The organism is Candidatus Anaeroferrophillus wilburensis, assembly GCA_016934315.1.
Lineage (GTDB): Bacteria > Desulfobacterota > Anaeroferrophillalia > Anaeroferrophillales > Anaeroferrophillaceae > Anaeroferrophillus > Anaeroferrophillus wilburensis.
Genome location: JAFGSY010000025.1, coordinates 1 through 104,735 on the forward strand (window position 1 = coordinate 1; position 104,735 = coordinate 104,735).

Sequence of the window (104,735 nt, forward strand, 5' to 3'; positions counted from 1 at the left end):
TGAGAGCTTCCTTGCCCATCTCCAACGGGTGCAGGAACGCTTCAGCCAAGAGGTGGACAAGCCGGCCGATTACACCCAGACCCCCTATGGGGATCGGAACACTATCGCCTACTTTTCGATGGAATTCGGCATCCATGAAAGCCTGCCGCTCTTTGCCGGCGGCCTGGGTGTCCTAGCCGGCGACCACCTGAAAGCTGCCTCTGACCTAGAGCTGCCGCTGGTTGCCGTTGGTCTGCTGTTCCGGGATGGTTATTTTCACCAGTATCTTGATCAAAATGGCTGGCAGCAGGAAGGCTATCAGGAAACCGATCTTTTTTATCTGCCCATCGGCAAGGCCAAGGACAGCAACGGCAATCAGATAATCATTTCAGTTGCCGGCCCTCAAGGTGATATCAAAGCGACTATCTGGAAAGCCAAAGCCGGCCGGATCACCCTTTACCTGCTGGATGCCAATATCCCGGAAAACAGTCCCGAAATCCGTGACATTACCGCCAGGCTCTACAGCGGTGAATCGATAACCCGCTTGGCCCAGGAAATTCTGCTGGGCATCGGCGGCATAAGGGCTCTGAAGGCAATGGATATACGGCCAAAAGTCTGCCATATGAATGAGGGCCATTCAGCCTTTTGCAGCATAGAACGACTGGCTGAGTGCATCGAAACCCACCAGGTTGACATCAAAACCGCCTTGGAAATAGTTCCACGGACTATGGTGTTCACTACCCACACCCCGGTAGCCGCCGGCCATGATGAGTTCCCTCCCTCCATGGTCAGGCCCTACTTTATCCCTCTCCAGGAACGGCTGGGAGCCACCGCCGATGAGATGCTCGCCTGGGGCCAGCAGGCCGGTTCCGGACCGGGCGGCTCCTTTTCCATGTTTATTCTTGCTCTTCGCATGGCACTTTACTGCAATGGCGTCAGCGAGCTGCACGGCAAGGTGGCCCGGCGGATGTGGTCCCACGTCTGGCCCAACCGGCCCGAGGATGAGATTCCCATCACCCACGTTACCAACGGTATTCATCTCACATCGTGGCTCTCCCATCGTAATTTCATGCTTTTTGAAAATTACCTGGGACCTGACTGGGAGATGCACCCCTGCGACCCCCAAGTAACAAAAAAAATTGATGATATTTATGACGAAGAGCTGTGGAATGCCCATCAGATGTGCCGTTCCCGCTTGATCAGCAACTGCCGTAAACTGATGGTCAAACAGTATAAACAGCGCAATGCTTCCAAAGCCGTGATGGAGCGCGCCGAATCAGTTCTTGACCAGGACATCCTGACCATTGCTTTTGCCCGCCGATTTGCCACCTACAAACGGGCAACCCTGCTTTTGAAGGATCCAGACCGACTGGAAGCACTGATAAATTCCCAAACCAAGCCGATACAATTGATTTTTGCCGGCAAAGCGCACCCCAAGGATAATGAGGGGAAAGAACTGATTAGAGCTCTTGTGACCTTTGCCAACCGCCCCAGTGTTCGGCATCGCTTTATTTTTCTGGAAGACTATGACATCAATATTGCCCGCCATCTGGTCCGCGGTGCCGATGTCTGGCTCAACACCCCCCGGCGTCCCTACGAAGCTTGCGGCACCTCCGGCATGAAAGCGGCTATCAACGGCGTCCTCAACTGCAGCATTCTTGACGGCTGGTGGTGTGAAGGATATGATGAACAGTGTGGCTGGCAAATCGGTGCCGGCGAAGACTACAATGACCCTGCCTACCAGGACATGGTGGAAAGTCAGGCCCTCTACAACGTCCTGGAAAATGAGGTCATCCCCTGTTTTTACGAACGCCGGGACGGCACCACTCCGACCCGATGGATTAAAATGATGAAAGAGTCCATGAAAATGGCCATGCAGAATTTCTGCAGCATTCGCATGGTGAACGAATATGAACAACGCTTTTATCGCGAGTTGGCCCAGAATCATGACCAATTGCTGGCAAACAACGGTCAAAACGCGATAACATTAGTGGAGAAGCATCAGCGCCTTCACAGGTTGTGGAGTGCTATTCATCTTGAACCGCCCATCCGCGACACCAAAGGGGCGTTCAAGGTGGAGGAAAATTTTGGCGCCAGTACGGTGGTTCATCTGGGGGAGATCAATCCCGATGAAGTCCTGGTGGAGCTGTATTACGGTCCCTCGCAATCACCGACGACCGTCAGTCCAGGATATACGATGCCAATGACCGTTAAGGAGGATCTTGGCAACGGTACCTACCGCTATGCCTGCACCTTCACCTGTGAAACGGCAGGCCGCTACGGCTTTACCGCCCGGGTTACGCCGGTAGGCGACCAGCGAATCAGGTTTGACACCGACTTCCTCACTTGGGCATGATGAAGACAACAACGCACAAGCCAACGGTCAGAAATAAGGCGTCATCAGCACCAACAACCGCTTGACGGCAGTACTGCACAGGAGGTACGACCATGTCCACCACCCGCAGAAATCCCCGGGTGCTCATTGTCACCCCGGAGGTTACCTACCTACCGCCTGGCATGGGTAATATTGCCAACCATCTGGCCGCCAAGGCCGGCGGCCTGGCAGATGTTTCAGCAGCCCTGATCAGCGCCCTGTTTGAACAGGGAGCTGATGTCCACGTGGCCCTGCCCGATTACCGAGCTCTGTTCAATGATCAATTACCGCCCCCCTTACGGCAGGAATGGAACACCATCCGCGAGCGGGTCCCGGACGACCGCCTCCATCTGGCCGAAGACCGGGCGTTCTATTATCGGAGCCAGGTCTACTCGAGCTACGGCTGGAAAAACATGCATATCAGTCTGGCCTTCCAACGGGAGGTTATCAACCACATCATACCCGAGGTACAGCCGGACCTGATCCATTGCAATGACTGGATGACCGGCCTTATCCCGGCCATGGCGCGGCGGCATGGGATACCCTGTCTGTTCACCATCCACAACATTCACACCGTCAAAACCACCATGGCTCATATTGAAGATCGAGGCATCGATACGGCTTCCTTCTGGCAGAATCTTTATTTCCAACAGATGTCCTATAGCTATGAAGAGACCCGGGAACATAATCCGGTGGATTTTCTCACCAGCGGCGTCTTTGCCGCCCATTTCGTCAACACCGTCAGCCCGACGTTCCTGCATGAAATCATTGACGGGCGGCATAATTTCGTTGAACCACAGCTGCAGCATGAATTGAGCAATAAATGGTACGCCGGCTGCGCCGCCGGGATTCTCAATGCCCCCGACCCCTCCTACAACCCGGCAACCGATGCTGAGCTGGGCTTCCCCTTCGACACCGGCAGTTTTACCGATGGCAAACGTCGGAACAAACGGTTGCTGCAGAAAACTGTCGGCCTGCGACAGGACGAGAATGCCCCCCTGTTTTTCTGGCCCTCACGACTTGATCCGGTGCAAAAAGGCTGTCAGCTGCTGGCGGACATTCTCTATGAAACTGTTTCGCGCTACTGGCAACAGAATCTACAGATTATTTTTGTCGCCAATGGTGACTTCCAACAGCATTTCAAGGATATTGTCAACTTCCATAAGCTCCATGACCGGGTGGCAGTCTGTCATTTCGATGAACAGCTCTCCCGTCAGGCCTACGGAGCTGCCGATTTCATTCTCATGCCCTCCCGCTTTGAGCCCTGTGGGCTGCCCCAGATGATCGGCCCCATCTACGGCACCCTGCCGGTGGCCCATAACACCGGTGGCATCCACGACACCGTTACCCAGCTCGATCACCGGAATAACCAGGGAAACGGCTTCCTCTTCGACTACTATGACGCCCCGGGCCTCTTCTGGGCCTGTGAACAGGCGATGAATTTCTACAACCAGCCGGCTGCGGTGAAGCAGACACAGATTGGTCGAATCATGACTGAAAGTGCCGCCACCTTCAACCACAGCGTTACCGCCAGCCACTATATCAATCTCTATGAAACCATGCTTGAGCGGCCGCTCATCAACCCTGATTTCGCCAACCAACAGCAGGAAGTAAAGGACTGAAAACAATGTTCAACCATTATCGTACCCTCATAGTTATTGTCTTGCTCTGTCTCTGCGGCAGTGCTTTTCCGCTCCACGCCAGGGCAGCCTGGCTGGATGACTTCAAAGCTGCCAAATCCCAGGCAACCCGGGAGCATAAAGACCTGCTGCTGGTTTTCTCCGGCTCTGACTGGTGCGGCTGGTGCATCAAGCTTGAGCAGGAAGTGTTTTCGCAGGCAGGATTTATGGCAGAGGCGGAAAAGCAGTTCATTCTCGTAAACCTTGATTTTCCCCAGAGGAAGGCCCAGGCACCAGCGGTCAGGGAGCAAAACCAGCAGTTGAAAGCAGACTACCGCATCGAAGGCTTTCCCACCGTTATTCTGGCTGACGCGGCAGGGACCCCCTATGCCCGGACCGGCTACCTGGAGGGTGGCAGCACTGCCTATTTACAACATCTGGCTGGTTTTCAAACCGCCAAGAAGGCAGTTGATGACCTGATGACCAAAGCTGAGCAGGCCAGCGGCATGGAGCGGGCCCGGCTGCTGGATCAGGTCCTGGAAACCATGCAGGCCAACCACCTGCCAGGCAACCATAGAAAAATTATTGATGAGATAATCAGTCTTGACACCGATAATCAGGCCGGTCTGCAGGGTAAGTATGAAATCTACCAGAAGGTTGCTCCCATTGAGGAGGCTCTGCGGCAAACGAGAAACTTCGATCAGGCCCTGACTGATCTTGACACCCTCCTGGCTGAAGATGGCTTGCAGGCGGAAACAAAACAGCGCCTCTATCTTTTCAAGGCTACCATTTGCCTGCAAGGCAAAAAAGATCCGGAAGCAGGAATTCAAAACCTTCAGCTGGCCGCTCAAGCAGCTCCTGATACTCCATTGGCCGCCCAGATTCCGGAGTTCATCACCCAGATCATCAAGCAGAAACCGTAATCTTTTAATGGCGCCAACCACCCGACACAACAATGCCATTGCCGCTCTGCTGGCCGCCGACCCCTATCTGCAGCCTTATGAAGGGGTTCTCCGGCGGCGACAGACGCAAACCGTCGTCATGGCAGAACGCCTCACCGGCAACGTCATGGAACTCTCGGCGTTCGCTGCCGGCCACCACTACTTCGGCCTCCATTTCAACGGTCAGGAGTGGATCTTCCGGGAGTGGGCCCCCCATGCCACGGCCCTCTTCCTGATCGGCGATTTTACCGGCTGGCAGGAAGAACAACGGTATGCGCTGCAACGTCTCAACACCCACGGCGAATGGGAAATCCGCCTGCCGGCCGAATGCCTCTCACACCGGGATCTTTTCCGCTTGCGCATCCACTGGCAGGGGGGAGCCGGAGACCGGTTGCCGGCCTATGCAACCCGGGTGGTACAGGATCCCCAGAGCCTGATTTTCAATGCCCAGGTCTGGCAGCCACCGGCACCTTACCGATGGCAGCACCCCAGCTTCACCACTGCCGGCAGCCCCTTACTGATCTATGAAGCCCATGTGGGGATGGCCCAGGAAGAGGAAAAAGTCGGCAGCTACCGGGAATTCAGCGACCATATACTGCCGATCATTGCCGATGCCGGCTATAACACCATTCAGCTGATGGCCATTCAGGAACACCCCTATTACGCCTCTTTCGGCTACCATGTGGCCAATTTTTTTGCGGCATCCTCCCGCTTCGGAACCCCGGAAGAGTTGAAGGAGCTGATTGACCGGGCCCATGGCCTTGGCCTGGCAGTGATCATGGATATCATTCATTCCCATGCGGTCAACAATGAGGTGGAAGGGTTGAGCCGCTTTGATGGGACAGACTACCAATATTTTCACCAGGGGCTCCGCGGCATCCACCAGGCCTGGGATTCACGCTGTTTTAATTACCACAAGCCGGAAGTGCTCCACTTCCTCCTGTCCAACTGCCGTTTCTGGCTGGAGGAATACCATTTTGACGGTTTTCGTTTCGACGGCATCACCAGCATGCTCTATGACCACCACGGTCTGGGTAAGGCCTTTACTTCCTATGATGATTATTTCGACAATCATGTGGACGAGGAAGCCGTCACCTATCTGACCCTGGCCAACACCTTGATCCATGAGCTCAAGCCCGAGGCCATCACCATCGCCGAAGACATCAGCGGCATGCCGGGACTGGCGGCACCTGTTGATGAAGGCGGGATGGGATTTGACTATCGCTTTGCCATGGGGGTTCCCGACTTGTGGATAAAACTGACCAAAGACATTCCCGATGAAGCTTGGCCAATGGGCAACCTCTGGCATGAAATGACCAACCGACGCCCCCATGAAAAAACCATAAGTTATGCCGAATCCCATGACCAGGCGCTGGTGGGCGATCAGACCCTCATTTTCCGGCTGATCGGCTCTGCCATGTATGACCACATGGCGGTTGCGGACCGGCACCTCGCCGTCGACCGGGGCATGGCTCTCCACAAGATGATCCGCCTGCTGACCCTGGCAACCGCTGGCCACGGCTACCTCACGTTCATGGGCAATGAATTCGGCCATCCGGAATGGATCGACTTTCCCCGGGCGGGCAACAACTGGTCATACCACTATGCCCGCCGACAGTGGCACCTTAAAACTGACCCCGGCCTCAAGTACCATTTTCTCGCCGCGTTTGACCGCGACATGATCTCCCTGGCAACACGATCACGACTGCTGGAACAGCGGCAGATTGATCTCCTCCACGAACATAATGATGACAAGGTAATGATCTTTCAGCGGGGCACGCTGCTGTTTGCCTTCAACTTCCACCCCCACCACTCCTACACTGATTACCGGCTCAGTGCCCCTCCGGGCAGCTATGAGCTTATTTTTGACAGTGACGAGGCACACTATGGAGGTCACAACCGTTTGCAGTCCAACCAGCAGCACCTGACCATCGCCGAACATACCCCTAGCCGACACATGCTCAGCCTCTACCTGCCGGCCCGAACTGTCCAGGTGTTGGAAGCCGATTTTTCCTGAACGTTCTCTCGACAACACCGACATCCACCATAAAAAAGAGAAAAGGGCAGTCAATCGACTACCCTTGGCATGACAACTATTTTTTTGCCACCGACACTCACAGACACACATGCCCCACTGACCGGAGCTTCATGGAAAATAAGCGACGTGATTTGCGGTTCTTTTGGGTCAGTGTGGGTCGGTGGCCAAAAAAACATGACTAGCGCACCTCCACTTTACATCTTCATAACCAGCAGCTTGATCGCCAGGACAATCACCGCAGTGGTCACCACTTTCTTCACCCAGGTGTGGCCTTTGAGTACTGTCAGGTGAACCCCCAGCTGGCCGCCGACCACCGTCCCGGCCGCCAGCGTCAGGCCCAGTGGCCAGTGGACCTTGTCCTGCCAGATGAACACCCCCAGGGCCAGAAGCGTATAGATAAGAATACTCAACACCTTGACGGCATTACCGCGTACCAGATCAAGACCGGCCAGGGTGGTAGCCGCCAGTACCAGAAAACCAACACCAGCCTGAACAAAACCGCCGTAGATACCCACCAGAAAAAATCCGGCTGCCAGCAGCCAGACCCGCGGCTTCTCTGCCACTGGCCCACCGCTGTCAGCCCCTTTCAGGGGATCCCAGAGAGTCCAGAGGGTTACCATGATCATGATCAGGGCAAGAACGTTTTTAAATGCCTGTTCGCCGATCCGCACCGCTCCCCAAGCTCCCAGGAGAGCACCGGCAGTTGCCGGCAGGGCAGCCCAGACGACATAGCGCCAGTCAACCACCTTATGGCGATGAAAACCCCAGACAGCACCAACATTCTGGAGCAAGATGCCAACCCGGTTGGTGCCGTTGGCCACGGTCGGCGGCAGGCCGAGAAAAATCAGCAGGGGCATGGTTAAAAAAGAACCGCCGCCGGCAATCACATTCAAGGTCCCGGCAATAATGCCAAAAAGGAAAAGCAGGATATAGGAGATCATGGCAACTCAACCACGGCAGGCCATCAGTTTACTTTTGCCGGAAGGGGAGTGGGTCACGGACACCTGAGAAAAAATCTTTTCCAGCAAAGTGGTCTCACCACGGATAAATTCCCGGGCATCACCGGCACCCATGGAATAGACCCGCAGATAAAACATCAGCTTGATCAATGGCCGTTTAGGAACCTCATGTTCCATCAACAGGACAACCCCACGGTCGGCAACCACGCGCCGCATCTCCTCCAGTGCTCTTCGGCGAGCCATACCCTTCAGTTCGTAAAGGGCATGGGAACAGGTGACCACATCAAAGGAATGATCGGCAAACGGCAGGCTGGCGGCATCACCTTCAACAACCGCAACCCGGCCAGGGCCATCCTTTTCCCTGGTTTTCAGCAGCATGCCATGGGAAAAATCATAACCCACCAGCAGGGCCTCGGGATGGCGGTCGGCAAAGGTCAGGATGACCGAACCAGTGCCACAGCAGATATCAAGAATGCGCGGCCGGGAAGCACTGGCAAGCTGGGCTGCGTCAACCAGAAAAGTGCGGGTATCATCTTCATTACGGCGGGCATGGAGGCGGATAAAGAGATCATAAAAAGAAGAGAACAGATCATAGTACCGACGACGGCCCGTTCTTATAGCCGGCATAGAAACGCCCCCCACTCACCGTCCCGGATCGGCGTCTCGGCAGTCAGGCCAGCCTGAGCATAAACTTGGGTGACCGAGGCCAACTGCTCATCAAGGATGCCCGAGAGAATCAGACAGCCACCGGGTTTCACCTGCCGGACAAGCCATCCTGAAAGTTCAATGAGGACCGGAGCAATGATATTGGCAACCACCAGATCATACTGTCCACCATCAAGATCGTCTCCCTTCTCCAGCAGGGTTACCACCCGGCACCGGTTCAAACGACAATTTTCCGCCGCATTGGCAAGCGCCTCGACATCAATATCGATGGCAGTCACCTGGGCAGCGCCAAGTTTCTCTGCCAGAATGGCCAGAATGCCGCTGCCGGTGCCCACATCAAGGACCACGTCACCTGGTTTGACAGCCTTTGCCAGCAGGTCAGCAGCCAGGCGGGTGGTTTCATGGGTACCGGTGCCAAAAGCCATCCCGGGATGAATGATAATTTGCCGCGCCCCATCTTCGGATGCTGCCGTCCAAGGAGGAACAACCCGCCAGGAGGAGGCAAAGTCAACCGGCTGAAAGTACTGTTTCCAGCCGTCCATCCAGTTTTCCTGCTTAACCTGATCAATAACCACCGGACATCCGGCCTGCAGAGATGGCCCCAGCTGTTCCCGCAACCAGAAGACCTCCTGGCGCCGATCAGCGGGAAAATAGGCAATAAAGGTTCCCGGCTGGCAGCCCTCTTCTGGCTCCCAGAGGCCACAGCACCCGGCAGCAAAAAGCTGCCGGGTGACCTGTTCATGATATTCAGCTAGCGGCACCAGCCGCAGAGACCACCAGAACGGAGGGGAAATATCCTGCCGCTGAGCATGATGCTTTGCCATCAGCTATTGCAACCTGATGACAACAAAAATCCGCATGTTGCGCCGCTGCACCAGAAAACGGACCAAATCATTGCCCTTGGTTTTATCAATTACCTGCTGGAAATCCTTTACCGTTTGAATCTCGTCATTATTCACCTGGAGGATGATATCCCCGGGACGCAACCCCCCTTCGGCCGCCAGGCCATCGGTAGTCAAACGGCCGATCACCACTCCAGACTCGCGGGCAAGCTGAAAACGAGCGGCAATTTCCGGGGTAATCTGGTGGACGGTCATTCCCAGCTTATCCACCTCCCCCTCGCCATCACCCTTTTCAGCCGCAGCCATTTTTTCATCATCAAGTTCAGCCAGCACAACGGTCAAGCTCTTCTCTTTGCCGCGCCGCAAAACCTTGACGCTGGTTTTGGTTCCAGGAGGAACGGCAGCAACCAGACGGGGCAGTTGATGCATGTCATCAACCTCCTGCCCATTGAAGGAAACAATAATATCTCCCGCCTTGATGCCGGCTTTTTCAGCCGGACCATCACTGACCACCTCTGCCACCAAGGCACCCCTCTCATCTTTAAGATCAAATGATTCCGCCAGTTCCGGAGTCACTTTCTGGATCTGCACCCCCAACCAGCCGCGGGAAACCTTGCCGGTTTTCAGTTGGGGCAGCAAATCTTTTGCCATATTGACCGGAATGGCAAATCCGATCCCCTGGCCGCTGGCAACAATGGCCGTATTGATCCCCACCACTTCTCCCTGCAGGTTGAACAGTGGGCCACCACTGTTGCCGGGATTGATGGAAGCATCGGTCTGAATAAAGTCATCGTAGGGGCCGGAGCCGATAACCCGGCCGCGGGCGCTGACAATCCCCGCAGTCACCGTCCGCTCCAGACCGAAAGGATTGCCGATGGCAATCACCCAGTCACCCACTTCCAACCGGTCCGAATCCCCCAGAACAGCCACCGGCAGATCATGATCCACCTCGATTTTCAATACTGCCAGGTCGGTTTTGGCGTCGGTACCGATAATCTTTGCCTCATAGCTCTTGTCATCCGACAGGGTCACCTGAACCTCATCAGCATCCTCGATGACGTGATTATTGGTGACAATATAGCCTTCCTTGCTGATGATAAACCCCGATCCCAGACTTTTCTGTTTGAAACGCCGTTGGGGGACTTGGCCGAAAAAGCGATTGAAAAACTCATCAAAAGGATCATTATTGGAAAAAGGGGAGCCATGGAAACCGAAATTACGCCCTTGGCGTTCAACCACCTTGGTGGTATTGATATTGACCACTCCCGGGGTCAGATCCTTCACCAGAGAGGAAAAGCTTGCCGGCGGCGGCGACCCGAAAGCAACCTGACACAAACTGGCACACACCATGAAAACCAAAAGAGCTGACAATGAAACCCGCAACATTTTTTTCATAACCGTGACAACCTCCATACCGTTACTAGAACAGCCATATTATTACCACGTACTGTGCTTACCATACCACGTTTTCATCAAAAGCTGGACGTTTGCTGGTACAATACATAATAGGAATCTCAACCCGAAAATCAACCTATCCTCTGAAAAAATCTCTCCCTGCAGAGAGCAACCTCCCTTCCCTTAACATCCGTCCGGCCATGATCAGGAGCCCAAAAAAGGGACACCCCTTGACACCATGTCAAGGGGTGGTTGGCGCAGCACCCTAAAAGGAGGAAAAGGGTTGTTTGCCAACAGGAAGAGAAGGGAGAAAAAGAGCGTTGTTAGGTCAACCCGTCTTGCTATATATGCTTAATATAACAAGGTAAAATTATACCAGCATTAGAAAGAGATTATTGTTTTCTAATTTCCTTTCCACCCTCATGCTGGACCATGGGCAGCCTGACCGTAAAGGTCGTACCGACATCAAGCACACTGTCAACGAGAACTTCACCATGGTGAGCCTCAACAATCCATTTCACAATGCTGAGCCCCAGACCACTGCCCCCCTCCTGCCGACTGCGCGCCTTGTCCACCCGGTAGAAACGGTCAAAAATCCGCGGCAGATCGGCTTCAGGGATGCCGATGCCCGTATCACCAACAATCAGTTCAATCCCATGCGGCACGGCAGCAAGCCGGACAACAACTGCGCCGCCGGCCGGTGTATAGCGGATGGCATTGGCCAGCAGGTTGGCTGCCATCTGGCGGAGGCGAAAGCTATCGCCGATCATTACCGGAACCGGCTGAATCTCGCCGCTTAGCCTGATCCCTTTCTGCTCTGCCAGCAGGGTAAACTGGGAAAGCAATTCACTGATCATATCATCCAGCTGCAATGATTCATGGGACAAAGGTTCCTGGCCGATATCAGCTTTGGACAGAAACAGCAGATCCTTGACGATACGGGACATCCGCTCAATTTCCTCCAAGTTGCTTACCAGAATTTCCCGATATTCATCACCCGTACGATTATCCCGCAAGCCGACTTCCACTTCACCACGCAAAATAGTCAGCGGCGTCCGCAATTCGTGGGAAGCATCAGCAGTAAACTGTTTAACTTTGGTAAAAGACTGCGACAGCCGATCGAGCATTTCGTTGATGGTTACCGAAAGCTGGCCGATCTCATCCTTGGCTACGGCAACGGTTATCCGTTCATCAAGATTGTTGGCGGTAATATGCCGGGTGGTGGCGGAAATATCCCGAATAGGTTTTAATGCCTTACCGGCGAGGAAATACCCCGCCAGTGCAGCAACGAAAATCAGGGTCGGCAGGGAAATCAAAAGAATCAGCAGCAGGTTCTGCATTGAATCCTGAACATATTCCAGTGAGGTTCCCACCTGAACCACCCCACGAACCTTTTTTTTATAATCGAAAACAGGAAAATTGATAAAACGGACGGGAATCCCGGCATCAAACAGATTCTGGGTTTCAAAAATAACCTCGCCCTGGGTAACCCGTTTGAGAATCTCCCGGTTAACCGGAATTGATTCATCATCAAGGTTTCCCGTCCGCGAACCAATGGTGCCGGACAGGTCCAGCAAACGAACGAACTTCCCCGTTGGCCGGACACCGAAAATATGGTGCAGTCGCCGTTCAAACTCCGGCGGCAGAAAGCTTGGGACCGCACACAGGTCGGTTTTGGCAATCAGCTCAGCCATGGTTTTCAGCCGCTGGTCAACCGTGTGATTCAGCTTCTGTTCCATCATCAGGTAGACCCAGCCACTAAAAACAGCAAGGAACAGACCAAAGACCGCCACATAGAGCACCGTCAATTTCAATCTGATACTCAATGCTTTCACGACGGCTGCTCCTCCTTCATCACATAACCAACCCCCCGCACTGTATGGATAAGCCGGTTGGCAAAGCCTTTATCGACCTTATTGCGCAAATAATTGATATATACATCAATGACATTGGTGAAGCTGTCAAAATTATAGTCCCAGACATGCTGGGCAATCATGGTTCTGGTCAGCACCCGGTTGGGATTGCGTACCAGATACTCCAGCAGAGCATACTCCTTGGCGGTAAGTTCTATCTCCTTATCCCCCCTGATGACCTTGTGGGATATAAGATCAAGAGTCAGATCGGCAAAGGTCAGGATATTGGACCTGGCACCGGAACCACGACGCAGAACTACCCGGATCCTGGCCAGCAGTTCCTCGAAGGAAAAAGGTTTGGTAATATAGTCATCACAGCCGGCGGCAAACCCTTCCAGTTTATCTTCAACCATCTCTTTGGCAGTCAGCATAATAACCGGAATATTGATCTGCCTGGTTCGCAGACTGCGCAGAACTTCAAAACCATCTTTGCCCGGCATCATGATATCCAGGAGGATCAGATCGTAATCATTGCTAGTCGCCAGATGTTCACCATCAATGCCGTCATAGGCAACATCTACGATATACTGTTCTTCCTTCAAACCTTTCTGCAGAAAGTTAGCAACCTTCTGTTCGTCCTCAATTACCAGAATTTTCATTGTTTCACCCTCTTTGGCATACAATAATTTTTTTATATTGTAGCGATCAACAAAAAAAATGTAAAGAGGGCACACTGGCACCTACCATTATAATTTCCTAACCAGGCAGGAGATGGCTTATAACCCGACTATGGCAACATAAAAAAAGAGCAGGGGCATCAACACCCTGCTCTTATGGGAACCACACGAATTCAATGAAACGTTATCGTTTAAGGTTAACCACATCATTCAACAGTTCATCACTGGTGGTGATCATCCGGGCGTTGGCCTGAAAGGCCCGTTGGGCCGAGATCATCCGGACAAACTCGGTGGCAATATCAACATTGGACTGTTCCAGGGAATTGGCGGCAATTTCGCCCCGGCCGGCAGTCTGGGGCAGGCCGACGCTGACATTGCCCGATTCAACTGTTTCCGACCATAAGTTGTTCCCCTCTTTCACCAGTCCCCAGGGGCTCTGAAACATCGCCAAAGCAAGTTGGGCCAGGGGTTTGATCTCACCGTTGCTGAACACCCCGGAAATCAACCCCTCCCGCCCGACGCTGACACCGGTCAAAGCCCCTGCCGGAAAACCGTCCTGGCTCTGGGAGAAGGTAGCGGAGGCGTTGGCATACTGGGTCGTACCGTCAAGACCGCTGCCGCCTTCCTGGGTACTGGTGCCAAAATCAATGGAGAGGGGCTGCAAGAGATCTGCGCCACCGGAAAAATTAACATACAGATCGTCGTTACCGGTCACCGCTTTCAAGGAACCATTGGGATTGAATTCCAGCGTCCCGCCATTGCCCACCATCATCGGCCTGGGACTACCATCCACCGGATCGGGAATCCCGTTATCAAGATCATCGCTGTTCATCACCGCAAACCATTCCCAGTTGTTGCTGGAAACCTTTTTAAAATACAAGGTAACCGTGTGGGGAGAACCCAGGGTATCATAGACATTGAGGGCAGTGGAATAGGTTGCTCCGGTGGGATCAAAGACGGTATTGGGAGAATAGACGCTTTCCACATCCCCGCCGCCGGCTGGAATGGTAAAACTATTGACCGTCAATGTATTGTTAGGGTCATATTCACTGGCAAAACCCAGCAGCTGTTCGGCCGAGGTCCGTTCATCCTGCCAGAGAAACGTTACTTCGGAGGCTGAAGATGAGGCAATGGTGAACTTACCAGTATCATCGTCATAGGCAACCGTGAACGGCGTGCCAGCAACCACACCATTCAAGGCATCTTCAACCGCCGTTGAGATGGAACCGGCTGAGGGACCCGTGCTGATTTCCTGGGTATTGTAGGGAATCGCGCTGGCGGGAATAATAGCCGTATACTCGACACCCCCAAGAGTAAACACCAGGGTATTGTTGTTATTGTTGGCATAAAAAAGCTTGTCAGTCAGACGTGGCGTACCACTCAGGATATTGGCACCGTCAGCAATGGTAACCGTTGCCGGATCAAACCCTAGAATCTCCCGAATAGAGGCATCCTCTACGCCCATCTCCAAATCCACTGCGGCTCCCGTATCGTTGGCAAAAGTGAACTTGCCGGTTACCGGGCTGTAGGTAACCGTAAAAAAATCTGAACCCAAGGCCCCACTGATCCGCTCCTCAAGGGCAGCTGCCAACGTTTCCCCGGTATAGGTGCCAGCATTGAGGGTTACCGTTGTGCCATCGACAACGATCTGATTATTATAATCATCGAGGACAAAGCGGGTTTCCGAGGTGGAATCAAGGTTGGCACCAATGGAAACGATTTCGGTGGGCCGGCTGGAAGAGGAAACATCGGCAATATTGATATCAGTGATATCGCCGATCGTGCCTCCGTCTTCATCAACCCCCCAGCCCTGAACCCGAAGAGAGCCACTGTTGACCATGTAGCCATCCTTGTCAAAGATGAAATCGCCAGCCCGGGTATACAGATTAACGCCATTGTCATTAACGATAAAGAAACCCTCACCATCAACCGCCAGATCGGTGGTTCGCGAGGTGGTTTCAAAGGAGCTCTGGGTGAACAGGGTGGAGATATTGCCCGTATGGGCTCCGCGGCCGATCTGGCTAGACCCGCCGCCGCCGATACTCTTACTGACAATATCCTGGAACTGCACCCGGCCGCCTTTGAAGCCGATCGTATTGCTGTTGGCAATATTATTGCCGATCACCGATATGGCATCACCATTGACATTCAGACCACTGACACCGGCATAGAGTGATGTTAAAGCCATGATTTCCTCCTTCTAGCTGTTGTAATCCCCTTATTATTCAAACAGGGCATTTTGTTCCCTGACCCCGACAATATCATTGATGGCTATTTGACCGGAGCTGAGTAAGACAACCGTTTCCCCCGTATCATAATCGGTTTCAATCCCCTGAACCAAACCGCTGCCGTAGATGGTAGCCGCCACATCGTTGCCCAGTTCATCGATTGCCGCCACCGTAAACCGGTAATCACCGGCTGCCAGCGGTAAGCCATTAACATCCGTGCCATCCCAGGTAAACTGGCGGGCGCCGGCATCCTGGTAACCAACATCCAGACGATCCACCAGCTGCCCGGAGGTATCGGTTATAGTAATAGTCACCTGGTTGGCATTATCCGCCAGATCAAACTTAAGCGGCACAGCAGCTACACCCTCAACCAGAGAAACCGTTCCAGAGCCGGCAAAAGTTACCAGCTTGCCAATCATGTCAAGAGCGCTGAGGCGATTCATGGTCGCGGAGTAATCCTGCAAGGCCGCCAGATTGGTATTGACATTGAACAGCTGTTCCAGGGAGCTGAATTGGGCCAGCTGGGCGGTGAAATCAGCACTTTCCATGGGATTCATGGGGTCCTGATTTTTCAACTGTTCAATAAAAAGCATGAGAAACTCATCCCGGCCGAGCTCAGCCTCGGTTTTTTTTGCGTCCGGACTGCTCTGACTGGCAAACATGCTGGTTGCTGCCGTTGCTGATGGGGCAAGGTTAACCATAATGATCTCCTAGCTGTTTTCTTAATCTGCATTAACCAAGAATGTGCAATGCTCCTGATCTTGATAGCATTCCCTGGGCGGTGGAAACTGCCGGCTGCTGACCTGCGGAGTTGCTATCACCCGGATGTTCGGGATCACCTGTCAATGGTGGGTGGTGCGGCTGCCGATGTTCCTGCCCAAAGCTGGAAAAGCTGCCGGCAAACTGCTCCTGGGCCGGCTGCTGGTCAACGCCCACCCCCAAGCCGGTCATTTTTTCAGGAGCTGCCAGCTCTACTGCAACCGCTTTCACCTCAATGCCCTTGGCAATCAGCGCTTCGCGCAGGGAATCCACCTGTTTCAGCAGCAACTCCCGAACATCATGATTCTGGACGATAAAACGGGCCGTCAGCTCCTGATGTTCAAGCACCACTTTGGCTTCCACCCTGCCCAGGGATTCCGGATGCAGCTGAATAGTCACCTCATGGCGATCTCCAGGCTGTGACACCAGATGGGTAGTCAGCTGGCTCAACAATTCATCGCTGGCAACCGGCAGGGGGGGGTTAATCGGTATGCTGACGTACTCACTATCAGCCTTGATGGTCATGGAAAGCTGCCGGCTTTCACCAATCAACTCAATAGCAGCCAGCTCCTCATCAGAAAAGAGTGGTTGCGCAGCTTGGATGCTGGGAGCAAACTTGACATCGGGGCTTGAGATTTCAATCAGCGGAACTTTTCCACCACCAGAAGATTCCTTCAGCGACTGAAGCAGGTCAAAATTCTTTTCATGATGCATAGGCATTTGCGGCTGGATAAGAGTATGGCTGCGATGCAAGACGTTGCCCGGACGCCCATCCGTCAACCATACGCTGTTCTCCCCCTCTTCAGGCGCTGCGATTGTGTCTCCGGCAGCTCCGGTGGCAGACTCTGGTCCAGCGGCAAAATAGGCCGGTTTGCCGGCTGCCACAACCGCTGACACTGCTTGACCGTTTCCAATCGAAGGCATCGTCGCCACCTGCTGACGTTGTTGATCAACCTGCAGGTTCAACAGCTGATTCCTGATCAAAAAACGATGCGTTATTCTGCCTTGGGGTGTGCTGTCTCCCATGGTTCCCTGCTCACTATCCGCCAGGGAAAAAGGCTGCTCATCTGTACTCGCCATCCATTGAGCTTCCTTTGCCATCATCCCCATCTGAAGTTCAGCTGCTCTTTGGTGGAACTGCCTACCTATTGTCGCTTCACCTGTTGCTAACGGCAGTAAGGCATGTTGGCTTCCGACTGCTACTGATCCTTCACCGTTCATGGCAGGGGACTGAACAATCGGGTTCTCGGCAGGTAGCACGCCAGCCATCTGCATGCCAAACGCTGAAACGGCAGCAGCATTGTTTTCTCCTGCCAAGGAAACCTGAGCAGCCGTATGCGGTAAAAGTTCTGCTTCCGACTGCAAGGAATCAATGACTGCTCCTGCCACCGGAAGTTGATGGACCTCATCGTTGGACAAGCCACTTGGAAAGCTTACAGCATGGTTCTGCGTCACTGAGAAATCAGCGGGTACTGCACGTTGATGGCCATGAAAGTCATCAGCTGAGATGTCGTTACCTATCATCTGGACTAGCCAGATATTTTGGCCGCCATAACCTCCTGCCTGCTGGGCACCATTACCCTCACTGTCGCCACCAGGTTGCCCCTCTTTTACCGCCGCCGGGATATCCCCAGTTTTCAGATCATCACTGCTCCGACTGTTTTCCTGAGTACGCCCCTTCCCTGAACCGGGAGACGTACCAGCAGCTTTCGATGGCTCAGCATCGCCTGTGCTGCTTGCCAATGCCCCATTAACTGTGGACTGACTCAGTTGCAGCACCCCACTGAAATTATTTTCCAGGTCTTGAGAATGCCTCTCCACCGATGTCTGGCATAACGAGACAGGCAACAACAAAGGTGCAGATGTTTTCATCGATACAATATCCATAAAACCATACCATCTGCCATCCGCAAACTATAATCTGCGGATGGATAATGAGCTCTCAGCCTTCAGTTTTTAATGTCATTGTCTGGCTGCCCTGTTTTTCTGTACGTTACCGGATAGGCACTGTTTTTCAGTTCCCTTCGTTTCCAGACCCACATGTTTGGTAGATGAAGGAATACGTTAGCTATCATTTCAAGAGGCGCACTATCGTTCATTCCCCTTTCAGGGCGGTTATCGAGCGGGAAATGGCGGTCGCTTTCCGGGGCTCAATGGCAGCAAGCAGTTTTGCGGCCTTCCGGGGTTCCATTCGCAAGATGACTTCAACAGCATAGGAGAGATCAAGATTTTCCACCAGCGGCGCCGCCGCCTCAGGCTTCATGGCCGTATACACTTCAACCAGGCGGGTTAAATCTTCATCCTTCAACGATCTAATTTCAGACAAAATCGCCTCAGCCCGCTGGCGCAACACATCAATATCACGCTCCTTTTTCTGCAACTCCTCTTGGAGCACTAACAGGCGCTGCTCTTTTTCATGCAGCAGTTCTTCTTTCTGCTGCAGAGCGCTTTCCTTTTTTTGCAAAATGTCTGACATGTGGATAAGCTGCTGGTCTGAAGAAGGTGCCAGATCCTCGGCACACCATGCATTCGGAATTATCACCAACAAAAGAATCACTCCGGCAAAAATCAAAGCAAGCCTCAACCGATAGCGGCTCGGCAAAGGGTCAGCAAGACCGGATAATGTTCGCAGTAGTTTCATCTGATTTCCACACTCTTTTTGCACCATCGACAACAGCAGAACAAAACTGCCTGCAGTGAAAATAGCAAGATACATGCCGCTCATTATTCCGCTGCCGGTTTTATGAAAAAAGCAACAACTTATTGATATGATTATCTTTAAAAAATAGCGAGTCCAACTATGGGTCAGTCAAGAGAAGGGAACGAACTCGGCCATAGGCAATTTTTGCCGACCGGCAGAACATCGGTCATCAAAGCGACTGAAAACTGCATCAGAGCTGAACGCTATCGCTGGTCAGCAAAGAAGATTTTGCAAGAACGTGTGTGGGGGGGGGATATGATCGACTGTAGAGTATCGACCGACTGTGACTGCTACGGCTGGATGCCAAGAAATCACAATAAGAGTGGAAATGTTGTGGAGCATAGGAAGCAGGAATAGTCCCGGGAAAATGTTCAGGTACGACCGTGGCTGCGGCTGACTGCCAATTCATCAACAAGTTTCCGTTCCTGACGATACTCGGACACCAGATACTCCTGATAGCGCTTTTCCTTCAGCCGCTCCAGCAAACGGCGCTGCTTCATTTTTTCAATCAGTTCCAAGCGCTTTATTTCTACCTTAGCTCGAGTTTCATCGACAACACCATACTGGGCGCTGATATTACGGCTCAACTGCAACGCATACTCACGATGCAGGGATATTTCAATACTCTTGATCCCCTGTTCTTCAACCGACAGCCACTGCAGTTCGTGTTGCTGCTGACTGGCAAGCAAGTGGTCCAGTTGATACTGTGCATCGTGCAATGCGGCGCTAAGCTCTCGCATCTCCCGGGCAACACTATCTTCCTGAACCCGTCGGTATTTAAGCAATGTTTCAAGGTTAAAATGAAACATAAAACCACCGTAGAAACACTAAAGCGATTGCAGCACCTCTACCAGGGCAGCGCTGCTGTCGGCGAAAGAGACCTGATCTTCCACCGCCTGACAAAGGAAGGAGAGCATCGCATCATGGAGGAGGATTGCCTGGTCAATGCGTTGATTGCTGCCATGGGCATAAGCGCCGATATTAATCAGATCCTCAGCCTCCTGGTAGGTTGCCAGCAGGCTGAGAAAGTTACCCGCCGCCTGCATATGCTCCCGGGTAACCACATCAATCATCACCCGGCTTTTGCTTGCCAACACATCAATGGCGGGATACATGTTGCGGTCAGCAAGTTGGCGCGAGAGAACAATATGCCCATCAAGAATCGAACGGGCCGCATCAGCAATGGGTTCTGTAACATCATCACCCTCCACCAAGACCGTATAAAGACCGGTGATGCTGCCATCACTTTTGGAACGCCCCGCCCGTTCCAGCAATTTTGGCAGCAACGCAAAAACCGACGGCGTATAACCTTTGGTGGTTGGCGGTTCCCCCACCGCCAAGCCTACTTCCCGCTGGGCCATGGCAAAACGGGTCAGTGAATCCATCATCAGCAGGACATCGCGGTTTTTTTCCCGGAAGAACTCGGCTATCGCGGTCGCAAGGAAAGCTCCGCGCATGCGCACCAGCGGTGGCTGATCAGAAGTAGCAACCACCACTACACTGCGGGCCAGACCATCCAAACCAAGATCGCGTTCGATAAATTCCCGCACCTCACGCCCGCGCTCACCAATGAGTGCAATAACGTTGACATCGGCCTTGGTATAGCGGGCCATCATCCCCAAAAGAACACTTTTCCCGACTCCGGAACCGGCCATAATCCCCAACCGCTGACCTTTACCACAGGACAGCAGGGCATTAATGGACCGGATCCCCAGATCCAGAACTTCCTGAATTCTTTTCCTCTCAAAAGGGTTCAGGGGATCCTGGTAAATGGGAACTTCCTCATGACATTCCAGCGGCCCATGGTTATCGAGGGGGTTGCCCATGCCGTCGATAACCCGCCCCAAAAGGCGTGCCCCGACCCGGGTGGTCGCCCGCTGGCCCCGGGAAACGATCGTACTCCCTGGAGCAATACCCTGACGGTCACCCAAAGGCATCAGAAGAATGCGTTGGTTGCGAAAACCGACAACTTCAGCAATAATGCGGACACCGCTCTTTTCATTGATTATCTCACAGACATCGCCAACTGAACTCGGCGGGCCGCTACCCTCAATGATCAAACCGGACATCCCCACTACCTGCCCAGTGCTTTTCATCACCTGGGTTTTTTGAACTCGGCTGATCAACTGATCAAAATCTATCATAATACTGAAGCTAACCACTAGAGTGAGGGGTTCCGGCCACTGATGTAGACCAACACAACATGGTCAGTCAATCGCGGGACAGGGGTTCCCGGCATTAAAGATTGGCTGCAAGCATGGTTGCTGCTTTATTCCCCGGCTTTCTGCCTGCCCGGCAACAAAAAGACTCAGGAAGAACAACGTTCATGGACCATCCCGCAGCGATGCTTTAATCTCGGAAAATTGACTCTCCAGGCTGGCATCAACCTGGCCAACCGCTGTTTCCAGCAGGCACCCGCCCCGCTCTACCGTTTCGCTGGCAACCAGTTGAAAATGTTCGAGATGATCAAACTCACGCTGCAGAGCAGGCAGTCGTTCATGCAGTACCACGTAGTCATCGGGATGAACTTTCAAGGTTACCGGACCATGGGCCGGCATCTCCTCAATGGTTCGCCGGGCAATGGCAACAATTGTTTCAGGATCCAGGGTAAGCTCCTGGTGAACAATGTTTCGGGCGATGGCTACCGCCAATTCAATCAACTGCTGTTCATGCTGGCGAAGAAGGATCTCTTCCAAAGCCGCCAGCCGTGAACCAACCTCCGCCAGGCTGGAAACCTGAGCGAGAACCTGCTGTTCACCGGCGGCAAGCCCTTCGGCAAAACCTTTCTTTTCCGCTTCGGAACGAATCGCAATTGCATCCTGACGCCCCTGTTCCCTCTCATCCTGGGCCTGTTGTTCAGCTGCAAGGCGCAACTGGTAGAGCTCTTCTTCCTGCTGTTTTTTATAAGCTTCCAATTGATCCAAGAGGCGGCGGCGGGTGTTTTCCAGATTCTGCCGATCATCATGATAGCTGGAGGAAAGGGCTGATTCGAAAACAGTCGGCAGGAAACCACTGTATGAGCGGATCAGTGGGTTTGCCGTCGGGGACACGGAGACTTCCGCCAACAGGGGGAAAGCAAACGTCTGCAAATTCTTGGCAACCTTCTCTCCATTTCCAGAAGGCTGGCCCTGATCAAAACCATCAGGAACAAACGTCACCTGTGCATGGTTCTTTTCGTCAGACAACCACATCACCTCCACCGCCCCTGGAAGCAATAACAATTTTTCCATCGTCCTCAAGTTTACGGGCTACTTTGACAATGACCTGCTGAGCCTTTTCCACATCGGTCAGCCGCACCGGCCCTAAAGCTTCCAGGTCATCTTTAACCATGGTTGCCGCCCGCTGGGACATATTATTGAAAATTTTTTCTTTCACCTCTTCAGTGGCTGTTTTCAACGCCAGCAGCAGGTCTTCATTATTGATTTCCTTAAGTATTGCCTGGATGCCACGATCGTCAACATCAATGAGATCATCAAAGGTAAACATCAGCTTGCGAATCTCATCAGCAAGGTCGGGGTCGTGTTCTTCGATGACATCCATAATTGCAACTTCTGAATTTTTATCCAGATTATTAATCAGCTCAGAAACTGCACTAAGACCACCAAGCCCACGGCTTTCCATGCCGCCGGTCGTTTTCAGCTCACTCTCCAGGACCAATTCAATCTCATCAATCATCTCACGCGGCACACTATCCAAGTTGGCAATCCGCAATACCACATCAGCCTGAACGCCTTCCGGCAACAACGTCACAATCTGCGCAGCTTTATCGGGTTCCAGGTGCGCCAGAATCAAGGCAATGGTTTGCGGATGTTCCGCTTTAATAAATGAAGCAATGACCCGGGGGTCTACATGGGCCAAACTGCCAAAAGGCTTCTGCATCAAGGAATCACCCACCTTTTCAAGAAAGCTCTCAGTTTTTTCGGCCCCCATGGTTTTGCTTAAAATATTCTTAAGATAATCCTTGCCGCCATAGAACATCACCTTGCTGCCGGCAGCATCAACAAATTCCCGGGCAATTTTTTCCGTCAACTCTCCAGTCACATTTCCCAGGCGGGATATTTCCCGGCTGATCTGCTGGAGTTCATATTCGGTAAATTTTTCCAGCACTTTGGGGGCAATTTCCTCCCCCAAGCCAAGGAGCAGAATGGCGGCCTTTTGCCGACCACTCAATTTTTCACCACTTTTACCTTTAACGGCCATCTACCAGCTGCCTTTCATTACACATGCTCCCCATAACACTATGGTGGATCATCAGCTCTCCAGCAATGAGAAGCAAGCCTCCCCCGCCACCGTATCTGGAAAAAATTTTCACCTTAACTCGTCTGTTCCTTTAACCATATTTTTACTATTCTCGCAACTTCATCAGGGTTTTCCTTGGCAAAATCGCCAATCTGGTCCATGATTGTCCGCTCTTTTTTAATCTCTACCCTTTCCGTCACTTCCTCTGCCATGGTTGTCATTCCTGGCTTTCTGGCCGCTGGTTTTCCAGCAGTCATCTGCTGTGACACAAACGCCAGCAGGGGCTTTACAACCTTGGCATAGACAACCAGCAGGATAAGGAGCAGCAAAAGATACTTACCGGCCACCTTGATCATTTCCAGGCGCTCCGCATTTTTCATTGCCTTGAGATCATCAGCCAGCGAAGCGGTATCAAAAGCGACACAGGCAACCTCCACCTGGTCACCACGCTTTTTATTGAAACCAATGGCTTTTTTCACCATATTGGCATAAATGAGCAGTTCGTCATCCGCACGGGACATAAATTCCGGTTCTTGGTTTTTCCCAACCTCTTTATAGATACCGTCTACCAGCACCGCGACACTGATATTTTTGACGCTGCCGATGGGCAATTGGGTATGGCTGACAGTTTTGCTGACTTCATAGTTTCTTGTCTGATCATTTTTTGCGCTGGAAGACTTTCCGGCGACAGCCATTTCGGCTGTGGCCGCCTGTTCAGGTATGTTTGCAGCCACCCCGGGAACTCCCTGTCCGGCTGCTGCCGGCTCCTGGTTTTCAACCGACAGCAGGTGTTCACTACGCACGGCAGTCATGTCAGGATCAAAAAGTTCTTCGGTTTTCTCCACCTTACTAAAGTCCATCGGCGCGGCTACCCTAACCACCACTTTCTGCATCCCGACGACCCGTTCCAGCATCGTCTGCAACCTTTTCTCCAAGTTGTGTTCATATTCACGCTTGATACTGATCTGCTTGGCAGTCAAGCTATTATCATCAACCGCCTGGACGACATCCTGGGAAAGGATAACACCGCGGGCATCAAGTACGGTAACCTGTTCCGGCTGCAGACCTTCCACACTACCAGCCACCAGATTCATCACCCCTTCAACCTGTTCTTTGCGCAACACCCTCCCCTGCTTCAGTTTTAAAATCACAGAAGCCGTTGATTCTTTCTGCTCCTCGATAAATAAAGATTTTTTAGGAATCACCAGGTGCACCCGGGCCGATTCGACCTGGCTGATCTCCCTGATCGTCCTGGCCAACTCTCCCTGCAACGCCCGCTGATAGTTGATATTTTGGACGAATTCGGTAACACCAAGGTTACTCTTATCAAAAATCTCGAAACCCACCCCGCCACGGGGCATGGCGCTGCCAACCAATTGCAGCCGGACCTCATAGACATCTTTGCGGGGTACTTCAATGATGCGACCCTGATCAACAAGTTTATAGGGAATACGCTCCTTTTTCAGAAACTCCACCACATCAGCCGCATCATCACTGTTTAAATTATAGTAAAGCGGCTCAAAAGAGGTCGTCAATGAAACAGCAACCACCGTTATCAATCCTACCAAGAGAACCGCGCTGCCGCCCACCAAGCCGACCTTGAACGGCATGGTCTGACTGTTAAACCAGGCAAGCAATCGTTTCAGCTGTTCAACCATAGTTTTCTCCTCTAGCGGTACACATTCCTAGCCACTATACGTGATGAACCCGCAGGATGGACTGTACAAAGAAGCTCAGCTGCAGTGCAGCGAAAAGATGGTGTTGTTGCGAAACCATCATAATTGCATCCGCATGATCTCATCATATGCCTTAACAGCCTTATTACGAACCTGCAGCAGCAGCTGGAAAGACATATCAGCCTCTTCCAAAGCAACAATGGCACTGATCAGATCAGCTGATTGGCCGCTGTGCACCTGGGCCACTTGAGTATCAGCCTGTTGCTGAAGAGTATTGACTTTACCCAGGGACTGCTGCAATACGGAGCTGAAACTGGCGGCGCCGCCGGCAGGCTGCTCAGCCGTCTTGCCAAAAGGTCCGGCAGCTTGGCGAGCAAGATTCTGCAAAGACTGGAGTTGGGCCTGCATCGCACTTTTTTTCATAACTACCTGCTCCCTTTATTGGCCATCAAGCGTAAAAGGTCCTCTGTAGACTCACTATACTTTCAGGATATCGATAGTTTTGGTTGTCATATCCTTGGCCGTTTTCATCATGGTCAGATTTGCCTCATAGCTGCGGCTGGCCGACAGCATATTGACCATCTCCTCCATGGCGTTGACGTTGGGAAAGGCTACGTAGCCACCTTCATCCGCATCAGGATGCTCCGGCTGATACTTGAGAATGGGTGGCCGAGGATCGGAAATCACCTGTACAGTCTCAACACTCAACAATTCCGGCTGGTCAGCATTGCGCAACGATGCCGTGTCCTGTTCTAAGAGCGGCGCTGCCCTGAACACGATATCCTTGCGCTGGTAGGGACCCCCTTCAGGCGTTCTGGTTGTTGTAACGTTGGCCAGATTGCTGGCAATAACATTGAGCCTCTGACGCTGGGCGGCCATACCCGCCGCACTAATTTTAAGGGTATACTGAAAGCTCATTATTTACCCCCTTCAACAATGGCATTTTTCAGGACGCTAATCTTTTTACGCAGCATTTCAACCGCTGCCCCATAGACAAGGTTGTTTTCCGCCAGTTCAGCCATTTCATGATCCAAGTCTACCGTGTTGCGGTCAAAACCGGCCAATGATGCTTCACGTTCTTCCACCACCGGCTGGATTTCGGAGATACTTTGCCGATCTGGCAGGTGATGCTCGTGGGTCCGCATGAGAGGCAAAGATGTTTCCTCTCCAAGCGCCTTCTGTAATTGATCGATAAAGGTGAAATTCCGGGCTTTATAGCCGGGCGTATCAATATTGGCAATATTACCGGCTATCACTTCCGCTTTTCGGGACCTCAACGCCATCACTTTGGCCAGCAGATTCGTTGTATTGTCAAACAATCCATGTACTGTCATTCTCTTGACACTCCTGCAACATACCTTAAACGAAATAAGAGCTGTAATCACCGGCAAACGGCAGAGATATACCAACCCCCTCTCAGGAAAGGTATTTTTTTACCATACAGCAGCTAACCCAAGCAAATGGTATGCCATCAGGTCATAAGGATAAAGGGAAGACGCCACAAGCTGTTCTTCAGCAGAAAACAGTTCTTCCAGAAAGGTCCACTGGGGATGACGGTCCGGAAGTTGCCACTGATGCCAGCACAAAATTCGGTGACGGTCAACGGCCACCGATCATCACCATCCAGCCCGACAAAACCGGCAGGTTATAGCATGCCGAAAGGGCGAAGGTGGTCACCATGGGTAAGGGTAAGTACTTGGGAGATTCATGATGATGAACCAGGGGGAAATTTTCTCCTGCAGGAAGTATATTGCTGTGATGATGACCAACAATAAGGCAGATAACAGGCATTTAAGGCTGGAGAACAGGTTGTGATTCCTCCGATTCAGGAGTTTCACCATACTGTTCGCGGTATTCGCGCAATTTATTGCGCAAGGTCCTGATACTGATACCCAACAGGCGAGCTGCATGGGTACGGTTATTATCGACGTTCTGGAGGGTTTTGAAGATCATAAACCGCTCCAGATCTTCAAGCTTGGTACCCACCGGTAACGGCAGGGCCGGTGACGAGTGTGTTCCATCACTCCCTTCATGGACATCAAGTGGCGGCACCCCGACCTCATCCAAAAAAAGGTCTTCTCCCTCCAGGTACGGGCCATCGGCCAGCACCACCGCCCGCTCAATAATATTTTCCAGCTCTCTCACATTGCCGGGAAATGCGTAATGATCCAACCGGCGCCGGGCAGCGGGAGAGATTCCCTTGATTTTTTTTCGGTTCTTCCGGTTATATCGCTCAATAAATGTATCCAGCAGTAGATTGATATCTGTCCGGCGTTCCCGTAAGGGAGGAATAGTAAGAGGAATGACATTAAGCCGATAATAGAGATCCTGGCGAAAAGTACCGGCCTCCACTTCTTCTTTAATAACCCGATTGGTGGTGGCAATAATCCGCACATCGATGGGCACCGGATAGCGACCCCCCACCCGGTCAACCTCACCTTCCTGGATCACCCGCAGCAGTTTACTCTGCAAACCAAGGTCCATTTCAGAAATTTCATCAAGAAGGATGGTTCCCCCGTGGGCCAATTCAAATTTACCGATTTTCCGGGCAATGGCACCGGTAAAAGCACCTTTTTCATGACCAAAAAGTTCACTTTCCAACAACGAAGGTGGTAAAGCTGCACAATTTATGGCCACCAGGGGATGGTCGGTACGGTTGCTTTGACCATGAATGAAACGGGCCAACACTTCTTTCCCGGTGCCGCTTTCCCCCTGGATCAGCACCGTCGCATCACTGACCGCAGCTTTGCGAGCCAAGTTCAACAGGCGAACCATGGCCGGATCCTGGCAGATAAAGGCCTGCCTGAAGGTGCCTGTTCCCCCAGCTGGCGGCAGTTGCCGATCTCTGACAATCCGGACGACCAACGCGGCCAGAGAGGTAGCAGTCAAATTCTCTTTTAATAGATAGTCAACCATCCCCAGGCGGATGGCGGTCACCGCACCTTCAACCGAAGGAACCGCAACTACCGGCAGCAAGCTGAGAGCGGGAAATTCACGGTGAAGTAGAACAAACAGGGGCTCACCACCGCGGGGACAATCCAACTCTCCCATGAGCAATGATACCGATGGTTCTTCCCTGACGGCAGTCACGACATCCATGGGAACTTCACCGGCAACAACCCGAACTCCGGCATCCCCCAAGCAATGGGCGAGTGCATCTCGAAAGCGGGAATCGGCATCCCAGATAATTACTGTAGACTGCGATTCTTCGTTCGCCATTCAAAATCCTTGACAATCGAAGTTGCCATTGATGCCCAGTTGCTGGTCGGATAGAGCTTCTGCAACGTTTCTACCGTCCGGGAAAGTTCACTCTCCTGCCCCAGACCGGCATAACATAAGCCCTGCCAGTACAGAAGTTCGGCTAATATTTCGCGATTATCAACAAACAAAGCCACCTGCTGAAAACTGTCCAGCGACTCCCGATAATCTCCCTTGACAAACAATTCTCTAGCCAGAGCTGAAATTACCGTTGTTCGCAAAACGGGGTCGATCATCTGCGGCACGGCATTGGCAGCAGCAAGTGCCTGCCGGTAGGCATCCACGGCCGCAGCAACATCCCCGCCGGCACCACGGATAGTGCCAGTCAAGGCCAACACCTGCACCAGTTCAACCACCTGATCATCAGCAAGCCGGGAATGGATACGGGAAAGCAAATCAAGGGCTGCCGTGTTTTCCTCCTCGCCAACCATAATTTCAGCTTCCAGGAGTTTCATCTTCACCCACCAGCGGTTGTCCAGGCTGGCAACATCGACGGTCTTCAGCAAGCCCCCAGCCGCGCCAAACTCACCGAGCTTCAGGTGACATGACACCATACCCCAGGTTATGGCAAGCAACTCTTCGCGGGATGGCGTGCATCCCTGCAAGGCCCCATAAATTTTCAGGGCTCCGGCATACAGACCCTGATGGCGCATTGCCTCTGCCAACCAGAAGAAGGGATACATAGCCGTCGGACGAGGTAAAAAGTTGGTCCCATACTGTTCTTGCAGGGCAACCATCGCCGCGAAATTCTGCTGTTTGAAATAACTCTGCAGTTCATCGAAAAGCAGTTTGCGCAGGGTATCAAATGCCACAGAACGAATCTCGGGATCAACCTGAAGTACTATCAACTGATCAAAAAAACTTCTCGCCTCAGCGTAACGGTGCTGTTCATACAGTAATTCACCTAAACGTAGACGAGCCACATGACTCAAGGAATTTTCAGGATACTGTGCCACAATGTAACGGTATGCCAATCCAGGATCGAGGAACTCTTCATAGGGCTTCATGCCTTGAGATTCAGCAAGCTTGTCATTTTGAGCCGCCCAACGGGCAATATCCAAACGGGCAATAATTTCCCCGTCGGTTTCAGGGTATTCGTGAATGACGGTAGCCAGCACCTCCACCCCTTCAGCAAACCTTCCTTCAGCAATAAAGGATTCTCCCACCTTGGCCAAGGCTAGATTAGTCCGATCATCCTCGGGAAAGAGATTGCGCATCTTCAACAGATATTCACGGGCCTGCTCATGCTGCGATAAAGCCAGAGAGGCACTGCCCAGCAAATAGATCGTCATGGGATCATTCAGCCCATAATCCGGAAATGTCTTCATTGCTTTTTCATAGGCTCGAACCGCCAGCTGATATTCCCCAAGGTGATACTGGCAGTGACCCTGATAATATGCCGCCTCGGCAGCAAAGCCACGGCAGGGAAATGATTCGCTAAGCTGCTGGAAGGCATCAAGAGCTTTCTGATAACGTTTCAGCAAGTAATTGATATTTGCCTGGGCATACCAGGCGGCAGCAACAAAGTTGCTGTGGGGGTACTGATGGATCAGAAATTGATAGACCGCCTCAGCCTCATAGGAAAAACCCATCTGTTCATAAAAGCGGCCTATCTGCAAAAGGGCCCAGGGGGCGTCACTATCATCAGGAAACTTCCTCACAACATGCAGATAGTTGCCGATAATTTCATGGAGACCTTCCCGATGCTCTGTCAGGGCAAGTCGTGACAACGCATCATTATAACGGAACTGAGCCTTGGCAACCAGGGATGAATCGGGATAGCTGGTCATCAGTTCCATAAACATTTCCATCGCCAGGGACATCTCGTTGTCAAGATAGTACTGCAAACCTTGCTCATACAAAGTGTTGTCAGGGTCAGCAGTCACAGCTGGCGGGGCAGCATCCGCATCAGCATCAACGGCCGGCTCGCCGGTTACCGCTTTTTCAGGCAGCTCCAGATCCTCCCTGAGCACTGGTTTTGGTTGTGCCAAGGGCTGGGGAGGAGCTTCAGGCAACCCAGTTTCTCGCCGGTCTACAGAAGCAACCTCTTGAACAGCAGTTTCTTCCGGCACAGACGCTTGGGGTAGAGAAGGAACAGCCGCCACCTTTTCCAGCGTCGCCGGCACGAGAGCTTTCGCCCCCTGTCCACCTAATGCCAAATCCTGTTCAACCGTAGCTGCCGGCTTCCCGGCAGTGTCCAACCTCCCGGAATCCTCAACAAGCACCTCATCCCGGTCAACCAAGGTATCCACGGCCGGCGGGCGGGCTGCTATATCAACAACCAGCATGGGGGGGGATTCAAAAAGATGCGCCTGATAGGTATACAAGCTATCACTCAACTGGATGGCCACTTTAAGATACTGGCCTTCTTGGGCAACCGTAATTGCCCTGATCAACTGTTCATCCAGCAGCTGTTCAGGAGCAACCTGAGTGTTGGTGAAGTCGTACAGCTTTACCACCAACGTCGTTGATTCCGGTTGCTCAACCACCTCATAAAAACCGGGGTTATCAAGTTGCAGAACCACCCGGGTTTTTTCCGCAAAACTGCCGACTTTCACTGCCTGCAGCACTTTTGCGGCGGCATTGCTGCTGACCCCGGGAAAACACATGCCAAGGCATACGACCGTCAGCAGCAGGAGATATCGGCACCCTTGCACCTCTGTCAGTTTATGCAGCCGCACTCAAGTCGAGCTCCTTCCACCACCTTCAACTGTCTGACCAAGATCTATCCGGTTCCGTTTGATTTTTTCAATCAGGGTTGTCCGGTTCATTTTCAATAGTTTTGCAGCTTTTTCCTTAACACCCTGGGACTGCTGCAAAGCCTGAAGAATCAGGTCCTTTTCCAACTGGGAGACTTCACCTTTAAGCGACACACCTTCTGCAGGAATACTCGTTGACTGCCAGCGGCCACTGCCGGCCATATCCCTGCCGCAGTCGCCTGCCATCACTTTCTCAGGCAGATCAGTGGGCATAATCAGGCCGCCGGATTTCATCACCATAACCCGCTCTATAACGTTTTCCAATTCACGAATATTGCCGGGCCACCGATAGGCTTGCAACAGCTGCAGAGCTTCCCTGCTGATCCCAGTGATCGGTTCACCAAGGCGGCAGCGGTTATGATCGCCAATAAAGAAGTCTACCAGACAGGGAATATCTTCAAGACGATCTCTTAACGGCGGCAACTGGACCGGCACAACATTGAGCCGGAAGAAAAGATCTTCACGGAAATCTCCTTGCTGCACTGCATCGTCAAGATTTTTGTTGGTTGCTGAAATAATCCGCACATCGACTTTTTTTGGCGACTGACGCCATCCCAGGGGTTCGATGGTCCGTTCCTGGAGCAACCTGAGAATCTTGACTTGGAGCAACACCTCCATTTCACCAATTTCATCAAGGAATAATACCCCTCCACCTGCCATTTCCACCCGGCCAATGCGATCTCCAAGGGCACCGGTAAAAGCGCCCTTCACATAGCCAAACAGCTCGGACTCAAGAAGTTCACGGGGAATGGCGGCACAATTGACTGGGATAAAAGCAGCTTCAGCCCGGGAGCCTAGGCTATGGATGGCTTTAGCCACCAGTTCCTTGCCGGTGCCACTCTCACCCTGAATTAAAACGGTGCTCTCGCTGCGAGAAATGCGGCTGACCAGCCTGTACACCTTTTTCATCACTGTCGAAGCCCCAAGCATCCCTTGGAAACCGGATGTTTGCAGCACCTGATCGTCAGGCAGCACTATATCATTATCCAGTTCACCAGCTATCGAAATACACTGATGGATAACCCGCTGGACGTCAACCGGCGACAACGGACAGGTAACATAGCTGTGGGCACCCCCGAGAATTCCCTGGCGAACACGTTCTAGGTCACCCTGTTCACAGATCATAATCAGGGATAGCCGCCCGGGGCGCAAAAAGGGCCGGAAAAAATCCTTATCTGGAGATATGGGTGAATCGGGAAGACAATCAATAAAAACGGTGACCCCTTCGGAAAGTCCCTTGTACAGGCCTTTTTTCGGGGGAAAAACAGCCAATGGCGCGCCGGCCGGCAGGCATTGCTGCAGCTGGGCTGAGAGCTGCTGCTTGCTGGAAATCAATACATAGTCTGGATGCTTTTCACTCATAGGCAAAACATTCAGTTGCAACAGTTCGGGAATACAATCTTTGCCCCCTTAAGGCCATATGGTCTGCCAATTCCAAGGCTGAATGCTTCACTTCCATGAAAGATATGATCAGGCCATCAGCCACAAGTGATCGGAATAACAGAAGAAAAATAGGGCAGCACCCATGGGGTACCGTGCAGCATACCAGCGCTTCCCTGACTGAAATGGTGGACATGGTTGCCAAGCCATCATATCCTTCAAGCAAAAAACACAGCATCGCTATCCGGTCAGACGCCACATGACAGAGGAAAAAATGTGCCTGTCTCTTACTATCCATCCCGTCTACAACCATGTTTACAAGCCTTTTCCCTGCATTAACGCTAGGAAATTAGCATTTATACATAAAAAAAACAACCGGGAATAGCCTATGATCAAACTGCCGCGCGCTGATTTTGAACTAAATTTTTCCAATAATATTCCGAATTGACAAACATGACCTCTCTACTACCCCAAGCTGCTCCAGAGTCGGATGCACTCCAGGAATTTCGGTTTTACCTCTCCGAGGGATCTCAGGTACCAAAACCGCCGATAACGCTGCAGCAGATCCTTGCCTGCAGTCAGGACTCCGAATCAAATGCTGAGAAATTGGCAACAATCATTGCAACCGACGCGGCGGTTGCAGCCCACATCCTGAAAACAGTCAATTCAGCCTACTATGGCTTCCCGCAACAGATCGCCTCGATCAAACATGCCATTGTCCTCCTTGGCTTCTCGGAAATCACCAATCTGGCCGTTGGTTTATCGCTCATGGGGATCATGACCCCCCGGCAGGCAAAACCGTTTCACCACCAGTTTCAGCTCCACTCCCTGGCAACGGCCCGCCTGGCCTTGCTGCTGGCAGAAAAGCTTGATTTCAAAGAAAAATCAACTGCCTTTACCGGCGGGTTACTCCATGATCTCGGCCTCCTGATGCTCTACTCCTGGCAGCCGGAAAAATACCAACAAGTGTTGGCTCGCTGTCGCACTGGTCAGCAATTCACCTTCCAGGTTGAACGGGAAATTCTTGGCCTTGACCATATGACTGCCGGCTACCTCGTCGGCCACCTCTGGCATCTTCCCGAACCCTTGAAAATCAGCATGCGTCATCACCATGGTCACCCCGATGACAAGGCATGCGTTTTTACCGCCATTATCCACTTGGCCCATGTTCTTTGTTATCAGGCAGGATTTCCCCTGGCCCCGAATCTGCGCCATCCCCGCTTGCCAAAAACTGTTTTTCAAACCCTGCAGAACGCTCAACCGCAGCTCACACCAGGACTGGTTAAAACATGGGTTACGTCCATTAAGCCGCAGCTGGCGCAGCTCCCCGCACGGGGGAGATGAACATGGAAGAGATAAACGCCCTCATCACCACTCAATATTCCTGGCTGCACCGACAATTTGAAAAAAAAATTGGCGAATTATCAGCCATTTGTGAAATGCTTGACTTGGTTGCCATCGATTTTGAAACAGGACAACAACAACTGCTGGCTAAAATCCTTGAAGTTATCCACCGCCATACCGGTGTTGATGCACTCATTTACCAGCATCATCAAGGCGGGGAGAAATCAGCGCCATTTCGCATATTCTTCGGTGCTCCAGGCATAAAGGACCTGAATTCAACAGAAACTGAGCAGCTGAACAGGATGATCGATGAAGCAACAGCCGGGGCAATCCTTCGTCCTGTCCCTTTTGCAGGAAGGGCGCTGACCTTCCTGCCGCTTACCACCGCCGAACAGTCTTTTGGCCAGTTAATCGTCCTGCATCATGATCAAACATTTTTCAGCGCCGACCTATTTCGGTTTCTCAATCTCCTGACCAAAGAACTGGCCAGCCTCCTCCTGCTCCTGGACAAACAACGACAACTCCTCGAAGAAACACGCAAGAGGGAACGGCTGAACCGCTTTTTTTCACCTGAAATCGGCAGAGAAATTCTAGCGGCCGGCCACCACCTCCCAAAGGGCAGGAAAGTCACCGCCACCATTCTCTTTGCCGATATCAGAGGATTTTCCCGCCTTACCGAACAGCATGAGGCATACCAGGTTGTCGAAATGCTCAACAGCTTCTATGCCACCATGACCAAGATTATCTTTGCCCACCAGGGAACCCTTGACAAATTCACCGGCGATGGGATATTAGCCCTCTTCGGTACGCCGGTCAGCCGCAGCGACGACCCGCAACGAGCTATCCGGGCAGCAGTGGCCATGCAGCAGCAATGGCAGCAACAACGCACAATGATGACCGGCACAAACCAACAACAACTTGAGCAAGCCTCTTTTGCCATCGGCATCCACACCGGCGAGGTTGTTGCAGGCTTTCTGGGCAACGAAGAGCTGCTCACCTACACCGTCGTCGGCGATCCGGTCAACACCTGTCAGCGGATTGTCTCCCTGGCGGAGGCTGCACAAATTATTATCAGTCAACAAACCCTGCAGGCCGCCGGTTTTACGCCTGAACATCATCCCTTTGAAAGATACCATCCCTCCCGGCCGTTAAAGGGAATGGATAAGAGCATCACCCTTTTTCGGCTCGACTGGCAGGAAAAATAATTCTCAAGAAATCGGCATTACCGCCGAAAGAAATACCATGGAAACACCAGACGACCGACGACAATTCAAGCGCCTTGACAAACCCCTGACCATTGATTTCGGCTTCATCGGGGAAAGCGCTTCCATTGCCGGCAGAAATAGCTTCAGCGGCTTCGTTGAAGATATTTCTCTGGGCGGCATCCGCCTGCTGTTGCGGGAAAAATATGGCAAACTGTACAACATGAGCTTACAGGGCAAGCGGATTAAGCTCTCCCTGCCCCTGTCGCAGTTTGAGCACACCATCTATACCACCGGCATCATTCAGTGGGCGAAAAATACCAGGGAACGTACGGACCAGCTTATTACCTTGGGGGTAAAATTTCTTGATCTGGGGGCAACCGACTGCCACTATCTGGAAAACTATCTCAGCACCAGCCAGGGAGACCACAACCTGTTGTGGGATTTATGGAAGAAGGAAGTCAAGCCATGAACGTCGTAGCGCTTACGCCAGAAGCCAGGGAACCGGTAACCGATAAGGTAACGGCAAAATTCTGGGCCGTCGGCGGCGGCAAGGGAGGTATCGGTAAAAGCATTGTCTCCCTGAATATTGCCTACTGGCTGGCCAAACTGGGTCATAATGTCGTTTTGGTGGATGCCGACCTGGGCGGGGCCAACCTCCATACCTTGCTGGGGATGAGGTTTGTCCATCACACCCTTGCCGATTACCTCAACAAAAAGGTCGAAACCCTGGATGAGGTTGCCATCGAAACCCCGGTACCCGGTTTGCGCCTCATTTGCGGCGCCAGCGATATCGTCGGCCTGGCCAACCCCAAGTATGCGCAAAAGGTTAAACTGATGCGGGCCCTGGACCAGCTCGAAGCTGACCATCTGATCCTTGACTTGGGGGCTGGTGCTGATTATAACACCCTTGATTTTTTCCTCTACTGCACCTATAAAATCGCCGTTGTCACCCCCCAGCCGACCGCTCTCCAGAATTGCTACGGTTTTATCAAAAGTGCCCTTTACCGGGCAATCAATCGCAGCTTTGACCGCAACCTGCGTCTGGCACCGTTAATTAAACGGGCAACGGATCAGAACGGCGATGATCCCATAACCTCAATGGAAGAATTGCTTGCCGCCTTCAGTTTTGTCGACGAAGGCTACGGCCAGCGTCTGCAGGAGATTATCAACAGCTTCAATCTTTACCTGATCACCAACATGGTAAAATCGGTCAAAGACCGTAAAGCGTCACAGATCATTCAAACGGTTACCCAGAAATACCTCAACCTCAAGCATGTTTCCCTGCTGGGTACCATTCCCCATGACCCCCAGATTGAGGATTGTGTCGGTCGGATGAATCCGGCGTTCATGACCAACACCAAAAGTCAGTCAGCCCTGGAATTTTACCAGCTGGTAAATTCCATTATCAAGGAAGGCGGCAAAGAATCCCCCAAGCAAGCCCCCAACTCAAGCTCTCTCACCGGCTGAAGCCGGTTGCTTCCTCCCCCATGCGTCCGTCAACGGCGGTTATTTTTTCGCCGTTGACGGAACAATAACAGATATCCCTGACCAAAGAGAAAACCGCCGATGTGCGCCCACCAGGCAATGCCCCCATAGGCCGCGCCCCGGCCACCCACGGCACTAACCCCCTCTAGGAGCTGGAGCAAGAACCAGAACCCCAAAAAGAGAAATGCCGGCACCTCGACAATGGTAAAAAAGAAAAAAATCGGCAGCAGGGTGATAATGCGAGCCCGGGGATAGAGGAGAAAATAGGCTCCCATGACGCCCGCTACGGCACCACTGGCACCGATGGTCGGCAGCTGTGAATGGGGATTGGTAACCACATGGACCATGGCGGCAACCACGCCGGCAGCCAGGTAAAACAGCAGATATCCCCCATGGCCCAGATGGTCCTCAACATTATCGCCAAAAATCCATAGATATAACATGTTGCCCAGCAGGTGCAGCCAGCCGCCGTGAAAAAACATGTGGGTCAGAAAAGGAAGGTAGCGAACCGGCAGGCCGATCTCAGGGCCGATTGGAGCTGTAAAAAAATGGGCCGGCACCACCCCGAAACCGGCAATCAACCGGGAAATCTGCCCTCCCCAGGAAAGCTCATAACCAAAGAGGACAATATTGAGACTGATCAAAAGATAGTTAACGTAAGGGGTTGTCCGGGAGGGGATGGTATCGCGTAGAGGAATCATAGGTACCGGTCAACAAGCACAGCACATTGGGGAAACTCTATAGGGGGGACGGCAACTCTTGTGGCGCTCTGACAAAAAGGCATCTCTCGTCTAGCGGCCGCCCCGGCCAAAGAGCACCACCTTAATAGTTTCCAGAACGATCAACAGGTCGAGCATCGATGACAGATGCTTGATGTAATAGAGTTCATACTGCAGTTTTTCCCGGGCATCCTCTACGGAAGCCCCGTATGGATAGCGGATCTGCGCCCAGCCGGTTACTCCCGGCTTGACCGTAAAACGCTGAGTATAATAGGGAATCTCGTCTTTCAATTGGTCAATGAAAAATTTTCTCTCCGGCCGCGGGCCGACAAAACTCATGTCTCCCTTGAAGATATTAATCAGCTGGGGCAATTCGTCAAGTCTGGTTTTGCGAAGAAATCGTCCCACCCGGGTCACCCGGTCGTCATCTTCCCGGGCCCACACCGGCCCGTCTTTCTCGGCATCCGTACGCATGGAGCGAAATTTAATCAGGCTGAAAGGCTTTTCATTCTCCCCCAGCCGCTCCTGAATAAAGAAAACCGGCCCCCGGGAATCAAGCTTGACGGCGCAGGCCACCAGCACCAGCACAGGAGCACTGATCAGCAAGCCAATCGTCGCCAGAATCATGCCGATGACTCTTTTGAGCATCCTGGTGCGCTGGGGCTTTTTAAATCCCTGGGTAAAAATAAGCCAGCTGGTCCGCAGGTTATCAATGAGAATTTTACCTTCCAACTGCTCATAGAAATCGATATCCTCGACAATGGTCATGCCGGTCATCTTACACTGCAGAAGTTCGTCTGCCGGGAACACCCCTCGACGCTGGCGCAGAGAAACTACAATCCGGTTTACCCTGTTGGCCGCTGCCAAATGACAAATATCGACATCACTGCCAACAAGCAGATGCTCAGGAACATGTCGCTCACTGTTGCGCGACGGTTGTTCGCCAATCACCCCCACAACATGAAAACCGGTATTTTGCCGCCTGGCTATAGAGGCGCAGATTTCTCCAGCCATGGGGCTGTTGCCAACAATGATGATCGGTTCGGTAAAACGCTCATGCCGGGAAAGCCAGTCAAAAAAAATCCGCCAGGCAAAAACCAGCAAAAACGCTGCCAATAATACGGCATAAATCAGCGGACTGGGAAAGATGTTTGCCGGCGAAACGTAGGAAAAAAATGCCATGAACAGACACAGTAAGCCGGTTGCCTGGATAAGCCTTAAGCCATACTCAACAAAGGCGATCCTTGTCCTGATGTCATATAAATCAAAATAGAACAGCGAAAAGTGATAGCAGACAGCAAAAAGAAAGATATGGGCAACAAACAGCTGCAGGCTATAACCACTCTCAGGGAACCAATGGACATAGCTAGCCGTAACCAGCAGGCCACCACCAATTATCAACGCTGATTCAATAAGAAAAAAAACAACATTTCTCAAACCGAACTGGCTCATGGAATTTTCTAATTCATCCTATGGTGATGGGTTCACGGTCATAGCTGTTATCCAACGCAACTGCTGGACATTTCAACCAACGTTAAAAAGCTGCTATCAGACCTGTTCCTGATAATAAAAACTGGAAGTTCGGTAATCGGCACCATTAAAGACCACCCCAAGCACCTTGTCCCGATCGAGATTTTTAAAGGCCTGCTTGATGACATCCCGGCTACTTTCACCATAACGGACCACCAGGATAATACCATCCACCTGACTGGCAAGGATATCAGCTTCGGTGGTTGAAAGCAGCGAGGTGGTATCAAAAATAATGTAACGGTCTGAATAACGGGTTTTCAGATCAGTAATCAGATTTTTCATCCGCTCGGAAGCCAGCAGCTCAGCTGGTTTAGCCGGCGCCGCACCCATGGGCAGAATGGAGAGTTTGGACAAATCTGTCTTTACCAACACCGATGACAGGTCAATATCAGTGGTCAAATAGGTGGCTAAGCCTCGGCTGAATTCAAGCCCCAGATATTTGCTCACCTCCGGTTTGCGAAAGTCACCATCAACCAGCAACACGTATTCTTCCAAGCCCTGAGCTAATGACAAGGCCAGATTCAACGCGATAGTTGTTTTACCCTCGCGGGGTACGGCACTGGTTACCAGAATCGTTTTATTGGGCAGCCGTTCAGGAGCGCTGAGGATAATTTTGGTACGCAACTTTTTAATCTGTTCCGACGCCAGCGAAAATGGCTTGGTTAAGGAAACCAGATGTTCATCCAATAGCGAAAGATTAAGATCAATTTTTTGTGATGTCATGTGCGGCAATCTGCTTGATGCCTGAGACAGATCACCAACCGGTTTATTGGCACCGGCGTTGCTACCTATTACAGGCTCCGGCTCCACCTCCGCGACGGCCGCCGGCAATAATGGTGCTCTCGGTACGCTGCGCTCTGCAGTACCAGCAAGGCTCTCCTGTTCGGCTTTTTTCAAGGCATCCTGAATTCTACTCATGAGGCAAGCTCCATTTGATCCTGTCGGGTTAGAACAGGTTTCGAATACATACAACACCGCACATCAGCTCCTGTTTAAAGATCAGAAAGGTCAACAGGACCATACTGAACAGCACGCATAAGATCAAAACTTCCCCCAAACTGGAAAGTTTTCGTTTTGCAGGAACCACATTCATCTTTGACGTTTCCGATCCTGAAAGGCTGAGATGCAAATCGGCAATAACCTCGCCGACAACACCGTCATCAATCTGCCGCAGCTCCTGGGCATAACCTATCAGCAGGGCATTATCGCCGATGACATTTACCAGCCGGGGTATGCCGCCACTATATTTGGCAATCAACTCCAGCGCCCGGTTAGTAAATAGATTAATATTGGCAGCTCCGGCCACCAGCAGCCGTTTCCTAACATAATCTTTCACCTCCAGGGGACTGAGGGGGGGCAAATGATAGCGAATCACCACTCTCTGGTTCAACTGACGCAACTCAGGTCGATCCAGCTTCTCCCTGAGCTCAGGCTGACCGACCAAGATCATCTGCAAGAGCTTGTTTTTCTGCGTTTCGAGGTTGGAGAGCAGGCGAATCTCTTCAAGAACATTCAAGCTGAGATTCTGGGCCTCATCAATAACCAGCACCGGCACCCTCTTTTTTTTCAAACAGGTCAGGAGAAACTCGTTAAAAATACGGAGATTTTCCTGCTTATTTTTCCCTCTCTCTGGGATGCCAAATTCATCAAAGATAGCAGCAAAAAACTCCGTAATGGTCAAAATCGGGTTAAAAATATAGGCAACCTCAACATCTTTATCCAGGTGATTCAGTAAATTATGAATCAAGGTGGTTTTTCCCACCCCCACCTCACCGGTAATCACGACAAAACCACGCCGCTCTCGAATTCCATATACCAGATGGGCATAGGCCTCCCGGTAATGATGATTCAAATAGAGGAAATGGGGATCGGGAGTAATATTGAACGGCCGCTCATTAAAGCCGTAAAAAGCACAATACATAACTCTCCGGCAAGCCTCTACAGATGGAAAAAGGTGTTCTGGAACCAGTTCGAAAAGGAAAATGTCATGGTATAATATTTATATCCCAGATAACCGGCTATGACCGCAACTCCCACAAGAGTGAGACAACCACCTAGATTCTTTATCTTATTCCATCTCATTTCCCGGGTGGTCAGTATCCGGGGGATGGTAACCAGAACGGGGAAATTGATACTACTTTCAAGATCAGTAATATACCTGAATGATTTTTTTGAAAATTCCAGCAACAAGGCCAACCCAACGCCAAGAGCCAACCCAAAAACCATGCCAGCCAGGAGAATTTTCCGCCGATCCGGTTTGAACGGCTTAATGGGCACCTCAGCGGGATCCAGCACTTTAAACTGCTCCCCCTGCTGCTGCATTTCCAGATTTTCAGAGAGTTGTGCCTCGATTTTGCGATCCAGCAAATTCTGGTAGTTGTTGTGCAGGTTGCCATAATCACGCGTAAGGGCCACCAGTTCTGCTTCACGCTTCGGTGCATTTTCCACTTTGGCGGTTATGGTAAGAGTTTCAGCGCGCAGACGTGTGAGCTCGGTCTGCAATTGGCTTATTTCCCGTTTCACTGCTAGCAGCTGCGCACTCGTTTCCATAAATGCCGGGCTGGCTTGCCCGGCGTCAGTATCATCACCCACCACAACCGACTTCTGCGCTGCCTGCTTCTCCGCCACTTTCTGCTCTAACTTGGCAATCTCACGCAACAGGGTGATAACATCAGGATGAGCGTCCGTATAGCGACTTTTCAAGACCGTCAGCTGTTCCTTCATCGACGCCAGCTGTGCAACATCCGGGTCAACTGTCATCAGCCGGCCGCCAACCACCACCGTCGGATTCGCGGCGTTCAACTGGGCCAACTGCTGCTGCAGTTGGATCTGGCGATCCTTGGCTGCCGCCAGCGCCGCACTGGAAGTCTGATACTGTAGTTCCAGTCGGTCAAGCAATCGCAGGTTGGCATCCTGCTGATCCGGCAGTTCTCCCATATGGGCTTTCTTAAAATCACTCAGGAGCCTTTCTTTTTCACTCAGCTGCTCTTCAAGTTTGGCAAGCTCCCGATCAAGGAAATTTGACGTTTCCCGCGCCTGACGTTCACGCAGTTTGAGATTTTCTTCAATGTAGAGCGACGCCAATCCGTTGGTAACTTGCATCGCCATGCGCGGATCGGGATTCTGAAAACTGATGCTAAAGGAATTAACTCCGGCATGGGAACGGTTGTTGACGGAAACATCAATTTTCTCACGCATTAAGTCAATAATTTCCTCCGGCGCTGATTTCTCCACCTCTTCCCGATAGAGACCAAAACGATCAATGATCTGTTTGAGGCGGGTCCGGCTCATTATCTGCTGACTCAATGTCTGCAATCGGTCCGCCACTGCACTGGGAACCGTCGACCGGACGTAATTGTCGGGAATATTCTGGGGAACCACCAGAATGGTGGTCGATGCCTGGTAGACATTGGGAATTGCCAGGGAAAAAATGAAGGCACAGAAGGTTGACAGAACAAAAGGTAGAAGTATCAACCATTTATTACGTAAGAACAGGTCCAGATACTGCTGCAGCTGAACCTGTTGTTTCTCATCACTAAAAGCCATTACCTGCTCCTGCGTGCTGTTCCCGCCATACGTTGGCGACAATAGTGCCTAGACGGTTGCAGAACCTGCCGCACTCCGGGACGGGATCAGCATACCTGCCAACACCCCGAAATCGGGGCTGCGTCGTGTTCTGCAAACTATAACCATCCGGTTCTCTAACCTATTCGACAAATGACAACAAAAGTTGAGCCTTCTTTACAACAAAGAAACGGCAGGAACCTTCTTTTGCCTCCTGCCGCTTCTAGAGCAAACCAGGGCACTCGGCCGAGTTAAAAAATATCCCAGGAACCACTTAAACGGAGGGCAATACGGTTATCAACATAATCATCAAGGTCATCAGTGGAATCATTTTCATCATAGGTATACTCGACAATCACCGACAACCAGGGCAACATCTGGTATGACAAGGAAGTACTCACCTGATAGCTGTCCTCCTCGTTGGCTGACAAGGCATCCTGGTAGTCATCATTGCCCACCATCCCCCGGCCGGTAAAGGTCCAGCGATCGGCAAACAGGTAGGAGAAAGATGCCTGCAGGCGCCAGAACTCTGTATAGCCATTGCTGCTCCCATCAAAGTAGTCCACGTCCGAGCCTTGATCAAAGCTGAGGGAAAAACTTTTATGTTCAAAAACTCTTGCCAGGCTTGCGTGGTAATTGTTGCCCGAGGCATCTTCACCGGCACCATCGGCGTTGCGATCGTAGCGGCCATAACTGACATCCAGGGTATAAAATTCCCAAAAGCGGTAGGTAAAGCCCAGGTTGCCTTCGTACTCCTGATAGTCATCGTCCAGGCTGCTGCGGTCATAGGTAAAATCGGTATAGCCAACTTCACCGTAGATATCCAAAGCGGGCGTAATCGTCCTGGTATAACGAACCATTCCACTCTGACTGACAAAATCATCAGGACCATCAAAAAGGCCACGGTCAAAAACATAGTCCACATCAACCAAATTCCGCGGATCAAAGCGAAATCCCAAATGGCCGCTGACCTCATGCTCTTTGCTGTCCTCATCCAAAGGGTTGTCGTTTTCCAGGAGGCCGAAACGGTACCCGGCCCGGACAAAACGGCCATCGCCGAAAGTATAGGTTGTTCTGAAGCTGGCATCATTGCGATAGTAGGTATCCCGGCCGCTGCGCTCATCGTAGCCACGAACCACATCGTCACGGTAATCCCTCAGGGAGTCATCAAGAGGATCCTCACTCTGGAGAAAATGGTTGTCAAACTCAAACAAAACTGCTTCATAGGGTTGACAATAGGTTGACAGCGCCAGGCTATGAGACACATAGTCCAGTGAACTATCATCTTCATACACGTTGAATCCGGGCGCATAGACCAAAGACAATCCAGCATGCTCTGCTTCCGCCCGCCATTCAATCTCTGGACTGATGGTTACATTAAAGTCATCTTTCTCATGATCCGCATCCAGATAGATATTGTCATCATATTCCACCCCAGTGGTCAGCCTCGTGGTCAAATGGTATTGGACCTCAGCGGAGGCTGTCGGACTCCACAAAAAAATCACACAGCATAACAGAGAGAACATCCATCGTTTTTTCATGCAGCTACCTCTCGTCAGAATTATAGTTGGGCATCCCCATTACCGTCACCTTACTGGACTATCAAACGGTCGTTTTTGTGCAAATAAATATCAGGCGACAGGCCGGCAATAATACTATCGTAGTTGATCCGGTAGCGTTTTTCCTGCTCACCCTCCTGGCGCACAAGGATGATCTTATCCGTGGTTGCCCATTCCGCAAAACCGCCAGCCATGGAGATAGCCTGCAACACCGTGGTATTGCTGCGAATGGTAAACGCCCCGGGGGTATTGACCTTGCCGACGATGAAGATTTTGAAGCTGTTTACTGCCGTCAAGGAAACGGAAACATTTGGTGTTTCAAGATATTGCGCATAGCGTTCGGCCAGCACTTGGCTCAACTGTTTAACATTTAAGCCCACAGCCTTGATATCACCCACCAGAGGCAGGGTAACCAATCCGTCGGGGCGAACGGCAACTTCCCGGGAAAGCTCTGCATCTTTCCAAACCTCGACCCGCAAAACATCTTCCGGCCCAATAATAAACTGATCATCGGCAAAGCTCATGGGCGGATCCGACGATGTCAGCTCAGGAAAATTTGCTGTCACGCAGGACATGAGAAAACCAGCTATAACGACACACAACACACATCTCGCAACTTTCTTCATCCTCCCACACTCCCTTTCAAAAATGATTATGCCTTATGTGATGGACTCGCAACAACCGAAAAATCAATGGCACAGCAATAACCTCAACTAAACGAAAGACCCATGAATCCATCAGCGGTGGGCAAAAAACAACAACCATTGCCTAACTACGATTATGGTTGTGGCGTGCCATCGGGGTGCAAGCCGCACTCTTTGATCTTGGTCAGCAAGGTCTTATAACTGATTTTCAGATATTCGGCTGTTTTCACCCGGTTCCAACCGGTTTTAGCCAGCACTTTTTCGATAATCAGGCGTTCGGCCCGCCGGGCTGCCTCTTTCTCAAAAACTTTCAGCTCCTGTACCATATCATCGTCAACGGGGGCTATCTTGTGCCCCCGGCCAACTCTTTTTTTTGCCGAAATTTCTGAAATAGCCGGAGCCTCATCACCAAAAATGACAATTCTTTTAATCATGTTTTCCAGTTCGCGAACATTCCCGGGCCATTGGTAACTGAACAGCAGGCGCAGCAACCGGCGGCTCAAGCCCATTGTCTTTCGATTATACTGGCGGGAAAACTGATCCAAAAAGTATTCGGCAATATGGGGAATATCCTCCAGTCGATCTCGCAAAGGCGGCAGAAAAATCTCCACCACTTTCAAACGATAGTAGAGGTCCCGGCGGAACCTGCCGTTTTCCACCGCCTGCTCCAAGTCGAGGTTGGTGGCGGAAATAACCCGCATATCAGCCTGGATATCACGGTCGGAACCAAGGGGTGAAAAACTGCCATCCTGCAACACCTGCAGCAGTTTCGACTGCAGAACCGGATTGATCTCCCCGATCTCGTCAAGATAAATAGTTCCGCCACTGGCGGCTTCAAATTTGCCGATTTTTCGTTCCACGGCACCGGTAAACGCCCCCTTCTCATAGCCGAACAACTCACTTTCAACCAGCTCCAACGGAATAGTGGAACAGTTTACTTTAACAAAAGCAGCCTGGGACCTCAAGGAATGGGCATAGATCACTTTAGCCAGCAGGTCTTTGCCCGTTCCGCTCTCACCACGCAGCATAATGGGCACATCGGTTTCTGCAACCTGATCAACAATAGAACGGATCGGAACCATGGTCCGTGAACAGCCGAAAATCAGGTCATAAAGAGCGTACTCTTTCATCTGCGCCCGTTTGCTGCTGACCTCTCGGGACAGGGCCTTGCGATCCAGCACCTTTTGAATCCGGATTTTCAATTCATTGGCATCAAACGGCTTGCTGATAAAATCATCGGCCCCTGATTTCATAGCCTTGACCACAACATCAACGGAATCATGGACAGAAAGAGCAATGATCGGAATTTCCCGGTTAATGGCCCTGAAGGACTCAATAATTTCAACCCCGCCACTTTTCCGGGACGAGATATCAATAATGGCAAGGTCCGTATCCAGACTGCGCAACTGACTCAAAGCATCACCAACATCTCGAAAAGGAAACACCACAAAATCCGGTCGGCAGAGAATGGTTTCCACCAATCCCTGGACCACAGGATCATCAACCAGCAGGAGTAAACGGCAAGGGGAGGGAGACTGCTTCATGTGTCCTTAAATTTTACCTTATCCAAACCGCAGGCTTTCAGCTTATATAGAAAAGCCTTGTAGCTTACCTGCAGCATTCCAGCGGCTTTTTTCTTGTTGAAATTAGCCCGCTCAAGCATTTTCAACAGATAGCCACGCTCGTCAGCGGCAACCATCTCATTAACCACCTGGCGCAATGGCAACCTGTCGCTCTGGGCCAGCAGAAGATCAATATTGACCGTCGGCGACACATCATGCAGCAGCAATTCCGCCGACTGTTTTTTGCCGCCTTCTTCCTGCTGCCAGCCGGAACCACTGCCAAGGATAACAAATCGTCTCATCCAGTTTTCCAGCTCCCGCACATTTCCCGGCCAGTCATAGACCATCAGCTCATCGATGACCTTGTAGGAAATTTTCCGCTTTCTGCCATAGCGCTCATTATAACTCTTGAGAAAATAATCAACCAGCAAGGGGATATCATCAACTCTGTTTTTCAAAGATGGGACATAGATATTCACTACGTTCAGCCGGTAATACAGATCCGAGCGGAAAAATCCACGACCGATCTCCTCTTCCAGATTGCGGTTGGTAGCTACGAGAATCCGGCAACGCACCGGTATCTCCTGTGTTCCTCCCAACCGGCAGCATGTCCGATCCTGCAAAACCTGTAAAAGCTTGGTCTGCAGCGCCAGACTCATCTCGCCAATCTCATCAAGGAAAATACTGCCCCGGCCTGCCTGTTCAAATTTCCCCGGCTTATTGCGCAACGCCCCGGTAAAAGCACCCCGTTCAAAACCAAACAGTTCACTTTCGAGCAAGTTTTCCGGTAAAGCGGCACAATTAATTTTAACAAACGGACTGGAAGCCCGCTTTGACAGGAAGTGAATCCGGTTGGCAACCAGCTCTTTACCAACCCCCGTGTCGCCATGGATCAACACCGTCACATCCGTATCGGCAATCTGTTCGACAACCTCCTTGACTCTTTTCATCGATTCACTTTGGGAAATAATTTTGCGCAGCCCCCTATTGGGCAAGCGGGCCTGCAAATCCTCACGCTCATCTTTGAGCCGTTTTTCCGCCAGCACATTCTCGATGGTAATCAGCAGCTCACTGTTATCAAAGGGCTTTTTAACATAATCCCAAGCCCCGGCCTGCATGGCTTCAACCACCACATCTGAACGATCAAGAGCGGATAGCATGACCACCGGCAAATGGGGAAAACGCTTGGAAACCCGACGCAGCAATGTAACTCCGTCAATACCCGGCAGCATGATGTCAAGGAGAATCAGATCAAACTGGCCCTGCTCCAGCTTCTCCCAAGCCTGCTCGGCGTCATGGGCCATGCTGGCGCGAAAGCCGCTGCCCTCCAGTACGTTGACCAGACACGAGCAGATAATCTCCTCGTCATCGACCACCAGAACAGTATTTTTAGACTCTTTCTTCATCACCAACCATTAAGATAACTGCGGAAAAACACCCGGTTTGCGGCGGGCAGTTATTCAGCAACAAGACGCATAGGCAACATGAAAATAAACTTACTGCCCCGGGAGGTACGTTCAGCGCTAATCGTCCCACCGTGGCACTGAACAATTTTGCGGCTGATAGCCAACCCCAGTCCTGTACCTTCGCCATGGGTACTGGTGAAAAATTCATCAAAAACCACCTGGCTATTATCTGCTGGCACGCCGACACCGGTATCCTCCAGCGAAACGCTCACCCCTTTCACCGTTCTCGTGTCAGCCAGCGGCAGGACAGCTCCGGCAGCAGAAAACTGCTGCGTAAACGTGGAGCTGGCAACATCAATCACCTTCGTGCGCCAGGTAAGACTGCCGCCGGCAGGGGTAAATTTAATTGCATTATCCATCAGATTAACCAGCACCCGACCAATTTTTTCCCGATCAAACAGGAACGGCGTCATCCCCGCCTGCAGTTCGGTAATCACGGTAATCTTCTTTTTTTCCACCAGGGGCTGGAAATATTCAATCGTCCGATAAATTTCATCATTGATCAGCCAACGTTTGAGGCGGACATCCTGCTGGACGCACTTCAGTCGGCTATAGGTAAGAATATCATTGAGCAACGCCATCAGACGTTTGCTTGTCTTGTCCAGATCAACAATAATTTTCTGCCGCTTTTTTCCATAGCCGGCGGCATCGGCAGTCATAATCTGCAGGTAACTGTTGATCACCGTGATGGGATTTTTCAGTTCATGGACCAGGGAAGCGAAAAACGTGTCTTTCATCTTATCAAGGTGCAGCCTGCCGCTGATATCTCTGACGTAAAACTGCTGGGTCACCCCTTCAGCATCGGATACCCGGCAGCCGGTTACCTCTACTTTCACCGGCAGATTATGGAAATGTTTTAACTGTGTCTCAAAATGGAACTCCGGCAGGGTGCAGGCTTCCTCCTGTTCCCTCGCTTCCAGGTATTGGCAGGGAGTCATGATCTGCTGCCGGCCGGGCAGATCCAGCACGTCAGCAAGCACTATGTCGGAGGGGGGATCATCATAACCGGCCAACCGCCAGAATTGGGGATTGGCATAGTCGATAACACCATTTTTGACGGTGACAATGCCATCCGCAGCCTGTTCAACCAGAAACCGGTACCTCCTCTCCGAATCTGCCAGCCGGCGATAGCCTTTTGCCACTTCCTGCTCCAGGCGCTGATTGAACTGCTGCAATTCAATAATCAGCAGGGAATTCCTCAACGCTTTGGCAGCCTGGTCAGCCACCACTTCCAGAGAGCGCTGCAGCTGTTCATCGAAAACACCCTGTTGCGAATGGCTGAGGTTAATCCCGCCGAGCAGCTCATCACCATCAATGATCGGCACACACAACAGCGATTTAACAGTTATGGGAGATGAGGCAATCAGGAGAAAATCAGGGCTCTGGCCGGCATCTTCAACCAGGAAAGGACTTTTTTGCAGGGCCGCCCGGCCAAGGATTCCCTCACCCAAACGAAAATAACCGCTCTCATCCGACAATTCATCATGAAAAAAAACCGGCGAAGCATCCTGGCGACCCATGGCAGCTCGAAGATAAAGACTTTTCCTGGCTGCATCAATCACGTAGAGAGAACAGTTTTCCGCTACGGTTTCAGCAATGATGCCGCTGACAATCGTTTTACAAACCTGAGGAAAGTCATGGGTATGACGCAACGAACTGCCGACCCGATTAAGCAGGGGCAATTGCTTTTGGAGGTCAATACGGTGCTGCAAAGAATCCTCGCTGCCGGACATCCAACCGTGGAAGAGGAAAAAGCTTTCAAAAACATCCGGTTATCTACCATAAGAGGATAAAAATAGCAAAAAATTTCTCATCCACACATTTCATAAGTGGAAAATATTTACATAGCCCTGCCATGGGGCAATACCGGGCTGAACTGCTGCCAGGAACCACCTGCACCCATGTTCAGCGGCCTGTTGCCCCTTCCCTGGCGGTCCGCCATACAGGCAGAGGAAAAACCGAGACCTGGACCTAAAAGCTGGGGCTGGTGACTTCTGGAACAACCCCCACTACCCCGTTTAAGGTCACGTTACAATGAAAAATGGGGCTATGCAATCTTCGCGTCAACAGCGTTGACGTTACCCTAGGCAAACACACCATCAACAGGCGCCTGACAATCAGGACAGCAGCCATTTTCCAGCCGGTTTTTCCGGATGCTGAAACCATACCGTTCAATCAGCAGGCTGCCGCAGGCATGACAGGTGGTCGACTCCCCCCCTTCTCCGGGGCGATTACCCTCATACACATACCTCAGCCCGGTCTGCAACCCGATCTGACGGGCATGCCGCAGGGTGACCACTGGGGTCGGAGGAGCATCAGTCAGCTTGTAGGTTGGATAGAAACCGGTCACATGCCAGGGAATCGACGGTGAAACGGAAAAAACAAACTCCGCAATCCGGCCCAGTTCATCATCGCTATCATTGTAACCGGGAATAACAAGGGTGGTAATTTCGATCCAGACACCCAGGTCGTGCAGACGACGGATAGTATCCAGCACCGGCTGCAGACGGGCTCCGCAGACCTCACGGTAGAAGGTCTCACTGAAGCTTTTCACATCGATATTAATGGCATCGAGGAAAGGGGCAATGGCAGCAGCAGCCTCGGCGGTCATAAAACCATTGCTAACAAAAACATTTTTCAGCCCCCGGGCCCGGGCCTCGCAGGCTGTATCATAGGCAAGCTCGAAATAAACGGTGGGTTCAGTATAGGTGTAGGCAACCGTTTCACAACCAGACCGGAGCGCCGCCGCCACAATCTCCTGGGGACTTTTCTGTTCACCCAACAGAATATCACGATCATGGGGCATCTGGGAAATCTCATAATTCTGACAATGACGGCAGCGGAAGTTACAGCCGGGGGTGGCAATGGAATAGCTCAGACTGCCCGGCAGAACATGGTAAAGGGGCTTTTTTTCGATGGGATCGACATGGGAGGCAATAATCTTATCATAGACCAGGGAATACAAAACGCCATTGCGGTTTTCCCGAACCCCGCACACCCCCCGCTTACCGTCAGCCAGGCGACATTCATGGGCACAAAGATGGCATTTCACCCGGTTTTCAGCCAACTGTTCATACAGCATTGCTTCTTTCATACGGTTACCTCACGGACCACTGCCGCCTCGTCAACCAGCAGTTGTTTGCCTTTGTTTTATCTTTTGTCTTTTACCTTATGCCCCAAAAGCCTAACCGGATTATGCGCCCTTGTCAACATTGCCCCTCTCCTCGCCACCAGCCGCCACATCCACGTCCGATGCCGGTTCACACCGGCAGCAGACAGTCATATCCATCTCATTTCATACGCTTTTTTCCCGTTTTCTCCGGTGGCAGCGACATGAGACAACGAAGGGAAAACGGTTTTCTATTGCATTCCCAGCCTGTTTACGTTATGTATTTGAGCCAATAATTTTCATTAAAGGAGTTATCTATGGCAACGATCAGAAAAGCCCTGATCAGCGTTTCCGACAAGGAAGGAATCGTTGATTTTGCCAGGGGTTTGACAAACTACAATGTTGATATTCTCTCAACCGGCGGCACGGCAAAACTGCTACGGGATCAAGGAATTTCGGTCACTGACGTTTCAGAGTACACCGGCTTTCCTGAGATGCTGGACGGCCGGGTCAAAACCCTGCATCCGAAAGTCCACGGGGGCCTGCTGGGACGGCGGGACCTGCCGCAACATCGGGAAAAAATGGCCGCCCATGGTATCGACCCCATTGATCTGGTGGTTGTCAATCTTTATCCCTTTGAAGCAACCGTTGCCAAGCCGGACTGTTCGTTTGCAGATGCAATTGAAAATATCGACATTGGCGGTCCCACCATGCTGCGATCGGCGGCCAAAAATTTCCGCGATGTGACGGTTGTCATTGATCCTGACGACTACCGAGCAGTGCTGGATGAGATGAAGGCGGAAAACGGCGGGGTTTCGTCAACGACCAATTTCCGGTTGGCAAAGAAAGTCTTTCAGGCCACGGCACGTTATGACGCTGCCATCTCAAACTACCTCGGCACCTATCCGGAACTTGACTGCCAACCGGAAGACCGGCTGGTTTTTCCCGAAACATTCACCTATCAGGGATTGAAGGTCCAGGACCTTCGTTACGGCGAAAATCCACACCAGAAAGCGGCATTTTACCACGACCTGGCCGTCACCGAACCCTGCATCGGCAGTGCCATCCAGTTACAAGGCAAGGAGCTCTCCTTCAATAACATTCTCGACAGCAACGCCGCCTTTGAACTGGTAAAGGAATTCTCCACCACCGCGGCCGTGGTCATCAAACATAACAATCCGTGCGGTGCAGCCCAGTCGCCGGACGGCAACCTGGTGGAAGCCTATTGCCAGGCACGGGCCTGCGATCCGGTGTCGGCCTTTGGCGGCATTGCCGCGTTCAACATTCCCGTTGATCGGGAAACGGCTGAAGAGATTGCCAGCACGTTCATGGAAGCGGTCATCGCCCCTGATTATTCTCCCGAGGCACTGGCCGTACTCGGCAAAAAAGATGCCTTGCGGCTGCTCAAGGCCCCCTTGGGAGCAAAGGCTGGCAGTGGCAGACTGGAATTCAAAAAGGTGGTCGGCGGTTTACTGCTTCAAGATCGCGATCTGCTGCTGACCCCGCCATCAGAATGGCGGACGGTTTCCCAGCGCCAGCCTAGCGAACAGGAATTGGTCGACCTTCTTTTTGCCTGGAAAATCAGCAAGCATGTAAAATCCAATGCCATCGTCTTTGCCCGGCATAATCAACTGGTGGGCGTTGGGGCGGGGCAGATGAGTCGGGTAGATTCGGTCAACATCGCGGTCATGAAAGCTCTGAGCGACACTGCCGGCACGGTGGTTGGCTCGGATGCCTTTTTTCCTTTCCGGGATGGCATCGATGCAGCAGCCAAAGCCGGTGCTACGGCCATCATTCAACCCGGCGGATCAGCCCGCGATGATGAAGCCATTGCGGCGGTCAACGAGCATAATATGGCAATGGTCTTTACCGGAACTCGGCATTTCAAGCATTAGGATTATGCTGCACCCATCTTGTGCGGCACGAACTAGCACTGTGACCTTTTCACCGGCACCATGGATCTGCCGGTAAAAATCTATTGCTAACCATACTTCCGGAAAAGGGGATAAAGATGAAAATTCTTGTCGTTGGCGGTGGAGGCCGGGAACATGCACTGATCTGGAAAATTGCCCAGAGCAACAAGGTGTCACGTATCTTCTGTGCCCCCGGCAACGCCGGAATTGCTCAGCTGGCGACATGCCTCCCCATCAAGGCAAATGACATTGATGGTTTGTTGAAATTTGCCCTGGAAGAGGAGATCAGTCTGACAGTTGTCGGCCCGGAAAAACCCCTCACCGAAGGGATAGTGGATCGGTTCAGCGAACACAATCTGAAAATTTTCGGCCCCAGTAAGCTGGCGGCGGAAATTGAAGGCAGTAAAACGTTCTGCAAAAACCTGCTGCAGCAATACAACATCCCCAGCGGCTACTTTGCTTCATTCGATAACATTGATGATGCCATTGAGTATATCTATAGCAAAGGGGCTCCCATAGTGGTGAAGGCCGATGGCCTGGCAGCCGGCAAAGGGGTGGTGGTGGCCCAGACGGTGGAGGAAGCAGAAGATGCCGTCCATATGATCATGCGCAAAAAAGCCTTTGGTGAAGCGGGCAACAGAGTGGTTATCGAAGAGTTTCTCGAAGGAGAGGAAGCCTCTTTTCTGGTTTTCACCGATGGTGACATTGTCATTCCCATGGTTACCTCTCAGGACCACAAACCGATCTTTGACGGTGATCGGGGGCCGAATACCGGCGGCATGGGAGCCTATTCACCCGCACCGGTGATTACTGACGGCCTTTTCCGCCGGATCATGAATGATATTATGATTCCCACCGTCAAAGGGATGGCTGCTGAAGGAAGAAAATATCGCGGAGTGCTCTATGCCGGCCTGATGATCAAGGAGGGTATCCCACGGGTGCTTGAGTTCAATGCCCGGTTCGGCGACCCCGAAGCTCAGCCGCTGCTCATGCGACTGAAAAGTGATCTGGTACCTATTCTTGAAGCCTGCATCACCGGCCACCTGGCAAAAACCATGGTTGCCTGGGATGAACGGCCGGCGGTCTGTGTAGTCATGGCTTCTGAAGGCTACCCGGGCTCCTATGAAAAGGGCAGAGTGATCACCGGGCTCAGCACAGCTGAAGACCTTGACGACGTGATGGTTTTTCATGCCGGCACCACCATGAATGAAGAAGGACAAGTGGTCAATAATGGTGGTCGGGTTCTGGGGGTTACCGCCCTTGGACCAACAATTCCCAAAGCCATTAACCTCTGTTACCGGACGGTTGAAAAGATCTCCTGGCCTGGCGCTCAGTACCGCAAGGATATTGGTCAAAAGGCCTTGAAAAGGCTGAGGTAGCGTTCACTTTCCATTCACTGCCAAAAAGGCAACCTTTCAACCCCTAGGCCCGCAGAATAGACCAATGACTGACATCTATAATGTTCTGATTATTATGGGCAGTGATTCCGACTGGGAGATAATGGCTGAAGCCTCCCGCATCCTGCGGCAGTTTTCCGTCCCCCATCTGACCAGGGTCACCTCTGCTCACCGAACGCCCGAACGAACCGTAACCCTGGTTAATGAAGCAGCAAAAAAGGGCTGCCAGGTCATCATTGCCGGGGCCGGCGCCGCCGCGCATCTGGCCGGAGTTGTGGCCGCCCATACCACCCTGCCGGTAATCGGGGTCCCGCTCAATGCCACCTCCCTCCAGGGCATGGACGCCCTGCTGGCCACGGTTCAAATGCCGGCCGGAATTCCGGTGGCAACAATGGCCATCGGTAAGGCGGGAGCCACCAACAGTGCCCTGCTGGCAATCCAGATCCTGGCTTTGGCAGACAAGCGCCTTGCGGCAGACCTGCTGGCCTATCGACAAACCATGGTTGCTACCGTAGAAACAAAAGACAAAAAACTCCAGCAACAGATTAATTGCATATAAAAACTATCTCCGGGCATTCATGAAGAACATTGTCTACCCCTTCCCGGCTGGCCGGGAAGGGGTTTTTCTCAAACAGATCCGCCAGGCCATCATTGATAGCAAGCTGCTGATTTTCCCCACTGAAACATTTTACGGACTTGGCGGCAACGCCCTCAACAAGCAAGTAGCGAATGCCGTTTTTCAACTGAAAGGTCGTCAGCAACACAAACCGTTTCCCGTGCTGATTGCCGGCTTACCGATGCTCTTATCCCTGGCAACCGAAATCACCCCCCTGGCTCAGAAACTTATGGAGCGCTGCTGGCCTGGACCTTTAACCCTTATCTTTGCTGCCCGACCGGGCCTACCGGCTGGAGTGGTGAGCGTTGAGCAAAAAATTGCCGTTCGGGTCTCTTCCCACCCTCTTGTCCAGCAGCTTTTCCAAAAGCTTGAGGTCCCCCTGATCGCCACCAGTGCCAACCTGAGTGCGGCACCGGCGGTCTCGTCGTTCACCGACCTCAGCTCCGGGCTGGTTAACCAGATTGATTTGGCCATTAACGGTGGCAGGTGTCCGGGAGAACAGCCATCGACCATTATTGATGTTTCCGAACCACTTCCCCGCCTGATTAGGGCGGGCACCATACCCTTTTCAGACAGCTTATACCGATGACGACTCTTATCCATGGCATCCCGATTGCCAACCCCCAGGCTGTTGCCCTCTTCTCCACCGGCCTTGACAGCATTTTGGCAGTCAAGGTATTGCAACGGCAACACCTTGCCGTCCAGGGGCTTTATTTTACTACACCATTTTTCAACAATGACATCAGGGGACGGGAGGATGAATTTATCAGGCTGATCAAGCAACGCTACCGGATCCCCCTATGTGTTGTCGACATCAGCAGTGACTTCCTCACCTTGCTGGAGGCACCACCCCATGGCTACGGGAAAAATTTCAATCCCTGCATTGACTGCAAAATACTCATGGTCCAAAAAGCAAAAACCTATGCCAAACAGTGGGGCGCCGGCTGTATTGTCACCGGTGAAGTTCTGGGACAGCGGCCCTTTTCCCAACGGCGGGATACCATGCGGATCATTGAACGGGATTCCGACACCGACGGCATGCTCCTGCGGCCGCTCTCAGCCCGGCTGCTCAAGGAAACAGTGGCCGAACAGACGGGTCTGGTCGATCGTACCCTCCTCTATGACTTTTCCGGCCGCGGCCGCAAACAACAGCTGATGCTGGCTGCTGAACTGGGAATAACCGATTTCCCGACCCCGGCCGGTGGCTGCCTGCTTACAGACCCGGCCTTTGCCCGACGGATACAATCGCTCTATGCCGCCGGCCACCAACCGGCTGCCCGTGAAGTAGAGGTATTGAAATATGGCCGTTTCTACCCATTCGCGGCTGGAACGTTTCTGGCGGTCGGCAGAAATAAAAACGAAAACCAGCAACTACTCTCCTTGGCCACGGCCGCTGATATCATCCTTAAACTTGTAGAAATGCCCGGGCCGGTGGGATTCTTCACCGGTGACCACCTGCAGCTGCAACAAGCTGGAGCTTTGCTGGTCCAGCACAGCAAAGCCAGAAATCAACCGGAAGTGACGATCTCCTGGACACAAGGAAAAACATCCGGTCGCTTCCGTCTTTCACCCTTACGACCGGAAACGGCAGAAGCATCTTGAGTGCAACCTTCTCCCAATAGCCACTTTCGCTGACATTGCCATCGTATGCCTGAATGAATCAACCGGTGCTCCCCCATGGGACACCCATCATTACCTGCAACAATCCAGACCAACTGAGGATCATTCATGCCGAATAACACCACCTCCCGGCCAGCCAAACTTACCCCCATGCTCCGGCAATACCTGCAAATCAAAAAGGAGCATCCAGATAAAATTCTCTTTTACCGGATGGGTGATTTCTACGAGATGTTTTTTGATGATGCGATCCAAGCTGCCAAGCTTTTGAAGATAACCCTCACCAGCCGTAATAAAAAGGATGACCACCCCATACCCATGTGCGGGTTTCCCCACCATGCCGCCGGCGAATATCTCTCCATCCTCACTGCCGCCGGTTGCAAGGTCGCCATCTGTGACCAGATGGAGGACCCCAAAGAAGCCAAAGGGCTGGTCAAGAGGGAGGTTACCAAAGTCATCACGCCGGGGATCAGCTTTGAAGAACATGCCCTGGCAGCCGACCAGCACAACTATCTGGCCGCCGTAGCCCTTGATCATGAGATATTCGGCCTGGCAACTCTGGATATTACCACCGGTTCATTCCAGGCAACGGAAACCGCCACGCTCAATGAACTGCTGGATGAACTGGCAAAAGTCTCCCCCCGGGAACTGTTGCTGGCAGAAGATCATGCGGATCACCCCTGGCAGTTGACCCTGACCAGAGAATTCCCCGATCTTCACTTGACCAGAAAAGCGCTCTACCCCACCTTTCATCATGATGCCGCTAGGGAACGCCTGTGCCAGCAGTTCAACACCCTTTCCCTCGACGGTTTCGGCGCTCGGGAACTTAGAGCCGGCATCATGGCCGCCGGCGCCGCGCTGGCCTACGTCCAGGAAACCCAGAGGCAGCAGCCTCTGGCGCATATCAATCGGTTACAGGTCTACCATACTTCCAGTTACATGCATCTTGACAAACAGACAATCATTAACCTGGAACTGCTACACACCATTCATGAACGGAAAAAAAACGGCAGCCTTTTTGGACTCCTCGACCGCTGCCAGACAGCCATGGGCAGCCGGCTGTTAAAACAATGGCTGCTCTATCCCCTGCTTGTGCAAGAAAAGATTGAGCGCCGCCTTGATGCGATCCAGCTGCTGGTGGAAGAAAAAATCAGCCGCCATAAACTGCAGGAAAAACTGAAGCAGATTTATGATCTTGAGCGCCTCGGAGGCAAACTTGCCTCGCTCAACGCCAACGGCCGCGACCTTATTAGCCTGAAGGATTCCCTCGCCATCGTTCCCCGGATCAAATCCCTGCTGACGGAAACGGCAGGACTGCCGCCAATGCTGGAGGACATTGTCACCGGCCTCCATGAACTGGCACCACTGATCCTGGCCATTGAAACAACCCTGCTTGAAGATCAACCGATCAGCATCAAGGAGGGGAATCTTATCAGGCCCGGGATCAACACCGATCTTGATGACCTGAAGCTGATCAGGAGCCGGGGTCGTGAATGGATTCTCCAGCTGGAGCGGGAGGAGAAGGAGCGGACAGGAATCAACGGCTTGAAGATCCGCTATAACCGGGTATTCGGCTATTACATCGAGGTTACCCACCGCAACCGCGACTTGGTGCCGGTCAATTACCTGCGCAAGCAGACCCTCGCCAATGCCGACCGCTACATCACCCCAACATTGAAGGAGTATGAGGAAAAGATTATTGGCGCGGAGGAAAAAATTGTCGCGCTGGAATATGAACTTTTTTGCGACCTTCGCCGGCAGGCGGCGGCCGAAGTGGAACAGATTCAGCACAACTCCCTGCAACTGGCAATGCTTGACTGCCTCACCAGTCTGGCGGAGGTCGCCGATGAGCAGGACTATTGCCGGCCGGTTATTGACGCTTCCCGCCAGGCACTGCAGATTACCGATGGCCGCCATCCCACCATTGAGGCGATCAACCGGCAGGAACGGTTTATCCCCAATGACTGCAGTCTTGATGGCGGCAAAGAACAGATATGGATCATCACCGGGCCCAACATGGCCGGCAAATCAACCTTTCTCCGCCAGAATGGCGTTATCGCCCTTATGGCTCAGATAGGCAGCTACATCCCTGCTACGGGGGCAACCATGCCGATTTTTGACCAGATTTTCACTCGGGTGGGAGCAGCCGACAACCTCAGCCGCGGCCTGTCAACCTTTATGGTTGAAATGACTGAAACTGCCCAGATCATCAACAATGCAACGGTAAAAAGTCTGATCATTCTGGATGAAATCGGCCGGGGAACCAGCACCTTTGACGGCGTCAGTATCGCCTGGGCGGTGGCTGAACACATTCATGACCACACTGCCGGCTTAACGCTATTTGCCACCCACTACCATGAACTCACCGAACTGGCACTGACCAAAAAAAGAATCAAAAACTATAATGTTGCCATCAAACAACAGGATGACGGCATTGTTTTTCTCCGGCAGATACTGCCGGGAGCCACCAACCGCAGCTACGGTATCGAGGTGGCCAAACTAGCCGGGCTGCCGGCATCGCTGATAAGCCGGGCACAGAAAATCCTTGCCAATCTTGAACAGGCAGAGTTTTCCGCCGAGGGTCAACCGCGGCCAGCGGGAATCAGTGAACCGGCAGTCGCCGAACCGACCTCCTATCTGCCCATGCTGGAACCCTTTACCTCTGAAATTCCTTTCGATCTGGAAGCTGTCGAACAGGCCCGGCAACTGCTCAAAAAAACGGATATCAACCGCACCACACCAATAAGGGCACTGACTATTCTGGATAAGATAAAACAATTGCTGTGAGGAAAAAGCTTTTGCGACCATGATCAGCGCTTTTGCGGTCGTGGTTTTTTTGCAAAAGCTCTCAACAATCATGATGAACTTGCCAACAACGGTAAAAAGCGTTGAAAACCGGATGGCACTGTAACAACTGATGCGAGGCGGGCTTGTGCCTTAAGGATGCAAAGCCTAAGGCATGAGGTATACAGAAGAGACGCCGCAATGAAGTAGGTTACAACTTAATGAAGAAGATGGAGTTGTTACAAAACCATTAATCATGGAATCCGCGGACAACAACAAACAGGGGAAGGAGCTACAGAAGGGAATGGGACGTTATGGGCTCTTCAGGGCCTCACGACTGGCTTTTTCTTCTTTTGCCAGGGTGGCAAAATCATATTTCTCCAGATTTTCCACCAGGACCCGCTGAATAGCTGCCAAATGAGTCCGGATGGAACAAAAGGTCATCCGGTCACACTCATTGAAACCATCGAGGCAGATATTTAAGGAAATGTTCCCTTCCACGGCCTCAATAACATCTTTAAGGGTCAGGGAGGCAGCATTTCTGGTGAGAGAATAACCGCCTTTTTTCCCACGATGGGAGATAACAATACCAGCCCGGCTTAAACTCTGAAAAATACGGGCCAGAAAACCTACGGGAATGGTCATCTCACGGGCAATTTCAGGAATCACAACGACAGCACCCTCCGGCTGCATGGCCATATACACAACCCCACGGATGGCATAATCTGCTGCTCTGGTAAGCTTCATACGATAACCGAACCTTTTTAATTATTTTTGTCCAAACTACAAAAGAAAAACATAAATGTCAAGGATAAAAATATGCTTTTCATAACCTCTCGCAATCACAAACCATAATCGTTACGATCGGTTCAGCTCGTATAAATACAATAATCCGTCAAGGGTCAACAATTCATCCACCTGATCAATGGTAGCTGTTTCCCTGGCAATCAAAGGAGCCAAACCACCGGTGGCAATCACCAGCGGCTCGGTTTGCAATTCATGGGAAATTCGACTTACCAGTCCCTCCACCAGCGACAGATAACCATAGACAATACCTGACTGCATGCTGTGCACCGTGTTTTTGCCCACCACCTCCCGCGGGCGAATCATCTCCACCCGCGGCAATTTTGAAGCCCGCTGGAATAATGCTTCAATGGAAATCTGCAAACCGGGAGCAATGATACCGCCAAGGTATTCACCCTTGGCAGAAACACAGTCAAAAGTAGTGGCCGTACCAAAATCTATCACCACCAGCGACTGTTTGTGCTGCTGATAGGCAGCCACGGCATTGACAATCCGATCAGCACCGATCTCCCGGGGGTTATCCAGCATGATCGGCATGCCGGTCTTGATTCCCGGTCCCACCACCAGCGGTTTTAGATGCAGATATTTTTTGGCCATACTGACCATCAGATCCAGCATGGGCGGCACGACACAAGCAAGACTCATCCCCCTGATCTCTGATGAATTGATGGAACTGTATGAAAAAAGGTTATTAAACAGGATGCCGTATTCATCCTCGGTACGGGAAAAATTGGTTGCCACCCGCCAGCTGCGGATCAGCTGCCGATCCCGGAACAAACCGAGGACCGTATTGGTATTGCCCACATCAACAACAAGAATCATCTTCTCTACTCACCTTTCTTCATATGATCCATTGCTACAATTGTTGCCTCACCAGCCGCCACCTGTCGGCAGCAACCATGATCATCAGTAACGAGCAGGCAACCCTGCGCATCAATTCCTTCCGCAGTTCCCTCAATGATGGCACCACCAACATCGACTGCAACCCGTTTGCCGGTCAGATAACAATGGCTGGCAAGATAGTGGTGGAGCTGCCCGGAAAATCCGCCATGAACATAGCGTCCATACCAGACATCCACCTGGCGCAACAGGTTCTCCAGAACACTGACCAGCGAAAACTGCCTTCCCGCCGCCTGGCGCATGGAGGTAACCGTTGGTTGCAAGGGTTCAGGAAAATCATTCCTTTCACAATTGACATTAAGACCGATGCCGACAACAACAAAATCAACCGCAGAACCCCTGATGCTGGCTTCCGCCAGGATACCGGCCATTTTTTGCCGGCCACAGTAGATGTCATTAGGCCATTTCAGCCATAAGTCCGCAACATCGTCCTGAAGACTGGAAAGCACCCCGCCGGCCGCCACCAACGACAACAGGGGCACTTTATCAGCCGGCAGTGGGGGACGTAAAACCAGGGAAAAAGCCAAGTTGGTATCAGGAGGGGAAATCCACCAACGCCCCCGGCGCCCCCGACCGCCGGTCTGCTGATCGGCCACCACCACGAGACCATGCTCCGCCCCCTGAACGGCCTGCTGCCAGGCGTAGCTGTTGGTGGAATCAACCGTTGGCAGATGAATTCTCCGGCAACCAATCATGATAAACTCGTAACAACTGGCAAAAAACTTTGAAAACCGGATGGCACAGTAACAGCTCCATATTTGAGGTAAGCAAAACCTGAGGAATGAGGCATACAGAAGGTACGCCGCAGTGACGAAGGTTGCAGCTTAACGAAGAAGATGGAGTTGTTACGAAGCCATCAATCATTCCCGGACCGACCGGCACAGCCCCGGTCTCATTCCTGGCTGAATACCGTCCATGATGGAAAAGGATCCGTCTTCAGCCATGGTCGCAGGAAACAATGTTCATACTGATATCGATGGCCCGGGCCGAATGGGTCAATGCACCCACCGAGATAAAATCAACACCGGTGGCAGCCACCGGAGCTATTGTGTCCAGGGTGATGCCCCCCGAGGCTTCCAGCAATACTCCGGGGTAGGACTGCCGGGTGCTGTCGACTGCCTGTTGCATCAATTCGACCGCCATATTGTCAAGCAGAATAATCTCCGCCCCGGCCCGGCACGCCTCCTCCAGTTGTTCCAGATTCTCAACCTCAACCTCGACCCGCAACGTGTGTGGAGCAAGCCGGCGGGCCTGCTGCACCGCCTTGGTGATGGAACCGGCCGCCTTGATGTGATTATCCTTAATCATAATCCCGTCAAAAAGGCCCATCCGGTGATTTTTGCCACCCCCCACCTGAACAGCATATTTCTCCAACGTCCGCCAGCCGGGGGTGGTCTTGCGAGTATCGACAACCGCAGCGTGAAACTCGGCAATCCGGTCGACATACTGCCGGGTGAGGGTGGCGATGCCGCTTAAATGCTGGAAAAAATTGAGCGCCACCCGCTCGCCCATCAGCAGGGAAGCACTGCAACCGGTTACTCGGGCAACATCGGTTCCCCTATCAACCGGATCCCCTTCACAAACCAGAAAGTCAATCTTCAGGGAAGCATCAAGGGTGCGATACACCAACGCCATCATTTCCAACCCGGCAACCACCGCGTTCTCCTTGAAGGTCAGCGTTGCGGTTGCTGTTGAACCGGCCGGAACAGTGGTCAAAGTCGTCATATCGCCGCTGCCGAGATCTTCTGCCAGGGCCAATTTTATCAGCTGCTCGGTGGTAAACATCATCCCTCCTTTACTGCTGCGCTCAGTCAACCATGGCGAGCCTCAACCAGCCGTCGGCGGAGCAAAACTTTTCGCTTGCGAAACGGGATGCTATATACCATAATGCCGTTTCAAACTCAAGAAACCATTGCGCTCAAAGGAGGACAGAGAATGGCGACCACCATCACCTTCGGGACGTCAGGCTGGCGGGCAATCATGAATGAAGATTTCACTTTTGCCAATGCCAAAATCTGCGCCCAGGCAATCGCTGACTATCTGCACCGGGAAAAACTCGCCGACCGGGGCATTGTCATCGGCTACGACAGCCGTTTCATGGGTGAGGATTTTGCCGCCCAGTGCGCCATGGTGATGGCCGCCAACCAGATTACCGCCCATCTCTGTCTGCGGGAGACTCCGACCCCGGTCATCGCCTGGGAGATCATCAGCAAACAGCGGGCCGGCGGCATCAACATCACCGCCAGCCACAACCCGCCCAGCTACAACGGCATCAAATTCTCCCCCGCCTGGGGCGGCCCGGCGCTGCCGGAAACCACTTTGTGGATCGCCAGCCGGGCCAATGAGCTGATGAAGAGCGGCAGCTACCGCCAGGAATCCCTGGCCGAAGCCAAAAAAACCGGCAAACTCGTTGATTGTCGCCCGGAAACGGGCTATTTGGACGCACTTAGACAAAAAATTGACCTGGAAACCATCGGCAGAGCCGGCCTGAAGATCGCCATTGATCCCATGTACGGCACCGCCCGGGGCTATCTCGACAGCATCCTCAAAGAGTGTACCACCAGTCTTGAAGTACTCCACAATTGGCGGGACCCCTATTTCGGCGGCCGTCCGCCGGAACCCTCGCCCGAAAATATCCCCGAGCTGATGGACCTGGTAAAAAAAGGAGCCTACGACCTTGGTTTGGCCACTGACGGCGACGCCGACCGCTTCGGGATTGTTGATGCCGGGGGAGAATTCATTGATGCCAACACGTTCCTGGCGTTGGCGGCTGACTACCTGTTGGCCGATCGGAAGTGGGAAGGCGGTCTGGCCCGCTCGGTTGCCACCACTCACCTGCTGGACCGGGTTGCCCGCCACCATCAGCGGCAACTGCATGAAACCGCCGTCGGCTTCAAATTTATCGGCGAACTGATCACCAAAGATGCACTGGTCATCGGGGGAGAGGAAAGTGCCGGCTTGAGCATCAAGGGCCACGTACCGGAAAAAGACGGCATTCTTGCCTGCCTGCTGGCGGCGGAAATGGTGGCCAAACGGGGTATATCGCTGGCCGCCCAGCGGCAGGACCTGTTTGCCAGGATCGGCCCCCTCTACACCAGGCGGGTCAACATCAAACTGACCGAAGAGGTAAACCGGAAGATCAGGGAAACGCTGACCCAACCAGTCAGCACCGTCGGCAACCTGAAAGTCGAGGAAACGATCACCATTGACGGCACCAAATATCTGTTTTCCGATGACCGCTGGCTGCTGATCCGCCTGTCGGGCACCGAACCGGTTGCCCGACTCTATGCCGAAGCACCAACCCATGAGCAGCTTGACGAACTGGTCCGGGAGGGTACGGCATATTTTTTCAGCTGATCCAGGCAGCGGTCAGTGATGATCAAAAAACATAAGGAAAAGTATGAACTGATATCCTCAGTTGCCCGATGAGCGTACCAGCACAGTAGTTCGCGCTCATTCTCGCCGGACCTCATGTCCGGCTCCGAGGTGTCCGCCGCGAATCACCATCCGGGTGATTCGTCCGACGGCCAAAACCGCTTTGAACCACTGTGCTGGTACACTCGGGAAATCCCAAGGCAGTTTTGCAAAACCATAACCCAACAACCAAAAAAGAGACGATGGACTATCAATCATATCCCCGCTCCCGCAAGGCGATGGCCATGAAACCCTTTCTGGCCATGGACGTCCTTGAACGGGCCCAGGAACTGGAACGCCAAGGCCGATCAATCATCCACCTGGAGGTGGGCGAACCGGACTTTCCCACCCCCGAGCCAGTCAAAAAAACTGCCCTCGAGGCCCTCAGCCAGGATAAAACCCACTACACCCACAGCATGGGCATCCTGGGGCTGCGGCAGGCAATTGTCGACCACTATCAGCGCCGCTACGGGGTTGTCTGCAGTCCCGATCAGGTGCTGGTAACCTCGGGAACCTCACCGGCCTTACTCATGTCCTGCGCCGCCCTGCTCAATCCCGGCAACCGGATGATCATAACCAACCCCGGTTATGCCTGCTACGCCAATTTCATCTCCTTTTGCGACGGCATTCCCGATCTGGTGGATGTCCATGAAGATGACGGCTTCCAGTATGACCTTGAGACGGTGAAATCACGACTCAGTCCCACCACCAGCGGCATCCTGATCAACTCACCGGCTAACCCCACCGGCACCCTGCTCTCCGCTGAGAGGATGCAGCAGATAGCCGACCTGGGGATTCCGGTGATCTCCGATGAGATCTACCACGGCCTTGAATACGAGGGCAAAACCCACTCCATCCTGGAATTCACCGACAACGCCTTTGTCCTCAATGGCTTTTCCAAACTCTACGCCATGACCGGCTGGCGCCTGGGCTACCTCATTGCCCCGAAAGCCTACATCCGTACCCTGCAGACCATGCAGCAGAACTTCTTCATCGCCGCCAGCCATTTCGGCCAGGAAGCGGCGATTACCGCCCTCGAATCGGCAGAGGTACAGCAGGCAGTCACCGACATGAAAACCACCTATGACCAGCGGCGCCGCTACATGATCGAACGGGTGCGCACCATGGGCCTGGGCATCAAAACCGAGCCCACCGGTGCCTTTTACGTCTTTGCCAATGCCAAGGCGTACTGCACCTCATCCTATGACTTTGCTTTTGAGATTCTGGAAAAAGCCGGCGTCGGGGTGACCCCGGGGATTGACTTCGGTAGCAGCGGTGAAGGCTTTATCCGCTTCACCTATGCCAACTCGATGGAGAATATCAAGGAAGGCATGGACCGACTGGAAAAATTCTTGGCTGATCGTTAACGAACCATATTCACCACCAAAACACAGAGTTTAAACTCAACACATATTGGGTTAATTCTGGGCAGGATAGTTGTCGGGATGAGGTTCTGAGCGGTTTTGGCCGCCGGACGAATCACCTGGATGGTGATTTGCAGCGGACGCCTCGGAGCCGGCCACAGATGGCCGGCGAGAATGAGCGGGAACTTCATCCCAACAGCTATCCGTCGTTCGGCTCAAAAAGAATTGCCAATTTTTCCTCTCTGCGCTCTTTGTGTCTCTGCAGTGCAAAAATCCCTACTGCATTCGCCCTTTTGCCGGCAGGGGAAAAGCCAGCAGGTAGCTGTCGCCGGTTGTCTTCAACAGGTCCTCCCCGCGCTTCACCAGCATACAGAAGAGCTCCTGCCCCACAACATGCATCCCCTGCAGGGGACCGTCGAGCTTCCCGGTCAGGGGTCGCAGGACGAAACCGGAACCGGCATGCCTGACCAGCTGCACCGACCCCTTATTGAGAAAACCATAGTCACCGACGCTGGTGGACATTGACGAGGAGTTTTGTACCGCCAGCAGCTCCTTTTTGCCGTCACCGTCAAGGTCATAGGCCTGCAAGGGAACCGTTATCTGCTTCTTGTCCGTGTAGGATACCTTGGTAGTACCGATCTCCACCTCGACAGTATTCAGTGAGCCGCCAAGCCGATCATCGCTGAGCCACAGCCGATTGCTGCCCTGGTAGATCTCCAGGAAATTATGCTCGTTAATAAAGCACAGCTCCCGCCGGCCGTCGCCGTTGATGTCGTCATAGAGTGCCCCCGGCAGGCGGAAGCCCAGGGGAACCATGAAAGCCTCGACGCTTTCCACCCGCTCCCCCTTCAAGACCAGTCGGTACACCTGGGAGCCGAACACCGTTTCCCCGGCAAAGGTCTGGCCGAGAAAATGGCCGCCTTCAGCCGTCGAACGGCCGCCGACCATCCCCATGGCAAACGGAATGTTGCTGGCCACAACCTGGAATTTTCCCTCTCGAAACCCGATAATAAAGGAAGAAAAGCCGTCCTCGGTTTCTTTCAAGGTATTAACTAAAATCTCCTGCTTTTGGTCGCCATCGATATCGGCAAGCTGGAGATTGATGATCGTCCCCCAACTGTCATAATGGTAGCGGTAGCGGTACTGGAGCCCCTTGTCGGTCAGGGAGTAGACATAGATCTTTTCCGTATCGGTAAATACCACATCGGTCAGACGGTCGCCGGTGACCTCCCCCATATCCATGCTTTTGACCACCAGGCTGATCTCCTCCAGCTGCCGATAACGGGAGATCAAGGCCCGTTCCTGGTCGGCGGTGTTCAGGGCATAGCCCTGGTTCCCGGCCACACCATTGCCTTGTGCCGCTGGAAACCCCGGAGCACTGATGTTCAGAGAGGCAAGAGGAACGGAGGTCATCAGCTCATAATCAGCATTATAGAGATAATTTGCCTGCCGGTCAGCCACCAGATAGAGATCATAACCGGCACGGGCCATCTCCTGAGGCCGCTGCAGAAGCGGCCCGTATCCCAGGCCCACGTTGTATTCTTCCCAGACGATGTGGGGCAAGACTCCCTTCAGCCGGGAGTAAAGCACCGTATTGGTGCCGCTGGCATCGACAAACAACAGCCGCTGTCCGGCGGCCCTTTTCACCTGCTGGCCCCGGAGCAAGCGGATCCCCCGGCAGCCCTTGAGGGGAACGGTCACCGCATACTGCTCATCAACCCTCACCACTTTCAGCAGCGAGAGCCGCTGCTCCTGCCGGCCGACAACCTGGCCGGTCACCGGATGAACCATGGGCGGGCCGCTGACCACCACCGAAAACAGGTCGCCGGGCAACACCCCCCTGATGCGACCGCAATCGATCACCACCCCCTGCTGGTCAAGCTGAACAATATAACCGCCAACCGGTTGCAGACGACGGGATAACTCATCCGCCCCTAACGCCCAAGCACTGCCGGCCAAAAGACTCACAACAGCATAACAAGCCACCAATCGAAACAGTCTACTCATCAGCTTTTCTCCACCCTGCCCACTACCTACCATCAAGCGACGGCTGTCTTTTCAGTTTCATTATCACTGCACTACTACCCGGCTTACCAGAAAAGCAAAAAAAAGGGAAGCGCCAATGCGCTTCCCTTTTCAAGCAACGTAAGGATTTCCTTAGAATTTATAGCGTACCCGAGCGGTGGAGATGAAGATATCCTCATCGGCACTGCCATCCTGATCAGCTTCAAAGTAATCCAGCGCGTCGCCGGCAAAGAGATAGCCGGCATTGACGGCAAACTCGAGGTTGTCATAGAGCATGTACTTCAGGTAGGCATCCACCTCAAAACCGATCTCATCGTCTTTATAGGTGGCATACTCGATATCCTCGGCGGTCATCATGTACATCCCGGCAATCCCCAGGGTCAGCTTCTTGCTGGCCTTGTAGTCGGCCGCCAGCTTGTTCATGATGAAGCCCTTGTCCAGCAGATAGGGCCGCTCGGAGAAATAGTTGTCATCGGTGAAACCGCCCTCAAAGAGACAGATATTGTCGAAGGTGTCCACATCAACCGAGATGAAACCGTCCAGATCATCGTCCGTCGCATCATCATCACCGGAGGCATACCAGAAGGTATAGGTGAACTTCCAGTTATCCATCTTATAGCCAAGATCAACGTGGCCAAACCAGGCCGCAAGGTCCTGATCTTCGGCACCGGAAATCTCATCAACACTGCCATCTTGGTACATGAGATCCCAGTTGGCAAAGAAGTTGTCCTTGCCGAAGGAGCCGTCGGTGCCGATGGTCAACAGGGTTAAATCGTAATTATTGTTAAATTTCTTCACTTCGTAGCTGGCAGCGGTCGGCATCCCGCCAACGGCCTCATTATCATCATCACCCTGCATATAGAGGGCAAAAATACCAGCCTTCAGGCCGGCTGCCGGCTTGAAATTCACCCGGCCGATAAAAGCATCAAGATCTTCGGCATCGTCATTCTCGTCAGCCACCGGATCATTGTAGGGCCGTATCCAGCCCAGCTGATAGTCAACGCCGTTGGCGCTGCCGTCAAAAATCACCCCCATGGCGGTTTCTTTCCAGAGATACTTGTTCACCGATACCGGCTGCAGCCCCATGGTGAACTGGGCCTTATTTTCGCAGTTGGGCAGCTGGAACTGGGTATAGAGCCAGCGGGTTTCAAAATTTATCCCATCACCGGAATAGCCCGCTTTTTTGGCAGAATCGCCGTATTTCAAGGAGCCCACCTCAAAAGCCATGACACCCTTGACCTTGCCGTCGTTGGTGGCCGCGTCAAACCACATGCGGTATTTGGCTTCGCCAAACGTTTCGTTGACATTGCCGTCATCCAAAGTGGCGGAGTTTTCCCCGGCACCTTTCACCCAATCAAAATGATTAGTGTGGATCATGAACCGGTTGTTAAAATCTCCCTTGATCTTCACGTCGGCGGCCGTGGCCGGCAGGGCCAGGGCCAGGGCGGCGAAAACCGCCAGCACCATCACAAGTTTTTTCATCTTTCCCTCCTTAATGTTATGTTACGGATACAACAACACCATTAAAAACCTTTATCATGATCACCGTTCCTGCTTCCGGAATCGGTGGAAAACGCCGACTACACTAAATATCGTGATATATCAATGAGACAGTGTACTTCCGCGTTCCAAAGCTGGATTAACAAATCCTAATCAGGATTGCAAGGGAAAAAAGCTATAATATTATTAATTTACTGTTAAGACATTGGTTTTCACGGGCCTTCGCACCATCGACAGCAGACTGAACATGCACACCCCTGAAAACCGGACGCCCGCTTACAGGATCCGCAGAATGCCCTCGTAAAGGTAGTCACGGGTATTATTGCGAATATCCTCCGGATCAAGCTGGCGGCGGGCCAGACCGGCTACCATGGCGGCTTCGGCAACCGCGGCCGCCACCTGGGGCGGCACCACCAGATCCATGGCCGGTGGGATAATGGTCCCCTCCTCCAGGTCGGCCTGGGTCACCAGGGCGGCAATGGCATGGGCGGCGGCGATCTTCATGGAATCATCAATCTGCCGGGCCCGGACATCAAGGGCGCCGCGGAAAATCCCCGGAAAAGCCAGGGAGTTGTTCACTTGGTTAGGAAAATCCGACCGCCCGGTGGCCACCAGCCGGGCACCGGCGGCCAGCGCATCGTCGGGCATGATCTCCGGCACCGGATTGGCCAGGGCAAAGATAATCGGATCAGCCGCCATGGTTTTGATCATTGCCGCCGTGAGGGTTTTTGGTTTCGACAGCCCGACAAAGGCATCCGCTCCCTTGATGACTTCGGCCAGCAAACCTTTAATCTTCTCGGGATTGGTAAGCCGGGCCATCTCCTCCTTGTAGGGATTCATCCCCTGGAGACGGCCGGGGAAAATGGCGCCAACCGTATCGCACATGATGATGTTGCTGATCCCGGCAGTGAGCAGCAGTTTGGTGACCGCCGTCGCCCCGGCACCGGCGCCGTTAACCACCACCTTGATCTGCTCAGCTTTCTTGCCGACAATCTTGAGGGCATTGATCATCCCCGCCAGGGTGACCACTGCCGTCCCATGCTGGTCGTCATGGAACACCGGAATATCCAGCCGTTCCCGCAGCTGCCGTTCAATCTCAAAACAGCGGGGCGCGGAGATATCCTCCAGGTTGATGCCGCCGAAGCCCGGGGAGATGGCCTCCACCACCCGGATAATTTCGCTGACCTCCTGGGTGTCGATGCAGATGGGCAGGGCCTCCACGCCGCCGAAGGTTTTGAAGAGGATCGACTTGCCCTCCATCACCGGCATCGCCGCCCGGGGACCAATATTGCCAAAACCCAGGACCGCCGAGCCATCGGAGACCACCGCTACCAGATTGCTTTTGGCCGTCAGGTCGTACAGGCGATCGGGGTCATTGACGATCAATCTGCACGTTTCGGAAACCCCGACAGCCGAGTAAAGCATGGAGGCCAGGTGAGTATCCTTGAGGGGAATTTTCGCCTCGATGCCCACCACCCCCATATAGCGCTTGTGAAGTTCCAGGGACTGCTCATCAAGACTCAGGGAAGGGCCGCTTCTCTTCTTCCGCCGGCTGGATGCCGGCAGGATGGAAAGCTCCCCTTCATAGACATAGCGAAGGAGCTTCTCCTTCACCTTTTCCGGCTCAACGGACTTGCGATTCACCCCCTCCCGCACCGCCGCCTGGGCGACCTGGCAGGCAATTTCCGGTGCCAGGCTGAAATCGAACAGCCGGGGAATGATATTGACCTCATTCAGCTGGTCTGCCGGGATGTGTTCCTGCAACGCCCGCACGGCCGCCAGCTCCATCTCCCAGGTCACCCGCCAGGCAGCGGCATCCAGGGCACCACGGAAAAAACCGGGAAATACCAACGATGAGGTGAGGTAATTGGGGTGGTTGACATTGCCGGTGGCGACAATAAAGGCCCCGGCTTTGCGGGCGGTGAGATAGTCAATTTCCGGCTCCGGCAGCGCCAGGGCGAAAATAACCGGTTTCGCCGCCATGGCGGCAATCCAGCCCTGCTGGAATACCCCGCCCGATGAGAGGCCGATAAAAACATCAGCCCCCGGCAACACCTCCGCCAGACTGCCTTTCAGGTGGGCGGCATTGGTAATGAAGGACAGTTCCGACTTCACCCAGTTCATCTGTGCCGTCCGATGACGATAGATCGCCCCGGCCCGGTCGCAGACGATCACCTCGCCGGCTCCCAGCCGCACCAGACTGCGGGCCACGGCAACCCCGGCGGCACCGGCACCGTTGATAACTATTTTGCAGGCGGACAACTCCTTGCCTGCCACCTTCAGAGCGTTGCCCAGGGCGGCAAGCACCACAATGGCCGAACCGTGGTGGTCGTTGTGAAAAACCGGCAGCCGCACCGCCCGCCGCAGGCGCTCGACGATGGCAAAACAGTCGGGGGAAGCAATATCCTCCAGACAGATGGCCCCCATGGTGGGCGCCATCACTCGGGCGATTTCGACAAAATCATCGGGGTTATCGGTATCGACCGCCAGCGGCAGGGCATCGATGCCAGCAAAGGTTTTGAACAGGACCGAGACCCCCTCAAGCATGGGAATGGCGGCTCTGGCCCCCACATTCCCCAGCCCGAAGACCGCCGAGCCATTGGAGAACAGGCCGACGGTGTTGGCCCGCATGGTGTAGATGAAGGAATCGGTCGAATCCTCGGCAATGGCCTGGCAGCAGCTGCCGACCCCTGGAGTGTAGACCAGGCTCAGCACCGAGGTATCCTTGATGGGCACCTTGCTGCGCACCCCGATCAGACCGCGGTATTTTTCCCGCAATTCCATCGATTTTTTTGCCACTGCCATGATCGGCTTCCCTCTCTGCTTTTTTTATTTCTCTACATAGGTCATCAAAACCCGGCCACTGATCTTTTCCACCAGGAAACTTAGCAGATAGACCACACATCTACCCCAGGTAAACCTCATAATAGATCATACACAGATATTATATCCCCAGGAAGGCCTCCTTCACCTGCTCATTCTCCAGCAGCTCAGAACCGGTACCTTCGAGAACAATACGACCATTTTCCAGCACATAGGCCCGGTTGCACATCCCCAAGGTTTGAATAACATTCTGTTCGGAAAGCAGGATCGTTACCCCTTCGCTGTTGATCTTTTTCACCAGTTTGAAGACATCCTGCACCAGAATTGGCGCCAGGCCCAACGATGGTTCATCAAACATCAACAGCTTGGGCAGCGACATAATGCCACGGCCGATGGCGGCCATCTGCTGCTCACCCCCGGAGAGGGTGCCGGCCAACTGTTTGCGTCGCTCTTTCAAACGGGGAAAGAGATCGTATACATGTTCCATGGTCTGGGAACGCTTCAATTTTGCTTCGTTGCTGAGTGACCCCATGATCAGGTTCTCCTCAACGGTCATTTCCGGAAACAACCGCCGGCCTTCAGGCACATGGACAATACCCTCTTCGATGATCATGCTGGGTGGCAGATGATCTACCCGCCGGCCGCCGAATTCAATGGTTCCCTGACTGGGCGAAAGCATAGAGGAAATAGTCCTGATAACGGTTGATTTCCCCGCACCGTTGGCCCCCAGCAAGACGACGATCTCCTCCTCATGAACTTCGAAATTGACATCCCAGAGAACCTGCAGATCACCATAAAAAACATCAATTCCGTTAACCTTTAACATAATCCTCTCCCAAATACGCTTCAATAACCGCCTGATTGTTAGCCACCTCTTCCGGTGTACCAGAAGCAATGGTCTGGCCGAAATTGATCGCATGAATACGGTCTGAAATAGTCATGATCAGCTTCATGATATGTTCAATAATGAGGATGCTGATGCCGCTGTCTCGTATTTTTTTGATCAGTTCAATGGCCAGATCCACCTCTGTGGGCGTCAGACCGGCGGCCGTTTCATCGAAGAGCAGCAGATCCGGTTTGGTGGCCAGCGCCCGGGCAATTTCCAGCCGCTTACGGCCGCCGATGGGCAGACTTTTTGCCAGTTTATCCCTTTCTGGATACAACTCGCAGAACTCCAGCACTTCATGGGCCGTTTCCCTGGCCTTGGCAATACTGTTCACCCGACAGAAGGCGGAGGCAGTCACATTATCCAGCACCGTCAACCGCGCCAGGGGTTTAACCACCTGGAAGGTGCGGCCAATACCCAGATGGCAGATCTTGTGAGTTTTCATTCCCTTGATACTCTGCCCCTTGAAAAGGATATCCCCCGACGTAATGGGATAGAAATTATTGATACAATTGAAGGTTGTGGTCTTACCGGAACCATTGGGACCAATAAGACCAAATATCTCTCCTTCATGAACCTGGAAGCTGACATCATTGACCGCCACCAGGCCGCCAAATTTCTTCGTCAGGTTTTTCACCTCAAAAAGCGCCATTCTCTTTCTCCTCAAGTAGCATGTAAACCTCAGATCCGAAACGCCTTACTACGGAAAACATGTCGCCGTATCTTCTCCCAATCGCCGACAATACCATTGGCGAGAAACATGATCACGAAGATGACCAGCAGGCCAAAAACCAGGGCATGCCCCTGGCTCACCCATTTAGGCGCCAGGCCGAAAAAGGAGCTCCGAAAGGTCTCCTGCAAACCGACCATGACCACGGCACCTACCGCCGGGCCCATGATGGTTGCCACACCACCGACGATACCTACCAGAATGGCCATAATGGAAATGTAATGCAGGGAGAAAACCACCTCAGGATCGATAAAGCCCATGTAATTCATATAAAAAGCGCCGGCCATGCCAGTAAAAAAAGCGCTTACCAACAGCGAAATGTTTTTATACAAGGTGGTATTGATGCCCATTGACTCCGCGGCATCCTGATCCTCGCGGATGGAAACAAAATAAAAGCCCCATTTGGACTGCATGATCCGGTGAATCACATAGATGCAGACCACCGCCAGGGCCAGGGCCAGATAATAATAAGGCAGTTTGCTTTTGAAAGCCGGAATCAGCAGAATGCCGACCATCCCGTCAGTCAGATCCTCCCAGTTGGTGGCAATCAGGCGGATAATCTCACCACCGGCCAGGGTAGCCAGGGCAAAGTAGGGCCCCCGCAGACGAAAACAGACCCAGCCGACAAAAAGGGCGATAGCCATGGAAACAAAGCCGCCAAACAACATCCCCCACCAGGGCGATACTCCCAGTTTAGTGAACAGGATGCCAGCCGTATAGGCACCGACACCGAAAAAAATGGCGTGGCCAAAGGAAACCTGCCCGGTATAACCGGCTAGTAAATTCCAGGACGAACCAATAATCACCCACATGAAGGTAATAATAAGCAAGTGCTGATAGTAGCTGGAGTGGACAGCAAGGGGAAAAAACAGCAGCACCAGACCCACAACCAGTAAAGTAATAGTCCCTTTTTTCATAACATCCCCTAAATTTTTGTCAGACGTTTCAGGCCGCCGGGCAGAAAGACCAGAACAAGGACAAAGATAATAAAACCAACCATCTCTTTATAGCCCATACCGAAATAGGTAGCGCCCATGGATTCGGCGACGCCCAGAACAACCCCGCCGACAATGGCTCCTACCGTACTACCCAAACCGCCAAGAATGGTGATGACAAACGCTTTCAGGGTGAATGGGCCGCCCAGGTCGGGGAAAAGATAAAAGATCGGCATCAGTAGACAGCCGGCCGAGGCCACCAGAGCGGAACCAATGCCAAACGTGATGATGGTAATCCGCTCACTGTTGATCCCCATCAGGGTGGCTGCCTCCTTGTCTTGGGCCGTTGCTCGGATGGAGCGGCCGATATCGGTTTTCAGCAGGAACCAGAAGAGGATGGCGGTAAAGACAAGGGAAATCACAAAGGCGATGCACATGGGAAGGTTGAAGGAAATATTGCCCAGAAACAGAGCCGAAGAGCTGTAGGATGTCTGAACGGTCTTGTAATCCGATGAAAAAATAAAGCGGGCGATCTCTGCCATCACCATGCCGATGCCGACGGTCATCAGAACCTGATTCTCCGGCAGCACCGAATCCACCTTCATCAGCGGGTTGAGCAGGTATTTCTGCAAAAAGCAGCCGAGTAGAAAGAGGGCCGGCATGGCCACTACCAGGGAGATATAGGGATCAATATGAAAATAATGTGACAAGACAAAGGTGATGTACATGGCCACCATCATCAACTGGCCATGGGCCAGGTTGATGATGCCCATCACCCCCATAATCAGGGTCATGCCAATACCGATCAGACTGTAGACGCCGCCGATAAGCACACCAGCCACCAGGGTTTGGATGAACACATCCATCGTATGTTCCTTTCCTTACAACAATCAGCGATAAAAGCTTAAAAAAAGGCATCAAGGCAACGCATGCGGTGCCTTGATGCCATCAAACATTAATAACCCCAGGATTTCAACCAGTCAACGGGATACACAAACTCGCTGGTGGTGCATTTAACGCCGGCACAGACTTTCGGCCACACCAGCTCCAGGTTACCATCGATCCACTGGACCACATAAGTCTCAGCCGTATTCTGGTTTTTCATCTTACCCCAATCACCAAACTTCACCGGTCCAAAGACGGTCATCATATCTGTTTCCAGCAGGGCCTGCCTGACATCAGCACTGGAGAATGATTTTGCCCGTTTAAGGGCATCGGCAATCACATAGCAAGCGGCATAAGCTTCGGCACCGTGATATTCAGTGGTTTTATTAAACTTGGCAAGAAACTTGTTATAGTAGTCCATCGCCCCCGGATACGGCAGCACTTGGTGCCAAAGGGTGGCGGAGATGAGCTTGTCGCCGGCCACCCCGGCATTCTGCTGAAACTCGGGCAGGGTAAAACCGGCGCCGGCGCCGACAAACATCTTCGGGGTCAGCTTGAGCTCCTTGGCCTGCTTCATGATTAAAGCGGCGTCCATGACGTAGGAGATCATGTAGACAATATCAGGGTTTTTCTGTTTCACCTGAACAAGCACCGGCTTAAAATCAATGCCGCCGTGCTCATAACCTTCTTTCAGGACAACCTTGTAGCCCAGATTGTCACAGGTTTTTTCAAAAGCGCTTGCCCCTTTAGTGCCGAACAGGGAGTTTTCATGCAAAATAGCCACCGTCTGCGGTTTCACCACCTCCTGAAGGAGGGACTCAACGGCACTGGCATACTTGCTTACCGGTGGATTGAGACGGAAAATATAGTCCCAGCCGGAGGTGGTAATTTTATCGGCGGAACCGGTATTGACCAGGAAGGGCACCTGATTCTGCTGGCAGACACCAGCGGCGGCATAAGTCACCGAACTGCTGTAGCCGCCGCCAACCATGACCACCTTATCCTTGGTGATCAGCTTCTCCACCACCGAGCGACCCACATCCGGCCGGCCGGTGGTATCCTCGATGAGCAGTTCCAGCTTTTTGCCGTTGATGCCGCCGGCGGCGTTGATCTCTTCCAACGCCAAGTCAAAGGATAATTTTTCAATCTCCCCAAACTTGGCCATGGCACCGGTGAGCGGCAGGACCACTCCGACCTTGACCGAATCAGCAGCCACGGCCCGAGCTGGAACAAAAGCAAAACCCAGCACCAAAAGACAAACGAATCCCAAGAGAATGTTCTTTTTCATCTGCAACCTCCTTAATGGTGTTTTCACCTGCAACGGCACAGGCATACTGTAAAACCCTATTTTAGGCATATGCGAGGCTAACAGGTGAGCCGGGAGCTGTCAAGTAGACCTTTTTTGATTTTTCTGTAAGAATATTTCTGATGCCATCATGGGCATTTGCTAGATTGCCATGGCACTGGGGTAAGTTTCGAAGCAGTTCGTGAATATCGACACAGCACCAGCCGGCAACATGGTGACGCGGGCTGGACCCTGACCACGGCACTACCCCGAGGACGTTATTACGACAATGGATTGGGTACGCTGAGCTCAGACTTCAATGAGATGGTTCTGGATAGCAAAGCGGGATAATTCGGCATTATTGCGCAAATTGAGTTTTTTCAGCAAACGGAATCGGTAGGTATCAACGGTCTTGGTGCTGATATGGTACGCTTCAGCAATTTCACGGTTGGTTTGCCCCTGGGCCAGTTGCCGCAACACCTGCAGCTCCCTTGTCGACAGTGAATCCAGCGGTGACTGGCCCTGTATGCCGCGGACAAGGCGCAAGGCCAGCATCTCGGTAGCCTCCTGGGTCAGATAGCGGGAACCGCCATATACACTGCGGATGGCCATCACCAGATGTTCAGGAGCAGAGCGCTTGGTGACGTAGCCCATCACCCCCACTTCCACGGCGCGCACCACATACTGCTCTTCCTCATGCATGGTTAAAATAACAATCGGCAACTGCGGAATAATCGACAAAAGCTGGCTGGAAATTTCCAACCCATCCTGGCCCGGCATGGAAATATCAATGACTGCGACATCAGGACGTTTTTTCTGTGCCAGCTGCAACGCCTGCTGACCATCTTCAGCTTCAGCAACAACGATAAGGTCACCACTTTCGTCAATAATCCTGGCCAGACCAGCCCGCACAATACTGTGGTCATCGGCCAGCAGAACCTTAATTTTATCCACGATAATTTTCCCCTTCCATAGGGACCATAAAGGTCACCCGGGTTCCACGGCCTGGATGAGACTGCAAATACAGTGTCCCCCCCACCAGGGAAGCCCGCTCACGCATGCCGGCCACCCCCAACCCTTGGGATTCGGAAAGTACCGCTGGATCAAAACCACAGCCATTGTCAATCACGGCAAGCAGGAGCCGGTCATGTTCCACGTTAAGTTCTATGGTCACCTCTTCGGCCGCCGCGTGGCGGGCCACATTAGTCAATGCTTCCTGGGCAATACGATAGGCGGCAGTAGCCAGGACACTGTTGATCGAAGGCATCATGGCCCGCTTAAAGGCACAGGCAATACCAGTTCGCCGTTCAAAATCAGTCGCCTGCCATTCCAAAGCATCAACCAGACCAAGATCATCGAGAATGCCCGGCCGCAACCGTAAGGCTATACTGCGTACCTCATCAATGGTTCTATCAATCAGGCTGCCCATAGCCAAAGCGCGCTCGGCCGCCTGGGGATCATTGAACCGCAACCTTTCTTCGATCCAGGCGGCATCGAGCCGCAGGGCGGTGAGCAACTGCCCCAGTTCATCGTGAAGGCCCCTGGCAATGGCAGAGCGCTCCTTTTCCTGGCTTTCCATGACACTGCCCGACAGGCGGCGCAGCTGGTCCTGGGCTTTTTTCAAGGCAGTAATGTCCGTAGCTATGCCACAGACTCCACTGGGTTTACCCTGCTCATCGTAGATGGGGAATTTTACCGACAGATAGGTATGAAGACCATCCTCCTGGGAAATTCTTTCCACCATCTGTTTTGAATGCCCCGTTTCAAGAACTTGCCGATCATGACGCTGAAACTGTTCGGCGACCTCCCATGGCAGAAATTGATCATCCGTCCTCCCCCGCACCACCTCATTGCACACTCCGAACAATTCTTCGTAACGGGAATTAACCAGCAGGCAGCGGCCAGCCTGGTCCTTGATATAGATAACCGCCGGAGTATACTTGAGAATACCGCTGATCTCCTCGGTTCTTTTTTTCACCTGCCGCTCAAGATCACGCGAATAGCGGCTCAACTCCTCCTTGGCCTGCTGCAGGGCTTTTTCGGCTCGTCGCCGTTCGGTAATATCGATAGACACCGCCAAAGAACGGGTTATCTTACCGTTCTGGTCCCGATCACCAATGGCAGAAAGCAAGACATCCATAGATTGGCCGTTTTTTTTCATAAAGCGATAGGCCACATCCTTGCAAAAGCCGGCCTGAAAAAATTCGGGAATCACCTGTTCATAGGCAAAAACGCGCGACTCAGGGGCGAGAAAATCCGCCAGCGGCCGGCCGACAACCTCCTGCCGCTCATAACCAAGGATGTCCAACCAATGGTCGCTGACGCTCACCAGCCGCCCCTCGGAATTGACAGAATGGAGCATAGCCGGCGTCTGGTGATAGATGGAACGGTAGCGCTCCTCGCTCTGACGCAGGGCCTCCTCCGCCGTCTTGCGCTGGACAATTTCATGGCTGGCTTTGTGGTAGAGTAGAAACACCGAGACACCGATAAGAACACACAAAGTCATCACGGTGGGACCGGTAACCCGAACAAGAGGGTCGGAAACAATGCGCGAAATTTCCGTAAGACTACGCATATGGACCACCTGCCAGCCTGGGTAGTTGCCGATCTCCAGCCGGTGCATCAAATACTGCTCCCCACTGCTGTCGCGGGCATATTTTCCGCCATTAAAAACAAAACCTATCCAGGGCCAGGGACCGGAACCGAACTGCAGCGAGGCGGCCAGCCTCGCTGTCTCGGCGGGTGATCGCTGCCAGAGAAGATGATACAGCCATTCGGGCCGGTTGGCGATAAACACCACCCCCTGGGGATCGGTAACCATAACGATCTCGTTGCTGCTGGAGCCCAACTCCTTCTCTATCTGCCTCAGGGAAGCCTTGATGACCACCACCCCTTCCGGAGCCCCGCTGGATCCACATACCGGATGGCTGTAATAAGCCCCCCGTTTCCCGGAGGTAATCCCCAGCGCCAAGTAGATGGCCGGCTGCCCGCTGACCGCCCGCTGGAAATAGGGACGGAAAGCGAAATTCTGACCGACAAAACTGTCATCATCGTGGCGGTTGCTGGATGCAACCGTCACGCCCCGGGTGTTCATCAGGTAGCAGACATCAACAGCCAACGTCTGCTGAAAATAATCCAGCAGGGCTTCAGCCGCATGTCGGGATTCGGCGGTTTCCTCACGCAGCAGGCGCGCCAGAGGAGACATACCGGCCAAGAGCCGCACCGGCCTGATATTCTCCGACAGAAAGGTGGCCAGGTTTTTCTGAATAATCTCCACCCGGTTTACCGCCTGGCGCTCCGCTTCGGCAAAAGCTGCCTCTTTTAAAGACGCATAATAGAGGTACCCACCGGTCGCCACCGACAAGAACGCCAAAAGGGAGAGAACAAGAAAAATCAGGCGTAACTTCACTACTTGGACTCCATTACAAAGAGAGACTCTCCAGCTGAAGATACCGGCATAGAGCGTATCGCCGGTTTATCATGACAATTAACCTCTGTCAACTGTCTTATCCTAATAACTAGTTCATATCATTAGTTATTTATTGCCACTAGGGCCGGATAATGAATTTTTGATGAAGCCTGGCATTTAAAAGTCAAGAAATTCATTGAACAACCGATAAAACTATCTAAGGCATTAAGATATATATATAGTGAAATACAATATTATAAAATTAGGAGAAGAATATTATGCTGAGACGCTTGAGACTACAGAGCAAACTCTTGCTAGCCTTTCTTGTCCTGAGCCTTATCCCGCTGGTCGTCATTGGCACCGTGTCACTGAGAAAAGCAAACCAGGCCCTGTCAGACCAGATTTTCGCCCAGCTTAAAAACAGCAGGGAAATCAAAAAAGCACAGATAGAAAACTATTTCCGGACGCTGACCGCCGACGTCACAATCCTGGCTGCCAACAACACGGTAGCAGATGCCTTGGACGCCCTGACCGGCGTGGTCAAAACCGACAGCCAGAGAACAGCCAGTGAATTATGGAAGGCAATGGCCGATATTTACGGCCCTTGGATGGACTTTTTCGCCCAGGAATCGGGCTATCTTGATCTGCTGCTGGTGGCCGACAACGGCGACGTCGTCTATTCCACAGCCAAAGCAGCAGAACTCGGACGCAATGTCCAAAAAGGAGCGCTGCATGGAAGTCCTCTGGAGGCCTGTTGCACCAAAGCCCTCGACGGCACCTTCCTCACCGACTTTTCCCCGTACAAACCCGCCGGCGGAAAACCGGCAGCCTTTATCGGCAGCCCGGTGAAAAAATCAGGAAAAACCATAGGAATTATAGCTCTTAGGCTTAACATTGACACGATCAACAAGATCATGGGGCAGCGGGAAGGCATGGGGGAAACCGGGGAAACATACCTGGTGGGCGCCGACAGGCTCATGCGCTCCGATTCCTATCGCAAGCCCGACACCTATTCGGTACGTGCATCTTTTGCTAATCCCGATCAGGGAATGGTTACTACCGATGCCTGCCAGGCAGCCCTGGCAGGCATCACTGGTGAGCAAATCACCACGTCATACGACAGCACCACGACACTTGCCGCCTTTACACCGGTGACTCTCGGCGACATGACTTGGGCGTTAGTAGCGGAAATTGAAAAAAATGAGGCGTTCATAGCCGTAGACAGGCTAACCTGGATGATTGGCATCATCGCTCTCATCTGCTTGGCGGCCATCGTTATAATATCCCTACTGATCACCAGATCCATTACCAAACCAATAAACCTGACCATTGACGGTCTGAGTGAAAGCGCCAACCGGGTGGCTCACGCAGCCACAGAAGTGGCTTCAGCCAGCGCCCAACTGCTTGATGGGGCTTCTGATCAGGCCGCATCACTGGAGGAGACCTCGTCTTCCATGGAAGTCCTGTCAACGATGACCAGCAACAACACCAAACACGCCCAGGAAGCCAATGCTCTTGCCGGCCAGGCCAATCATGTCATCGAGCAGGCCAACCAATCCATGAAAATTCTTATCACATCCATGACTGAAATTTCCCAGGCAAGTGCCGAAACATCAAAAATCATCAAAAGCATCGACGACATTGCCTTCCAGACCAACCTGCTGGCCCTCAATGCCGCCGTGGAAGCCGCCCGGGCCGGCGAGGCGGGAGCCGGCTTCGCGGTGGTTGCCGACGAGGTCAGAAATCTGGCCAGGCGATCGGCAGAAGCCTCCAGGAATACCGCGGAGCTCATAGAAGATACGGTAACCAGAATCAACGGCGGGGTCACGCTGGTTCATACGACCGATCAGGAATTTTCCAAAGGTGTGGAACGGTCAGCAGCCATCGGGACCCTGGTCGGCGAAATAACGACTGCCTCACTGGAACAGGATAGGGGAATCAGCCAGATTAACGAGGTACTGGCTGGCATTGATCAGATAAGCCAGAAAAATGTTGGCCTTGCTGAAACCTCTTCGCAAGCAGCCAAAGAAATGAACAGCCTGGCGGCCCAGCTGCAGGAGTTTGTTGAACAGCTCATTGCCGTCACCGGAAAAACCAGCGCAAACCGGGCCGTGAAACAAACATCATCCCGACACTCCGGCCGCCCTCTTATGATTGCAAGCCACAGCAAGCACAATTGCCTGCCGGACAACCGGTAGCGAACAACGGCTGCGGGTCCCTTTTCCCGACAGTCATCCGCAACAATCATGCACCGCATTGCCCACCGTGTGAAGGGACGAAGACCTTAATACCGGGCGTCTTGCACTCATGGGCGTCCGGAATGTCCACCTCCCCCCTTCACGGAACGGAAAAAACTTTACAAAATTTTCTCTCCTGATTATCATCCACAATCGGCACATGTCATAATCCGGATGCGGCGCCCCCATCCAGGAATAACGGTCTTGGAACATTGAACTATCATAGGATTAGAATGCCATGTCTTTTTCCACGCCCCCGATCATCTGCTTGGTGGGGACCAGCAACAGCGGCAAAACCACCCTGCTAACGACAATAATTACCGAACTGAAGGGCCTGGGATATCGAGTCGGCACCATCAAGCACCATCAGCACACCTTCAGCATCGACCAGGAGGGCAAGGACAGCTGGCGGCACCGCCAAGCCGGCGCCGACACCACCGTCATCACGGCTCCCAGCCAGACTGCGATCATCAAGCAGACCACTGAACAGATGGAACTGCAGCAGATTGCAACCAACTACTTGAATGATATGGATATCGTCCTTATTGAGGGGTTCAAAAACAGCACGTTCCCTAAAATTGAGGTTCATCGGCAAGCACAGCGAGCCAATCTGATCTGCCGCGGCCCAAGAAACGACCAAAACCTCATTGCGGTGGCCAGCGACCAGTCCTGGGATATTGACGTTCCGGTTTTTCCACTTGATTCTGGCCGCGATATTGCTGACTTCATCATCAACTACCTCAATCTCAATCCTGCCACATGAGACCTTCGGCAAAACAAAACAGCTTGCCGCTGACCGGCATCATCCTGGCCGGCGGCCGGAGCAGCCGCCTGGGAGGGGGGGACAAACCCTGGATTGAGATCGGCGGCCAACCGGTCATCCGCCGACTACTGACAGTGATGGCCCCGGTCTGCCAGGAGATCCTGATCAGCAGCAGCAATCCCCAACCCTATGGACACCTGGGCATCCCCATTGTTCCCGATCTCGTTCCCGGGCTTGGTGCCTTGGGAGGACTCTACAGCAGTCTCTGCCAGGCAAGCCATGAATATGCTTTTGTGGTTGCCGGCGACATGCCTTTTGTGGGGGAGCAGGCAATCCGCTGCCTGTGGTCTCTCCGCCAAAGCTACGATGTTGTACTGCCGCGCAGTGCCGACGGCCGGCAGCCGCTGCATGCCCTCTACAGCCGGGCCTGCCGACAACCGATCAGGGAACAGTTAAAAAACGGTCACCTGAAGATCAGCAGTTTTTTCCCCCAGGTCAGAGTTTTTGAACTCCTCACTGCCAGCCGGCCGGATGCCTTTGAACCCCATCAGTTTTTCAACCTCAATACCCCTGCAGATATCACCCGAGCTTTGCAACTGGCCGCCGGCACCGGCAAAACAGCCGTGACAGATAACAGTTGAACTTTAAAGCTATATCTGCTAGAGGACCTGCAGTTGAGAGGCTTGTCTTAAACCCATCCGACGTTCACCTTGCAGCAGCCCGAATACAACGATCCAGAATCTAGCGTCAGTCAGTATTCAGCTTTTCATCTATAGTAGGACGCCTGACGGATCACCATCCAGACAGTTGAGGGCGATCACCAAGGGTTGACCGTGGAAACGGCTGGCATCTGCATAAGCCCAGGCGGACAGCAGCCCAGCCGATTTTTTCCGTCGGCGGCTGAAACTACTCCGGCACCCCGCCGTAATTATTTCACCCACACCTTTACAGGAGTATTTTTTTGCAACAAACCTTTACCACAACCAAGTTCACAGATCTGCCCATCAATCAAACAGTACTACAAGGCATTCGGGATGCAGGCTTCGACAACTGCACCCCGGTCCAGGAAAAGATTCTCCCCCTGGCCCTCGGCGGAAAAAACATTGCCGCCCAGTCACAAACGGGAACCGGTAAGACCGCCACCTTTCTTATTACCCTCTTCAATCACCTGTTAAACAATCCGTCCGGATCAGGAAAAAAACAGCCACGGGCCCTGATTCTGGCACCAACCAGGGAACTGGTGGTCCAGATCGACCAGGAAGCAAAACTGCTCGGCACCCATACGGGTCTGCAATGCCAACCGGTATTTGGCGGCATCGACTATGATAAACAAAAGCAGGCCCTCCTGCAGCATGACAATGATGTGGTAATTGCCACCCCCGGTCGACTGATTGATTATCTCAAACAGAAGATTTTCAGCCTTAAAGAGATTGAAGTGCTGATCATCGACGAGGCAGACCGCATGTTTGATCTGGGATTCATTCCAGACTTGCGCTACATCCTCCGCCGGTGCTCTCCTTACAATAAAAGGCAGTCCCTGCTTTTTTCCGCCACACTCTCCTTCAGAGTTATGGAACTGGCCTATGAACACCTGGACATCCATGAATCGATCACCATCTCACCGGAGCAGTTAACCGCCGAAAAAATCCAGCAGTCCCTGTACCATGTGGGGAAACGGGAAAAAATGGCCCTTTTTCTCGGTCTTTTGGCAAAAGAACAGCCGGATAGAGCCTTGGTATTCAGCAATACCAAAAGAATGGCGGATATCCTGGTTGACTATCTGAAAGCCAACGGCCATCTGGCGGCGTCCCTGACCGGCGATGTCCCACAACAGAAAAGGCTGTCAATTTTGGAGCGTTTTAAAAAGAAACAGCTCTCTATCCTGGTGGCCACCGATGTTGCCTCCCGTGGACTGCATATTGACAATGTCACCCATGTGTTCAACTATGATCTACCCCAGGACCCGGAAGATTATGTCCATCGCATCGGCCGCACAGCCAGAGTCGGAGCCACCGGCAAAGCCATCTCGCTGGCCAGTGAGGATGACGCCTTTTACCTTGAGCCGATTGAATCTCTGGCCGGCAAGATCCCCCTAGAGTGGGTTGAGGATGGTAACCTGGCAACCGACATTACGGTACCCAAAAAACGCCCGCCGCGGACTGACAAACCGGGGGGCCAGCGACCAAAACGCCCTACTGGTGGCAATAAACCGGCCGGCCATCGCAGAACTACGACGAAAGAGAGCAAAAATAGAACTGGCAGCAACAATCAGAAAAGAGGCAATAAAACCCGGACGGGAACCGCAACCCGGCAACCCCGAAAAGATAGCAGTACTGTCAACCAGTAAACCGGAACGAACATTGCCGGCGCCAGACAGCCCCTTTTACCACTTATGATCCCTCCGGTCAGAAAACGTCTCCCTCCCTTGCAATTCTGATGGTTTCCTGATAACGAAGGTGGGAAAAAATTATCGTCTCCGGCTTTGTCAACGCCGTTTTTTACAGGATTTGCCGCAATGAGCAACACGAAAACCAACCATATCTACCGCGTTCGGTTCAAAACCGGCAACCGGGATTACTCCCTGCTGGCCCGCCAGGTTACTGAATCGGAATTTTTTGGTTTTATTGACATTACCGATTTTATTTTTGAGGATAACAATCGGATTATCATCTCCCCGGAAGATGATGCCCTGCGAAAAGAATTTGTTAAAACCGATTGCGTAAGCGTTCCCCATCAGTATATTCTCCGCATCGACCGTTTACAGGATGACCATGATATCGGGGTTTCCTATCTAAAAATTGCTGAAGACAAAAACCAACCAAAGGAGTAAGCCATGCATGAACACCATGACCACAACAACCCCTGCAGCGGACACGGCCATTGCCATTCCTGCGGCGAGCAGAACAGCATGAGTTTCGAGGAAAAGATCAGCCTGCTTTTGACCCACTGGATCGAACACAACGACAGCCATGAAGAAGATTACAAAAAGTGGGCCAGCCAGGCAAAAAAAGAGGGGATGGATGAGGTTGTTGAGCTTATCCTGGCAGCACTGAATCAGTTCAAGGAAGGCAACAACCGTCTGCGACAGGCGAAACAGATTCTTGATATGGGATAAATGATCGATGCAGCAGATCTATCAGCAACTTGCAGACCGGGGGTTTATCTACCAGGTAACCCATGAGGAAGAGCTGCGGCATCGGTTGTCACAGGAGCCGCAAACCTTTTATATCGGTTTTGATCCGACTGCCGACAGCCTCCACGTCGGCAGTCTGATTCCGATCATTGTCATGGTCCATATGCAGCGGGCCGGACACCGGCCGATTGCGGTACTCGGTGGCGGCACGGCATTGGTGGGCGACCCTAGCGGCAAAACCGAGATGCGCCAGATGATGACCCGTGAAACCATTGACCGGAACGGCATCGGCATCAAAGAACAGCTGGAGCGGTTTCTTGATCTGGAACCAGACCATGGTTGGCTGATCAACAATGCCGACTGGCTTGAAGGTCTGAGATATATTGACTTCCTCCGGGACATCGGCCGTCATTTCAGCGTCAACCGGATGCTCACCGCCGAATCATACCGTCAGCGCCTTGAGACCGGGCTTTCTTTTATCGAATTCAACTACATGCTCCTGCAGGCCTATGATTTTCACGTGCTTCACCGTGACTATCAATGCACCATTCAGATGGGCGGTCAGGATCAGTGGGGCAATATTGTTGCCGGTGTCGACCTGATCCGACGGGTCCAGTCACAGGAGGCATTCGGCATCACCTTTCCTCTGCTGACTACCGCCAGCGGGGAGAAATTCGGCAAAACCGCCGCCGGCGCTGTTTGGCTTGATGAGCAGCGGACCTCGGTCTACGATTTCTACCAGTTCTGGCGTAACAGCGAAGATGGTGAACTTGGCCGCCTGCTGCGCCTTTTCACCTTTTTACCTCTGGATGAAATCAGCCGGCTGGAGCAACTGCGGGACCAGGGAATCAATCGGGCAAAGGAAATTCTAGCGTTTGAGGTTACCACCCTGGTTCATGGTCAGGAAAAGGCCGCTGAAGCATACCGCACAGCAACCGGTCAATTCGGTGCCGCCGATCCGGACCGCCAGATAGAAACATCATCGGCAATTACCACCATCGAGACGACGACACTTGGCGACAACCTGCCGGAAACAATTATTTCACCTGCTGAGCTGGAGCAGGGAATAACGATTGTTGACCTGTTCATCAAAACCGGTCTCTGCAGCTCCAAGGGACAGGCAAGACGCTTGATCCAGCAGGGTGGAGGCTACTGCAATGACAACCGGATCACCGAAGATTTTACCATCGATAATGAACAGCTGATTGATAGCCAGCTGATTCTGCGGGCCGGAAAAAAACGCCACCACCGGATCGTTATTCAGACATAGGGGAATTAGTGCACAACAAGGAAGAGCTCAAAGACAAAAAAAGGGATGCCGGAAATCGGCATCCCTTTTATGTTGAAGCAACATACGATGGGCAATCAGACGCTGGCCACCCGGCTGCACATTTTGGACAGACGGGAAATCTTCCGGGAAGCATTGTTGCGATGGAGCACCCCTTTGGTAGCTGCTTTATCAATAACAACTTTAACCTGCTGCAACATCTCCGCCAATGCGGCCGGGTTCTGACCCTCTTCAGCGGCAAGACGAAGTTTTTTGATCGATGTTCTCATGCGTGACACAACTTGACGATTACGCAGACGGCGCTTTTCGTTCTGACGCATCCGTTTTAATGCTGATGGATGATTTGCCAAGGGATAACCTCCTCCTAGAATAATTCAGCTCATAGATGGTGAAGATGAGCAGGTACCAAAATAGTACCTTTTTGTCAAGTAATTTCGGCAAACCGGCGGCATTTTTACCAAACTACGCCGGCTTGCCGATCTCATCCAAACGTTACACGTATCCTACAATACCATGGCCCGGAAACAGTTCAAGATTCGAAGCAGACAAAAACTGAGGAATGCAGCCTGCAATCAGTTCTATTGCAGCAATGAAGGTTGCAACCTCACGAAGCAGATGACATAGTTTCACAGCCATCAGTGTCAATCGATAAACTTATTCAGGGGAAACTCAACGATACCCCTGGCTCCCAAAGCCTTCAGTTGAGGAATCAGATCCCGCACCACTTCCTCGCGTAGTACCACAAACACATCAACCCACTCTTTATCCACCAGGCTGGAAACAGTGGGAACCTTTTCCGGCGGCAGAACCGCCATCGCCCGCTCAAGATGCTGCTGCTGCACGTTGAACATGAATCCCACCCTGGTTCTGGCTTCCAGGGCTCCCTGGAGCAGCATAATCAGGCGGTCGACTTTGGCCTTTTTCCATTGATCGCCATAGGACTCATGATTGGCAATAAAAACCGTCGAAGTTTCCAACACAGTATCAATAATTTCCAAATTGTTAGCCCGCAGGGAGGAACCGGTTTCGGTAATCTCAATAATGGCGTCAGCCAGATGAGGCACCTTCACCTCGGTGGCCCCATAGGAATATTCGACTTTTGCTTTGACACCCTGGGCCTGCAGGTATTTGGTGGCCATATTGACCACCTCCGTAGCCACGGTTTTCCCCTCAAGGTCACGGGCTGAACGGATCGGTCCGCCCTGTTTGGCAGCCAGCACCCATCTGACCTTGTTAAGGGTAGCCTTGGCATACTGAAGCTCGGTCAACTCCAGAACCTTGGCATCATTTTCCTCCACCCAGTCATGGCCGGTAATACCGGCATCGAGGATACCGCTTTCCACATAGCGGGCCATCTCCTGGGCCCTGATCAGCATACACTCAATCTCCGGATCATCGATCCCGGGAAAGTAGGAGCGGGAACTGGTGGTTATCTTATAACCGGCATTTTTAAACAGATCAATGGTTGCCTGCTGCAGCGACCCTTTTGGAATTCCCAAGCGTAATTTCATTCGTTCTCCTTTACTTTTTTCCATACACCGCTTCCGGATCAAATACTTTTTCGGTTTTGGTAATGGTTTGCGAACCATCGGGATTGATCCTGGTATAGAAACAGCTGTTATACCCCGTATGGCAAGCAGCACCGCCGATCTGCTCCACCTTCAGGACAACGGCATCCTCATCACAGTCGATGAGAATCTCCTTGACCAGCTGCACGTTGCCGGATTCCTCCCCTTTACGCCACAGCCGATTCCGTGACCGGCTGAAATAGCAGGCTTTTCTGGTTGCCAGGGTCTCTTCCCAGGCTTCCTGATTCATGAAGGCCACCATCAGCACCTCACCAGTCTGATAATCCTGGGCAACCACGGTAATCAATCCATCCATCTTCTCAAAATTCATTGGCTTCATCACTGTCCATCCTTCGGGTGTAAATATGATTCCAGCTTCTTAATGGCACAAAATTCGCCGCACATGGTGCAAACCTGCTGATCCGCAGGCGGGGCACTTTCCCGAAAACGTCTGGCCTTCTCCGGATCAATTGCCAGGGCAATCTGCCCTTCCCAGTCAAGCTGCTTCCGTTTGATTGCCATCTGGTTATCCCACTCCATAGCCCCCGGCAATCCCCGGGCGATATCAGCTGCATGGGCGGCAATCCGGGAAGCAATCACCCCCTCTTTCACATCCTGGGCATCGGGAAGTTTCAAATGTTCGGCCGGGGTCAAATAACAAAGAAAATCAGCCCCGGCACGGGCGGCAATCGCCCCACCGATGGCACCCACCAGATGATCATAGCCGGGGGCAATATCGGTTACCAGGGGCCCCAGGACATAAAACGGCGCCCCTTTACAGAGCTTTTTTTCCAGCAGGATATTGGCCTCAATCTGATCAAGAGGCACATGGCCGGGACCTTCAATCATCACCTGAACCCCAGCCTCCCAGGCCCTCTCGGTCAATTCGCCCAGATAGATCAGCTCCTGCACCTGGGGCCGGTCGGTGGCATCAGCCAGGCAGCCGGGGCGCAAACCATCACCGAGGCTGAGGGTTACATCATACTCCCTGGCCACCGCCAGCAGCCGGTCATAGTTTTCATAAAAGGGGTTCTCACGATTATTATACAGCATCCACTCCACCAGGAAAGCCCCACCCCGGCTGACCACGTCGGTAATCCTGCCGGAACGCCGCAAAGCCTCCAGGGTTCTCAAAGTCACCCCACAGTGGATGGTCATAAAATCAACACCCTCTTCAGCCTGGCCTTCCACTGCCGCAAAAAAATCATCGACGGTTATATTGCCAAGGAACCCCCGTTTTCGAACCCCTTCGGTTACCGCCTGATAGATGGGAACGGTACCCAGCGGCACAGAGCAGCGGGCCATGATTTCCCGGCGCACGGCGTTGATATCGCCGCCGGTACTGAGATCCATCACTGCATGGGCACCATTATCAATGGCCACCTGAAGTTTTTCCAACTCTTCGTCAAGGCTCTGCAGATCGGAGGACGTGCCAATGTTGGCGTTGATTTTCACCCGCAGACCACGACCGATGCCATAGGGGGTAAGATTTTTATGGTTGCGGTTGGCGGGAATAACAATGGTTCCCTGAGCAAGACCGGTCTGCAGCTCAGCAGCCGACAGCGGCTCAGCAGCCAGAACATGCTCCATCTCGGGAGTCAGTGTACCCTGACGGGCAGCCTGTAATTGTGTCATAATACCTTCCTGAACAATCTCTAGTGCGCTTTACCAAAGGCACGTTTGCAATCAACCTTGCAATAAATTCTTGACCGCCTGTTCCGGATCACCGCTGGCCAATACGGCCCGGATCACCGCGATTGAGCTGACCCCTGTCTTCCGGACCATCCCGATGGTCCGGGTATCAATGCCACCAATGGCCACTACCGGCAGATCAACGGCCGCCAACACTTCACGTAAACCATCGACTCCCACCACCGGATCGGGGTTTTCTTTACTTGGGGTCGGGAAAATAGGACCAAAACCAATATAATCAGCCCCTTCAGCCACCGCCGCCCGCGCCTGCGCCAATGAATGGGTCGAGCGGCCAATGGGCAGGTGATTACCGACTATCTTCCGGGCCTCAGCAATGGGTAGATCATGCTGCCCCAGATGCAGGCCATCGGCACCGGCCAACACGGCAATATCCGGACGGTCATTGACAATAAACGGAATGCCGGCCGACGCGCACACTCCTCTGAGCTGTCGGGCGCGCTGCAAAAAAAGATGATCATCACCACGCTTCTGCCGCAGTTGCAGCATGTGAAGACCGGCGGCAGCGGCCAGCTTGAGATCTGCCAAAAAATCATCGCCGGCATAAAACTGCTCATCAGCCACCAGGTAAAGGCCACCGGGCCGCTGGGGAGGAAACCAGGATCGCACTACACTCAGACGCAATCCCCATACCTCCTGTTCGAGGGTATAGAGAGAGAAGCGGAGAGCTTTTGCCCCTTGGGAGACTGATGGTTCGTTGATGCTCTTGGCATACTCCTCAATCACCCGGGCCGCCTCCTGGCCCCGCTTGAGATTGGCAACCGCCACTGCTCTGGTGTCGGGCCGCAGCGCTTCTGTGGAGCTGAACGTGCTGCTGCCAATGTCGGCATCCGCCTGGCGTGCTTCGAGGCATCGCTGCTGCAACGCCAAGGGAAAAAGGTTCTGCAGCTGATGGCGCAGATCTTTAAGCTGTGCAAACACCCGATTATTATCAACCAGGCGGCAATAGTCCTCCACCACTCGCAACCCTTCACGCAACCGATTCAGGTTGGCATCAAGGAGGCGAAAAACAGACTGGTTACTAGTCGGCATTGAGACGTTCAATAATCACCTGGGCTACCCGCTCGCCTGAAAGCAGCATACCACCGAACACCGGCCCCATCCGGTTGGCGCCAAAGGTGGCATTGGCAGCCATTCCGGCGACAAAGGTTCCCGGATAGACCTCCTTGGTACAATCGACCGTTGCCTTTTCCGCAACTTCAGCCCAGAGAGACTTTTCACCCATGATTTTTCCGGTTTCGGTCAGCAGATCAAAACCGGCTTTCCGCTGAATAACATCAATAACCTCGGCCGGGTGGCCGGTGGCATCAATAACGTATTTACTTTTGACCACTAAGGGATCCACATGAAGTCCAGCCATTTCCACCGGCGACCAGTTCAGCACCAGACCGCAGACCCGATTATCACGAACCATGACATCTTCAACACTGAACAGATTGAAAATGGTGGCGCCTGCCTTGCAGGCCTTGGCCAGCAGCACAGCCACCGATTCTATGGAGCTGGCGGTGTAGTAACCGGGAGCATATTCTTGGTAGCCGATACCGAACTCATCCAGAATTCTGACCCCTTCCTCCTGGACGACGATCTCATTAAACATCATCCCACCGCCCCACATACCACCGCCAATACTGAGCTTCCGCTCATACATGGCCACTTTCTTGCCGGCTTTGGCCAGGTAATAGGCAGCCACCAATCCCGATGGACCGCCGCCGACAATAGCAACGTCAATCTCAAGATGGTCCACCAGCTTCTGGTGATATCGATCGATAATGGCCCGGGAAATCAAAACTTCATCAAGTGCCATACTAGTATCCTTTCTTTTTTGCGAGGCGCCAAAGCCGTTCATTGGCTCCTTGAACAAACCGCATCCAATTGGTTTCGGGCGGCAAACCGCCCCGCTCACATGACTACAACGGGGGAGGGTTCCCCCTCCCCCGTCATCAGCAACCATTCTTCCTAAACAATGAATAAACTACTCAACCGTTTCTTCCCGCACATCACCCAGCTCTTCAATAATATCATTGGCAGGAAGCAGGATATCATCCTCATCTTCCTCTACCTCAACATAGTCCGGCTGGTCGGCGGCAAGCCGCATCTTCTGGAACTTCCGTCCACCGGTGCCGGCCGGGATCAAACGCCCCATGATAACGTTTTCCTTCAAACCAATCAGGTAATCAGCCTTGCCCTCAATGCTGGCCTGCGTCAGAACCTTGGTGGTTTCCTGGAATGATGCTGCCGAAATAAAACTTTCCGTACTCAAGGAAGCCTTGGTAATCCCCAAAAAGAGTGGCTCACCAACCGCCGCCTGCCCGCCTTCACCAATGATTTTCTGGTTTTCCTCCTCAAAAACAACTTTTTCAACGCTTTCATCCATCAGGAAGCGGCTATCACCGGGATCAACTATTTTTACCCGACGGAGCATCTGACGGACAATGACTTCAATATGCTTGTCGTTGATCCGCACCCCCTGGAGACGATACACTTCCTGCACTTCGTTCACCAGATATTTGGCCAGTTCCTTCAAACCAAGAACTCTGAGAATATCATGGGGATTGGTCGGCCCGTCAACCAGGGGTTCACCAGCCATAACGCGGTCGCCGTCATGGACAATAACATACTTCCCCTTCGGTATCAGGTATTCCGTCAGTTCGCCTACATCCGGGGTCACCACTATCTTTCGTTTTCCCTTGGTCATTTTGCCGAAGGAGACAATCCCCTCAACTTCGGAGATAACGGCAAACTCCTTTGGTTTACGGGCTTCGAACAACTCGGCAACCCGGGGCAGACCACCGGTAATATCCTTGGTCTTTGTTGTTGCCCGGGGGATATTGGCAATGACATCTCCGGCAACCACCTCATCCCCTTCACTTTTCAGGATATGGACACCATCGGAAAGCTGGTAACGGGCCATACTTTTCCCACCCTCCAGTTTGATGGTCTTATTATGTTCATCCTTAATGGATATCCGGGGCCTCAGGTTGGGATCCTTTGGTTCAATAACCACTCGCCTGGACAACCCGGTCAGGCTGTCGATCAGCTCCTTCACCGTTATTCCTTCGAGCAAATCACCGTACTTGATGGTTCCTGATACGGCGGTGATAATCGGAATGGTGAACGGATCCCAGTCAGCAAGCAACCGCCCCATTTTGACCTGCTCCCCGTCATTAACATGGAGACGGGCCCCCAGCGTCAGCCGGTTCCGCTCTTTTTTCCGGCCGTCCGCATCAATGATGGCCAGCTCACCATTGCGATTCAGTACCACCAGTGAGCCATCACGGTTACGTACCGTTTCCAGATTGATAAAGTTGACCACCCCATCGGTTTTAGCCTCCAAGGTTGACTGCTCCGCCTTTCGGCTGGCCGTACCACCAATATGAAAGGTCCGCATGGTCAGCTGCGTACCCGGCTCACCAATGGACTGTGCGGCAACCACACCAACCGCCTCACCAATGCTCACCGTACGCCCGCGGGCCAGATCCCGGCCATAGCACAGGGCGCAAATACCCCGCTTTGCCTGGCAGGTCAGCACCGATCTGATTTTCACCCGATCAATACCAGCGTCCTCAATTTGCTGCGCCAAGTCTTCGGTTATTTCCTGGTTGGCGGCCACGATGGTCTCACCACTGAAAGGTGAAACGATATCATCCAAAGCCACCCGGCCAAGAACACGGTCAACCATCCGTTCAATAATTTCACCACCTTCGGTAAGCGACGAAACATAAATACCGTCCAACGTACCGCAATCCTGCTCAAAAATAACCGCATCCTGGGCCACATCCACCAATCTCCTGGTCAGATAACCGGAATTAGCCGTTTTCAGGGCAGTATCTGCCAGACCTTTACGGGCCCCATGGGTGGAGATAAAATACTGCAGGACGTTCAGCCCTTCACGGAAGTTGGCAATAATCGGGTTTTCAATAATATCGCCCGAAGGTTTGGCCATCAACCCGCGCATTCCAGCCAATTGGCGAATCTGCTGCTGGTTACCACGGGCTCCCGAATCGGCCATCATATAGATGGAATTGAACGATTTAATCTCCCACTCGACATTGTGCTCATCCAGCACCGTTTCCTTGGACAGCTGGTCCATCATTTCACCGGCCAGCTGGTCGGTGGTCATGGACCACAGGTCAACCACCTTATTATAGCGCTCACCGGAGGTGATGAGACCATCGGTATACTGCTCGTCAATACCCCGAACTTGGTCATAGGCCTTGTCAATCATCGCCACTTTCTTTTCAGGAATCTTCAGGTCGTCGACACAGATGGAAATTGCCGCCTGGGTGGCGATTTTATAGCCCAGATCTTTGGTCTGGTCGGCGAAAATGACCGTTTTCTTATCGCCAACCGTAAGGTAGATATGCTCAAAAAGATTGGACAACGTCTTTTTGTCCATGACCTTGTTGTAGCGGGAGAATGGTATTTCCTCAGGGACAACTTCCCTGAAAAGGATGCGACCGACGGTTGTCTCGACCAAGTCACCATCAAGCATGACTTTAATGGGTGCCTGCAGGTGGACAGCCCCGGCATCATAGGCCATCCGGACCTCGTCGGCACCGGCAAACGTCTTGCCGGCCCCCTTTGAAAAAGGCCGTTCCCTGGTCAACCAATAGAGGCCGAGAACAATATCCTGGGTCGGAACAATTATCGGCTTGCCATTGGCCGGCGAAAGGATGTTGTTGGTGGACATCATCAGCACCCGGGCTTCCACCTGAGCTTCAACCGACAGGGGCACATGGACAGCCATCTGGTCACCATCAAAGTCGGCATTGAAAGCAGTACAAACCAATGGATGCAGCCTGATGGCTTTGCCCTCGGTTAATACCGGCTCAAAAGCCTGAATCCCCAGGCGATGTAGGGTGGGAGCCCGGTTAAGCATCACCGGATGTTCGGTAATCACCTCTTCCAACAGATCCCAGGCCTCGGATTTTTCCTGTTCCACCATCTTCTTGGCGCTTTTGATGGTGGCCACATGCCCCCGCTCCAGCAGTTTACTGTAGATAAAGGGTTTAAACAGCTCCAGGGCCATTTTTTTCGGCAACCCGCACTGGTGCAGGCGCAGCTCCGGCCCCACAACAATGACGGAACGACCGGAATAATCCACCCGCTTGCCGAGCAGATTCTGGCGGAACCTCCCCTGCTTGCCCTTGAGCATATCACTGAGTGATTTAAGTGGCCGTTTATTCGCTCCGGTTATGGCTCGCCCCCGCCGCCCGTTATCGAAGAGCGCATCAACCGATTCCTGCAGCATCCTTTTTTCATTACAGATGATAATCCAAGGGGCTTTCAGATCAATCAGCCTCTTCAGCCGGTTATTACGGTTAATAACCCGGCGATAGAGGTCGTTCAAATCAGAGGTGGCAAACCGTCCGCCATCAAGGGGAACCAGCGGCCGCAGATCAGGAGGCAGAACCGGGATCACATCAAGGATCATCCACTCGGGTCGGTTGCCCGATTTGCGAAAATCCTCCAACACTTTGAGACGCTTGGCAATCTTCTTTTTCTTGGCCTCCGAACCGGTTTCCGCCATTTCGGTGCGCAGTAGCTCCCGCTCCCCCTCCACATCAACCGCGGAAAGCATGCTTTTGATCGCTTCGGCACCGATACCGCAGGTAAACCCGTCATTATGCTCATCCTGCAGGCGCCGGTAACGGTCCTCGGTCAGCAACTCGCCATAGGTGAGCGGGGTTTCTCCGGGATCGATAACCACGTAGCTTTCAAAATAGAGTACTTTCTCCACATCCCGCTGGGTCATGTCCAGAACCAGCCCGATGCGGCTTGGCAGACTCTTCAAAAACCAGATGTGGGCCACTGGTGAGGCCAGTTCGATATGCCCCATCCGTGAACGCCGAACTTTTGACTGGATAACTTCCACGCCGCATTTTTCACAGACAATGCCGCGATGCTTCATCCGCTTATATTTACCACAATTGCATTCATAATCCTTGACCGGGCCAAAGATCTTGGCACAGAACAAGCCATCCCGCTCCGGTTTAAAAGTCCGGTAATTGACCGTTTCCGGTTTTTTCACCTCACCGAACGACCATTCCCGGATTTTTTCCGGCGAAGCCAGTTTAATCCGTATGGCAGAAAAATCCAGCGAGTTCTTGGGTTTTTCAAAAAAGCTCAGAATATCTCTCATCAGTCCTCCACATTAGGCACCCAGTGGGAAGCATCCCCCTGTCTCAGGATCAAACTTCCTTTTCTTCCAGATCAACATCAAGGCACAAACTTTGTAATTCCTTGACCAATACATTGAATGATTCCGGAAGGCCGGACTCCAATTCATTTCTGCCTTTCACTATGGCTTCATACATCCTCGTCCGACCGGCAACATCATCGGACTTCACCGTCAGCAGCTCCTGCAGCGAGTATGATGCCCCATATGCTTCCAGAGCCCAAACTTCCATTTCACCCAGACGCTGGCCGCCGAACTGGGCCTTGCCGCCCAGAGGCTGTTGCGTCACCAGCGAATAGGGACCAATGGAGCGAGCATGCATCTTGTCGTCAACCAAATGGTGAAGTTTGAGAATGTACATATAGCCGACCGTCACCGGCCGATCAAAGGGTTCGCCGGTGCGTCCGTCATAGAGAGTAACCTGGCCGGATTCCGGCAAACCGGCCTCCCGCAGACAGGATTTAATCTCATCCTCGCTGGCACCGTCAAAGACCTGCGTTGCCATGGGAACAAACTTGGATACCTTGGCGGCCAGCCGGCGAATGTCATCATCATTCATCCTGGCAATGGCAGCGCACACCGTTTGATCAAAACGATAAACCGCTTCCAGCTTTTGGCGCAATTTATCCGGCGCATAATGCTCCTCAAGATAGGCACTTATCTGACTGCCCAACGACTTGGCGGCCCAGCCCAGATGGGTCTCAAGGATCTGGCCGACATTCATCCGGGAGGGAACCCCCAGAGGATTCAAGACAATATCAACGCTGGTGCCATCAGCCTGATACGGCATGTCTTCGGTGGGTACAATTTTGGAAAGCACCCCTTTATTCCCATGGCGACCGGACATCTTGTCACCTACCGACAGTTTCCGCTTAATGGCCACATACACCTTGACCATTTTGTTGACGCCGGGAGGCAACTCATCACCACGCCTGATGTTTTCAATCTTTTCTTCCAAGGTCTGGGACAGCTGCGCCAGCCGCTCATCAAGAAAATCAATCAGTTGGTTGATTTTCTCCTCAATCCGGGCAGCATTTTTAACCGCCACATTACGGCACAGACTGTATGAAATGCCAACCAGCATTTCTGCCGTCAGATTGGTGTTGCGCGGCAGGAGTACCTCACCTTTATGGCCGAGAAGATCGGTCAGCAACGTCTGCCCCGCCAGCAGCTCCCTAATCTTCTTGTTAACACTGTCACGGACAATATCACTTTCTTCCTGGATGGCTTTCCGGGTGGCAGCTATTTCCCTTTCCCGGTCTTCCTCACCATCATCGAGGATACCAAACCCTTTGCGGGCAAAGGTTTTGGTATCAATGACCACTCCCTTGACACCGGGTGACACCCGCAGGGAGGTATCACGGACCTCGCCGGCTTTTTCACCAAAAATAGCCCGCAGGAGCTTTTCTTCCGGAGACAGCTGGGTTTCGCCTTTGGGGGTAATTTTCCCCACCAGGATATCACCGGGATTGACATGGGCTCCGATATGAATGATGCCATCCTCATCAAGACTGGCAAGGGCCTCATCACCGACGTTGGGAATATCCCTGGTTATCTCTTCCGGCCCCAGTTTGGTGTCCCGGGAAACCACCTCAAACACTTCGATATGGATGGAGGTAAACTTGTCCTCACGAATCATCCGCTCATTGATAAGGATTGAATCCTCGTAGTTATAGCCACCCCAGGGCATAAAGGCAACCATGACATTCTGCCCGAGGGCCAATTCTCCCTGATCCATCGAAGGGCCATCGGCAAGCACCTCGCCGGCACGAACCAAATCGTTATTGCGTACCAGGGGAACATGGTTAAAGCAGGTATTCTGGTTGGAACGCCAGAATTTGATCAATGGATAGATATCAACACCCACATCCTGGGCTTCGTCATCGGCTATACTGCGGACCACTATCTTAGTGGCATCAACATATTCCACCACCCCGTCACGCTTAGCAACAATGGCAATACCGGAATCCCGGGCGACCCGGCTTTCCATCCCGGTACCTACCATGGGTGCCTCCGCTAACAGCAGGGGCACCGCCTGACGCTGCATATTTGACCCCATCAGAGCCCGGTTGGCATCATCGTGTTCCAGAAAAGGAATCAGGGAAGCTGCAACGCTGACCAGCTGTTTCGGCGATACATCCATATAGTTGATCTCTTCGGGTCTGAGCATCATGAACTCGCCGGATTTTCTGGCGGACACCAGCTCATTGATAAATTCTCCCGTTTCGCTGAGCGGTGCATTGGCCTGGGCGATGGTCTGCCCATCTTCATCCATAGCATAGAGGTAACGGATCTCTTCCGTTACCTTGCCGTCTTTGACCACCCGATAGGGTGTTTCCACAAAACCGAAATCATTGATCCGGGCATAGGTGCTGAGGGAGGAGATCAAACCAATGTTGGGACCTTCAGGGGTCTCAATGGGGCAAACCCGCCCATAGTGAGTCGGATGCACATCACGCACTTCAAATCCGGCCCGCTCCCGGGTCAGTCCGCCGGGTCCCAGAGCACTGAGACGGCGTTTATGGGTAATCTCAGACAAGGGGTTGGTCTGATCCATAAACTGCGATAACTGGCTGCTGCCGAAGAACTCCTTGATGGCGGCCGCGACCGGTTTTGAGTTGATCAGATCATGGGGCATGGCCGTATCGATTTCCTGCAGGCTCATCCGCTCACGGATCGATTTTTCCATCCGCACCAAGCCGATCCGATACTGATTTTCCACCAATTCACCAACCGTCCGCACCCGGCGATTGCCAAGGTGGTCAATATCATCAATCACCCCCTTGCCATTACGCAAGGCAAGCAAATAGCGAACAATAGCGATAATATCTTCTTTGGTAAGTGTTTTGCAATCCAGGGGCTGTTCCGTTTCCAGCTTGTGATTGATCTTCAGCCGGCCAACCCGGGACAAGTCATAGCGTTCGGGATTGAAGAACAGGTTGTGAAACAATGACGCGGCCGTTTCGATCGTCGGCGGTTCTCCAGGGCGCAGCCGGCGATAGATCTCCAGCATCGCCTTCTCGACTTCCATCTCTTTTTCGCTTTTGCCCTCCTTGGCGGCCTGTTCCCGCTCCTCGGCGGCCAGCACGATCTTGTCCATCAACAGGGTATCACGCAGAAACGAGCCGACATTGATATTATCAATGAACAGCAGTTCGAACCTGTTCACCGAGGAGGCCCGCAACATCTCCAGCTTGTCGGCACTCATCTCCTGGTTGCACTCAATCAGCACCTCACCGGTATCCTGATCGATGATATCATGCGACACAAACGTTCCCAAAACCTCCTCTTCAGGAATGGGGATGCGGGTTACCTCAGCAGTTTTCATCCTCTTAAAAGCTGTCCGGTTAACCTTGCGGCCCTTTTTCAACAACACTTCACCGGTCTCAGGATGGACAATATCAAACTGGCATTTATACCCACCTGACAGGTCATAGTTGTCATAGTTGATCAGGCGGAAAAAATCGTTACCTTCCCTGACGATGGTCAGGCTGTCATAAAAGAGATTGAGCAGCTCTTCAGTAGAATAACCCAGGGCTCGCAGGAGGATGGTCGCCGGCAGCTTCCGCCGCCGGTCAATCCGGACATGGATAATATCTTTGCTGTCAAACTCAAAATCTATCCAGGAACCCCGGTAGGGAATCACCCTGGCACTGAAGAGGGGCATACCGCTGACCGTGCTCTTGCTGCCTTCCTGGGCAAAAAACACCCCCGGCGACCGGTGCAGCTGACTGACAATAACCCTTTCAGTACCATTGATAATGAAAGTTCCACGCCCGGTCATCTGGGGAATTTCACCAAAATAAACTTCCTGCTCTTTGATGTCCCTGATCGAGCGGTTGTCACTTTCATCATCAAGGTCCCAGATAATCAACCTGATTTTAACCTTGATGGGAAAAGCATAGGTCAGCCCTTTGAGCATGCATTCCTGCTCGCTGTAGCGTGGTTTTCCCAAACTATAGCTGACAAACTCAATGGAGGAGGTGCCATAGAAGTCCTTGATGGGGAAAACACTTTTAAAAACCCCCTGCAGGCCGATATCCTGACGTTGATCATCAGGGATATCCATCTGCAAAAAACGCTGGTAGGAAACCAGCTGAATATCAAGGAGGAAGGGAAGGTCAACACCTTCTTTAATGGAAGCAAAATTGTTTCGGTAACGGGGGATATTGGCTCTCGGAGATACCATAGAACAACTTACCTCTTATCGATGGTTAGCGGCTGGGATACGGTGCCTTTAGCAACTGGAAGGTAGCACGCGTAAGAATATAACAAACAGCAGGACTGGAAATTCCATCACCTAAACAGACAGGTGATGGCAAAGGAATAAAACAGCGCAAGGGATAGGGGAAAATCCCCTACCCCTCACCACTGTAGCAACTACCAAGAAATAACTTATTTAACTTCTGCCGTACCGCCGGCTTCTTCAATCTTTTTAACCAGTTGGTCGGCTTCATCTTTTGCCACTGCTTCTTTGAGCGGCTTCGGAGCTTCTTCAACCAGCGCCTTGGCTTCTTTCAGTCCCAGGCCGGTAATTTCACGTACCACTTTGATAACCTGAATTTTCTTGTCGCCAAAACCAGTCAGGATAACATCAAATTCGGTCTGCTCTTCCGCCGGGGCGGCAGCTGCGGCCGCCGGCATGGCAGCCATCGCCATGGGAGCGGCGGCTGAAACGCCGAACTTTTCCTCAAGCTCTTTCACCAGCTCTGAAAGTTCAAGAACTGTCATATTTTCAATAAATGCTATTACATCGTTTTTGGTAATGTCAGCCATGAGATACTCCTCTCCAGTGGATAAACAATTTTTTCATTTCAACTGTTTTCATTATAATTGAAAGCAATGCATTTCCTTACGCCTGTTCTTTGGCCTCCTGCACTGCACTTAAAACCTGCACCAATGATCTGACCACACCGCTCAGAACGTTTACCAAACCGCCGGGGACAGCATTCATCGTCCCCAATACCTGGGCCAGCAGAACTTCTCTGCCGGGCAGCGACGCCAGGTGAGAGATGTCCGCCACACTCAGCACCGTACCACCCAGAACGCCACCTTTAATCTCCAGTTTGCTTTCTTTTTCAGCAAATTCAACCAGAGTTTTGGCAGCCGCTGCCGGGTCATCAAAGACCAGGGCCATGGCATTGGGCCCCTGCAACTGTTCCTTGCAGTTTTCAATAATCGTTCCCTGGGCGGCTATTTTCGCCAGGGTATTCTTGATTACCCGGTATTCACTACCCTGCGCCCCCAAACGATTACGCAAATCTGAAATCTTTTCAACATCAAGTCCACGGTAATCGGTCAGAAAAGCTGCTTGCGCCTTGGCAAACTGGGTTGAAAGATATTCAACCATGGCTTGCTTATCCGATTTATCCACGCACTCACCTCCTTTTCAATAAGGTTTAGGTAGCCAAAGGAGTGGAGTATCCATACACTACACCTTCCGCATCAAGGATCAGCAGAAGAATAAACGGAACGCCTCGGCAGGCTATTAAGCTCCCGGGTCATAGCACCCGGCAGCACCTGCGGTCTTTGGCTACAATACTCCGTTATAATTTCAGGCTGGCAAGGTCGACGTCGACCCCAGGCCCCATGGTGGATGAAATGGTTATCGCCTTCATGTAGACCCCCTTGCTGGAGGAAGGCTTCATTCTATTGAGCAGTTCAATCAGGGCCTTGGCGTTATCTTCCAGCTGCTCGGCGGCAAAGGATACTTTGCCCAACGGCGCATGGATAATGCCGGCCTTCTCCACTCTGAAATCAACTTTACCCGCCTTGATATCCTGCACCGCCTTGGCAACATCAAAGGTGACCGTACCAACCTTGGGGTTCGGCATCAAACCGCGGGGTCCGAGAACCCGGCCGAGCTTACCCACAACACCCATCATGTCGGGAGTGGCAACCGCTTTATCAAAGTCCAGCCAGCCTTCACTGATCTTCTGGGCCAGGTCATCGGCACCGACTTCGTCCGCACCAGCATCACGGGCTTCCTTCTCTTTTTCCCCTTTAGCAAAAACCACCACCCGGACCGTCTTCCCCGTTCCATGGGGAAGGAGCACCGCGCCCCGAACCATCTGGTCCGCCTGACGGGGGTCAACTCCCAGTCGAATGGCCACATCAACGGTTTCGTCAAATTTTGCCGGGGCCAGCTCCTTGACCAGGGAAAAAGCATCGATCAGGGAGTATTTCTGCAAGTGCTCTACCTTGGCTTTACTCGCCAGGTATTTTTTTCCTCGTTTAGCCATCACTTTCTACCTTTATCTGACAATGAGCCTGTCATTGCCTCAATGTTCGGACTATTTAACCTCAATCCCCATACTTCGCGCCGAACCCTCAATTATTTTCCTTGCCGCCTCAAGGGTTGTAGCATTCAGATCGGGCATTTTCAACTGGGCAATCTCCTCAACCTGGGCTTTCGTGACCTTGCCAATCTTCTTTTTATTCGGCTCGCTTGACCCTTTTTCAACCTTGGCAGCCTTTTTCAGCAGATCAGACGCCGGCGGGGTCTTGGTAATGAAGCTGAAGGAACGGTCAGCATACACCGTGATGACCACCGGGATAATCATGCCTTGCTGCTGCTGCGTTTTAGCATTGAAGGCCTTGCAAAACTCCATAATATTGACACCATGCTGCCCCAGCGCCGGTCCTACAGGGGGAGACGGGTTCGCCGAGCCGGCCGGTATCTGCAGCTTGATTAAACCAATAACTTTTTTTGCCATAGTGATTCTCCCACGAAATGACGGCCACCTCTCTGGGCCGTCACCATAAAGCTTTCTGCGTCAACCGCACTTGTCAGCCTAGATCTTCTCAATCTGGCCAAATTCAATCTCAATGGGAGTCGGCCGGCCGAAAATACTGACCAGCACCCGAACCTTCCCTTTATCAAGCAGGATGTCATCCACTGAGCCGGTGAAATTGGCAAAAGGTCCCTCGGTAACCCGAACATTCTCACCAACTTCAAAATCGATTTTGGGCTTCGGCTTCATCTCCCCCTCGGCTATCCGGTTCAACAGGGTCTGGGCCTCCTCCTCAGAGATCGATCGAGGGGCCCGTCCGCCGCCGACGAAGCCGGTAACCTTCGGGGTATCCTTTACCACATGCCAGGTTTCATCATTAAGCTCCATTTTCACCAGTACATAGCCGGGAAAAAACTTACGATGAGAGGTCCTTTTCTTGCCCTTGACCATCTCAATAACCTGTTCAGTGGGCACTACCACCTCATCAAAACAGCTCTCCATATGATAGAGTTTAATCCGCTCTTCCAGAGACTGTTTAACCTTATTCTCATACCCTGAATAGGCATGGATGACATACCACTTTTTTGTCATGGAGCCTTCATGAACCTTCATTCTTTATCAACAGCCGGGGAATCCGGCCAGACCTCACCTTATGCACCAAGAACCAGCTTTACCACCTTGGAAAGCCCGAGATCAGCAACGCCTAGGAACAACGAAATAAGGAATACAAAGAGCAGCACTACCCAGGTCAACCCCATCGTTTCTTTGCGGCCGGGCCATGTTACTTTCTTCAGTTCCGCTTTGGAATCCTGAAGATACTGGGTAAATTCAACAATATTCTCTTTTATTTCAGCCACGTTATATCCTCTTGATAATTCGCCCACCGGGCCCTTGGTTCGCCAATTCGCACCCGTAAACATGGCAGGCCAGGAGGGATTCGAACCCCCAACACCCGGATTTGGAGTCCGGTGCTCTAGCCGTTAGAGCTACTGGCCTGAACAATAACAAAAAACCCCTGTCTGAATACTCAGAACACTGAACAGGGGCTACTTGCTTTCCTTGTGCAACGTATGCGTTTGACAAAAACGGCAGTATTTCTTTACCTGCAACTTTTCGGGATTTTGTTTTTTATTTCTTGTCGTGGTATAATTACGCCTTTTACAATCACCACAAGTCAGTATAATCAAGTCTCGCATAATACCACCATCAGCTCGGTCAAACGTTATTCAATAATCTCGCTGACGACCCCGGCACCAACAGTCCGGCCGCCTTCACGGATCGCAAAACGCAGCCCATCCTCCATGGCA

At 52.6% G+C, this 104,735-nt stretch carries 87 protein-coding genes and 1 tRNA gene; 24 read left to right on the forward strand and 64 right to left on the reverse strand.

Translation table 11 applies throughout. The features are described from left to right. The 4 genes from glgP to JXO50_05860 all read left to right on the forward strand — a co-directional run. The coding region (gene glgP, locus JXO50_05845) for an alpha-glucan family phosphorylase (GenBank protein MBN2332610.1) at window positions 1-2,335 on the forward strand (2,335 nt) is incomplete at its 5' end. Window positions 2,336-2,427: 92 nt separating this feature from the next. Continuing rightward, window positions 2,428-3,975 carry a glycogen/starch synthase gene (locus tag JXO50_05850; protein MBN2332611.1) on the forward strand — a complete coding sequence of 516 codons (1,548 nt, stop codon included), beginning with the start codon at window positions 2,428-2,430 and terminating at the stop codon, window positions 3,973-3,975. 5 nt (window positions 3,976-3,980) lie between these two features. Continuing rightward, entirely contained in the window at window positions 3,981-4,895 is a 915-nt protein-coding gene (locus JXO50_05855; protein MBN2332612.1) for a thioredoxin family protein, read from the forward strand. Window positions 4,896-4,902: 7 nt separating this feature from the next. Beyond that, a complete protein-coding gene (locus JXO50_05860) occupies window positions 4,903-6,930 on the forward strand; it encodes an alpha amylase C-terminal domain-containing protein (GenBank protein MBN2332613.1) in 2,028 nt (675 codons plus the stop codon). A 215-nt stretch (window positions 6,931-7,145) separates the two neighbouring features. On the opposite strand, the gene JXO50_05865 is transcribed toward JXO50_05860, so the two are convergent. From JXO50_05865 to JXO50_05905, 9 genes are all read right to left on the reverse strand, one after another. Further along, window positions 7,146-7,892 (reverse strand): sulfite exporter TauE/SafE family protein, encoded by a 747-nt coding sequence (locus JXO50_05865; protein ID MBN2332614.1) that lies wholly within the window; start codon window positions 7,890-7,892, stop codon window positions 7,146-7,148. 6 nt (window positions 7,893-7,898) lie between these two features. Then, window positions 7,899-8,537 carry a methyltransferase domain-containing protein gene (locus JXO50_05870; protein ID MBN2332615.1) on the reverse strand — a complete coding sequence of 213 codons (639 nt, stop codon included), beginning with the start codon at window positions 8,535-8,537 and terminating at the stop codon, window positions 7,899-7,901. After that, entirely contained in the window at window positions 8,525-9,400 is an 876-nt protein-coding gene (gene prmA, locus JXO50_05875; protein MBN2332616.1) for a 50S ribosomal protein L11 methyltransferase, read from the reverse strand. Before prmA ends, JXO50_05870 begins: the two co-directional genes overlap by 13 nt. A 3-nt stretch (window positions 9,401-9,403) precedes the next feature. Then, window positions 9,404-10,804, reverse strand: a complete 1,401-nt coding sequence (locus JXO50_05880) for a DegQ family serine endoprotease (protein ID MBN2332617.1) — start codon at window positions 10,802-10,804, stop codon at window positions 9,404-9,406. Between the two features lie 401 nt (window positions 10,805-11,205). Continuing rightward, complete coding sequence (locus JXO50_05885; GenBank protein ID MBN2332618.1) at window positions 11,206-12,648, reverse strand: heavy metal sensor histidine kinase; 1,443 nt, start codon at window positions 12,646-12,648, stop codon at window positions 11,206-11,208. Then, window positions 12,645-13,325 (reverse strand): response regulator transcription factor, encoded by a 681-nt coding sequence (locus tag JXO50_05890; GenBank protein MBN2332619.1) that lies wholly within the window; start codon window positions 13,323-13,325, stop codon window positions 12,645-12,647. The genes JXO50_05885 and JXO50_05890 overlap by 4 nt, the downstream gene beginning before the upstream one ends. A 202-nt stretch (window positions 13,326-13,527) precedes the next feature. Next, complete coding sequence (locus JXO50_05895; GenBank protein ID MBN2332620.1) at window positions 13,528-15,531, reverse strand: flagellar hook-basal body complex protein; 2,004 nt, start codon at window positions 15,529-15,531, stop codon at window positions 13,528-13,530. A gap of 33 nt (window positions 15,532-15,564) precedes the next feature. Continuing rightward, entirely contained in the window at window positions 15,565-16,272 is a 708-nt protein-coding gene (locus tag JXO50_05900) for a flagellar hook assembly protein FlgD (protein ID MBN2332621.1), read from the reverse strand. A gap of 31 nt (window positions 16,273-16,303) precedes the next feature. Beyond that, window positions 16,304-17,410: a flagellar hook-length control protein FliK gene (locus JXO50_05905; GenBank protein ID MBN2332622.1), complete on the reverse strand. Its 1,107-nt coding sequence runs from the start codon at window positions 17,408-17,410 to the stop codon at window positions 16,304-16,306. A gap of 462 nt (window positions 17,411-17,872) precedes the next feature. Between JXO50_05905 and JXO50_05910 the strand changes: the two genes are divergently transcribed. Then, the gene (locus JXO50_05910) at window positions 17,873-18,016 is read left to right on the forward strand and encodes a hypothetical protein (GenBank protein MBN2332623.1); all 144 of its coding nucleotides are present in this window, start codon (window positions 17,873-17,875) and stop codon (window positions 18,014-18,016) included. A gap of 409 nt (window positions 18,017-18,425) precedes the next feature. Here JXO50_05910 and JXO50_05915 read toward each other — a convergent pair whose 3' ends face one another. From JXO50_05915 to JXO50_05975, 13 genes are all read right to left on the reverse strand, one after another. After that, window positions 18,426-18,806 carry a hypothetical protein gene (locus tag JXO50_05915; GenBank protein MBN2332624.1) on the reverse strand — a complete coding sequence of 127 codons (381 nt, stop codon included), beginning with the start codon at window positions 18,804-18,806 and terminating at the stop codon, window positions 18,426-18,428. Window positions 18,807-19,402: 596 nt separating this feature from the next. After that, on the reverse strand, window positions 19,403-19,840 hold the full coding sequence (gene fliJ, locus JXO50_05920; protein ID MBN2332625.1) for a flagellar export protein FliJ: 438 nt from the start codon (window positions 19,838-19,840) through the stop codon (window positions 19,403-19,405). Window positions 19,841-19,858: 18 nt separating this feature from the next. Continuing rightward, window positions 19,859-21,175: a FliI/YscN family ATPase gene (locus JXO50_05925; protein ID MBN2332626.1), complete on the reverse strand. Its 1,317-nt coding sequence runs from the start codon at window positions 21,173-21,175 to the stop codon at window positions 19,859-19,861. A 180-nt stretch (window positions 21,176-21,355) separates the two neighbouring features. Then, window positions 21,356-22,216 carry a hypothetical protein gene (locus JXO50_05930; GenBank protein MBN2332627.1) on the reverse strand — a complete coding sequence of 287 codons (861 nt, stop codon included), beginning with the start codon at window positions 22,214-22,216 and terminating at the stop codon, window positions 21,356-21,358. Beyond that, window positions 22,209-23,231 (reverse strand): flagellar motor switch protein FliG, encoded by a 1,023-nt coding sequence (fliG, locus tag JXO50_05935; protein ID MBN2332628.1) that lies wholly within the window; start codon window positions 23,229-23,231, stop codon window positions 22,209-22,211. The genes JXO50_05930 and fliG overlap by 8 nt, the downstream gene beginning before the upstream one ends. Window positions 23,232-23,344: 113 nt before the next feature. Then, the gene (fliF, locus tag JXO50_05940; GenBank protein ID MBN2332629.1) at window positions 23,345-24,928 is read right to left on the reverse strand and encodes a flagellar M-ring protein FliF; all 1,584 of its coding nucleotides are present in this window, start codon (window positions 24,926-24,928) and stop codon (window positions 23,345-23,347) included. Between the two features lie 117 nt (window positions 24,929-25,045). Continuing rightward, window positions 25,046-25,369, reverse strand: a complete 324-nt coding sequence (gene fliE, locus JXO50_05945; protein ID MBN2332630.1) for a flagellar hook-basal body complex protein FliE — start codon at window positions 25,367-25,369, stop codon at window positions 25,046-25,048. 54 nt (window positions 25,370-25,423) lie between these two features. Beyond that, window positions 25,424-25,864: a flagellar basal body rod protein FlgC gene (flgC, locus tag JXO50_05950; GenBank protein MBN2332631.1), complete on the reverse strand. Its 441-nt coding sequence runs from the start codon at window positions 25,862-25,864 to the stop codon at window positions 25,424-25,426. Continuing rightward, window positions 25,864-26,280 (reverse strand): flagellar basal body rod protein FlgB, encoded by a 417-nt coding sequence (gene flgB / locus JXO50_05955; protein ID MBN2332632.1) that lies wholly within the window; start codon window positions 26,278-26,280, stop codon window positions 25,864-25,866. The genes flgC and flgB overlap by 1 nt, the downstream gene beginning before the upstream one ends. A 457-nt stretch (window positions 26,281-26,737) precedes the next feature. After that, window positions 26,738-28,165: a sigma-54-dependent Fis family transcriptional regulator gene (locus tag JXO50_05960; protein MBN2332633.1), complete on the reverse strand. Its 1,428-nt coding sequence runs from the start codon at window positions 28,163-28,165 to the stop codon at window positions 26,738-26,740. Continuing rightward, on the reverse strand, window positions 28,135-30,885 hold the full coding sequence (locus JXO50_05965; protein MBN2332634.1) for a tetratricopeptide repeat protein: 2,751 nt from the start codon (window positions 30,883-30,885) through the stop codon (window positions 28,135-28,137). The genes JXO50_05960 and JXO50_05965 overlap by 31 nt, the downstream gene beginning before the upstream one ends. Beyond that, window positions 30,886-32,325 carry a sigma-54-dependent Fis family transcriptional regulator gene (locus JXO50_05970; GenBank protein MBN2332635.1) on the reverse strand — a complete coding sequence of 480 codons (1,440 nt, stop codon included), beginning with the start codon at window positions 32,323-32,325 and terminating at the stop codon, window positions 30,886-30,888. Then, on the reverse strand, window positions 32,318-32,641 hold the full coding sequence (locus tag JXO50_05975; GenBank protein ID MBN2332636.1) for a DUF4911 domain-containing protein: 324 nt from the start codon (window positions 32,639-32,641) through the stop codon (window positions 32,318-32,320). The genes JXO50_05970 and JXO50_05975 overlap by 8 nt, the downstream gene beginning before the upstream one ends. 155 nt (window positions 32,642-32,796) lie before the next feature. Here JXO50_05975 and JXO50_05980 point away from each other — a divergent pair, with 155 nt between their 5' ends. From JXO50_05980 to JXO50_05995, 4 genes are read left to right on the forward strand one after another with little or no spacing between them, the layout of a single operon-like run. Further along, entirely contained in the window at window positions 32,797-33,687 is an 891-nt protein-coding gene (locus tag JXO50_05980; protein MBN2332637.1) for an HDOD domain-containing protein, read from the forward strand. A 2-nt stretch (window positions 33,688-33,689) separates the two neighbouring features. Then, on the forward strand, window positions 33,690-34,892 hold the full coding sequence (locus JXO50_05985) for an adenylate/guanylate cyclase domain-containing protein (protein ID MBN2332638.1): 1,203 nt from the start codon (window positions 33,690-33,692) through the stop codon (window positions 34,890-34,892). Window positions 34,893-34,929: 37 nt separating this feature from the next. Continuing rightward, on the forward strand, window positions 34,930-35,361 hold the full coding sequence (locus JXO50_05990) for a PilZ domain-containing protein (protein MBN2332639.1): 432 nt from the start codon (window positions 34,930-34,932) through the stop codon (window positions 35,359-35,361). Further along, entirely contained in the window at window positions 35,358-36,359 is a 1,002-nt protein-coding gene (locus JXO50_05995) for a P-loop NTPase (GenBank protein ID MBN2332640.1), read from the forward strand. Before JXO50_05990 ends, JXO50_05995 begins: the two co-directional genes overlap by 4 nt. Before the next feature lie 29 nt (window positions 36,360-36,388). Here the strand turns inward: JXO50_05995 and JXO50_06000 are convergent, their stop codons facing one another. From JXO50_06000 to amrS, 11 genes are all read right to left on the reverse strand, one after another. Continuing rightward, window positions 36,389-37,078 (reverse strand): rhomboid family intramembrane serine protease, encoded by a 690-nt coding sequence (locus JXO50_06000; GenBank protein MBN2332641.1) that lies wholly within the window; start codon window positions 37,076-37,078, stop codon window positions 36,389-36,391. A gap of 90 nt (window positions 37,079-37,168) precedes the next feature. Then, a complete protein-coding gene (locus JXO50_06005; GenBank protein MBN2332642.1) occupies window positions 37,169-38,548 on the reverse strand; it encodes a TIGR03013 family PEP-CTERM/XrtA system glycosyltransferase in 1,380 nt (459 codons plus the stop codon). Between the two features lie 96 nt (window positions 38,549-38,644). Further along, window positions 38,645-39,544, reverse strand: a complete 900-nt coding sequence (locus JXO50_06010; protein ID MBN2332643.1) for a polysaccharide biosynthesis tyrosine autokinase — start codon at window positions 39,542-39,544, stop codon at window positions 38,645-38,647. Window positions 39,545-39,572: 28 nt separating this feature from the next. Continuing rightward, window positions 39,573-40,547 (reverse strand): AAA family ATPase, encoded by a 975-nt coding sequence (locus tag JXO50_06015; GenBank protein ID MBN2332644.1) that lies wholly within the window; start codon window positions 40,545-40,547, stop codon window positions 39,573-39,575. A gap of 17 nt (window positions 40,548-40,564) precedes the next feature. Next, a complete protein-coding gene (locus JXO50_06020) occupies window positions 40,565-42,172 on the reverse strand; it encodes a hypothetical protein (GenBank protein MBN2332645.1) in 1,608 nt (535 codons plus the stop codon). Window positions 42,173-42,441: 269 nt separating this feature from the next. Further along, on the reverse strand, window positions 42,442-43,731 hold the full coding sequence (locus JXO50_06025; GenBank protein ID MBN2332646.1) for an outer membrane beta-barrel protein: 1,290 nt from the start codon (window positions 43,729-43,731) through the stop codon (window positions 42,442-42,444). A 50-nt stretch (window positions 43,732-43,781) separates the two neighbouring features. Next, window positions 43,782-44,375 carry a polysaccharide biosynthesis/export family protein gene (locus JXO50_06030; GenBank protein MBN2332647.1) on the reverse strand — a complete coding sequence of 198 codons (594 nt, stop codon included), beginning with the start codon at window positions 44,373-44,375 and terminating at the stop codon, window positions 43,782-43,784. Window positions 44,376-44,527: 152 nt separating this feature from the next. After that, a complete protein-coding gene (locus tag JXO50_06035) occupies window positions 44,528-45,937 on the reverse strand; it encodes a sigma-54-dependent Fis family transcriptional regulator (GenBank protein MBN2332648.1) in 1,410 nt (469 codons plus the stop codon). Continuing rightward, window positions 45,934-47,361, reverse strand: coding sequence for a sigma-54-dependent Fis family transcriptional regulator (locus JXO50_06040; protein MBN2332649.1), 1,428 nt, complete (start codon window positions 47,359-47,361; stop codon window positions 45,934-45,936). Before JXO50_06040 ends, JXO50_06035 begins: the two co-directional genes overlap by 4 nt. Window positions 47,362-47,411: 50 nt before the next feature. Continuing rightward, window positions 47,412-49,154, reverse strand: coding sequence for a GAF domain-containing protein (locus JXO50_06045; GenBank protein MBN2332650.1), 1,743 nt, complete (start codon window positions 49,152-49,154; stop codon window positions 47,412-47,414). A 350-nt stretch (window positions 49,155-49,504) separates the two neighbouring features. Further along, the gene (amrS, locus tag JXO50_06050) at window positions 49,505-50,515 is read right to left on the reverse strand and encodes an AmmeMemoRadiSam system radical SAM enzyme (GenBank protein MBN2332651.1); all 1,011 of its coding nucleotides are present in this window, start codon (window positions 50,513-50,515) and stop codon (window positions 49,505-49,507) included. Between the two features lie 332 nt (window positions 50,516-50,847). On the opposite strand from amrS, the gene purH reads away from it, so the two are divergent. From purH to mutS, 6 genes are all read left to right on the forward strand, one after another. Then, window positions 50,848-52,425: a bifunctional phosphoribosylaminoimidazolecarboxamide formyltransferase/IMP cyclohydrolase gene (gene purH / locus JXO50_06055; GenBank protein ID MBN2332652.1), complete on the forward strand. Its 1,578-nt coding sequence runs from the start codon at window positions 50,848-50,850 to the stop codon at window positions 52,423-52,425. 116 nt (window positions 52,426-52,541) lie between these two features. Further along, window positions 52,542-53,822: a phosphoribosylamine--glycine ligase gene (gene purD, locus JXO50_06060; GenBank protein ID MBN2332653.1), complete on the forward strand. Its 1,281-nt coding sequence runs from the start codon at window positions 52,542-52,544 to the stop codon at window positions 53,820-53,822. A 64-nt stretch (window positions 53,823-53,886) separates the two neighbouring features. Beyond that, entirely contained in the window at window positions 53,887-54,399 is a 513-nt protein-coding gene (gene purE, locus JXO50_06065) for a 5-(carboxyamino)imidazole ribonucleotide mutase (GenBank protein MBN2332654.1), read from the forward strand. A 19-nt stretch (window positions 54,400-54,418) separates the two neighbouring features. Further along, window positions 54,419-55,045 carry a threonylcarbamoyl-AMP synthase gene (locus tag JXO50_06070; protein MBN2332655.1) on the forward strand — a complete coding sequence of 209 codons (627 nt, stop codon included), beginning with the start codon at window positions 54,419-54,421 and terminating at the stop codon, window positions 55,043-55,045. After that, window positions 55,042-56,058 (forward strand): thiamine biosynthesis protein, encoded by a 1,017-nt coding sequence (locus JXO50_06075; protein MBN2332656.1) that lies wholly within the window; start codon window positions 55,042-55,044, stop codon window positions 56,056-56,058. Before JXO50_06070 ends, JXO50_06075 begins: the two co-directional genes overlap by 4 nt. Window positions 56,059-56,184: 126 nt before the next feature. Continuing rightward, complete coding sequence (gene mutS, locus JXO50_06080) at window positions 56,185-58,860, forward strand: DNA mismatch repair protein MutS (GenBank protein ID MBN2332657.1); 2,676 nt, start codon at window positions 56,185-56,187, stop codon at window positions 58,858-58,860. Window positions 58,861-59,169: 309 nt separating this feature from the next. On the opposite strand, the gene JXO50_06085 is transcribed toward mutS, so the two are convergent. From JXO50_06085 to nadC, 4 genes are all read right to left on the reverse strand, one after another. Next, on the reverse strand, window positions 59,170-59,604 hold the full coding sequence (locus tag JXO50_06085; protein MBN2332658.1) for an Rrf2 family transcriptional regulator: 435 nt from the start codon (window positions 59,602-59,604) through the stop codon (window positions 59,170-59,172). Between the two features lie 111 nt (window positions 59,605-59,715). Then, window positions 59,716-60,483, reverse strand: coding sequence for a type III pantothenate kinase (locus JXO50_06090; protein ID MBN2332659.1), 768 nt, complete (start codon window positions 60,481-60,483; stop codon window positions 59,716-59,718). 5 nt (window positions 60,484-60,488) lie between these two features. After that, complete coding sequence (locus tag JXO50_06095; GenBank protein ID MBN2332660.1) at window positions 60,489-61,256, reverse strand: biotin--[acetyl-CoA-carboxylase] ligase; 768 nt, start codon at window positions 61,254-61,256, stop codon at window positions 60,489-60,491. A gap of 241 nt (window positions 61,257-61,497) precedes the next feature. After that, window positions 61,498-62,349, reverse strand: coding sequence for a carboxylating nicotinate-nucleotide diphosphorylase (gene nadC / locus JXO50_06100; protein ID MBN2332661.1), 852 nt, complete (start codon window positions 62,347-62,349; stop codon window positions 61,498-61,500). A gap of 147 nt (window positions 62,350-62,496) precedes the next feature. Here nadC and JXO50_06105 point away from each other — a divergent pair, with 147 nt between their 5' ends. Both JXO50_06105 and JXO50_06110 read left to right on the forward strand, forming a co-directional pair. Then, window positions 62,497-63,918, forward strand: coding sequence for a phosphoglucomutase/phosphomannomutase family protein (locus JXO50_06105; GenBank protein MBN2332662.1), 1,422 nt, complete (start codon window positions 62,497-62,499; stop codon window positions 63,916-63,918). Window positions 63,919-64,178: 260 nt separating this feature from the next. Continuing rightward, on the forward strand, window positions 64,179-65,342 hold the full coding sequence (locus JXO50_06110) for a pyridoxal phosphate-dependent aminotransferase (protein ID MBN2332663.1): 1,164 nt from the start codon (window positions 64,179-64,181) through the stop codon (window positions 65,340-65,342). Between the two features lie 273 nt (window positions 65,343-65,615). On the opposite strand, the gene JXO50_06115 is transcribed toward JXO50_06110, so the two are convergent. The 10 genes from JXO50_06115 to JXO50_06160 all read right to left on the reverse strand — a co-directional run bounded on the left by JXO50_06115 (window position 65,616) and on the right by JXO50_06160 (window position 79,817). Beyond that, window positions 65,616-67,346, reverse strand: a complete 1,731-nt coding sequence (locus tag JXO50_06115) for a VCBS repeat-containing protein (protein ID MBN2332664.1) — start codon at window positions 67,344-67,346, stop codon at window positions 65,616-65,618. A 150-nt stretch (window positions 67,347-67,496) separates the two neighbouring features. Then, window positions 67,497-68,846 carry a hypothetical protein gene (locus JXO50_06120; protein MBN2332665.1) on the reverse strand — a complete coding sequence of 450 codons (1,350 nt, stop codon included), beginning with the start codon at window positions 68,844-68,846 and terminating at the stop codon, window positions 67,497-67,499. 294 nt (window positions 68,847-69,140) lie between these two features. Next, on the reverse strand, window positions 69,141-71,648 hold the full coding sequence (locus JXO50_06125) for an NADP-dependent malic enzyme (GenBank protein MBN2332666.1): 2,508 nt from the start codon (window positions 71,646-71,648) through the stop codon (window positions 69,141-69,143). Between the two features lie 160 nt (window positions 71,649-71,808). Further along, window positions 71,809-72,513: an ABC transporter ATP-binding protein gene (locus JXO50_06130; GenBank protein ID MBN2332667.1), complete on the reverse strand. Its 705-nt coding sequence runs from the start codon at window positions 72,511-72,513 to the stop codon at window positions 71,809-71,811. Then, window positions 72,500-73,225: an ABC transporter ATP-binding protein gene (locus JXO50_06135; GenBank protein MBN2332668.1), complete on the reverse strand. Its 726-nt coding sequence runs from the start codon at window positions 73,223-73,225 to the stop codon at window positions 72,500-72,502. The genes JXO50_06130 and JXO50_06135 overlap by 14 nt, the downstream gene beginning before the upstream one ends. A 29-nt stretch (window positions 73,226-73,254) precedes the next feature. Next, on the reverse strand, window positions 73,255-74,220 hold the full coding sequence (locus JXO50_06140) for a branched-chain amino acid ABC transporter permease (GenBank protein MBN2332669.1): 966 nt from the start codon (window positions 74,218-74,220) through the stop codon (window positions 73,255-73,257). A gap of 8 nt (window positions 74,221-74,228) precedes the next feature. Next, window positions 74,229-75,104, reverse strand: coding sequence for a branched-chain amino acid ABC transporter permease (locus JXO50_06145; protein ID MBN2332670.1), 876 nt, complete (start codon window positions 75,102-75,104; stop codon window positions 74,229-74,231). An 89-nt stretch (window positions 75,105-75,193) separates the two neighbouring features. Further along, a complete protein-coding gene (locus JXO50_06150) occupies window positions 75,194-76,411 on the reverse strand; it encodes an ABC transporter substrate-binding protein (protein MBN2332671.1) in 1,218 nt (405 codons plus the stop codon). A gap of 306 nt (window positions 76,412-76,717) precedes the next feature. After that, complete coding sequence (locus tag JXO50_06155; protein MBN2332672.1) at window positions 76,718-77,353, reverse strand: response regulator transcription factor; 636 nt, start codon at window positions 77,351-77,353, stop codon at window positions 76,718-76,720. A gap of 1 nt (window position 77,354) precedes the next feature. Beyond that, window positions 77,355-79,817 carry a PAS domain S-box protein gene (locus JXO50_06160; protein MBN2332673.1) on the reverse strand — a complete coding sequence of 821 codons (2,463 nt, stop codon included), beginning with the start codon at window positions 79,815-79,817 and terminating at the stop codon, window positions 77,355-77,357. A gap of 278 nt (window positions 79,818-80,095) precedes the next feature. On the opposite strand from JXO50_06160, the gene JXO50_06165 reads away from it, so the two are divergent. The 7 genes from JXO50_06165 (at window position 80,096) to JXO50_06195 (ending at window position 87,220) form a co-directional block, all read left to right on the forward strand. Then, window positions 80,096-82,015, forward strand: coding sequence for a methyl-accepting chemotaxis protein (locus tag JXO50_06165; GenBank protein MBN2332674.1), 1,920 nt, complete (start codon window positions 80,096-80,098; stop codon window positions 82,013-82,015). 277 nt (window positions 82,016-82,292) lie between these two features. Beyond that, complete coding sequence (mobB, locus tag JXO50_06170) at window positions 82,293-82,817, forward strand: molybdopterin-guanine dinucleotide biosynthesis protein B (protein MBN2332675.1); 525 nt, start codon at window positions 82,293-82,295, stop codon at window positions 82,815-82,817. After that, window positions 82,814-83,458, forward strand: a complete 645-nt coding sequence (locus JXO50_06175; protein MBN2332676.1) for a molybdenum cofactor guanylyltransferase — start codon at window positions 82,814-82,816, stop codon at window positions 83,456-83,458. Before mobB ends, JXO50_06175 begins: the two co-directional genes overlap by 4 nt. Before the next feature lie 320 nt (window positions 83,459-83,778). Then, complete coding sequence (locus tag JXO50_06180; protein ID MBN2332677.1) at window positions 83,779-85,164, forward strand: DEAD/DEAH box helicase; 1,386 nt, start codon at window positions 83,779-83,781, stop codon at window positions 85,162-85,164. A gap of 168 nt (window positions 85,165-85,332) precedes the next feature. Next, on the forward strand, window positions 85,333-85,647 hold the full coding sequence (locus JXO50_06185; protein ID MBN2332678.1) for a DUF1820 family protein: 315 nt from the start codon (window positions 85,333-85,335) through the stop codon (window positions 85,645-85,647). Window positions 85,648-85,650: 3 nt separating this feature from the next. Next, on the forward strand, window positions 85,651-85,932 hold the full coding sequence (locus JXO50_06190; protein MBN2332679.1) for a zinc transporter: 282 nt from the start codon (window positions 85,651-85,653) through the stop codon (window positions 85,930-85,932). Between the two features lie 7 nt (window positions 85,933-85,939). Next, window positions 85,940-87,220 (forward strand): tyrosine--tRNA ligase, encoded by a 1,281-nt coding sequence (locus tag JXO50_06195; GenBank protein MBN2332680.1) that lies wholly within the window; start codon window positions 85,940-85,942, stop codon window positions 87,218-87,220. 95 nt (window positions 87,221-87,315) lie between these two features. Here the strand turns inward: JXO50_06195 and rpsT are convergent, their stop codons facing one another. The 17 genes from rpsT to JXO50_06280 form a co-directional block, all read right to left on the reverse strand. Further along, the gene (gene rpsT, locus JXO50_06200) at window positions 87,316-87,588 is read right to left on the reverse strand and encodes a 30S ribosomal protein S20 (protein MBN2332681.1); all 273 of its coding nucleotides are present in this window, start codon (window positions 87,586-87,588) and stop codon (window positions 87,316-87,318) included. 291 nt (window positions 87,589-87,879) lie between these two features. Next, window positions 87,880-88,749 carry an ATP phosphoribosyltransferase gene (locus JXO50_06205; protein ID MBN2332682.1) on the reverse strand — a complete coding sequence of 290 codons (870 nt, stop codon included), beginning with the start codon at window positions 88,747-88,749 and terminating at the stop codon, window positions 87,880-87,882. 10 nt (window positions 88,750-88,759) lie between these two features. Continuing rightward, window positions 88,760-89,146: a phosphoribosyl-AMP cyclohydrolase gene (gene hisI, locus JXO50_06210; protein MBN2332683.1), complete on the reverse strand. Its 387-nt coding sequence runs from the start codon at window positions 89,144-89,146 to the stop codon at window positions 88,760-88,762. Further along, window positions 89,146-90,441 carry a phosphomethylpyrimidine synthase ThiC gene (gene thiC / locus JXO50_06215; protein ID MBN2332684.1) on the reverse strand — a complete coding sequence of 432 codons (1,296 nt, stop codon included), beginning with the start codon at window positions 90,439-90,441 and terminating at the stop codon, window positions 89,146-89,148. The genes hisI and thiC overlap by 1 nt, the downstream gene beginning before the upstream one ends. Before the next feature lie 51 nt (window positions 90,442-90,492). Beyond that, window positions 90,493-91,548, reverse strand: coding sequence for a thiamine phosphate synthase (gene thiE, locus JXO50_06220; GenBank protein MBN2332685.1), 1,056 nt, complete (start codon window positions 91,546-91,548; stop codon window positions 90,493-90,495). Then, window positions 91,538-92,320 carry a thiazole biosynthesis protein gene (locus JXO50_06225; protein ID MBN2332686.1) on the reverse strand — a complete coding sequence of 261 codons (783 nt, stop codon included), beginning with the start codon at window positions 92,318-92,320 and terminating at the stop codon, window positions 91,538-91,540. Before JXO50_06225 ends, thiE begins: the two co-directional genes overlap by 11 nt. Before the next feature lie 168 nt (window positions 92,321-92,488). Beyond that, window positions 92,489-96,658, reverse strand: coding sequence for a DNA-directed RNA polymerase subunit beta' (gene rpoC / locus JXO50_06230; GenBank protein MBN2332687.1), 4,170 nt, complete (start codon window positions 96,656-96,658; stop codon window positions 92,489-92,491). A gap of 49 nt (window positions 96,659-96,707) precedes the next feature. Further along, window positions 96,708-100,883: a DNA-directed RNA polymerase subunit beta gene (gene rpoB, locus JXO50_06235; protein ID MBN2332688.1), complete on the reverse strand. Its 4,176-nt coding sequence runs from the start codon at window positions 100,881-100,883 to the stop codon at window positions 96,708-96,710. A 206-nt stretch (window positions 100,884-101,089) separates the two neighbouring features. After that, a complete protein-coding gene (gene rplL / locus JXO50_06240; protein MBN2332689.1) occupies window positions 101,090-101,461 on the reverse strand; it encodes a 50S ribosomal protein L7/L12 in 372 nt (123 codons plus the stop codon). 85 nt (window positions 101,462-101,546) lie between these two features. Then, a complete protein-coding gene (rplJ, locus tag JXO50_06245) occupies window positions 101,547-102,068 on the reverse strand; it encodes a 50S ribosomal protein L10 (GenBank protein ID MBN2332690.1) in 522 nt (173 codons plus the stop codon). Between the two features lie 172 nt (window positions 102,069-102,240). Further along, window positions 102,241-102,936 carry a 50S ribosomal protein L1 gene (locus JXO50_06250; protein MBN2332691.1) on the reverse strand — a complete coding sequence of 232 codons (696 nt, stop codon included), beginning with the start codon at window positions 102,934-102,936 and terminating at the stop codon, window positions 102,241-102,243. A 51-nt stretch (window positions 102,937-102,987) separates the two neighbouring features. Beyond that, window positions 102,988-103,410 (reverse strand): 50S ribosomal protein L11, encoded by a 423-nt coding sequence (rplK, locus tag JXO50_06255; protein ID MBN2332692.1) that lies wholly within the window; start codon window positions 103,408-103,410, stop codon window positions 102,988-102,990. Window positions 103,411-103,488: 78 nt separating this feature from the next. Then, window positions 103,489-104,019: a transcription termination/antitermination protein NusG gene (nusG, locus tag JXO50_06260; protein MBN2332693.1), complete on the reverse strand. Its 531-nt coding sequence runs from the start codon at window positions 104,017-104,019 to the stop codon at window positions 103,489-103,491. Window positions 104,020-104,078: 59 nt separating this feature from the next. Further along, window positions 104,079-104,285: a preprotein translocase subunit SecE gene (gene secE / locus JXO50_06265; GenBank protein MBN2332694.1), complete on the reverse strand. Its 207-nt coding sequence runs from the start codon at window positions 104,283-104,285 to the stop codon at window positions 104,079-104,081. Between the two features lie 62 nt (window positions 104,286-104,347). Continuing rightward, window positions 104,348-104,424, reverse strand: a tRNA-Trp gene (locus JXO50_06270). Window positions 104,425-104,474: 50 nt separating this feature from the next. Then, window positions 104,475-104,627 carry a 50S ribosomal protein L33 gene (rpmG, locus tag JXO50_06275; GenBank protein MBN2332695.1) on the reverse strand — a complete coding sequence of 51 codons (153 nt, stop codon included), beginning with the start codon at window positions 104,625-104,627 and terminating at the stop codon, window positions 104,475-104,477. Window positions 104,628-104,650: 23 nt separating this feature from the next. Next, window positions 104,651-104,735, reverse strand: an 85-nt coding sequence (locus JXO50_06280; protein ID MBN2332696.1) for an elongation factor Tu, incomplete at its 5' end; no start/stop codon positions are given.

Excerpts from the sequence above, each read along its gene's own strand:
- JXO50_05850 (MBN2332611.1), top strand. The coding sequence starts at position 2,428 with ATGTCCACCACCCGCAGAAATCCCCGGGTGCTCATTGTCACCCCGGAG.
- JXO50_05855 (MBN2332612.1), top strand. The coding sequence starts at position 3,981 with ATGTTCAACCATTATCGTACCCTCATAGTTATTGTCTTGCTCTGTCTC.
- JXO50_05860 (MBN2332613.1), top strand. The coding sequence starts at position 4,903 with ATGGCGCCAACCACCCGACACAACAATGCCATTGCCGCTCTGCTGGCC.
- JXO50_05865 (MBN2332614.1), bottom strand. The coding sequence starts at position 7,892 with ATGATCTCCTATATCCTGCTTTTCCTTTTTGGCATTATTGCCGGGACC.
- JXO50_05870 (MBN2332615.1), bottom strand. The coding sequence starts at position 8,537 with ATGCCGGCTATAAGAACGGGCCGTCGTCGGTACTATGATCTGTTCTCT.
- prmA (MBN2332616.1), bottom strand. The coding sequence starts at position 9,400 with ATGGCAAAGCATCATGCTCAGCGGCAGGATATTTCCCCTCCGTTCTGG.
- JXO50_05880 (MBN2332617.1), bottom strand. The coding sequence starts at position 10,804 with ATGTTGCGGGTTTCATTGTCAGCTCTTTTGGTTTTCATGGTGTGTGCC.
- JXO50_05890 (MBN2332619.1), bottom strand. The coding sequence starts at position 13,325 with ATGAAAATTCTGGTAATTGAGGACGAACAGAAGGTTGCTAACTTTCTG.
- JXO50_05895 (MBN2332620.1), bottom strand. The coding sequence starts at position 15,531 with ATGGCTTTAACATCACTCTATGCCGGTGTCAGTGGTCTGAATGTCAAT.
- JXO50_05900 (MBN2332621.1), bottom strand. The coding sequence starts at position 16,272 with ATGGTTAACCTTGCCCCATCAGCAACGGCAGCAACCAGCATGTTTGCC.
- JXO50_05905 (MBN2332622.1), bottom strand. The coding sequence starts at position 17,410 with ATGGCGAGTACAGATGAGCAGCCTTTTTCCCTGGCGGATAGTGAGCAG.
- JXO50_05915 (MBN2332624.1), bottom strand. The coding sequence starts at position 18,806 with ATGTCAGACATTTTGCAAAAAAAGGAAAGCGCTCTGCAGCAGAAAGAA.
- fliJ (MBN2332625.1), bottom strand. The coding sequence starts at position 19,840 with ATGTTTCATTTTAACCTTGAAACATTGCTTAAATACCGACGGGTTCAG.
- JXO50_05925 (MBN2332626.1), bottom strand. The coding sequence starts at position 21,175 with ATGATAGATTTTGATCAGTTGATCAGCCGAGTTCAAAAAACCCAGGTG.
- fliG (MBN2332628.1), bottom strand. The coding sequence starts at position 23,231 with ATGGCCGTTAAAGGTAAAAGTGGTGAAAAATTGAGTGGTCGGCAAAAG.
- fliF (MBN2332629.1), bottom strand. The coding sequence starts at position 24,928 with ATGGTTGAACAGCTGAAACGATTGCTTGCCTGGTTTAACAGTCAGACC.
- fliE (MBN2332630.1), bottom strand. The coding sequence starts at position 25,369 with ATGAAAAAAAGTGCGATGCAGGCCCAACTCCAGTCTTTGCAGAATCTT.
- flgC (MBN2332631.1), bottom strand. The coding sequence starts at position 25,864 with ATGAGCTTTCAGTATACCCTTAAAATTAGTGCGGCGGGTATGGCCGCC.
- flgB (MBN2332632.1), bottom strand. The coding sequence starts at position 26,280 with ATGACAGTACATGGATTGTTTGACAATACAACGAATCTGCTGGCCAAA.
- JXO50_05960 (MBN2332633.1), bottom strand. The coding sequence starts at position 28,165 with ATGGCGAACGAAGAATCGCAGTCTACAGTAATTATCTGGGATGCCGAT.
- JXO50_05970 (MBN2332635.1), bottom strand. The coding sequence starts at position 32,325 with ATGAGTGAAAAGCATCCAGACTATGTATTGATTTCCAGCAAGCAGCAG.
- JXO50_05975 (MBN2332636.1), bottom strand. The coding sequence starts at position 32,641 with ATGGATAGTAAGAGACAGGCACATTTTTTCCTCTGTCATGTGGCGTCT.
- JXO50_05980 (MBN2332637.1), top strand. The coding sequence starts at position 32,797 with ATGACCTCTCTACTACCCCAAGCTGCTCCAGAGTCGGATGCACTCCAG.
- JXO50_05985 (MBN2332638.1), top strand. The coding sequence starts at position 33,690 with ATGGAAGAGATAAACGCCCTCATCACCACTCAATATTCCTGGCTGCAC.
- JXO50_05990 (MBN2332639.1), top strand. The coding sequence starts at position 34,930 with ATGGAAACACCAGACGACCGACGACAATTCAAGCGCCTTGACAAACCC.
- JXO50_05995 (MBN2332640.1), top strand. The coding sequence starts at position 35,358 with ATGAACGTCGTAGCGCTTACGCCAGAAGCCAGGGAACCGGTAACCGAT.
- JXO50_06000 (MBN2332641.1), bottom strand. The coding sequence starts at position 37,078 with ATGATTCCTCTACGCGATACCATCCCCTCCCGGACAACCCCTTACGTT.
- JXO50_06005 (MBN2332642.1), bottom strand. The coding sequence starts at position 38,548 with ATGAGCCAGTTCGGTTTGAGAAATGTTGTTTTTTTTCTTATTGAATCA.
- JXO50_06010 (MBN2332643.1), bottom strand. The coding sequence starts at position 39,544 with ATGAGTAGAATTCAGGATGCCTTGAAAAAAGCCGAACAGGAGAGCCTT.
- JXO50_06015 (MBN2332644.1), bottom strand. The coding sequence starts at position 40,547 with ATGTATTGTGCTTTTTACGGCTTTAATGAGCGGCCGTTCAATATTACT.
- JXO50_06020 (MBN2332645.1), bottom strand. The coding sequence starts at position 42,172 with ATGGCTTTTAGTGATGAGAAACAACAGGTTCAGCTGCAGCAGTATCTG.
- JXO50_06025 (MBN2332646.1), bottom strand. The coding sequence starts at position 43,731 with ATGAAAAAACGATGGATGTTCTCTCTGTTATGCTGTGTGATTTTTTTG.
- JXO50_06030 (MBN2332647.1), bottom strand. The coding sequence starts at position 44,375 with ATGAAGAAAGTTGCGAGATGTGTGTTGTGTGTCGTTATAGCTGGTTTT.
- JXO50_06035 (MBN2332648.1), bottom strand. The coding sequence starts at position 45,937 with ATGAAGCAGTCTCCCTCCCCTTGCCGTTTACTCCTGCTGGTTGATGAT.
- JXO50_06040 (MBN2332649.1), bottom strand. The coding sequence starts at position 47,361 with ATGAAGAAAGAGTCTAAAAATACTGTTCTGGTGGTCGATGACGAGGAG.
- JXO50_06045 (MBN2332650.1), bottom strand. The coding sequence starts at position 49,154 with ATGTCCGGCAGCGAGGATTCTTTGCAGCACCGTATTGACCTCCAAAAG.
- amrS (MBN2332651.1), bottom strand. The coding sequence starts at position 50,515 with ATGAAAGAAGCAATGCTGTATGAACAGTTGGCTGAAAACCGGGTGAAA.
- purH (MBN2332652.1), top strand. The coding sequence starts at position 50,848 with ATGGCAACGATCAGAAAAGCCCTGATCAGCGTTTCCGACAAGGAAGGA.
- purD (MBN2332653.1), top strand. The coding sequence starts at position 52,542 with ATGAAAATTCTTGTCGTTGGCGGTGGAGGCCGGGAACATGCACTGATC.
- purE (MBN2332654.1), top strand. The coding sequence starts at position 53,887 with ATGACTGACATCTATAATGTTCTGATTATTATGGGCAGTGATTCCGAC.
- JXO50_06070 (MBN2332655.1), top strand. The coding sequence starts at position 54,419 with ATGAAGAACATTGTCTACCCCTTCCCGGCTGGCCGGGAAGGGGTTTTT.
- JXO50_06075 (MBN2332656.1), top strand. The coding sequence starts at position 55,042 with ATGACGACTCTTATCCATGGCATCCCGATTGCCAACCCCCAGGCTGTT.
- mutS (MBN2332657.1), top strand. The coding sequence starts at position 56,185 with ATGCCGAATAACACCACCTCCCGGCCAGCCAAACTTACCCCCATGCTC.
- JXO50_06085 (MBN2332658.1), bottom strand. The coding sequence starts at position 59,604 with ATGAAGCTTACCAGAGCAGCAGATTATGCCATCCGTGGGGTTGTGTAT.
- JXO50_06090 (MBN2332659.1), bottom strand. The coding sequence starts at position 60,483 with ATGATTCTTGTTGTTGATGTGGGCAATACCAATACGGTCCTCGGTTTG.
- JXO50_06095 (MBN2332660.1), bottom strand. The coding sequence starts at position 61,256 with ATGATTGGTTGCCGGAGAATTCATCTGCCAACGGTTGATTCCACCAAC.
- nadC (MBN2332661.1), bottom strand. The coding sequence starts at position 62,349 with ATGATGTTTACCACCGAGCAGCTGATAAAATTGGCCCTGGCAGAAGAT.
- JXO50_06105 (MBN2332662.1), top strand. The coding sequence starts at position 62,497 with ATGGCGACCACCATCACCTTCGGGACGTCAGGCTGGCGGGCAATCATG.
- JXO50_06110 (MBN2332663.1), top strand. The coding sequence starts at position 64,179 with ATGGACTATCAATCATATCCCCGCTCCCGCAAGGCGATGGCCATGAAA.
- JXO50_06115 (MBN2332664.1), bottom strand. The coding sequence starts at position 67,346 with ATGAGTAGACTGTTTCGATTGGTGGCTTGTTATGCTGTTGTGAGTCTT.
- JXO50_06120 (MBN2332665.1), bottom strand. The coding sequence starts at position 68,846 with ATGAAAAAACTTGTGATGGTGCTGGCGGTTTTCGCCGCCCTGGCCCTG.
- JXO50_06125 (MBN2332666.1), bottom strand. The coding sequence starts at position 71,648 with ATGGAATTGCGGGAAAAATACCGCGGTCTGATCGGGGTGCGCAGCAAG.
- JXO50_06130 (MBN2332667.1), bottom strand. The coding sequence starts at position 72,513 with ATGTTAAAGGTTAACGGAATTGATGTTTTTTATGGTGATCTGCAGGTT.
- JXO50_06135 (MBN2332668.1), bottom strand. The coding sequence starts at position 73,225 with ATGGCGCTTTTTGAGGTGAAAAACCTGACGAAGAAATTTGGCGGCCTG.
- JXO50_06140 (MBN2332669.1), bottom strand. The coding sequence starts at position 74,220 with ATGAAAAAAGGGACTATTACTTTACTGGTTGTGGGTCTGGTGCTGCTG.
- JXO50_06145 (MBN2332670.1), bottom strand. The coding sequence starts at position 75,104 with ATGGATGTGTTCATCCAAACCCTGGTGGCTGGTGTGCTTATCGGCGGC.
- JXO50_06150 (MBN2332671.1), bottom strand. The coding sequence starts at position 76,411 with ATGAAAAAGAACATTCTCTTGGGATTCGTTTGTCTTTTGGTGCTGGGT.
- JXO50_06165 (MBN2332674.1), top strand. The coding sequence starts at position 80,096 with ATGCTGAGACGCTTGAGACTACAGAGCAAACTCTTGCTAGCCTTTCTT.
- mobB (MBN2332675.1), top strand. The coding sequence starts at position 82,293 with ATGTCTTTTTCCACGCCCCCGATCATCTGCTTGGTGGGGACCAGCAAC.
- JXO50_06175 (MBN2332676.1), top strand. The coding sequence starts at position 82,814 with ATGAGACCTTCGGCAAAACAAAACAGCTTGCCGCTGACCGGCATCATC.
- JXO50_06185 (MBN2332678.1), top strand. The coding sequence starts at position 85,333 with ATGAGCAACACGAAAACCAACCATATCTACCGCGTTCGGTTCAAAACC.
- JXO50_06190 (MBN2332679.1), top strand. The coding sequence starts at position 85,651 with ATGCATGAACACCATGACCACAACAACCCCTGCAGCGGACACGGCCAT.
- JXO50_06195 (MBN2332680.1), top strand. The coding sequence starts at position 85,940 with ATGCAGCAGATCTATCAGCAACTTGCAGACCGGGGGTTTATCTACCAG.
- JXO50_06205 (MBN2332682.1), bottom strand. The coding sequence starts at position 88,749 with ATGAAATTACGCTTGGGAATTCCAAAAGGGTCGCTGCAGCAGGCAACC.
- hisI (MBN2332683.1), bottom strand. The coding sequence starts at position 89,146 with ATGAAGCCAATGAATTTTGAGAAGATGGATGGATTGATTACCGTGGTT.
- thiC (MBN2332684.1), bottom strand. The coding sequence starts at position 90,441 with ATGACACAATTACAGGCTGCCCGTCAGGGTACACTGACTCCCGAGATG.
- thiE (MBN2332685.1), bottom strand. The coding sequence starts at position 91,548 with ATGCCGACTAGTAACCAGTCTGTTTTTCGCCTCCTTGATGCCAACCTG.
- JXO50_06225 (MBN2332686.1), bottom strand. The coding sequence starts at position 92,320 with ATGGCACTTGATGAAGTTTTGATTTCCCGGGCCATTATCGATCGATAT.
- rpoC (MBN2332687.1), bottom strand. The coding sequence starts at position 96,658 with ATGAGAGATATTCTGAGCTTTTTTGAAAAACCCAAGAACTCGCTGGAT.
- rpoB (MBN2332688.1), bottom strand. The coding sequence starts at position 100,883 with ATGGTATCTCCGAGAGCCAATATCCCCCGTTACCGAAACAATTTTGCT.
- JXO50_06250 (MBN2332691.1), bottom strand. The coding sequence starts at position 102,936 with ATGGCTAAACGAGGAAAAAAATACCTGGCGAGTAAAGCCAAGGTAGAG.
- rplK (MBN2332692.1), bottom strand. The coding sequence starts at position 103,410 with ATGGCAAAAAAAGTTATTGGTTTAATCAAGCTGCAGATACCGGCCGGC.
- nusG (MBN2332693.1), bottom strand. The coding sequence starts at position 104,019 with ATGACAAAAAAGTGGTATGTCATCCATGCCTATTCAGGGTATGAGAAT.